General features: G+C 35.8%; 114 protein-coding genes and 4 tRNA genes (2 of these 118 running past the window's edge). 60 read left to right on the top strand and 58 right to left on the bottom strand.

The annotated features are described in order from the left end of the window. From C1634_RS13510 to ampC, 10 genes are all read left to right on the top strand, one after another. Window positions 1–303, top strand: the 3' portion of a protein-coding gene (locus C1634_RS13510; protein ID WP_109738587.1) for an alpha/beta hydrolase. Its footprint begins 819 nt before the window's first position; only the last 303 of its 1122 coding nucleotides appear in the window; its start codon lies beyond the left edge, outside the window; its stop codon occupies window positions 301–303. An 81-nt stretch (window positions 304–384) separates the two neighbouring features. After that, window positions 385–1800 carry a leucyl aminopeptidase family protein gene (locus C1634_RS13505; RefSeq protein WP_109738586.1) on the top strand — a complete coding sequence of 472 codons (1416 nt, stop codon included), beginning with the start codon at window positions 385–387 and terminating at the stop codon, window positions 1798–1800. A gap of 141 nt (window positions 1801–1941) precedes the next feature. Beyond that, window positions 1942–3156 (top strand): ATP-grasp domain-containing protein, encoded by a 1215-nt coding sequence (locus tag C1634_RS13500; protein ID WP_109738585.1) that lies wholly within the window; start codon window positions 1942–1944, stop codon window positions 3154–3156. 311 nt (window positions 3157–3467) lie between these two features. Beyond that, complete coding sequence (locus C1634_RS13495; RefSeq protein ID WP_103234826.1) at window positions 3468–4181, top strand: alpha/beta hydrolase-fold protein; 714 nt, start codon at window positions 3468–3470, stop codon at window positions 4179–4181. A gap of 57 nt (window positions 4182–4238) precedes the next feature. Continuing rightward, window positions 4239–5192 (top strand): ATP-grasp domain-containing protein, encoded by a 954-nt coding sequence (locus tag C1634_RS13490; RefSeq protein ID WP_103234825.1) that lies wholly within the window; start codon window positions 4239–4241, stop codon window positions 5190–5192. 28 nt (window positions 5193–5220) lie between these two features. Next, window positions 5221–6339: a carboxylate-amine ligase gene (locus tag C1634_RS13485; protein WP_103234824.1), complete on the top strand. Its 1119-nt coding sequence runs from the start codon at window positions 5221–5223 to the stop codon at window positions 6337–6339. Between the two features lie 33 nt (window positions 6340–6372). After that, a complete protein-coding gene (locus C1634_RS13480) occupies window positions 6373–7206 on the top strand; it encodes a type 1 glutamine amidotransferase (protein WP_109738584.1) in 834 nt (277 codons plus the stop codon). 248 nt (window positions 7207–7454) lie between these two features. After that, window positions 7455–8633, top strand: coding sequence for a hypothetical protein (locus C1634_RS13475; RefSeq protein WP_109738667.1), 1179 nt, complete (start codon window positions 7455–7457; stop codon window positions 8631–8633). Then, window positions 8626–9120, top strand: coding sequence for a hypothetical protein (locus C1634_RS13470; RefSeq protein ID WP_228410073.1), 495 nt, complete (start codon window positions 8626–8628; stop codon window positions 9118–9120). The genes C1634_RS13475 and C1634_RS13470 overlap by 8 nt, the downstream gene beginning before the upstream one ends. A 293-nt stretch (window positions 9121–9413) precedes the next feature. Further along, window positions 9414–10583: a class C beta-lactamase gene (ampC, locus tag C1634_RS13465; RefSeq protein WP_109738582.1), complete on the top strand. Its 1170-nt coding sequence runs from the start codon at window positions 9414–9416 to the stop codon at window positions 10581–10583. Window positions 10584–10632: 49 nt separating this feature from the next. On the opposite strand, the gene C1634_RS13460 is transcribed toward ampC, so the two are convergent. Further along, on the bottom strand, window positions 10633–12051 hold the full coding sequence (locus tag C1634_RS13460) for a tetratricopeptide repeat protein (protein WP_103234843.1): 1419 nt from the start codon (window positions 12049–12051) through the stop codon (window positions 10633–10635). 190 nt (window positions 12052–12241) lie between these two features. Continuing rightward, window positions 12242–14872: a cyanophycin synthetase gene (cphA, locus tag C1634_RS13455; protein ID WP_109738581.1), complete on the bottom strand. Its 2631-nt coding sequence runs from the start codon at window positions 14870–14872 to the stop codon at window positions 12242–12244. Between the two features lie 201 nt (window positions 14873–15073). On the opposite strand from cphA, the gene C1634_RS13450 reads away from it, so the two are divergent. From C1634_RS13450 to C1634_RS13440, 3 genes are all read left to right on the top strand, one after another. Beyond that, on the top strand, window positions 15074–15961 hold the full coding sequence (locus C1634_RS13450; protein WP_103234845.1) for a cyanophycinase: 888 nt from the start codon (window positions 15074–15076) through the stop codon (window positions 15959–15961). A 209-nt stretch (window positions 15962–16170) separates the two neighbouring features. Continuing rightward, on the top strand, window positions 16171–17013 hold the full coding sequence (locus tag C1634_RS13445; RefSeq protein WP_103234846.1) for an isoaspartyl peptidase/L-asparaginase: 843 nt from the start codon (window positions 16171–16173) through the stop codon (window positions 17011–17013). 99 nt (window positions 17014–17112) lie between these two features. Beyond that, complete coding sequence (locus tag C1634_RS13440; protein WP_109738580.1) at window positions 17113–17349, top strand: YtxH domain-containing protein; 237 nt, start codon at window positions 17113–17115, stop codon at window positions 17347–17349. A 165-nt stretch (window positions 17350–17514) separates the two neighbouring features. On the opposite strand, the gene C1634_RS13435 is transcribed toward C1634_RS13440, so the two are convergent. The 11 genes from C1634_RS13435 to C1634_RS13385 form a co-directional block, all read right to left on the bottom strand. Further along, window positions 17515–18306: a class I SAM-dependent methyltransferase gene (locus C1634_RS13435; RefSeq protein ID WP_109738579.1), complete on the bottom strand. Its 792-nt coding sequence runs from the start codon at window positions 18304–18306 to the stop codon at window positions 17515–17517. Window positions 18307–18326: 20 nt separating this feature from the next. Beyond that, entirely contained in the window at window positions 18327–19064 is a 738-nt protein-coding gene (locus C1634_RS13430) for a hypothetical protein (RefSeq protein ID WP_123921449.1), read from the bottom strand. Continuing rightward, window positions 19061–19597 (bottom strand): PH domain-containing protein, encoded by a 537-nt coding sequence (locus tag C1634_RS13425; protein ID WP_103233513.1) that lies wholly within the window; start codon window positions 19595–19597, stop codon window positions 19061–19063. Before C1634_RS13425 ends, C1634_RS13430 begins: the two co-directional genes overlap by 4 nt. 123 nt (window positions 19598–19720) lie before the next feature. Beyond that, complete coding sequence (locus tag C1634_RS13420) at window positions 19721–20803, bottom strand: leucine-rich repeat domain-containing protein (RefSeq protein ID WP_109738578.1); 1083 nt, start codon at window positions 20801–20803, stop codon at window positions 19721–19723. 20 nt (window positions 20804–20823) lie between these two features. Next, on the bottom strand, window positions 20824–21474 hold the full coding sequence (locus tag C1634_RS13415) for a GNAT family N-acetyltransferase (protein WP_103233502.1): 651 nt from the start codon (window positions 21472–21474) through the stop codon (window positions 20824–20826). A gap of 17 nt (window positions 21475–21491) precedes the next feature. Continuing rightward, complete coding sequence (locus C1634_RS13410; protein ID WP_109738577.1) at window positions 21492–22337, bottom strand: PH domain-containing protein; 846 nt, start codon at window positions 22335–22337, stop codon at window positions 21492–21494. An 11-nt stretch (window positions 22338–22348) separates the two neighbouring features. Then, window positions 22349–23212, bottom strand: coding sequence for an SHOCT domain-containing protein (locus C1634_RS13405; RefSeq protein ID WP_123921447.1), 864 nt, complete (start codon window positions 23210–23212; stop codon window positions 22349–22351). 193 nt (window positions 23213–23405) lie between these two features. Next, the gene (hisS, locus tag C1634_RS13400; protein WP_103233505.1) at window positions 23406–24758 is read right to left on the bottom strand and encodes a histidine--tRNA ligase; all 1353 of its coding nucleotides are present in this window, start codon (window positions 24756–24758) and stop codon (window positions 23406–23408) included. A gap of 121 nt (window positions 24759–24879) precedes the next feature. After that, window positions 24880–25239: a hypothetical protein gene (locus C1634_RS13395; protein ID WP_103233506.1), complete on the bottom strand. Its 360-nt coding sequence runs from the start codon at window positions 25237–25239 to the stop codon at window positions 24880–24882. A 177-nt stretch (window positions 25240–25416) separates the two neighbouring features. Then, window positions 25417–25872: an HRDC domain-containing protein gene (locus C1634_RS13390; RefSeq protein WP_228410072.1), complete on the bottom strand. Its 456-nt coding sequence runs from the start codon at window positions 25870–25872 to the stop codon at window positions 25417–25419. A 14-nt stretch (window positions 25873–25886) separates the two neighbouring features. Beyond that, window positions 25887–26219, bottom strand: a complete 333-nt coding sequence (locus tag C1634_RS13385) for a single-stranded DNA-binding protein (protein WP_047374319.1) — start codon at window positions 26217–26219, stop codon at window positions 25887–25889. Window positions 26220–26731: 512 nt separating this feature from the next. Here C1634_RS13385 and C1634_RS13380 point away from each other — a divergent pair. From C1634_RS13380 to C1634_RS13325, 12 genes are all read left to right on the top strand, one after another. After that, a complete protein-coding gene (locus C1634_RS13380) occupies window positions 26732–27457 on the top strand; it encodes a polysaccharide lyase family 7 protein (protein ID WP_103233507.1) in 726 nt (241 codons plus the stop codon). 171 nt (window positions 27458–27628) lie between these two features. Then, entirely contained in the window at window positions 27629–28231 is a 603-nt protein-coding gene (locus C1634_RS13375) for an HPP family protein (RefSeq protein WP_103233508.1), read from the top strand. Between the two features lie 3 nt (window positions 28232–28234). Beyond that, window positions 28235–28579 (top strand): hypothetical protein, encoded by a 345-nt coding sequence (locus tag C1634_RS13370; RefSeq protein WP_103233509.1) that lies wholly within the window; start codon window positions 28235–28237, stop codon window positions 28577–28579. A gap of 27 nt (window positions 28580–28606) precedes the next feature. Beyond that, the gene (locus tag C1634_RS13365; RefSeq protein ID WP_109738573.1) at window positions 28607–29512 is read left to right on the top strand and encodes a TIGR01777 family oxidoreductase; all 906 of its coding nucleotides are present in this window, start codon (window positions 28607–28609) and stop codon (window positions 29510–29512) included. 53 nt (window positions 29513–29565) lie between these two features. Next, the gene (gene nudK / locus C1634_RS13360; protein ID WP_103233511.1) at window positions 29566–30147 is read left to right on the top strand and encodes a GDP-mannose pyrophosphatase NudK; all 582 of its coding nucleotides are present in this window, start codon (window positions 29566–29568) and stop codon (window positions 30145–30147) included. Between the two features lie 103 nt (window positions 30148–30250). Next, window positions 30251–30625 carry a hypothetical protein gene (locus tag C1634_RS13355; RefSeq protein WP_202980633.1) on the top strand — a complete coding sequence of 125 codons (375 nt, stop codon included), beginning with the start codon at window positions 30251–30253 and terminating at the stop codon, window positions 30623–30625. A gap of 78 nt (window positions 30626–30703) precedes the next feature. After that, window positions 30704–31162, top strand: coding sequence for a DUF2750 domain-containing protein (locus C1634_RS13350; RefSeq protein WP_109738572.1), 459 nt, complete (start codon window positions 30704–30706; stop codon window positions 31160–31162). A 26-nt stretch (window positions 31163–31188) separates the two neighbouring features. Continuing rightward, window positions 31189–31866, top strand: a complete 678-nt coding sequence (locus C1634_RS13345) for a DUF2306 domain-containing protein (RefSeq protein ID WP_109738571.1) — start codon at window positions 31189–31191, stop codon at window positions 31864–31866. 276 nt (window positions 31867–32142) lie between these two features. Beyond that, window positions 32143–32523 (top strand): VOC family protein, encoded by a 381-nt coding sequence (locus C1634_RS13340; protein ID WP_103235101.1) that lies wholly within the window; start codon window positions 32143–32145, stop codon window positions 32521–32523. 211 nt (window positions 32524–32734) lie between these two features. Next, window positions 32735–33499, top strand: a complete 765-nt coding sequence (locus tag C1634_RS13335) for a hypothetical protein (protein WP_103235102.1) — start codon at window positions 32735–32737, stop codon at window positions 33497–33499. Between the two features lie 209 nt (window positions 33500–33708). After that, complete coding sequence (locus C1634_RS13330; RefSeq protein WP_103235103.1) at window positions 33709–34611, top strand: retropepsin-like aspartic protease; 903 nt, start codon at window positions 33709–33711, stop codon at window positions 34609–34611. Window positions 34612–34754: 143 nt separating this feature from the next. Then, on the top strand, window positions 34755–35201 hold the full coding sequence (locus C1634_RS13325) for a KTSC domain-containing protein (protein ID WP_103235104.1): 447 nt from the start codon (window positions 34755–34757) through the stop codon (window positions 35199–35201). A gap of 82 nt (window positions 35202–35283) precedes the next feature. On the opposite strand, the gene C1634_RS13320 is transcribed toward C1634_RS13325, so the two are convergent. Both C1634_RS13320 and C1634_RS13315 read right to left on the bottom strand, forming a co-directional pair. After that, window positions 35284–36060 carry a GLPGLI family protein gene (locus C1634_RS13320; protein ID WP_109738570.1) on the bottom strand — a complete coding sequence of 259 codons (777 nt, stop codon included), beginning with the start codon at window positions 36058–36060 and terminating at the stop codon, window positions 35284–35286. A gap of 55 nt (window positions 36061–36115) precedes the next feature. Next, window positions 36116–36310 (bottom strand): hypothetical protein, encoded by a 195-nt coding sequence (locus C1634_RS13315; RefSeq protein WP_109738569.1) that lies wholly within the window; start codon window positions 36308–36310, stop codon window positions 36116–36118. Between the two features lie 227 nt (window positions 36311–36537). Here C1634_RS13315 and C1634_RS13310 point away from each other — a divergent pair, with 227 nt between their 5' ends. Continuing rightward, a complete protein-coding gene (locus tag C1634_RS13310; protein ID WP_109738568.1) occupies window positions 36538–37035 on the top strand; it encodes a hypothetical protein in 498 nt (165 codons plus the stop codon). A gap of 82 nt (window positions 37036–37117) precedes the next feature. Here the strand turns inward: C1634_RS13310 and C1634_RS13305 are convergent, their stop codons facing one another. The 4 genes from C1634_RS13305 to C1634_RS13290 form a co-directional block, all read right to left on the bottom strand. Continuing rightward, entirely contained in the window at window positions 37118–40306 is a 3189-nt protein-coding gene (locus tag C1634_RS13305; RefSeq protein ID WP_109738567.1) for an efflux RND transporter permease subunit, read from the bottom strand. A gap of 7 nt (window positions 40307–40313) precedes the next feature. Continuing rightward, a complete protein-coding gene (locus C1634_RS13300) occupies window positions 40314–41375 on the bottom strand; it encodes an efflux RND transporter periplasmic adaptor subunit (RefSeq protein ID WP_103233205.1) in 1062 nt (353 codons plus the stop codon). Window positions 41376–41384: 9 nt separating this feature from the next. After that, the gene (locus C1634_RS13295) at window positions 41385–42737 is read right to left on the bottom strand and encodes a TolC family protein (protein WP_109738566.1); all 1353 of its coding nucleotides are present in this window, start codon (window positions 42735–42737) and stop codon (window positions 41385–41387) included. A gap of 92 nt (window positions 42738–42829) precedes the next feature. Next, window positions 42830–43423: a TetR/AcrR family transcriptional regulator gene (locus C1634_RS13290; protein WP_103233207.1), complete on the bottom strand. Its 594-nt coding sequence runs from the start codon at window positions 43421–43423 to the stop codon at window positions 42830–42832. A gap of 179 nt (window positions 43424–43602) precedes the next feature. On the opposite strand from C1634_RS13290, the gene C1634_RS13285 reads away from it, so the two are divergent. Continuing rightward, window positions 43603–47514, top strand: a complete 3912-nt coding sequence (locus C1634_RS13285; RefSeq protein WP_109738565.1) for a DUF7948 domain-containing protein — start codon at window positions 43603–43605, stop codon at window positions 47512–47514. Window positions 47515–47551: 37 nt separating this feature from the next. Here C1634_RS13285 and C1634_RS13280 read toward each other — a convergent pair whose 3' ends face one another. Then, window positions 47552–48376: a CvfB family protein gene (locus tag C1634_RS13280; protein WP_109738564.1), complete on the bottom strand. Its 825-nt coding sequence runs from the start codon at window positions 48374–48376 to the stop codon at window positions 47552–47554. Between the two features lie 137 nt (window positions 48377–48513). Here C1634_RS13280 and C1634_RS13275 point away from each other — a divergent pair, with 137 nt between their 5' ends. Continuing rightward, entirely contained in the window at window positions 48514–48960 is a 447-nt protein-coding gene (locus C1634_RS13275) for a hypothetical protein (RefSeq protein WP_103233210.1), read from the top strand. Between the two features lie 38 nt (window positions 48961–48998). Here the strand turns inward: C1634_RS13275 and C1634_RS13270 are convergent, their stop codons facing one another. From C1634_RS13270 to recQ, 6 genes are all read right to left on the bottom strand, one after another. Then, window positions 48999–49865 carry a DUF4476 domain-containing protein gene (locus C1634_RS13270; RefSeq protein ID WP_103233211.1) on the bottom strand — a complete coding sequence of 289 codons (867 nt, stop codon included), beginning with the start codon at window positions 49863–49865 and terminating at the stop codon, window positions 48999–49001. Window positions 49866–49985: 120 nt separating this feature from the next. Continuing rightward, the gene (lpdA, locus tag C1634_RS13265) at window positions 49986–51389 is read right to left on the bottom strand and encodes a dihydrolipoyl dehydrogenase (RefSeq protein ID WP_103233212.1); all 1404 of its coding nucleotides are present in this window, start codon (window positions 51387–51389) and stop codon (window positions 49986–49988) included. A gap of 130 nt (window positions 51390–51519) precedes the next feature. Further along, window positions 51520–51906, bottom strand: coding sequence for a cupin domain-containing protein (locus C1634_RS13260; protein ID WP_103233213.1), 387 nt, complete (start codon window positions 51904–51906; stop codon window positions 51520–51522). A 50-nt stretch (window positions 51907–51956) separates the two neighbouring features. After that, entirely contained in the window at window positions 51957–52301 is a 345-nt protein-coding gene (locus tag C1634_RS13255; protein ID WP_103233214.1) for a hypothetical protein, read from the bottom strand. Between the two features lie 68 nt (window positions 52302–52369). Then, window positions 52370–53449: a glycosyltransferase gene (locus tag C1634_RS13250; RefSeq protein WP_109738563.1), complete on the bottom strand. Its 1080-nt coding sequence runs from the start codon at window positions 53447–53449 to the stop codon at window positions 52370–52372. A gap of 192 nt (window positions 53450–53641) precedes the next feature. Beyond that, the gene (gene recQ / locus C1634_RS13245) at window positions 53642–55846 is read right to left on the bottom strand and encodes a DNA helicase RecQ (protein WP_109738562.1); all 2205 of its coding nucleotides are present in this window, start codon (window positions 55844–55846) and stop codon (window positions 53642–53644) included. A 157-nt stretch (window positions 55847–56003) separates the two neighbouring features. Here recQ and C1634_RS13240 point away from each other — a divergent pair, with 157 nt between their 5' ends. The 6 genes from C1634_RS13240 (at window position 56004) to C1634_RS13215 (ending at window position 63132) form a co-directional block, all read left to right on the top strand. Next, complete coding sequence (locus C1634_RS13240) at window positions 56004–56963, top strand: KpsF/GutQ family sugar-phosphate isomerase (protein WP_103233982.1); 960 nt, start codon at window positions 56004–56006, stop codon at window positions 56961–56963. A gap of 10 nt (window positions 56964–56973) precedes the next feature. Beyond that, window positions 56974–57537 (top strand): Crp/Fnr family transcriptional regulator, encoded by a 564-nt coding sequence (locus C1634_RS13235; protein WP_103233983.1) that lies wholly within the window; start codon window positions 56974–56976, stop codon window positions 57535–57537. Between the two features lie 98 nt (window positions 57538–57635). Next, entirely contained in the window at window positions 57636–58322 is a 687-nt protein-coding gene (locus tag C1634_RS13230; RefSeq protein WP_109738561.1) for a type 1 glutamine amidotransferase domain-containing protein, read from the top strand. Window positions 58323–58541: 219 nt separating this feature from the next. After that, the gene (gene tatC, locus C1634_RS13225) at window positions 58542–59369 is read left to right on the top strand and encodes a twin-arginine translocase subunit TatC (RefSeq protein ID WP_103233985.1); all 828 of its coding nucleotides are present in this window, start codon (window positions 58542–58544) and stop codon (window positions 59367–59369) included. 140 nt (window positions 59370–59509) lie between these two features. After that, window positions 59510–61141 (top strand): M1 family metallopeptidase, encoded by a 1632-nt coding sequence (locus C1634_RS13220; RefSeq protein ID WP_109738560.1) that lies wholly within the window; start codon window positions 59510–59512, stop codon window positions 61139–61141. A 134-nt stretch (window positions 61142–61275) separates the two neighbouring features. After that, window positions 61276–63132 (top strand): M61 family metallopeptidase, encoded by a 1857-nt coding sequence (locus C1634_RS13215; protein ID WP_103233987.1) that lies wholly within the window; start codon window positions 61276–61278, stop codon window positions 63130–63132. 126 nt (window positions 63133–63258) lie between these two features. Here C1634_RS13215 and C1634_RS13210 read toward each other — a convergent pair whose 3' ends face one another. The 4 genes from C1634_RS13210 to pepE form a co-directional block, all read right to left on the bottom strand. Then, a complete protein-coding gene (locus C1634_RS13210; protein WP_109738559.1) occupies window positions 63259–64434 on the bottom strand; it encodes a sensor histidine kinase in 1176 nt (391 codons plus the stop codon). A gap of 7 nt (window positions 64435–64441) precedes the next feature. Continuing rightward, complete coding sequence (gene dacB, locus C1634_RS13205) at window positions 64442–65815, bottom strand: D-alanyl-D-alanine carboxypeptidase/D-alanyl-D-alanine endopeptidase (RefSeq protein WP_109738558.1); 1374 nt, start codon at window positions 65813–65815, stop codon at window positions 64442–64444. Window positions 65816–65918: 103 nt separating this feature from the next. After that, window positions 65919–66785 (bottom strand): hypothetical protein, encoded by an 867-nt coding sequence (locus tag C1634_RS13200; RefSeq protein ID WP_103234670.1) that lies wholly within the window; start codon window positions 66783–66785, stop codon window positions 65919–65921. Continuing rightward, a complete protein-coding gene (pepE, locus tag C1634_RS13195; protein WP_109738557.1) occupies window positions 66782–67477 on the bottom strand; it encodes a dipeptidase PepE in 696 nt (231 codons plus the stop codon). The genes C1634_RS13200 and pepE overlap by 4 nt, the downstream gene beginning before the upstream one ends. Before the next feature lie 195 nt (window positions 67478–67672). On the opposite strand from pepE, the gene C1634_RS13190 reads away from it, so the two are divergent. Then, window positions 67673–68209 (top strand): tetratricopeptide repeat protein, encoded by a 537-nt coding sequence (locus C1634_RS13190; RefSeq protein ID WP_228410071.1) that lies wholly within the window; start codon window positions 67673–67675, stop codon window positions 68207–68209. Window positions 68210–68337: 128 nt separating this feature from the next. On the opposite strand, the gene C1634_RS13185 is transcribed toward C1634_RS13190, so the two are convergent. Continuing rightward, entirely contained in the window at window positions 68338–68826 is a 489-nt protein-coding gene (locus C1634_RS13185; protein WP_109738556.1) for a YdeI/OmpD-associated family protein, read from the bottom strand. A gap of 241 nt (window positions 68827–69067) precedes the next feature. On the opposite strand from C1634_RS13185, the gene fsa reads away from it, so the two are divergent. Together fsa and C1634_RS13175 are read left to right on the top strand one after the other, a co-directional pair. Continuing rightward, a complete protein-coding gene (fsa, locus tag C1634_RS13180; protein WP_103234673.1) occupies window positions 69068–69721 on the top strand; it encodes a fructose-6-phosphate aldolase in 654 nt (217 codons plus the stop codon). A 100-nt stretch (window positions 69722–69821) separates the two neighbouring features. Continuing rightward, window positions 69822–70814, top strand: coding sequence for a serine hydrolase domain-containing protein (locus tag C1634_RS13175; RefSeq protein ID WP_109738555.1), 993 nt, complete (start codon window positions 69822–69824; stop codon window positions 70812–70814). A gap of 113 nt (window positions 70815–70927) precedes the next feature. On the opposite strand, the gene C1634_RS13170 is transcribed toward C1634_RS13175, so the two are convergent. The 4 genes from C1634_RS13170 to C1634_RS13155 all read right to left on the bottom strand — a co-directional run bounded on the left by C1634_RS13170 (window position 70928) and on the right by C1634_RS13155 (window position 74841). Then, the gene (locus C1634_RS13170; RefSeq protein WP_103234675.1) at window positions 70928–71494 is read right to left on the bottom strand and encodes a sugar O-acetyltransferase; all 567 of its coding nucleotides are present in this window, start codon (window positions 71492–71494) and stop codon (window positions 70928–70930) included. A gap of 102 nt (window positions 71495–71596) precedes the next feature. After that, on the bottom strand, window positions 71597–72484 hold the full coding sequence (locus C1634_RS13165) for a GLPGLI family protein (RefSeq protein ID WP_103234676.1): 888 nt from the start codon (window positions 72482–72484) through the stop codon (window positions 71597–71599). Window positions 72485–72542: 58 nt separating this feature from the next. Then, window positions 72543–74471, bottom strand: coding sequence for a M56 family metallopeptidase (locus tag C1634_RS13160; RefSeq protein ID WP_109738666.1), 1929 nt, complete (start codon window positions 74469–74471; stop codon window positions 72543–72545). 4 nt (window positions 74472–74475) lie between these two features. Then, window positions 74476–74841, bottom strand: a complete 366-nt coding sequence (locus C1634_RS13155) for a BlaI/MecI/CopY family transcriptional regulator (RefSeq protein ID WP_103233056.1) — start codon at window positions 74839–74841, stop codon at window positions 74476–74478. Window positions 74842–75393: 552 nt separating this feature from the next. On the opposite strand from C1634_RS13155, the gene C1634_RS13150 reads away from it, so the two are divergent. The 8 genes from C1634_RS13150 to C1634_RS13115 all read left to right on the top strand — a co-directional run bounded on the left by C1634_RS13150 (window position 75394) and on the right by C1634_RS13115 (window position 81938). Continuing rightward, on the top strand, window positions 75394–76350 hold the full coding sequence (locus C1634_RS13150; protein ID WP_103233055.1) for a heme-binding domain-containing protein: 957 nt from the start codon (window positions 75394–75396) through the stop codon (window positions 76348–76350). A gap of 3 nt (window positions 76351–76353) precedes the next feature. Then, the gene (locus C1634_RS13145; RefSeq protein WP_103233054.1) at window positions 76354–76827 is read left to right on the top strand and encodes a hypothetical protein; all 474 of its coding nucleotides are present in this window, start codon (window positions 76354–76356) and stop codon (window positions 76825–76827) included. Between the two features lie 42 nt (window positions 76828–76869). After that, window positions 76870–77763, top strand: coding sequence for a hypothetical protein (locus tag C1634_RS13140; RefSeq protein ID WP_103233053.1), 894 nt, complete (start codon window positions 76870–76872; stop codon window positions 77761–77763). A gap of 104 nt (window positions 77764–77867) precedes the next feature. After that, window positions 77868–78920: a sensor histidine kinase gene (locus C1634_RS13135; protein ID WP_103233052.1), complete on the top strand. Its 1053-nt coding sequence runs from the start codon at window positions 77868–77870 to the stop codon at window positions 78918–78920. After that, window positions 78895–79662 (top strand): LytR/AlgR family response regulator transcription factor, encoded by a 768-nt coding sequence (locus C1634_RS13130; RefSeq protein WP_103233051.1) that lies wholly within the window; start codon window positions 78895–78897, stop codon window positions 79660–79662. The genes C1634_RS13135 and C1634_RS13130 overlap by 26 nt, the downstream gene beginning before the upstream one ends. A gap of 92 nt (window positions 79663–79754) precedes the next feature. Next, on the top strand, window positions 79755–80423 hold the full coding sequence (locus tag C1634_RS13125) for a Crp/Fnr family transcriptional regulator (RefSeq protein WP_103233050.1): 669 nt from the start codon (window positions 79755–79757) through the stop codon (window positions 80421–80423). Window positions 80424–80461: 38 nt separating this feature from the next. Next, entirely contained in the window at window positions 80462–81028 is a 567-nt protein-coding gene (locus tag C1634_RS13120; protein WP_109738554.1) for a glutathione peroxidase, read from the top strand. A 328-nt stretch (window positions 81029–81356) separates the two neighbouring features. After that, window positions 81357–81938, top strand: a complete 582-nt coding sequence (locus C1634_RS13115; protein WP_109738553.1) for a hypothetical protein — start codon at window positions 81357–81359, stop codon at window positions 81936–81938. Window positions 81939–82308: 370 nt separating this feature from the next. On the opposite strand, the gene C1634_RS13110 is transcribed toward C1634_RS13115, so the two are convergent. Further along, window positions 82309–82755 (bottom strand): GNAT family N-acetyltransferase, encoded by a 447-nt coding sequence (locus tag C1634_RS13110; RefSeq protein ID WP_109738552.1) that lies wholly within the window; start codon window positions 82753–82755, stop codon window positions 82309–82311. 190 nt (window positions 82756–82945) lie between these two features. On the opposite strand from C1634_RS13110, the gene C1634_RS13105 reads away from it, so the two are divergent. The 3 genes from C1634_RS13105 (at window position 82946) to C1634_RS13095 (ending at window position 85205) form a co-directional block, all read left to right on the top strand. Continuing rightward, window positions 82946–83659 carry a 2OG-Fe(II) oxygenase gene (locus C1634_RS13105; RefSeq protein ID WP_103235299.1) on the top strand — a complete coding sequence of 238 codons (714 nt, stop codon included), beginning with the start codon at window positions 82946–82948 and terminating at the stop codon, window positions 83657–83659. 66 nt (window positions 83660–83725) lie between these two features. Beyond that, complete coding sequence (locus tag C1634_RS13100; protein ID WP_103235297.1) at window positions 83726–83971, top strand: Ada metal-binding domain-containing protein; 246 nt, start codon at window positions 83726–83728, stop codon at window positions 83969–83971. 433 nt (window positions 83972–84404) lie between these two features. Next, entirely contained in the window at window positions 84405–85205 is an 801-nt protein-coding gene (locus C1634_RS13095) for a terpene synthase family protein (protein ID WP_103235296.1), read from the top strand. Window positions 85206–85394: 189 nt separating this feature from the next. Here the strand turns inward: C1634_RS13095 and C1634_RS13090 are convergent. The 4 genes from C1634_RS13090 to C1634_RS13075 all read right to left on the bottom strand — a co-directional run bounded on the left by C1634_RS13090 (window position 85395) and on the right by C1634_RS13075 (window position 85801). Beyond that, window positions 85395–85467: transfer RNA gene (locus C1634_RS13090), tRNA-Met, on the bottom strand. A gap of 38 nt (window positions 85468–85505) precedes the next feature. After that, window positions 85506–85578 (bottom strand) — tRNA-Met (locus C1634_RS13085). A 39-nt stretch (window positions 85579–85617) separates the two neighbouring features. Next, window positions 85618–85690, bottom strand: a tRNA-Met gene (locus C1634_RS13080). Between the two features lie 38 nt (window positions 85691–85728). Beyond that, window positions 85729–85801 (bottom strand) — tRNA-Met (locus C1634_RS13075). A 101-nt stretch (window positions 85802–85902) separates the two neighbouring features. Between C1634_RS13075 and C1634_RS13070 the strand changes: the two genes are divergently transcribed. The 8 genes from C1634_RS13070 (at window position 85903) to C1634_RS13035 (ending at window position 92929) form a co-directional block, all read left to right on the top strand. Next, a complete protein-coding gene (locus C1634_RS13070) occupies window positions 85903–86514 on the top strand; it encodes an L-threonylcarbamoyladenylate synthase (RefSeq protein ID WP_103235373.1) in 612 nt (203 codons plus the stop codon). Window positions 86515–86552: 38 nt separating this feature from the next. Further along, window positions 86553–87254: a CPBP family intramembrane glutamic endopeptidase gene (locus C1634_RS13065; protein WP_109738551.1), complete on the top strand. Its 702-nt coding sequence runs from the start codon at window positions 86553–86555 to the stop codon at window positions 87252–87254. Between the two features lie 4 nt (window positions 87255–87258). Beyond that, window positions 87259–88017, top strand: coding sequence for a peroxide stress protein YaaA (yaaA, locus tag C1634_RS13060; RefSeq protein WP_103235375.1), 759 nt, complete (start codon window positions 87259–87261; stop codon window positions 88015–88017). Beyond that, window positions 88018–88866, top strand: coding sequence for a peptide chain release factor N(5)-glutamine methyltransferase (gene prmC / locus C1634_RS13055; RefSeq protein WP_109738550.1), 849 nt, complete (start codon window positions 88018–88020; stop codon window positions 88864–88866). A 27-nt stretch (window positions 88867–88893) separates the two neighbouring features. Beyond that, window positions 88894–89916 carry a serine hydrolase domain-containing protein gene (locus C1634_RS13050; protein WP_109738549.1) on the top strand — a complete coding sequence of 341 codons (1023 nt, stop codon included), beginning with the start codon at window positions 88894–88896 and terminating at the stop codon, window positions 89914–89916. Between the two features lie 2 nt (window positions 89917–89918). After that, window positions 89919–90278, top strand: a complete 360-nt coding sequence (locus C1634_RS13045) for a DUF4180 domain-containing protein (RefSeq protein WP_103233678.1) — start codon at window positions 89919–89921, stop codon at window positions 90276–90278. A 529-nt stretch (window positions 90279–90807) separates the two neighbouring features. Then, a complete protein-coding gene (locus C1634_RS13040; RefSeq protein ID WP_103233679.1) occupies window positions 90808–91380 on the top strand; it encodes a hypothetical protein in 573 nt (190 codons plus the stop codon). Window positions 91381–91387: 7 nt separating this feature from the next. Next, the gene (locus C1634_RS13035; RefSeq protein WP_103233677.1) at window positions 91388–92929 is read left to right on the top strand and encodes an L-type lectin family protein; all 1542 of its coding nucleotides are present in this window, start codon (window positions 91388–91390) and stop codon (window positions 92927–92929) included. A gap of 55 nt (window positions 92930–92984) precedes the next feature. Here the strand turns inward: C1634_RS13035 and C1634_RS13030 are convergent, their stop codons facing one another. The 7 genes from C1634_RS13030 to C1634_RS13000 form a co-directional block, all read right to left on the bottom strand. Continuing rightward, window positions 92985–93956, bottom strand: coding sequence for an NAD-dependent epimerase/dehydratase family protein (locus C1634_RS13030; protein WP_103233676.1), 972 nt, complete (start codon window positions 93954–93956; stop codon window positions 92985–92987). Next, the gene (locus C1634_RS13025) at window positions 93953–94738 is read right to left on the bottom strand and encodes an SDR family NAD(P)-dependent oxidoreductase (protein WP_103233675.1); all 786 of its coding nucleotides are present in this window, start codon (window positions 94736–94738) and stop codon (window positions 93953–93955) included. Before C1634_RS13025 ends, C1634_RS13030 begins: the two co-directional genes overlap by 4 nt. A gap of 159 nt (window positions 94739–94897) precedes the next feature. Beyond that, a complete protein-coding gene (locus tag C1634_RS13020; RefSeq protein ID WP_109738548.1) occupies window positions 94898–95986 on the bottom strand; it encodes a helix-turn-helix domain-containing protein in 1089 nt (362 codons plus the stop codon). A 31-nt stretch (window positions 95987–96017) separates the two neighbouring features. Continuing rightward, window positions 96018–96659, bottom strand: a complete 642-nt coding sequence (locus tag C1634_RS13015; protein ID WP_103233673.1) for a rhomboid family intramembrane serine protease — start codon at window positions 96657–96659, stop codon at window positions 96018–96020. Window positions 96660–96699: 40 nt separating this feature from the next. Beyond that, window positions 96700–99291 (bottom strand): DNA gyrase/topoisomerase IV subunit A, encoded by a 2592-nt coding sequence (locus tag C1634_RS13010; protein WP_103233672.1) that lies wholly within the window; start codon window positions 99289–99291, stop codon window positions 96700–96702. 8 nt (window positions 99292–99299) lie between these two features. Continuing rightward, a complete protein-coding gene (locus tag C1634_RS13005) occupies window positions 99300–99776 on the bottom strand; it encodes a hypothetical protein (RefSeq protein ID WP_228410069.1) in 477 nt (158 codons plus the stop codon). 109 nt (window positions 99777–99885) lie between these two features. Continuing rightward, complete coding sequence (locus tag C1634_RS13000; RefSeq protein WP_109738547.1) at window positions 99886–101772, bottom strand: DNA topoisomerase IV subunit B; 1887 nt, start codon at window positions 101770–101772, stop codon at window positions 99886–99888. Between the two features lie 294 nt (window positions 101773–102066). On the opposite strand from C1634_RS13000, the gene C1634_RS12995 reads away from it, so the two are divergent. Beyond that, a complete protein-coding gene (locus C1634_RS12995; protein ID WP_109738546.1) occupies window positions 102067–103215 on the top strand; it encodes a methionine aminotransferase in 1149 nt (382 codons plus the stop codon). 313 nt (window positions 103216–103528) lie between these two features. Then, window positions 103529–103699 (top strand): hypothetical protein, encoded by a 171-nt coding sequence (locus C1634_RS26025; protein WP_153816322.1) that lies wholly within the window; start codon window positions 103529–103531, stop codon window positions 103697–103699. 119 nt (window positions 103700–103818) lie between these two features. Here C1634_RS26025 and C1634_RS12990 read toward each other — a convergent pair whose 3' ends face one another. The 6 genes from C1634_RS12990 to C1634_RS12965 all read right to left on the bottom strand — a co-directional run bounded on the left by C1634_RS12990 (window position 103819) and on the right by C1634_RS12965 (window position 108914). Next, entirely contained in the window at window positions 103819–104583 is a 765-nt protein-coding gene (locus C1634_RS12990; RefSeq protein ID WP_109738545.1) for an SDR family NAD(P)-dependent oxidoreductase, read from the bottom strand. Between the two features lie 89 nt (window positions 104584–104672). Further along, window positions 104673–105611: a helix-turn-helix domain-containing protein gene (locus C1634_RS12985; RefSeq protein WP_109738544.1), complete on the bottom strand. Its 939-nt coding sequence runs from the start codon at window positions 105609–105611 to the stop codon at window positions 104673–104675. A gap of 59 nt (window positions 105612–105670) precedes the next feature. Beyond that, window positions 105671–106450 carry a helix-turn-helix domain-containing protein gene (locus tag C1634_RS12980; protein ID WP_103232717.1) on the bottom strand — a complete coding sequence of 260 codons (780 nt, stop codon included), beginning with the start codon at window positions 106448–106450 and terminating at the stop codon, window positions 105671–105673. 6 nt (window positions 106451–106456) lie between these two features. Then, window positions 106457–107587 (bottom strand): MBL fold metallo-hydrolase, encoded by a 1131-nt coding sequence (locus tag C1634_RS12975; protein WP_103232718.1) that lies wholly within the window; start codon window positions 107585–107587, stop codon window positions 106457–106459. Beyond that, entirely contained in the window at window positions 107584–107886 is a 303-nt protein-coding gene (locus C1634_RS12970; protein ID WP_123921445.1) for a Rossmann-fold NAD(P)-binding domain-containing protein, read from the bottom strand. Before C1634_RS12970 ends, C1634_RS12975 begins: the two co-directional genes overlap by 4 nt. 2 nt (window positions 107887–107888) lie before the next feature. Continuing rightward, entirely contained in the window at window positions 107889–108914 is a 1026-nt protein-coding gene (locus tag C1634_RS12965; RefSeq protein WP_109738542.1) for an SDR family oxidoreductase, read from the bottom strand. Window positions 108915–109146: 232 nt separating this feature from the next. Between C1634_RS12965 and C1634_RS12960 the strand changes: the two genes are divergently transcribed. Both C1634_RS12960 and C1634_RS26020 read left to right on the top strand, forming a co-directional pair. Continuing rightward, a complete protein-coding gene (locus C1634_RS12960) occupies window positions 109147–109344 on the top strand; it encodes a bacteriocin (protein WP_103232721.1) in 198 nt (65 codons plus the stop codon). 39 nt (window positions 109345–109383) lie between these two features. Further along, complete coding sequence (locus C1634_RS26020; protein WP_165835326.1) at window positions 109384–109542, top strand: hypothetical protein; 159 nt, start codon at window positions 109384–109386, stop codon at window positions 109540–109542. A 414-nt stretch (window positions 109543–109956) separates the two neighbouring features. On the opposite strand, the gene C1634_RS12950 is transcribed toward C1634_RS26020, so the two are convergent. The 5 genes from C1634_RS12950 to typA all read right to left on the bottom strand — a co-directional run. Then, a complete protein-coding gene (locus tag C1634_RS12950; protein WP_103232723.1) occupies window positions 109957–110241 on the bottom strand; it encodes a hypothetical protein in 285 nt (94 codons plus the stop codon). Window positions 110242–110427: 186 nt separating this feature from the next. Further along, window positions 110428–111519 (bottom strand): redox-regulated ATPase YchF, encoded by a 1092-nt coding sequence (gene ychF / locus C1634_RS12945; protein ID WP_103232724.1) that lies wholly within the window; start codon window positions 111517–111519, stop codon window positions 110428–110430. Window positions 111520–111697: 178 nt separating this feature from the next. Beyond that, window positions 111698–112249, bottom strand: a complete 552-nt coding sequence (locus tag C1634_RS12940; protein ID WP_103232725.1) for a ferritin — start codon at window positions 112247–112249, stop codon at window positions 111698–111700. Window positions 112250–112529: 280 nt separating this feature from the next. After that, on the bottom strand, window positions 112530–114146 hold the full coding sequence (locus C1634_RS12935; RefSeq protein WP_109738541.1) for a glycoside hydrolase family 10 protein: 1617 nt from the start codon (window positions 114144–114146) through the stop codon (window positions 112530–112532). A 129-nt stretch (window positions 114147–114275) separates the two neighbouring features. Further along, window positions 114276–115343, bottom strand: the 3' portion of a protein-coding gene (gene typA / locus C1634_RS12930; protein ID WP_103232727.1) for a translational GTPase TypA. 738 nt of this gene lie beyond the right edge of the window; only the last 1068 of its 1806 coding nucleotides appear in the window; the start codon falls outside the window, past its right edge — the gene reads right to left on this strand; the stop codon is at window positions 114276–114278.

Raw genomic sequence — 115343 nt, 5'->3', positions numbered from 1 at the left:
CCAAATAACAATTTCCCCATGATGAACTTCCGGGTTCCTTTTAAAACAAAAATATATCTCTATGGTGGCGGTCAGGAAGGCTCTAAGATGGTCAAAAGGATTCATATTTTTGAAGAATATCTGAAAAGATGGGAAGAGAAAAAGCTTTTTGATTTTGAATTTAAAACCAATATCAATCCTGAAGGTACCCATAATGAATTTTACTGGTCACAGGAATTCCCAAGAGCTATTGAATGGCTGTTTTATGATAATACAGAAAACCCTGTAGAAGTGAAACCACAACAACAAAGCATTAAAAACTAAGGATACAAAATCACTGAGCAAAATTCAGGCATATGAAATTGGTGATTGCGTACGATCTTAGAAAAAAAATAATATCAATTTATGAAACTAATTAATAAAAAAAACAAAAATTACACCCAGGTTTTCCATGTATTCACAGAGGAAGAATGGACTAAAACCAGTAAAAATTTCAATAAAAATATTTCTACTTTTTTCACGGGAAAGAAGTATGAAGTTTTCATCAATGCTCATGAAGAAGGAATTACCTATTTCATCGGATTAGGAAAATCGACATTACAAAACTTCGAAATCCAGCAGGTTGCTGCCAAATTCTCACAGACACAGAAAGAAAAACTGCAGGCTGTTCCTACACTGGCACTGGCAGATTTCATGAATGAAAAACAATTTGAAGAATTGGTCAAAGGTCTATTGGCTGGAACGTACAACTACCCTTTTGAAAAAACACATGCTTTCTGGAACACAAAATTTGAATTGCATTTTGAGAATTTAAGCCAAAAGAAATTAGACCATATCAGCCAGAAAACAGAAGCCTTAATTAATGGGCAAACCGCTTGCCAGGACTGGCTTAACAAGCCTGCTAATCTTAAAAAACCGGATATTTTCAGTGCTTATCTAAAAAATCTGGCTAAAAAACATGAATTAAAATATACGGTCTTCAACAGAAAAAAATGTGAGGAACTTGGACTGGGCGCTTACATTGCCGTTAACCAGGGAAGTGCCTATGATGCAGCCTTCACTATTTTAGAATATAAAACTACGGTTAAAAATGCCAAAACTTTCGGACTGGTCGGAAAATGTGTCCTTTTTGACACAGGTGGTATATCATTGAAAGATTCAACCAACCTGCATTATATGAAATCTGATATGGGGGGAGCAACAGCTGTTCTGGGAGCATTAATCTATGCTGCTGAAATGGAACTTCCTGTCAATATTGTAGCTGTTCTTCCTATCACAGACAACGCCATTTCCGAAAAAGCACTGATCCCAAGTGATGTTATCAAAGCTTATAACGGAAAGACTATTGAAATCATTGATACCGATGCTGAAGGCCGACTGATTCTTGCCGACGGATTGTCTTATCTTTCTAAAAACTATAAGACCGATCTCATGATTGATCTGGCTACTTTAACAGGAAGCTCAGTACGAATGTTCGGAGACACTTGTGCCGCCATGTTCTCCAATAATGAAGAATTGAAAAACACGCTTATAAGAACCGGAGATCAAACCAACCAAAGGCTCTGGAATCTGCCTTTATGGGATGTATGGAAAGATGACTTTAAGTCTGATGTAGCTGATATGAAAAACATCTCCCTGAAGCCTATCGGAGACTGTATCATTGCTGCAAAATTTTTGGAACAATTCATTGAAAATCATCCTAATTGGGCCCATCTTGATATTGCTGGAGTAGCCTTCGGAAGCGTAGGCTATGCCAAGGAAAAAGCGGCTACCGGTTTTGGAGTTCAATTGCTCGTGGATTTAATCGAAAATTATCACTAAAAATTAGTTTTTTACAAAAAATCTCTGTATAATTGATTAGTGAATTTTCAAAAACACACGATATTGCATTTTTTACTATTAATAAAATAATAAACAAACGCTTTTATTTTTGAAAATTCACTAAATATTAAAAAACATTATATGGAGAAGAAAACTATTGTGTGTATTTCGTGCTATTACAAAGGCTACGATTTTATGGACGAAATGAAGAATCTCGGCAATAAAATCATCCTGGTAACTTCAGAAAACCTTAAAGAAAAAAACTGGCCATGGCATGCCATTGAAGAGGTGTTTTATATGCCCGAACTCAAACCGTCCGTATGGAATCTGGAACATCTGATTCAGGGATTTTCCCATCTCATGAAAACCAGAAAAGTAGATGCTGTAGTGGCATTGGATGATTATGATGTAGAGAAAGCAGCATTAATCAGAGAAACATTCCGTATTCCTGGAATGGGACAAACGACTCACCGCTATTTCAGAGATAAACTGGCGATGCGGCAAAAAGCTAAAGATTCCGGGATCAGTGTTCCTGAATTTACAGCTGTATTCAATGAAAATGAAGTCAATGAATTTACAGACCTCGTTCCTGCACCATGGGTACTGAAACCCAGATCGGAAGCTTCGGCATCAGGAATTAAGAAAATAACGACCCAAGAACAGCTGCATGAAGCATTAGATATTCTTGGGGAAGAACGTCATCTTTTTTTACTGGAAAGTTTTAAACCAGGAGATGTTTACCATGTAGACAGCCTTACTTTCAATAAAGAGATTGTATTTACTTCTGCTTCAAAATATCTGGCTCCGCCCATGCAGGTTTCGCATGAAGGAGGTGTATTTCGTTCCAAGACTCTGGGAAGGTACTCTGAAGAATTTAAAGCGCTGGAAGAAATTAACGCCAAAGTCCTTTCCAATTTTGGACTTATCAATGGTGCTACCCATACAGAATTTATCCGCGGAAAAGAAGACGGAAAATGGTACTTCCTTGAAACATCATCAAGAGTTGGCGGTGCTCACATTCCTGATTTGGTGGAGGCTTCAAGCGGAATTAATATCTGGAGAGAATGGGCTAAAATTGAAGATGCTCTTTTGAGAGGTAATCATTACAGTATCTCACCTCCTACAGGATATTATTCCGGGCTGATTGTTGCCCTGATTAAGGATAAAGAGCCCGATTACAGCAATTTTGAATGTGAGGAAGTCGTGAAATTCCTTCCGATAGATTATCATGTTGGGATTGTTTACAAATCCAGTGATGCCTCCATTATACAGGACAGGCTGGATTCTGCCGCAGAAATGATTCATGCGGACATGCTGAACATTCTACCTCCCAAAAGCAACAAGCTTACTTCCTAGATCATGAAGTCCAATATTGACATCAAAAATGTTATTGAATTCATAATATATAATCTTCCAGGAGAATCCATTCTAAAACGTAACTTAGAAAACATAAGTCCTAGAAAATGACATAACAAAGTATATTATCAGATCATTGACTCTCATAATGCCAATACACTGGGCTCAAAATGGATTTTTAAAGAATATATAATCCTGAAACATCCAAAACTAGGTGCCCTTGTACTGGATGTTTTAGAAAAAGATCAGCCTGGAGGAATAGAATTTATCAATTTAATATAAAACACAATAGTAAAACTAAATAAGGAAAAATGCCTCACATAGAACATACAGAATATTATTCAAATATATTGGGAACAAGTCTCCAGGTAGAGGTGACCGGGCATTACGGTCATCCTATCATCATGTTTCCTACTTCTCAGGGACAATATACCCAGAACCATGATTTTCATCTGAACGGAAGCATCAACTGGTTTATAGAACAAGGAAAAGTAAAACTTTACAATGTACAGACCATCGACAAATGGAGCTTTTATGATGACAATATATCTCCTCAGCAAAGAATAAGAAACTATGAACGATATGTACAATTCCTGATCAAAGAATTTGTACCCTACATTCAGAAACTTCATAAGACCCATCGTGTAGCGGTTGCCGGAGCCAGTTTCGGTGGATATCACGCTGCGAACTTTGCTTTTAGATTTCCTGATGTAGTTTCTCATCTTTTTTGCCTTTCAGGGGCATTCAGCATAAGAAACTTCATGGATGGCTATTCTGATGAGCTGGTATATTTCAACTGCCCAAGAGAGTTTATAAGAAATGATGAAGCATGGAAGTACAAACACATGCACATTGTATTAAGTACCTCTGATCAGGACATCTGTAAAGAAAAAAATGTTGAAATGGCTGAGATCTTAAGGATAAAAGGCATAGACTTCTGGTATGATGAAAGAAAATGGATCGGCCACGACTGGCCTTTGTGGAGAATGGTTTTCCCTACCTTCATAGGAGCCTTTTTCTCTTAAAAACAATAAAAAAGACAAATAGAAAAAAATATACACTCACCTTAAAAAACAAAAATTATGACAAAAAAAGTAGGAATTCTTTTCGGTATGGAAGACACATTTCCCTGGGCATTTATAGACAAAGTAAATGAATTGGGAGGCGGAGATATTATAGCTGAACCCGTTCATATTGATAAATTAGAACAGGGTGCAGATTATGGCTATGCAGTAATCATCGACAGAATTTCACAGGACGTTCCCTTTTACAGAGCTTATCTTAAAAATGCAGCACTCAACGGTACTTACGTTATCAACAATCCTTTCTGGTGGAGTGCTGATGAGAAATTTTTCAACAATGCACTGATGTCCAAACTGGGAATTCCACTTCCTAAGACGGTTTTGCTTCCTTCGCACGAAAGACCTGAGAATACTTCGGAAACTTCATTTAGAAACCTGAAATTTCCGCATGACTGGGAATATATTTTCAATTATGTAGGTTTTCCTGCTTATATGAAACCTCATGATGGCGGAGGCTGGAAAAGTGTTTACAGAGTTGAGAATCCTGATGATCTTTGGAACAAATTAGGAGAAACAGAGCAGTTGGTCATGATGGTACAGGAAGAAATTGTCTTTGATGATTATTACAGGGTTTACTGTCTGGGCAGGAAATATGTTCACATCATGCCTTACGAGCCTAGAAATGCGCCTCATTTACGATACGCTACCACCCATCAGACACAGGGTGAAGAGCTCAAAAAATTATTGAAGACTATTCATGATTATACGATTACCATGAATGAAGCTTTGGGATATGATTTCAATACGGTAGAATTTGCTGTAAGAGATGGCATTCCTTATGCGATCGATTTTTGTAATCCGGCTCCGGATGCAGACAAAAATTCTGTAGGAGAAGAAAATTTTGCGTGGATCATTGAACATGCTGCAAAACTAGCTATCGAAAAAGCCAAAGAATATTTTCCGGGGAAACCCAATATTACTTGGGGAACTTTCGTGAAAGATTCCATAAAATAATATTAAAAAAACAAAAAACACAAGAAGAATGCATCAGTTTACTATTGGAATTGAAGAAGAATATCAGATCATCGATGTAGAAAGCAGAGATCTGGTTTCTCATGTTTCAAAAATCATTGAAGGTGGCAAAGCGGTTTTAAGTGAAAATTTAAAGCACGAAATGCACGAATCTATGATTGAAATGGAAACCGGGATCTGCCAGAATATTCAGGAAGCCCGAGCAGAATTAACAAATTTAAGGCGACATCTCATCAATATCGCCCATGAACAGGGACTGCGTGTTTCCGGAGGAGGCACCCATCCATTTTCTCACTGGTCGGAAAACAATATCACTCAGGGAGAAAGATACATCAAAATCGTAGATGATATGGGAGATGTAGCCCGTGAAAATCTTATTTTCGGACTGCATGTTCACATCGGAATTCCGAACCGTGAAGAAGGCGTGAGAATTCAGAATGTAATGCGTTATTTCCTTCCTCACGTGTATGCCCTTTCTACGAATTCACCATTCTGGATCGGAAGATACACCGGCTTTAAATCTTACAGACAGGAAATTTTCGTGAAATTCCCGAGAACCGGTATTCCAAGTTATTTTAACTCTCTGGGGGAATTCGACAGCTATGTTGACCTTCTTATAAAAACAGGAACCATAGACAATGCTAAGAAAATCTGGTGGGATTTACGTGTACACCCTTTCTACCCTACGATTGAATTCAGAATCTGCGATATGCCGTTAAGGATTGATGAAACCGTATGCCTTGCAGCAATCATGCAGTGTTTAGTTGCTAAAATCTATAAACTTCACCAGCAAAACCTTAGCTTCAGAAGCTACAGAAGGCTGTTGCTGAACGAAAATAAATGGCGTGCTTCCAAAAGTGGTATCGAAGCTCATCTGATCGATTTCGGAAAAGAAGAATCTGTACCTTATCCTCATTTGTTAAAAGAACTTTTAGAGTTTATTGATGATGTGGTAGACGAGTTAGGATGCCGTCATGAAGTTGAATATGCCTGGAAAATCCTGGAAAACGGAACGGGTGCAGACAGACAGCTCCAAATCTTTAAGGAGACTGGTGATCTAAAGAAAGTCGTTGATTATATGATATCTGAAACAGAGTATGGCATAACACATGGTGAAAATGCTTCATAATATTTTTGGTAACTTTACAAAAAATATGATGTAATGAAAGATATTCGAATTGCTCTGCTGGACATGAACAACAATCATGTGAATCAAGGCTTTAGAAACATTAAAGAAATTTCTGAAGCATTTCAGCAGAACTCTGAAGAAAATATTGTCATCAAGACATTTGATGTGAGATTTAAAGATGAAATGCCGGAAATTGGAGACTTTGATATTTTTATTTCTTCAGGCGGACCGGGAGATCCACACCGTGAAGGGTTGCCTTGGGAAGACCGATTTGCTCATTTTTTAGATGCTGTTTTTGAACACAATAAACACAGTGAAGATAAAAAATACCTTTTCCTTATCTGCCATTCATTTCAGCTGGCAAGTATTCACTGGCAACTGGGTAATATCTGCAAAAGAAAATCTTATTCTTTTGGAGTAATGCCTGTTCATAAGTCGGAGGAAGGGAAGCAAGAATTTTTATTCAAAAATCTTAAAGATCCTTTTTATGCTGTAGACTCCAGAGCCTACCAGTTTATTGAGCCGGATCATGACCGTTTAGAAGAACTGGGAATGACCGTGATGGCGATTGAAAAATTCCGTCCTCATATCAATCTGGAAAGAGCGGTAATGGCAGTTCGTTTCTCTAATGAAATTTTTGGCACACAGTTTCACCCCGAAGCTAATCCTGAATCTTTGATTGAAAATCTTAAAGATGAAAAAAACAGAGAAGCGATGATTGAAAATTTCGGAATGGAAAAATATCTTGAGACCATGGACAGAATAGATGATGAAGATAAAATTATCCTGACCAGAAATCAAATCCTTCCGAGATTCCTTCAGTTTGCAAAAAAAAACATTTTGAAAGAAGCTGAATCTTTGGTTTAAAAGGTTAAATCAACATCAACCACAAAAGTCACAAAAGAGAAGTGAATACTTAAGTATAATAAGCAATCATAAAGAATGCTGAGAACAACACTTAAGCTTTTTTGAAAATTTTTGATTTTCAAATTAAATAAGCCTATTTATAAAAAGTGTATTTAAAACTTTTATATTCTAAAAAACTTTTGTGCCTTTTGTGATAAAAATCAAATCGGGTAGAAATGCTCGATTTTTTAACATCACAAAGAAAAAATATGATCCCAAAATACAGAAAACAATTTAACCAGGAGTTTTCACAAGAAAAGTACAGTCAATTAAAAAATATACTGGCAGAAAAAGGAAGCATAGAACCTACTTTCAGAGTTTCAGAAAGCCCTATTTTTTTGACTAAAAAATTTGAAAGTCAACTTATTGAAGCCAGTGAAAGCATTATCAGCCAGATTAAAGCGCTTCCTGCAGAAACACTTCAGAAAGCCATTCCTGACAATTGCAGAGTTCCCAATGATACCAATCAGCCTCATTTTTTTACCATAGATTTTGGAATCTGCAAAAATGAAAACGGCGAAATAGAACCTCAGCTGATAGAGCTTCAGGCATTTCCTTCTCTATATGCTTTCCAGAAAGTATATGAAGAAACATATTGTGAAGTCTATCCTTTTATTTCAGAAATCAAAAATCCTATGCCTCATGAAACCTTCAAAAATTATTTGAAGGAACTCATTGTTGGGGAAGAAAATCCTGAAAATGTCATCTTGCTTGAAATCTTCCCGGAAAGACAGAAAACAGCCATTGATTTTGCTCTGACCGAGAAATTATTAGGAATCAAAACAGTATGTCTGACAAAAGTAAAAAAAGAAGGCAAGAAACTGTACTATGAAAATAATGGAAAACTAACGGAAATTAAGAGAATTTACAACCGTGTCATATTTGATGAACTGGACAACATTCCTGATCTCGTTACAGAATTTGATTTCCGTGAAGAAGTTGATGTAAAATGGGTCACTCATCCCAACTGGTTCTTTAAAATCTCAAAGTTCCTTTTGCCATTGCTACAGCATCAGTTTGTTCCAAAGAGTTACTTTTTGCATGAGTTTCCCAACAACGAAAATCTTGAAGATTTTGTCTTGAAACCACTATTCTCCTTCGCAGGAAGCGGTGTTGATTTAAATCCTACAAAGGAAATTACCGATTCTATTCAGGATAAGGAAAATTATATTTTACAGAGAAAAGTACATTACGCACCTATTTTTGAAGATATCAATGGAGAGTTTTCAAAAGCAGAAATCCGTTTATTGTACATTTGGCGGGAAAATGATGAACGTCCTATCCTATTGGAAAATTTGGGAAGAATGACCAAAGCTGCAATGGTAAATGTAGATTTCAATAAAAAAGATGCCATCTGGATCGGAAGCTCAAATGCATTTTTTGGATAAAATAACTTTAAAAACTAATATACACATGGAAGAAAGGTCTACACCTTTTGAAGAATTTGACACCCCAAACAATTTTACAAGAAGAAGAAATTTATTGCCTGTATGGATTAAAATTTTCTTGTGGATCTTTTTAATTGGAGGAGCACTAGCTGTTATTTTGTTGATGGCTGGCCCTTTTTTATCCCATACTGACTTATCATTATATGGAATAAATGCCAATCATTCTTATTCAATGACGGGCCTTTTGATCTGTAGCTTGTTTATCTACAAAGGTATTGTTGCCTATGGACTTTGGTTTGAGCAAAAATGGGCGGTACAGGCAGCAATAGTTGATGCGATCATAGGCATTGCTATTTGCTTAATCATGATGGCGATCATCCCATTTACTGTTCCTAATATTAATTTCACCCTTAGATTAGAGCTTATTCCGCTGTATTTTTATCTTGTAAAAATGCAGAAAATAAAGACAATTTGGGAAAACTCATAAAATAAAACCTCCGATATTTCGGAGGTTTTATTGTTATAGCTCTTTATTATCTTTAAGGAATCTCCCTATCTATTTTATTAAAATCCCACCGAAAAATCTATTCATACTGATTTGTTCACATTTCAAAAGCTCTACCAGACAAAACGCATTCTTTTGATTTTAAACAACTTAAATCATTGTAGTACAATTGTAGTACAGCAACATCACCAAATTTCTTTTACTTTCGCTTAAAGTTTTCGAAAATTTCTCATTGTAAATAATAGTAAAAAATTCAATAATAAAATCTTAAAATTATGCGAAGTTTAAAAAACATATCTGCTGCGGTATTATGCTTATCTTTTTTGTCAAGCTGTAACAATCCCAAGAAAGAGAATGGATCAGATCTTAATAATTATGTAGATGCTTTGGTAAAACCTGTGATGGAGAAAAATAAAATTCCGGGGTTAAGTATCGCCATAACGATAGATGGAAAACATACTTTTTTCAATTACGGATTGGCTTCAAAAGCAGACCAGATAGAAGTTACCAATAAAACGTTATTTGAACTGGGTTCTGTAAGCAAAACTTTCACAGCTACCTTAGCCAGTTTATCACAAATTAATGGAACGCTTAACTTATCTGACCCGGTGAGCAAATACATGCCTGAACTGAAAAATACAGCATTTGACCAAATAAAGCTTTATAATCTGGGAACACATACTGCAGGAGGATTTACACTGCAACTGCCTGAGGAGATCACTAACAATGAACAACTCATTCATTATTATCAAACATGGAAGCCTGATTATCCTGCAGGTACTCAAAGGATGTACACCAATCCAAGCATTGGCCTGCTAGGGGTTATTGCAGGGAAAACGATGAACCAACCTTTCACAAAAGCAATGACTGAAAATGTCTTTGCTAAAATTGGGTTAAATAATACATTTTATGAAGTACCCGCTGAAAATATGAGCCAATATGCATTCGGTTATAGTAAAAATGATGAACCGATCCGCGTAAACCCAGGAGTTTTGGCAGACGAAGCTTATGGCGTGAAATCATGTACACAGGATATGATTACGTTTGTGGATGCCAACATGGGAATGGGGAACATTGACCGTAAATTATCTGCCGCAATAATGAATACTCATACCGGCTACTTTAACACCTCAGAAATGACACAGGATCTTATCTGGGAGCAATATAATTATCCGGTAACACTGGAACAGCTTCAAAAAGGAAATTCAGCGGATATGGCCTTTAAGCCCAACCCCGTGAAGGAAATTCTTCCTCATCAGAAACCGACAACAGGTGTATTGATTAATAAAACAGGGGCTACAAACGGTTTTGGAGCTTATGTAATGTATGTTCCTTCGAAAAAAATTGGTGTCGTAATTCTTGCCAATAAAAACTATCCCAATTCTGAAAGGATTACTATTGCTTATAAACTCTTATCTTATTTAGAAAAGTCTGAAAAATTATAATCAATCACAATGAAATGTCTCAGAAATACCTGAGACATTTTTATTTAAATTATAATCCTAAAACCCAGGTTCCTAAGTCCATATCAGCGGGTAATTCGAGTTTCTTTTTAAGTCTGTATTTCTTGGTTTCCACCGCTCTTACTGTTACATTTCCGCATTGGCCAATTTCTTTATTGGTCAGATTAAGCCTTACATAAGCGATAAATTTTATATCATGATTGGTAAGCTCAGGATAGTTTGAAGTCAGTTTTTTATGAAATTCCGGATACACTTCTTTAAACTTGCTTATGAAAAAAGGGTTATTGGACGTAGCCATTTTAGACAATTCATTAATGGAAGTATCTACTTTCTTTTTCAGTTGATCCGTTTCAATTATTTTTTCGCCGATGAGTTTCTTCTGTTCTTCAAGCAGCTGATCCCTTTTTTTATTCCGTTTCCGAATCATAAATATTGCGGCAATAGATACAATAGCAATACCAGCAATAGCAACAATAATGATGTAGAGATTATTTCTCTCTTTCTCCTGTTCAATGGCAAGATTATTAACGACCGAAGCAACGGCTTTTCTTTCTCCGGATTGGATGCTGTCATTGAGTTGGGTATATTTCACCAGATATTCATTTGCTTTTGGAATATCATGTAAAGCCAGATAAGTTTGATAGATCTTTTTATAAGTATCTATAATATCTGCACCACGATTTATTTTCAGATAAATGGGTAAAGATTCCTGATAATACTCGAGTGCCTTTGGATAATCTTTTTTCAGTGTGTACAGATTTCCACGTCTTGTTGCAATAGCTCCGTAAGCATGGAGTGAGCTGCTATTTTCTACGGCTAGTACAGAAGCCTTATTCAGGTAATATTCCACAGAATCAAGATGTTGTTTTCTGGATAAAAACTGTTCTGCAATTCTTACATAAATCTTAGGTTCGTTAGGAAAATCTTTTAATCCTTTTTCCCGCATGGCGTTAATGGAATCCGGGAGCTTTAAATCCTCAAAATTGGACCACTTCCAGATATAAACAAAAAATAAAGAATTTCTGTTCTCTTTTGTATCAGGGGCATGTTTAAGATATTCTATAGATTTATTCAGCTGAATATTAGCTTGGTTATAAAGGCCTAAAAAAGCATAGTTCCTTGCAATTTCATTACACAATCTGGCATTCAGTCCATTATTATTAACCAATTTAAGCTGTTCTTTCGCTTCCTCCAGATAATGCAGACTTTTCTGGTGCTCATCAAATGTAGAAAGGGCATTGGCAATATTAATATTAGCTAAAGCCTCTCCCTCGGGGTTATCATGTTTTTTATAATACTGAAGTGCGGCTATATTGTATTGAAAGACCTTCTTATACTCTCCTTTATTCTTATAGATACTCGTAATACTATCCAGCTTTTCCGGAGTATAGTTTTGAGAATAAGACTGTATAGAAATATAAAGAAAGAAAATAAATAGTGCCTTTTTCATAAAAACCGATCGTATGGCAAGTTAATAATTTTTATTTTTTCACTTTAAAAAAAATTAAATGTGTTTACAATTGATATTCAACTATTAGAAAACTATCTTCCAATCATCTACCATGTTCCAGGAGCAAAAAAAATTGCAATACGTTTTATTGGTTCCGTATTGCAATTTTAATAAGTTTATAAAGATTTATTTACACGTTTTTATCGTCTTCCAATAATTCTCTTGCCTGATATTCCTGTACCAGATCAATTGCATTAGAGATGACATCACTCAGCGCTGTAATAAACGTTCCTTCTTCTGCCATTCCCATAGCATGTTTTAATGCCTCTATTTCTTTTGGGATAATCTCATAGCTTACATCTTTTCCTGCAGACTGCATTCCTTCAATAATCAATCCATTGATTTCCTCTTCGGTTCTTCCACGAAGATGTTTTTCGTTTCGGATGATGATATGATCAAACATTCTTCCTGCTATCTTTCCGCATTCTCTGATATCGCTGTCTCTTCTGTCTCCAACACCGGAAATAATACCGATTTTCTTCGTAGACTCTACATTTTTAAGATAATCTTCAATGGCTTCGTATCCTGAAGGATTATGAGCAAAGTCGATCAGAACTTTAAAGTTTTTGAATTTAAAAACATTCAGTCTTCCCGGAGTAAGCTGAGCACTTGGGATAAAGGTTCTCAGAGAATTGGAAATATCTTCGATTCCAAAACCATAAAGGTAGCTCGCCAAGCTGGCCGCCAGGACATTTTCAATCATGAATTTTGCCTTCCCTTCCATTGTAATCGGGAAATCTTTGGCTTTTCCTATTCTGATCTTCCAGTCTCCTTTTTTAATGGTGACAAAACCTTCTTCATATACACATGTGATTTTTCCTTCTTTTGCAAATTTTATGATATGAGGATTATTTTCATCCATACTGAAGATCGCAACATTAGAATCAAGATCATTGATGATCCTCATAGAATATTCGCTGTCTGCATTCAGCACACTCCAGCCGCTTTTCTTTACGCTATCCAGCACGACCCTTTTTACTTTGGTAAGATCTTTTAAATTGTGAATATCATTCATTCCCAAATGATCTTCTTCAATGTTGGTAAGAACTCCGATATCACATTGTGAAAAACCAAGTCCGGAACGTAAAATACCTCCTCTGGCAGTTTCCAGAACCGCAAATTCTACCGTAGGGTCTTTTAAAATAAATTCTGCAGAAATAGGCCCTGTAGTATCCCCTTTTGTCAGCATCGTATTTTGGATATAGATCCCATCTGAAGTCGTGAATCCTACTCTATAGCCGTTGCTTTTTACAATATGTGAAATAAGCCTTGTAGTAGTAGTTTTACCATTAGTTCCTGTCACCGCAATGATTGGAATGGTAAAGGGTTTTCCTTGCGGGTAAAGCATATCCACTACCGGAGCCGCTACATTTCTTGGTAATCCTTCGCTTGGAGCCAGGTGCATTCTGAATCCCGGTGCTGCGTTCACTTCTATGATCGCTCCACCACTCTCTTTCAGGGGTTGTGTAAGATTCTCTGCCATCACATCAATACCACAGACATCCAGACCGATAATTTTGGAGACCCTTTCAGCCATGGTGATATTTTCCGGGTGTACCATATCTGTTACATCAATGGATGTTCCCCCCGTTGAAAGATTGGCTGTTGATTTCAGATAAACCACTTCTCCTCTCTGAGGAATCGTTTCCAGTGTGTAGTGCAGCTTCTCAAGCAGCTCCAATGTATCTTTATCTACCTCAATTTCGGTAAGGACATTTTCATGACCATACCCTCTTCTTGGGTCTTTATTTTCTTTTTCAATAAGCTGATGAAGATTAAGCTCACCATCTCCTACAACATGGGCAGGAACTCTTCTTGCCGCTGCCACCATTTTATTATTGATGACCAGTATACGGAAATCATAGCCTGTGATGTATTTCTCAACTATTACTTTTCTGGAATATTTCTGAGCATGTTCCAGACCTATTTTAGCAGCTTCCCAATCATTCACATTAATGGATGACCCTTTCCCGTGATTTCCATCCAAAGGTTTCAAAACAATGGGATATTCTATTTTCCGGATTACAGCATTCAAACCTTCTTCATCAACTATCAAATCTCCAATCGGAACCGGAATCGCTGCATCATGAAGCATTCTTTTGGTCAGTTCTTTATTACATGCGATATCCACAGCAATAGAACTTGTCTTTCCGGTAATAGTAGCTTGAAATCTCTGTTGATTTACCCCATACCCTAATTGTACCAGGGAATTTGTTCCTAGCCTGATCCATGGGATTTTTCTGGAAGCAGCTTCCTCCACAATACTTCCTGTAGATGGTCCCAGGCGGACACGTTCTCTGATCTCTTTTAATCGGTGAATGCATGCATGCATATCATACTCTTTCCCTTCTATAATAGCTCCTGCAATTTTCACGGATTCTTCCGCGGCATAAATCCCGGCATTTTCTTCAATATAATTGAATACCACATTATACACTCCCGGAGTTTTTGTTTCACGGGTTCTTCCAAACCCCACATCCATTCCTGCAAGGGTTTGTATTTCCAAAGCAATATGCTCAATGACATGCCCCATCCAGGTTCCTGTTTCCACTCTATGGAAAAAGCCTCCCTCTACTCCTTCCGAGCATCGATGGGTAATCAATGAAGGAATTAATTTTTCAATCCTTTCGCGGAAACCTTCTATTTTATTGGTAGGATAATCCTCCATTTCTTCTAAGTCCAACCTCATCTGTATCAGCTTCTTTCTTCTGATGCTCCAGATGTTAGGACCACGTAGTGCCTGAATCTTTTCGATTTTCATAGTCTATTGGCATTTTAACAGTTAACAATAACTCCTTTCATAGCCAAAGATAATGTAAAAGCCTAAATGAAACCATAGGTAAATTAAAGATTTATTAAAAAAATATTAATTTCTATTAATATTTCTAAATCATTAAAAATCAACTAAAGATGGCACAAAATTCGCGAAAGAATGTTAATTATTTTTTAATTTTGTACCATGATGAAACCTGTTGGAAAATTAATAGTTATTGGAGGAGCTGTAAACAAAGGAAGTTTTGCTGAAACCGATTATGATCAGAATATAGAAAAGAATCTTAATTTTTTTGAGCGTGGGATCTTACGAAAGATCATCAACGAATCAAAAAATAAAGAAGATTCTGTCATTGAAATCGTTACCACCGCTTCTCAAATTCCTCAGATCGTAGGCTCTGAATATAAAAAAGCATTTGAATTTCTCGGTGCTAAAAATGTAAATGTCCTTGACATCCACAACCGTGAAGAGGCCAATTCTGATGCGATGGTGGCAAGAGCCAATGCTGCAGATGTAATGATGTTCACCGGAGGAGATCAGCTGAGACTGACTTCTATTCTGGGAGGGACGAGATTTCATGATACCATTTTATTAAAATATCAGGAACAGGATTTTATTTATTCAGGAACTTCGGCAGGTGCTGCGGCAGCTTCTGAAAATATGATCTACCAGGGAAGCAGCTCTGAAGCCCTTTTAAAAGGAGAAATCAAAACAACCCAGGGATTGGGTCTTATAGATAATGTAATTATTGATACGCATTTTGTACAGCGAGGCAGAATCGGGCGTCTTTTTCAGGCAGTAGTTAACAATCCTAGAACATTGGGAATCGGGCTTGGAGAAGATACAGGACTTTTCATTCACAATGATGTAATGACAGCTGTAGGTTCAGGTCTTGTTATCTTGGTAGACGGAAGATTTATCAAGGATACCAATCTTACCAATATCAACCTTGGAGAGCCAATCTCTATTGATAATTTAACGGTACATGTGATGTCGATGAACGATCATTATGATCTTACCACAAAGACATTAACTATTGAGAACTCTCAGTTTAATCCAATACCACAGGATAAATAGTATGGGGTGCGGGGTTTTGAGATGCGAGATCTTGAGATTCGGGGTGCCGGGTTTTGAAAATACTATAAAACTCGAAATCACGGAACTCGGAACTCTCATTAATGCTGGATAGTAATAAAATCCTTATCTTTTCTTTGTATTAATAACCGGGATTCGTATTATTGACTATCATAAATACGGAACTCCGGAATACGAAACTTATATCTACTATGAAAATCATTATCCACGGCGGTTTTTTCTCTGAAAGTGACCAAAGCCATGAAGTAAAAACTGCAAAGCAGGAATCTTTAAAAGAAATAGCACAAAAAGCTTTTGATTATCTTGAAACTCATTCCGCTTTCGATACGGTGGCTTATGCTGTTTCACTGTTGGAAGACAATCCATTGTACAATGCCGGAATAGGCTCTCAGATTCAAAGTGACGGCGTTATCCGCATGAGTGCTGCGATTATGAATGGAGACACTCAGAAGCTAAGCGGAGTGATCAATATTCAGGATGTAAAGAATCCTATTTTTGTTGCTAAAGATCTGATCAGTGAAGATGATAGAGTTTTAGGTGGACAAGGCGCGAAGAATTATGCTAATGAACATGGTTTTGAAAATTTCTCCACGGAAATCCCTCAAAGAAGAAAAGAGTATGAAGCTAAGCTTAAAAACGGCGGAAAAGGTACTGTTGGCTGCGTAGCAATAGATCATGACGGAAAACTTGCCGTTGCTACTTCTACAGGAGGAAAAGGTTTTGAAATTCCCGGAAGGATTTCAGATTCTGCCACCGTGGCAGGAAATTATGCCAACGCATTCTGTGCTGTAAGCTGTACTGGTGTAGGAGAAGATATTGTCAGCAACGCTACAGCTACAAAAATCGTAACAAGAGTCACAGATGGAATGAGCCTTGAACAGGCTTTCAGCAAGACCTTTGAGGAGCTTAAAACCATTGACGGATTTGCAGGTGCCATCGCTATTGATAAGGATGGAAATATATACCATCAGGATTCCTATCCTACTATGGTCTTTGCTAGTTTTGACGGCAAAAATTTCAAAGTCTTCTCTTAAATTTAACATTTTTTTATAATTGTATTTATTTTTTTGGCACGTATTTTACATTAATAGTAATAACAAATTTTAATATTAATACATAAAAAAATAGAAATCATGGGAAACAAAACAAAAGGATTATTAGCTCTACTAGGTTTAGGTGCATTAGCTTATTGGAAATATAAGAACTCAAGCCCTGAAGATCAACAAGCTGTTAAGGATAAACTTAATACAGCAAAAGATAATCTTAACAAATGGGGAAATGATCTTAAAAGCAAAGCCAATGATGTTGCTTCCCAAGTTCAGGATAAAGTGGACGAAGTAAAAACAAAGGCTGAAGATTCTATCAGCTAACCAACAAAGAGCAGTTTTTTTTAACATTCATATATAGAAAAAGTCATCGTAATAGCACTACGATGACTTTTTAGTTTAATTAAACCACTACAGTTAGGAACCCATCTTAATTTTCTTAAAGACTTATCAAAACTTAATGGTTAAAAAACACCTTATTTTAAATTTTTATTTTTTCTGTGCTACTAATGCATACACAAGAGGTATTTTATTTCCGAACTGTGGAATTCTCCATTTTCCCTTTTCAACTTCCTCTACATGTCTGAAACATGGATAGGGCGACCAGTCGAACTCCTGGACAGCATTCAGTTGCAAATCTTTTTTAATCAGGTTGTCAAGAACTTCTGATAAAGAGTGATTCCACATTACATATTCCTGTACAATAGCTGCAGACTGATCTGCGTAAGTTCCTTCATAAGTTTCTACAATCGGTTTTTCATTAAAATAGTTGTAGGTAACTTTTGTAAAGTCATCATCAAACATCCAAACGACAGGATGAAATTCTGCCATGATAAACTGTCCTCCGGGTTTTAGGAAGTGATTGATAACGCCTGCCCATTTTTCAAGATCTGGAAGCCAGCCTATTGTACCATAGCTTGTATACACGATATCAAATTTCTGATCCAGAACATTCGGCAGTTCATATACATCCGAACAGATAAATTCTGTATCAGTTCCACACTTTTGTGCAAGGTCTCTGGCTGTATCAACCGCTTTGTCAGAAAGATCAATCCCGGTAACTTTTGCACCCATTCTTGACAGTGAAATAGAATCCTGCCCGAAATGGCACTGCAAATGCAGAATAGTCTTTCCTTTTACATCTCCCAGAAGTTCCAGTTCTATTGAATTCAGTGAGGTTCTTCCCTTTAAAAATTCATCTACAAAGTAGAAATCCGACTTCAAATGCGGTTCTACTTTAGCATTCCACGATTTTTTGTTTATTTCTAAGTAATTTTCCATGGTTTAAGTTTAAAATAGTTTTAGTTTCCCTGAATAATATAATTTTTTTCTATTAATTTTCTTTCAGGCTGATTAGAATCCTCCGGCTGAAACCATACTTCAACCCTGCTTCCATAATAATCGCCCCAATCTCCTTCTTTCACTGTAAAATCCTTCTCATCACTCGAAAACTCTTTCAGCTCATCATTGGGATTAAAGACATTTCTCATGGATTGTTTTTTTATTTCTTTTTCAGAAAGAATCCTGTTCGTATTGAAATCATACACTTTTAAATACACCTTCCCTTTTTCTATTTTATTCAGGAAAACATCGTATTTATAAGATCCCGGCTGTAAGTAATCATAAATAAGTACATCGGGCTGCGTAACCTCAACAAGTTCTTTCTCGTCTGAAAACAGTTTTAAAGGCATTGAAAACTTTGCATTCTTTGGATTCTTGATATCATTGTTGTAAGCTTTATAAGGGCTTTTGGGCGGACAAAAAGCAAATAGGCCACCAATGACAAAGAACATCATAAAGCTAAGAAGACATTGCCAGAGACCATTTTTAAATTCATCTTTTTTGAACATTCTCGAAATCCCCAAGACAAAGCTTATAAAAGCGATTAAAAATGGTACAGCAGAGAAAAAATTCCATGTAAAACTACTGATTGGCAAAATGAGAATAAGCAGCCAACAGATAATTCCAACAAACAAGGCGATGAAAGAGGTAAAATACCATCTCCAGTTTAATGCTCTAAAAACTACTTCTTTTATCATAACTTCTCCATTAATTTTTTCTTCTGATCATTGAATTCTTCTTCACTCAAAACTCCGCTTTCTTTTAATCTTCCCAATTGTTCCAGCTGGTCCAAAACACTGGGTTCAGATTTTTGCTGAGTGTATTCTTCAGGACGGGACATGAAATGTCTTACCTTTTCACAAAAAAGTTCTGCATGATACTTTCCTACTCCATCAATTTCCACGATGTCATCTGTAACCTGAATATCTATAGAAGCCAGCAATAATGAAGTTTCATACTGTATTGAACTGATTTTACTGTAAGAAAAGTCTTCTACCTTCAATCCATACATGAATTCTTTATCCACAAAGATCACTCTTCTGTCTGTGGCTACTAAAATGATATGATGATTGTTTATTTTATTTCTGCCCTCAACGAGATAGACAATTTTTTCCTCTTTTGAGATGATATCAGGCAATTCACGGATCTCTTTTCTGGCAAATATGGTAGGACTGATATCCAGCTTTTCAAGTTCTTCTCTTATTTCGTCAAGTCTTGATTTTTCACTCATAGTTTTAGTTTATGGGTCTAAATTACTATTTCTTTTTAAAATCCATCTACAAAGTAGAAATCTGACCTCAAATGTGGTGATATTTTTGGATTCCAGGATTTTTTATTTATTCTTGAAAAATATTTACTGATAAGGCTTTTTCTCCACAACTGAAGTACGAGGCAGTATCTTCTTTATTTTTATAATATTTTCCGGAGAGATATTATTTCCCCAGATCGTTAGGACTTCCAAGTTTTTCAGTTTATCTATTCCTGGTGGAATGTCCTCTAACTGATTATCTTCAAGTTGTAAAGTCACCAAGCTCTCTAATTTATAAATCTCCGACAATGATTGCTGTGAAAGTTTACAATTGGCCAGATTTAAATACCTTATTTTTTTTAATTTCTGTATTCCTGGAGAAATTAAGGTAATATTATTCCTACTCAAGTCTATATTTTCCAAATTAGGTATTTCATATAATTCTTTAGGAAAAATTTTAAAACTGTTAGTTGTTAATAAAATAGATTCCAAGTTTTTAAGCTTTGAGACAGAAGAAGGAAGATTTTCCAATAAATTATTTGATACATCAAGCTCCTTTAAATTTTCAAGATTACCTATTTCAACAGGTAATTTTTTTAACCTATTGGATGGAAGATTTAACTTCTCAAGTTTATTGAGTTTACCTATTGAAGCTGGTAAAACCAATTCTTTAAACACTTGGTTATCATTAGTAATTGCCCCTCCAAAAAAAAGTCTTTTAGATATTGTTAAATGCTTTAAGTTAATCAAATTTCCAAGGTCACTAGGAAAACTGTCCAATTTATAGCTTTGAAAATCTAAAAATTCTAAATTTATTATTTTTAGAATTTCGGGTTGAATCTCTGTAAACTTATTAGAATTAATAGATAGATACTTTAAGTTTCTAAGGTTTCCAAATTCTTTAGGTAATTTGGCTACATCTCCTCCTTTTAATGAAAATCCCTCTAATGCTTTCAGGTTTCCTATTTTCCCAGGGATTATTGTAAAATTAGGCCCACAATTTATATCAAGTCCTTTAACATTCCATGCAAAAATTTTATCCGGAATTTCATTGATATCATATAGCTTTATATTATCTGAAGGTTTCAACTCTTCTACCTGTTGAGCGGGTGGCGCGGGTGGTGGTATCATCTGAGCATTGCTATTGAGAAATGCTATGGTAAAAAGAAGTATATATTTTTTTTTCATAAATCAAATTTTTAAATATTTTATTTTTCTTCCCAAGGAATTACAATTGAGGAATGCAAAGCGTATATTTCCCAGCCTAAATTTTCATATAATAGCTTTCCTTCTTCTGTAGCGACCAAAAGATTATTAGAAAACCCTTTTGATAAAGCTATTTTCTCCAGTTCTTTCAATAAAAAAGATGCCAGTCCTTTCCTTTGATGATTTATTTCGGTAACAATCCTATCATAAACAGCAACATCATCTATCAAAGAAACACGGCCTATAGAAGCCTGCTCATCATTCTCAGCTACAATTCTGACCACAAAAGTGGTATTGTACTCAGAAAATTCTAAGTGATATCCTTCTGCAAGACTGATTTCGGGGAATGTCATCGGCTGAAAGCAAGTCATCATATATCCCTGGGGCTGTAATTGCCATCTTTCAGGAATTTTTCCCATCAATTCATCAGGGGAAGTAGATACTTTCAGATAAACCCAAGGCGTATCAATTGAATGGGCAAGTTGGAAAAAATCGTCATTAAGTTCAGGAAAAACAAAACGTTCTTTTTGTTTTTCATCTCCTACAATCACTTTGAATCCGGATTTATATTGAACAGGAAAAGATACTTCTCTTGATAAGCACCATCCCTTAAGCCAACTTTCTACTATTTCTGCCGATACTTTATCCTTCATGATTTGATATTAGAAATTTATTTTAATTGCTCCAATAATTTCTTTTTCTGTTCAGCAAATTCGGCATCCGTTAAGATTCCGTTTTCTCTCAGTTTTCCTAATTTTTCAAGCTGGTTGAAAATCTCTTCTGATGAAGCGCCTTTATTTACAGTATTATTAATTTGTTTTGAAGATGATTCCTGAGGAGCATTATAAATTGATTTTATCTTATCGTAGAAGTTTTCTGCATCATCTTTATCCATAAAACATTCAAACTCTACGATTCTTTCATCAAGATGTAATTTAATGATGGGAGATCTCGGATCCGTTACAAAACTTACACTTTTGATGGCTTCATTAGAATAATCATTGATCGTTGCTGCTCCAAACATTGCTTTTGAAACAGAGATCATTCTTTTGGAAGTCGCCACCAGTATTCCTGCAGCCAGTGTATTGACAAACTGGGCATCTGTAATTGCTGTTATTTGTTCATCTTCTGAAATCAGAAAGGGAAGTTCTTTGATTTCTCCTTTGGTAAATATAGAAAGGTTGGCATTCAGCTTTTCAAGTTCATATTTTATTTTCTGCTGTCTCCTTTTGTAAATCTCTTTTGAAATTTGACGAGATCCTGAATCTATAGCTGCAGGCAGATTTTGTTCTGGAGTTGCCAATGTCTGAACGGGCTCTGCTATTTCAGCATTTAGCATTTTATGAATATCATCAATGCTGAATTTATTAAGATTGTACAGCAATTCTTCATTGATATTGCTTGTTTTGTTCAAACACTTATTGCATAAAACATTGCCGTCTGAAAGCTTATTAGCTCCCAAGAGCGTATCCATAGATGTTAATTCTGCTTTACACAATGCACAATTATTACTCATTTCTTCTTCTTTTATAATTTATCCAAAAGTTTTTTCTTTTGTTCTGCGAACTCTGAATCTGTCAAGATTCCACTTTCTCTGAGCTTACCTAATTTTTCCAGTTGTTCAAGGATAGTTCCCGAATCTTCCTTATTCGTACTATATACGTTTTCCTGCACCAAATCCGGAATTGTTTGAGAAAATGCATGTAATGGGCTTGGATCCGGTCTGAACTCGTTTTCGGAATAGTTCATGCTTTTACTTTTGACATTTGAAAATGCTCTTCCGTCATTTTTATTATGCAGTTTAAACTGTGTAGAACCTCCATAGGTATTGATTTTCAGTATTGAATACAAAAGGTTCTCAATATGATCAATAGAAGAAATATCCTGAATTTGAAATTCATTCTTAACAACTCCTCCCAGAAATTTTTTATCAATAAAGGCAACTCTTTTCTGGGTTGAAAATATAATTCCTTCTCTATTGCTTTGAAGGTCTATGCCTTCCGCAATGGCCAACAGTCTTTCATCTCTGTCCAAAACAGTAGGCAATTCTTTAACCTCTTCATTCGCCAGAACGCTTAGTCTTGCGTTAAGAGCTACAATCTGATCTTTGATTTCATCCAGTCTGGTAGGGGCATCATATTCATAATGACTGCCAGCCGTATATTGAGATGTTCCCTGGCTCTGCCCTGAATCAATTTTGCTTTTCAAAATCATTCCTGTAATTTCTGCAAAATAAAACTGATCCAGATTATTGATGAGGTCTCTGTTGATATTAACTGCTTTCGTAAAGCATCCGGCACATAGATAACCGCCGTCTGCAAGTTTATTTTTCCCTACGAGCATATCTGTTGCTGTAAGTGGTGTTCCACACAATGCGCAAATAGTGTTCATTTGGTTTTTATGTTTAAAAGTTTTTTTAGTGAATACAGAGCTTATTTTTAACTCTGTTTTAATAATATCGATCCAAATTACAAATTCTAAACCGATTTTAAAGATCAAAAATATTTAAATCTTAGCATCCATCAAATAAATCAACCACAAAATTACTTCTGTGGTTGATTTATTTTTTAATATGTGTAACGTATTATTGCCCTAAGAATTCTTCTAAAGAAACCGTTTTCTTTTCTCCAGCTTCAAGATCTTTAAAAGTAACGGTGTTATTTTTAAGTTCTTCTTCACCCAGGAAAACCACTTTCTTTATTCCTTTCTTTTCTGCGTAGGTAAATTGCTTATTGATTTTGGCATTTTCAGGATATAATTCAGCTGAGATTCCTTTTGCTCTTAGCTGCATGATCAATTTCAAAGCTTCTGTCGTTTCCTCACCTCCAGAATTAGCAAACAGATATTCTATTTTAGAAGATGCTTCTTCAGGGAAAAGATTCAATTCTTCCATGACCAGATAAATTCTGTCTAATCCGAATGAAATTCCTATTCCCGGAATGTTTTTCACTCCAAAAACCTCTGTAAGATTATCATATCTACCTCCACCACCGATGGATCCCATAGCAACTTCATCTGCCTTCACTTCAAAGATAGCTCCTGTATAATAATCCAGTCCTCTTGCCAAGGTAATATTGAATACAAGGTTTTGCATATCCACACCAAGGTTCAGAGACTGTGTAAGAACATATTCAAGTTCTTCTACTCCTTTCAGACCGATTTCATTTCCTGCAAACTTTTCTTTCAGCTGAAGAAGGTTTTCCAATGCATCGTTAGACTGACTGAATAGGAAATCCAGTTTATCAATAGATTCCTGAGCAATTTCTCTTGCAAGTAGTTCTTTTACAACTCCTTCTTTTCCGATCTTATCCAGTTTATCTAATGCTACCGTGAAGCTAATTAGTTTATCTGTGATTCCTGCATATTCTGCCAATCCGGAAAGAATCTTTCTGTTGTTCATATGAATGGTTACCGGAACTTTCAAATCTGCAAAAGATTTCAGATACAACTGAACCAGCTCTACTTCCTGCAATAAACTCTCACTTCCTACAACATCTGCATCACACTGATAAAACTCTCTGTATCTTCCCTTCTGCGGTTTATCAGCTCTCCATACAGGCTGAATCTGAGAACGTTTGAATGGAAATGTCAACTTTCCATGATTCATAGCCACAAATCTTGCAAAGGGTACTGTAAGATCATATCGAAGAGCTTTCTCTGAAATTTGAGAAGTAAGCTTCTGATGGTTTTTATTATCCCAGTCTTCCTGATTGACTTCAGAAGTATAATCTCCCGAATTTAAAATCTTAAAGATCAAACGGTCACCTTCTTCTCCGTATTTTCCCGTCAATGTAGAAAGATTTTCAAAGCTTGGTGTTTCCAATGGCTGAAATCCGAATAATTCAAAATTATTCTGTAAAATATTGATAATATATTTTCTTCTGGAAACTTCCTGTGCTGTAAAATCTCTCGTCCCTTTTGCTAAACTTGGCTTCATTTGTTGTATGTCATTTTGATAGATGCAAAAGTAAGGAATTGAAAGGAATTTCACACAGCATTATGAAGCTGAAGAAATAATCTTTACTTCTTTTGATAATATAGGCTGTTTGATTGTATGACTATTGAAGGATAGATCCGCAATCTTTTCCAAGGGTTTTCATTTTCTCATTTATTCCCATCTTTTCAGCCTGCTTCACAAGTTCTTTTGGAGGTGCTTGTCCAGATTTTACGTTATTAAGCTTATAGAATATTTTAAGCTCTTCCAACGTTAACTTTTCACCCAATTCTTTTGTAAGACAATCCGCGAATTTTTCAGACTTTTCTTTAGAAGTACCGTCTTCGATCATTCCTTTAGCAATTTTGCTGCGCAATCCCTTTAACATAGAAGCTTTGGTCTCTGTGTTTTTTGATTGGGCCATTGCTACTTGAGTGACGCCACTTAAAATAAGTATGCAAAATGCAAAAAATAGTTTTTTCATGGTTATTTTTGTTTAGAAGCTAAAAATAACGTTATTTTTTGATAATAGGATTTATTACAATATATTATATTTAGTAGGAATTTATAAAATATTCTAAATGAAATTTACACAACAGCAAAAGCTGCAGAATTTATTTGCTACAGCTTTTGTTGTAAGATGATTATTTATTCTGAAAAATCAAATGCTTTCAAGAATCTCAAGAATTTCTTCACCATAATTTTCAATCTTATGTTTTCCGAATCCTTTAATCTCAAGCAATTCTTCTCTTTTAGCAGGTTTGTACTTCGCTACAGACACCAGTTCTTTATTACTCGCAATGAAATAAGTCGGAAGATTCTGTTCGCGGGCTTTTTCTGATCTCCAAAGCTTCAGGGCATCCAGGATTTTTTCTTCATCAGCATTCAAAAAGTCGTTTTCTGCAGAATATTTAACTGGTTTTGGTTCTTTTACCGTATTTTTTATCAGTTTTACATCTTCAAAATACAATATTACCGACCAATACCGTTCTTCGCTTACAAAAGCTGTTTCCACTTTTATAATCTCATGGGCTTCCAGAAAACTATCCAGCATTCCCTGATCTTTGTAGAGAAATTCTTCAGGAAGCCTGATTTTAAAAATTTTTACTTTCATCATTTGTATTTTTAGAATTATTTCCCTCCTAATAATAGGATCTCATCTACACGAATTTCTGTGATATACCGCTTCACCCCATCTTTATCATCATATGATCTGTAGGTAAGCTTTCCTTCTATGGCAATTTCTTTTCCTTTGGAAACATATTTTTCAAAAATTTCTGCTGTTTTCCCGAATGCGATAAGATTGTGCCATTGTGTTTCTTCTACTTTTTCTCCTTTAGCATTCGTGTAGTGATCACTGGTTGCTAAGGATACACTTGCTTTTACATTTCCATTGTCGAAGTTTACCATTTCAACTTCTTTACCTGTGTAACCAATTAATGTTACTTTGTTTCTTAGTGACATAACTTTTAGATTTTAAATATTAGTAATTCAGATAAGAGACGTTCACTGTTTTTCTCAAATCTCTGTTGCAAAGATTGCGACGTTATCAAATCACAGTCGGTTATAAACTATTTAAATCCGTTTGTAGTCGTTTGAAAACGGAAAATAAAATAAAAAGAATTCTATATAAAACAGGATGTATAAGATTATAGAGATTAATTATTATTTTAAAATGAAAAAATTTAACGATGAAAACCCGTCTCCTAAAATATTTTTCTCATTTAAAAAACATTTAGAAATAGATGCATTACAAAGGATTTTCCCTATTTAATTTATTTTTTACAAATTCTTAAAAATGCCTGATATGCAAAAAGAAAATATTGAAGTCAGAGCGGAACATCTTCTACTCTGACTTTCTTTTTTACAGAAAACGGATAAAGTACTTTTTAATATTTTATTAATGATATAGGTAGAACCTTATGTAAGAAAAACATCTAAATTCGTGTAGATTATTTCGATATAATTTACTTTGTATGAAAAATTCTAGTAAAACTATGGTAAAATATATGTTGTTTTTACTGTGCCCTGTTTTCTTTCCAGCACAGAAAAGCTCTTATGCTAAAGTTCCTCAAAACCAATTTGATTTAAGAGGTTTTGATCTCCAGTTACCTCTTCCTAAAAATAATTCTATTGTCATTATAAAAGGTCCTGATGTATCCAATTTTTCTTCAGAGAATTTCTATTACTTTCCTCAGGACAAAAGCATCCGTTTCTTTTGCTCTTCGTATGGGCAGGCAACCAAAGGCTCTCATTATCCCAGAACAGAATTACGCCAGATCAAAGAATGGCATTTTGAAAACAAGCACAGCTTACAGGTGAAAATGTCTGTTTGGCAGCAACCATCATCCGGAAAAATTATCATTGGGCAGATCCATGGAAGTTCTAAAGGTACAGAAGCCGTAAAACTATGGTGGAATAATGGGGAAATTCAGGCCGGCTTCAAAAAGGAAGTTAACGGTAAGGAAGAACGTGTTACCCTTCTAAAAAATATTCCTTTGGGACAGATTTTTGAGTATAATATCCAGCAGGACGGTTTAAATGTACAAGTGAAAATTAATCAAAAAAACACCACCTTCACATTGGGAGACAGCTGGAAATCGGAATATGTTTATTTCAAAGCGGGAAATTATCTTCAGGATAATAAAACTCCGGTAACATCTGGAACCCTGGCTATTTATCAAATTAAAATGAGTCAGTAATTTTTTTCATCAAGATTATTGTAAAGATTGTCTTCTTTATTTTTCTGATCATTATCATTCCCTTCTGATCTCTATCCATTTACAAACGGATAATTCTGTATCTTTGTTCTACTTTCGAAAAAAGCGAATGCATTTTGTAGAAAATCAATTATAAAAAATAAAGAAGACTAAATGAAGAAGACGATAAAAAGAACGTTCAGAGTTTCCAAATATGTGATCTATAAAGAAACGCTTGTAGATTACAAAGAGCATTTCTGGTCATTTCTGGGTGCATTTTTTGGGATTGGGATCATCGCCTTTATCCAATCTCATTCATTAATGGAAACAGAGAATATATTTCTGATTGGTTCTTTTGGAGCTTCAAGTGTTCTTATATATGGAGCCATTCAGAGTCCGCTGGCACAGCCCAGAAATCTTATAGGCGGGCATGTTCTGTCAGCATTAGTGGGGGTTACAGTCTATAAATTCATCCCAGATATCATCTGGCTTTCGGCTCCTTTGGCAGTGGCTTTTTCCATTGTATTGATGCAGTATACAAAAACTCTGCACCCGCCAGGTGGTGCTACCGCTCTGATTGCAGTAAGTTCTACGGGAAAAATTCCGGAATTAGGATATTGGTATGTCATCTCTCCTGTTCTTTCAGGATGTATTATTCTTCTCATTGTAGCCTTATTTTTTAATAATATTACGCCCAACAGAAGCTATCCTACTCACAGCATGTTTAAAAAGCTGCTGAAGAAAAGACACACCCATGCTCACAAAATAAAAAAATAAACAATGAATTGTCTGGAATGTGGCGAGAAAATAATCGGAAGGTCAGATAAAAAATTCTGCAACGATGCCTGCCGGAATGCCTACAACAATAAGCAGAATAAAGATTCTAGCAATCTGATGCGGAATGTGAACAACAAACTCCGCAAAAACTACCGCATCCTTATGGAAATCAATACCGATGGTAAAACAAAAGTTACGAGAGCCAGACTGGATGGCTTGGGTTTTGATTTTGATTATTTCACCAACCTGAAAGTTTATAAAAACGGTTCTGAATACAAGTTTATTTATGATTACGGCTATAAACTTCTGGAAGAAGACTTTGTGCTGATTGTAAAAAACCAGGCATAAAACCTTACACACCTTAAATAGAATATTATGAAAGAAGTTGTTCTGATCACCGGAGCCAGTGGCATGATCGCCAAAGAACTGGCAAAAAAAATAGGTAAGGAATACGAAATCAGGTTTCTGACCCGAAAAAAGAAGCATGATTATGACTATGAATGGGACATCAGAAAAGGAAGTATGGATGAGTCTGCCTTAGATCATGTTTCTCATATTATCCATCTTGCGGGTGCCAATATTTCAGAAAAACGCTGGACAACGGAAAGAAAAAGAGAACTGATTTCCAGCAGAGTAGATTCAGCGGAGTTACTCAGAACTACTTTAAGGAAAAAAAATATAAAGCTCAAATCTTTTATTTCAGCTTCAGGAATCAATTTTTACGGTACAGAAACTTCAGAAAAAATTTATACTGAAACCGATCCGCGGGGCAATGATTTCTTAAGTGAAGTGGTCGTTCTATGGGAAAAAGCAGCTGATGAATTTAAGGAACAACATCTGGCTGAAAGAGTTGTCAAAATACGGACTGCTGTCGTACTTTCCGAGAAAGACGGAGCTTTAAAGAAAATGATTCCTCCTATTCAATATTATATTGGCTCACCCTTAGGAAGCGGCAAACAGTATATGCCGTGGATTCATATTGAGGACATCTGCTCTATCTATGAATTTGCTCTAAAAACCCCAGCGGCAGAAGGCGCTTATAATGCGGTTTCTCCACAACATGCTACCAATCGGGATCTGACAGAAAAAATCGCAAAAGTACTTGAAAAGCCTTTATTTATGCCTAATATTCCGGGTTTTGTTTTAAAACTGATATTTGGAGAACTGGCTACCGCTATATTAGAAGGTTCAAGAGCTTCCTCAAAGAAAATTCAGGATGCAGGATTTCATTTTAAATTTCCGGATCTTACTGAGGCTTTAAAAGATTTATTGAAAAAGTAACCGTACAATAGAACATCATATTCAATTAAAAAAAATCACCCTATTTATTTCTAATGAAAAATCCTAATATAACCTTATTAAACACAGAAATTCTTTCAGATAATTGGTATACTTTAAATAAAGTTACGTATTCCGTTTCAAAAAAAGACGGAACCACAGAAACCCAGAGCAGAGAAGCGTATGACCGTGGAAATGGTGCTGTTATTCTTCTTTACAACAAAACTTCCAAGACAGTGATCTTAACCAGACAATTCCGACTGCCTACTTACATCAACGGAAACTCTACGGGAATGCTTATTGAAGCCTGTGCAGGACTTTTGGACAATGATAATCCGGAAAACTGCATAAAAAGAGAAACAGAAGAAGAAACCGGGTATAAAATTTCCAAAGTTGAAAAAATATTTGAGGCCTATATGTCACCCGGATCTGTGACAGAAATACTCTATTTCTTTATTGCAGAATATTCTCATGAAATGAAAATTAATGATGGTGGCGGATTGGAAGAAGAAGGAGAAAATATAGAAGTTCTGGAATTACCTTTTGAGCAAAGTCTTAGCATGATTGACACCGGAGAGATCAAGGATGCTAAAACAATTATGCTTTTGCAGCACTTACGCATCAAAGGGATATTGTAGGAATAAGATATCAATGATGATGGATCGATGATAATTAATACTTGAACACTGCATATTTAAATAAAATTATTAACTTATAACTCTTATTTTAAACTATTAACAGATGATTGAACATGTGAAGCTTGCCATTAACCCCAAATTTCAGGATTGGGTTCTTTTTGAAAATGGCACTTATATTATTTTTGATGACATCAGTACTATCGAAAATGTAAAAGAGGAAGCATTACAATTAATGAAAGAATTCGGGCCGGTTTCTGCCGGAGGTCCTGCCGGTGATTTCAATGTAATTCATTTAACCCTTACTGAAGGATGGTTGGTGTCCGGGCATGGATATGGTATGTATACGTATGTACATCCTTCCGAACTGGACAATGAATCCCCAAATGATCTTGAAATAGGACTTTACGGTAGATCTAAAAGAGATTCAGATGGTCAAAATCCCCAAATTATTCATATCAACAGCAGTGAAATTTCATAAAATATAATATAACACTTAGCATTCAACAATACAACAGCCAATTCATCATTCATAACTAATCATTTATAATTAAAAATAATGCTTCAAGACCATATTACGGTTCAGAACCGCCATAAAGACTTTATCAAAAAAATCAGTGAGACAGGAATAGTGTATGCTTTAAAGGATGAAAAAGGATATGCGACCTCCTACTCCAGCGAAATAGAGTATGAAGACGGTGAACCCGTACAGATCATTTGTTTCTGGTCAGATGCTGCAAGAGCAAAATCGTGTATAGAAAACGAATGGAATCAGTATGAGGCTTCTTCTATTCCCTTGAACGAATTCCTGGAAAACTGGTGCTTAGGAATGAACAGTGACGGGCTCATCGTGGGAACCAATTTTGACAATAATCTGTTTGGGTATGAAGCAGAACCTTTAGAACTGATTCTTGATATTATTACAGAACTGAGAAGCATCGGGAAAACTCTGGAACTGAGAAAATTTGAAAATATGGAAGATCTTGAAAATCAGATCAGGGAAGTTTTGAAAGACTAGATATTCAATACTTTTAATCAGAAAAGATGAAGTCTTTAGGAATAAAAATCATTAAGGTAACCGGTTTATTTTCAATTTTCATTTTCAGTATTCTAATGCTGAAAACTATTTCGCAGTACACCTCTCTTGACAAAAATATTGGCTTTCTTGCTTTTAAGCAGCAGGTAGTAGGCAATCCGTACTGGATGGCTTTTTTCTACATTCATATCTTTTCAATCACACTTTGCCTTTTGGCTGGTCTGACCCAGTTTTCGAATCGTTTTTTGGTTGAAAACAGAAAACTTCATAGAATCATTGGTAGAATATATGTTTACAACATTCTTATCATCAATGTTCCGGCATGTTTTGTACTGGGAATTTTTTCAAACGGAGGACTTATCGGAATTACAGGATTTCTGATACAGGATATCCTTTGGGCTTTTTTCACCGTTGCTGCCGTACTTTCTATCAAAAAACAAAATGTCAGCAGGCATAGAACTTATATGTTTCTAAGTTATGCAGTAACTACCACAGCCATTACTTTCAGAATCGTTAAAAATCTGTTTTATAATGAAGAGCACCATGATTATCAGCTTTTTTATGGTTTGAATGTCTGGGCAGCCCTTTTTATAAACCTTTTCATTGCTTATTTAATTCTCAGAAAAAGTGTAGTCTTACCTGGAAAAATCAACAGTGGAAAAGAAAATATAGAGACTGAGAAATGATACCAGAAAAAATGATCCGATAAATAGTAAGGTATTAAAAAGCTCTTCATATTTATTATTCCGGGTCCATCTACTGAAAAAACGCATCATCAGATAAGCGATCCCTCCAAAAACAGCGATAATACATAAAAGAAAAAAATAATATATCATAGTTTTGTGTTAATTCGTGTAAATCTATTATTTTAAATCCAAAAAAACAATCAACAATAGTAATGCCAGGCTTATAAATAAACTTACTTTTGATCGATATTTATGAATAAAAATAAAAGGTAAATTATGGAAATAAAGAATCTGGACCATCTTGTATTAACAGTGGCCAACATTGATAAAACCATTGAATTTTATACTAACATAATGGGATTTGAAGAGGTCACTTTTGGAGACAACAGAAAAGCTCTGATTTTCGGAAATCAAAAAATCAATCTGCATCAGAAAGGACATGAATTTGAGCCCAAAGCAGAAAGCCCGACCTGTGGTTCTGCGGATCTTTGTTTCATTGCTCACACCCACATTGATGATGTGATGGAGGAACTGAAGCAGAAAAATGTGGATATCATTGAAGGAATTGTAGACAGAACCGGAGCTGTAGGAAAAATAAAATCGGTTTATTTCCGCGATCCGGATCAGAATCTCATTGAGGTAAGTAACTATTACTAAGTAAAAAACTACCCTAATCTCCGTTTTCTTCACCCTTTTTTTAGTATTCTATTTTCTTCAATTTGTATAATTTTAGAATAATGGTATAAAATCTATATAAAATTTGCAAAATCAATTGAAAAAATCTATTTAATCCTTTAGATTTCGAATTTAAAGCCTTAATTTTGCATAGAAATTCAGAAAATTCGGATTCTTTCAACAAGTTATGTGCATGAAAAAAATGATGATTGGGCTTGCTTTGGCCTTATCCATTACTATATGGGGGCAAAAAACTCCTGCTAAAGCAAACAATCTGACCCCTTACAGCTATCAGACTTTTAATTGTGACAATCAAGGGTATTTTGACTCGGCTAAATATAATAAAGAAGAAATAGACGGAGTCAATAAGCTTTTATACCAATTCAATGGAGTTGTATTTGATACCCGACCTGTTTTTAAACTTTCCCAGCTCGAAGAAATCCGTCAAAACAGAGAAACTTATTTACAGGATCTTGAAAAGCAGTATGAGGAAAAGAAAAAGGAATTGTACAGCCTTAAAATAATTGATCTTCCAAGATGGAAAAAGCTTCAGGAGGAAGTCATGGAATCATTTGAAAACGAATACCAGCTGAATAAAGAAGAAATTATCGCGTATTCTGATCCTTTCACCCTTAAAAACAGTAAATATTATAATACCTGCAGAGAGCAGATTGACGCTATATCTTCTCCTGACAGAGAAAAGATGTTTGCTGCCTGGAAAAACTATATTGAGCTTAAAAGCAAAAATAATTCTGATCCACAGGGGGTAATGTCAAGATTCAATACCAAAATGAGTGACCCGCAAAAGGAAGATTATGCTTTGATCGATATGATTGGTCTGGGTTTTCATAACTGTGCCAACAGCAGCTTCAGACAAAAGCGTAATGATGAAGAAACTTCTTACAAGGATTTTGATAAGATCTTTACAAAACTGAAGAGAACTTGTGATGAGCCGTAGGGTTGATTAGAAGATTAGAAGATTAAAAGATTTAATTCTTAAAAATATAATGACAGTATCCGGAATGGATACTGTTTTTTTATGAAAAGAAGTTGTGGGATAATGCAATTGAGAACAGTTAAGGAACGGTTAAAGGAGGGTTAATGGTCTGTTATTTCTTTGGGAAAGCGATAATTCCATTTATTTTCGCCCATCTAAAAACCATTTACATGAAACTCATTCTTATTTTTCTGACATCGCTATTTTGTACCGCAATATCTGCTCAAAAATCACCAACAGTCATTCCTTTTTCGCTGGAAAACAATTCCATGTATGTGTATTGTAAAGTGAATAAAACCGACAGCATTAAGTTCCTGTTCGATACGGGTGCTGACGGTTCTGTGATCAATATCAACTCAAAGAAAAAAGTACCGCTGAAAATTGATGGTAAATCTGAAAACAAGGGGTCAAACGGTGTAAATATCGTGGAATACAGCAGCCACAATACCGTACAGTTTGGAAATATCCAGAAAAATGATATTCAATTTACTCTTATTCCCTATGATTCTGCCAATTTTGACGGAGTTTTCGGAACAGATCTGATGAAGGGAAAAATCATTGAAGTTGATTACCATAAAAACGAAATCCGGTTTTATGAAGAAAGTAATTTTTCCATTGACCTGGCAGAATATGAGAAAATGAAACTTCATATGGTGGATAACTACCCTTCTGTAGAAAGCAGTATTATTGTGAATGGTAAAGAATATTCCGGGCTCTTCGGGCTCGACAGCGGTGCGGATGATGCACTTACTATAGCTTCTCCTTTTGCAAAAAACAATGCTTTATCCAAAACCATGAAAACTATAGGAAAAGCTACTGCTCAGGGTTCAGATGGCTCTGTGTATGAAATGCCTGTTGTCCTTTGCCCCGCTATAAAATTCGCACAGAAATATCTTTATAACCTGCCGATTACCCTTTCCGGCTCCACAGAAGGAATTGATTCTACAGAAAAAATGGCGGGATTTTTTGGAAATCAGTTTTTAAAAAGATTCAATACTGTAATTGATTTTAAGAACGGTTTTATTTATTTTAAATTGAATAAAAACCTGTACTCGCAGTTTAACTCATTGTAAAAGTTAATTGTACAAATTTCACAGGTCTATAATCATAATTATATTTTCATCTTATAACGTGCTAAATAAATTAATAATGAATAAGTTATGGTTTATCAAATTAAAATCCTTAATTTTGCACCCCGAAAATAAGGATTAGAGATATGAAAAAAATTGGTGAGCACAGAACACTTCTTGGGGTAGATAAAAATGTTACTTTAAGAGAATTGAAAACAATTTACAGAAATGTGATGAAAGATACACATCCTGATAAATTCATAAATGATGAAGCTGGAAAAATTGAAGCTGAAGAAAAAAGCAAGTCTGTGATTGAAGCCTACCATTTTTTGGTGAGCATTAATACCGAAACACAGGAAAAATATAAAGAAGAATACACAGAAACGACTACAAAATCTAACATTCAGGATTTTTACCTTGAAAAATCGATTTTGACTGTTCAGCATTTGAATGGAAACATGTATGAGTATATTGGAGTTCCAAGAAATACCTACATCAAAATGGTCAACGCTGATTCACCAAGCCGTTTTGCAAGAAGACATATCTACGGAAATTTCGTGTATAGAAAGTCCGGAGAAGCAATGGCAGACTAATTTTTTTTATTACAATATATAAGAGCTTTCAGTGTATTCTGGAAGCTTTTTTTATAAGTGGGATATCTTAAAAAAGGTATTTTCAGTATATACTTAATTCGATAGGATTATATTGTTTTGCTCTTTCAGAAGATTTTTTTCTCAACATATTCAACGTTTCTTTATCCTCAATAACTTCGTTAAACTGATTTTGGTCAGCTATTTCCTTACGCTGGTAATCAAATATTTTGGATTTCTCCACAAACTTGGCATCTGTATTCATATTTGCAGATTTACACACATACTTTCTTTTACCAAACTTATATAAAGTGTAATGATACTCATTATTATCATCATATACCTCTACAATTAATCCAGGTAATTTGTTGAATTTATACGGACCAAATGGAAAAGGAATATCTTTAGCAAACCAAGCTATCCAATTTCTACCATATTTTTTTGATGTTGCTTTTTGAACTTTATACCTTCCAATCGTCTTATATTCATTTATTAATTTCCAATCTATATCATTGTTTTCCTCATATTTGAAATTTTTATTTGAAATAGGAGCGGTAACATAGATTTTTCCATTTGTTGTACCAATATTTTCACGAAAAGGAGTAAAGTATTTGCCATTACTACTATTTTCATCAAGCCTCTTTTCGTATCGTAAAGAATCTCCGACATATTTATTCATATTTTTGAAGTAAGATTCTTTTTCATTTATTAATAATGCAAATGCAGCCTCTTCAAGCTTTGCATTTTGAACATTAAGCATTTTATACTGTAATTTATAATCTGCTTCATAAACAACATTGAAACTTGTTTGAGAAATCAATTTTACAGACAAAAGAATAAAAAATATAATAAGCTTTTTCATAATTTAAAAGGGAAAGAATCCACAAATTAATTATGGATTCTTGGTTTGTTAATAATTAATGGGTGTATAAAATTACATTAGCATACGTCCCACAAACAGCGAAGTTAATTGATTCGCAAATATTTTCAATATGTGCCAAAGAGCCTGTTGCTCCATTTACCATTACAATCTGTCCACAAGAAGTTCTGAAAGGAAATGCACTTACTACACCTGCTATTAATATTGTACTTAATAAAATTGTTTTTTTCATAATTGTTTTTTTTAAATAGTTGATAATTAGTTTTAAATTTGAATTAAAAGTATCAAATAATTCAAACTAATAGGGAATTATTTTATTATGTTAAACAACTGAAAATCTATCATTTACTTGGATTAAAAACATATTCAATAAAAATTCGTGAATACTTGAATGTTTATAAAATATAATTCATAAAAAGATTTTATTACCCGAATAAATTATTATTAAAAAAATTACAAATGACAGAATACACCTACCAGGAATTAGTAAAAATTATGTCTTCCCATGCTGAGAAAATAAATTCCAACATTCAAAGAGAAGAGAAAATCGCAATAGAGATTGAGCAAGCGATAACACAGCTTGAGTATAAAATTACAGAGCTTAAAACGATGCACATAGAACCTGATTTAAGCCATTTAAATTCTTTTTACAAAACAAAGACTGAAGAAAATATAAAGCGTCTTAATTCTCGATTACAGGTTCCACGCTTGAGTTTCTATGTATGGATTTCTTCTTTCGCAATGCTTATCATCAGCTTTGGTGTGTTCTTTTTTGTCTACTCCAAAACCGCAAAGGCAAAAGCAGAAACCCAGAAAGAATATAAGGAGCTGCTTCTGAAAAACAATATAATCATCTCCAAAGAAAAGGGAGAACTTTTAAAGGATATGGATCTCTGGTTCAAAAGTGATCCACAATCAACCCAGAAATTTATCCATTGGCGTCACAACCAGAAGTAAGCAATCCAATTGATAAAAACACAGATATAAAAAAGCACCTCAGAAAATCTGAGGTGCTTTCGGTTAATTAAAGGTTGTTATATTATTCTACATGCTTCGAAGTGAATCCATCTTCACTTAGCTCTCTATGCTCATAATCAGCTTTCATTTCAGCTTCATAATCCACTTTTTCATGTTTACCCATTCTTCTTAAGATAGAGTCAAATAATGAATAAACTACCGGTACAATAATTAGAGTCAGGAATAAAGATGATGTCAAACCACCGATAATTACCCAAGCTAATCCGTTGTTCATTTCTGCTCCGGCACCTTTTGCAATTGCAATCGGGATCATACCGAAGATCATCGCGATAGTGGTCATAAGGATCGGACGAAGACGTGCGTGGTTTGCCTGAATCAAAGCATCATGCGTACTTGCACCAGCTTCTTTTCTCATATTCGCAAAGTCGACAATCATAATGGCGTTCTTCGCGACCAAACCAATCAACATGATCATCCCCAGCATCGTAAATATGTTTAATGAATTTCCGGTGATGGCAAGAATAACCATTACCCCGATCAATGCCAGAGGGATGGAAAATAATACCACGAACGGATATACAAATGAGTCATATAATGAAACCATTACCAAATAAACCAATACAATAGCAGCCATCAATGCAATCCCTAAAGTACCGAAACCTTCGGTCTGGTTTTCCATATCACCACTCCAGATATAGCTTACTCCTGCCGGTTTGGTCTTTTCGTTGTCCATAAATTGAGCAGCCCATTCGTTGGCAACATCCCCTACAGGACGACCTACTACTTTAGATTTTACCTTTACAGAAGGTGCTTTATCTCTACGTTCCAACAAACTTGGTCCTGAACCCATTTTTACTTCTGCAAACTGGCTCAATCTTACCTGTTCTCCTTTAGGATTGGTAAACATAAGATTTCTTACATCTTCAATAGACTTTCTGTTCGCATCTCCAAAACGGATATTAATATCATATTCATATTCTCCAGCTCTGAATTTTCCGTCTGTATTTCCGTTAAATGCAGTCTGCATTGTTTGTCCTACACTAGAAAGGTTTAAGCCTAAAGAAGCCATTTTATCTCTGTCGATATTCACCTGCACTTCAGGACTTCCGGCATCAGTTGATAATTCGGCATCTACAGAACCAGGAACTTTTTTAAGTAACTCAAGAATTCTGTTGGCCTCTTTATTTGCTGTTTCGTTATCCTGAGCTGTCACTACCATCTCAATAGGTGCATTATCTGCTCCCATTAATCCAATCGGTGCCGTTTTAAATTCAACTCCTGTGAATTTTTCTTCTAAAGCTCTCTTGATTCTTGCAGACTTGATATCTGTGCTTTCATTACGCTCAGATTTATCTACTAAAATTACCTGAATTTCTGATTGATACAATGTAGCCTGTGCCCCACCAAAACCTGACGACTGCTGACCAACTGTTGTGATCATATCTACAACATCTTTGTCTTCTCTCAGATATTTTTCAACAGCAAGAGTAACCTGATTGGTTTTTTCTACAGAAGCATCTTTTGGTAATTCCATCTGAACAAGGAATTGTCCTCTATCCATTTTAGGGAAGAATTCACCTCCGATAAATCCAAATGCAACCAACATAAATGAAGAGATCAAAATAATAAATGTTATAATAACCGTCATTACTCTTCTTAATGTCGTTTTCAAACACCATTCCAGAATTCCTGTAATCCAGTGTGTGAATTTTTCCAATTGCTTTTCGAACCAAAGAATAAACTTCTCAAAAGGGTTTTTACCTGAAAGGTGTACCAATTTACCATATCTTGAAGATAGCCAAGGAATAATCGTAAATGACGCCAATAACGAGAACATTGTCGCAATAACTACGGTAACACAGAACTGTGCCAGGATATCAGCAACCAATCCTGAACTCATTGCAATCGGTAAGAATACCACCACAATTACCAATGTAATCGCCGTTACGGTAAATCCAATTTCCGAAGCACCATCGTATGCCGCACGAATTCTGCTTTTCCCCATCTCCATGTGACGATAAACGTTCTCCAAAACTACAATCGCATCATCCACAAGAATACCAACAACTAATGAAAGTCCCAGTAAACTCATCAGGTTTAAGGTATACCCCATCAGATACATTCCAATCACCGTTGCAATCAATGACATCGGAATAGAAACCATTACGATAAATGCATTTCTGATGTTATGAAGGAACAATAACATTACTACTGCTACCAGGATAATCGCTAAGAATAAATCGAAAATTACATGGTCTGCAGCTTCAAGCGTAAAGTCTGTTGTATCATCTACAATATTTATTTTAATCCCCTGGGTTTTATAATTGGTCTGAACATCAGCGATTGTTTTCTTAATTAATTCTGAAACTGAAACCGCATTGGCATCAGATTGTTTTTTAACCTGAAGTAAAATCGTTGAATTCTGGTTATATCTTGCCACTTTCTCCACATCTTTCTGTGTATCGAAAACAGTTGCAATATCAGATAAACGAACCTGAGCTCCATTTTTATTGGAAACGACAAGGTTATTCATCTCCGCAACATTTTTATACTTTCCAGAAAGTCTGATCGTAGATCTTGAAGTCCTCGTTTTCAAAGCTCCCGTCGGGAAATCCAGATTGGAAGAAAGAATTGCCTGCTGTACATCTGCAATGGCAAGACCGTATCCCTGCATTTTCTTTTCATCCAAACTTACCTGAATTTCTCTTTCCTGGCCCCCTACAAGGTCTACCTGAGCAACACCGTTTACACGGGAAAAGATAGGCTCTATTTTTTTATCTAAAAGGTCATAAAGATCTTTATTATTCAGTTTATCACTGGAAATACTCAAAGTCATAATCGGGAGATCATCCAATGAGAACTTTTGCAAGGAAGGAGGATCTGCATCATCGGGAAGATCTGCCAAAATAGCATTTACTTTTCTCTGTGCATCATTCAAGGCATAGTTTACATCGGCACCTGTATTCAGCTGCACCATGATAACCGATAAACTTTCGTAAGATGAAGATTCTACTTTTTTCACGTTTTCCAAAGAACCAACAGCATCTTCAATTTTTCGGGTTACCGAAGTTTCCACCTCAGCAGGTGAAGCTCCCGGATATACCGTAGAAATGGTTACCATATTGGTTTCAAACTTTGGAATCAACTCATACCCCATCATGGAGTAACTTAATAAACCACCCAGCGTAAGTATCGTAAATAATACGATAACCAGCGATGGCCTTTTAATGGATATTTCTGCTAACTTCATCTTCTGCTTACTTTACGATATTGATTTTCGAACCATTATCAAGGTTAATCTGTCCGCTGGTAACTACCTGCTCGCCTCCATTCAGTCCGCTTAAGATCTGAACTTTGTCGCCGTATACTTTTCCGGTCTGAACCTTAATTAATTTAGCAGTACCATTGTTTACAATAAATAACTGACCTGAACTTACTCCGTTTACAAAAGCTTGTGCAGGAACAGTCAACATATTTTGGGTTTCAGCACCATGATTGGTTTTAAATGTAGCCGTTGCATACATCCCTGCTTTTAGGTTTCCTCTATTCTGAACCTCAATTTCAACCGGGAAATTTAAAGTAGCATCACTTTTAGGAGCAATGAATGTAATTCTACCACTGAAAGAATCTTCCGGTAACACATTCACATTAATTGGAACTTCCTGACCAAGTGCAATTCTGCCAATCTGGCTTTCGTCTACCAATACAGAAAGTTTAAGGCTGTTGATATTAACGATTTCAAACATGGAAGTTCCTATAGAAACTACTGTTCCAGGCTCAACCATTTTTTTATTGATCGTACCACTGATTCCTGCACGGATACTTGTATCATTTACTCTTACTCCCTGAGCTTTAACGGCAGCCTGCATATTTTTCAGCTGTAATCTTGAATTATCAACCTGTTGTTTTGTAACTCCACCTGTTTTGTATGCATTTTCATAACGTTGGTTGTCAATGATTGCATTCTGTAAGTTGTTTTGAGCCTGACTAACATCAACTTCGATAGCATCTCTTTTTATAGTTGCTAATACCTGACCTGCTGATACTCTTGAACCTTCTTTAACCAAAACATTTACAATACGTCCTGCGATTTCAGAAGACTGGTTCATTTCCTGTTTTGGAAGAAAAGTTCCGTTGGCTGAGTAGTCTGTATCAATATTTTCTCTTGTAACGGTTACAATATTAACGTTGATTTTATCTACCTGCTTGGCAACCTCTTTTACTTCCTTATTCTGCTTTTCTTTGTTACCGGCAATCTTATAAGCTGCTAAACCTACAAGTACAGCTGCTACGATGATATATATTAAAGTTTTTTTCATTTTAGTTTATTATAAGTTTTGTAGTGTGTTTAGTTCACCCTTAGCTTTTATCAGCTTGATCTCTGCCTGTTTGTAATCTAGCAATGCATTAGAATAGTTCTGTTTTGCCTGTGTCATAGCATTTTCAGAATCCAGCACTTCTGTAAGAGTTGCTAAACCATATTGATAGTTTGCCTGAGTGTTCTTCTGAACTCTTTCTGCCAATCCCACATTATCTTTCATGCTTTCGATATTAATCAATGCATTTTCCATATTGGTGATTGCATTTTTATAATCTAAACTTAAGCTCAATTGAGTGTTTTCAATATCAACATCAAGATCCTGAATATCGATTTCTGCCTGATTGATCTTCGCTTTTGTAGCTCCTCCCGTGAAAATAGGAATATTTACATTCAAACCAATTGCTGAATAATCGCTCCAAAGAACTCCCTTACTAAGACCGTTTGTCAACGGGAATTTTGCTCCGTTTGCTCCCCATCCGTAGTTTGCAGTAAGATTTACTGATGGATAAAGATAAGCTTCGGTTGCTTTTTTATTGAAAACCAAAAGTTCTCTGTTTTTATTTAGAACTTTGATCTCTGTACGATCATTAAGATTTACGTTGCTTGCAATGAGCTCAGGCTTTGGCTGGATCTCTTTTTCTTCAAGCTCGATGTCTGTAGCAATAGGGATTCCCATATAAAACTTCAGCGCATTTTTTGAAAGCTCAACAGAGTTGATTAAAGTCTGCTTATTGGAACCAATATTCGTAAGCTGAACATTTGTTCTGTCTAAATCGATTGATTTTGCCAAACCGTTATCAACTAAGCTCTTAATAACATTTCTTACTTTTTCAGTGTTGGCATAGCTGGCAGTTACCGTTTTAAGATTTTCCTCCTGTACAAACACCTGATAATAAGCTGTTGCTACATTTTCAATAATCTGTTCATTGGTTAATTGAGCATTCAGTACATAAAACTCTCTTGTTGATTTGGCAGCTTTAAGTCCTGTAAATACCCTTTGGTCAAAAATCGCCTGCTGAAGTTGTACGGAAGCTGTGGAGCCCCACGGCTGCCCAAACTGAGCTCTGATTTTCTCTCCTCCAAATTCCAGTAAAGATTCCTGAATAATCGGGTTATAGGTTAAGCCCGCCGTCGCAGTGATCTGTGGAAGAGCACCGGCTCTGGCCTCATCAATCTTATATTCGGCTTTTCTTACCTGTAAAGCAGCTTTTTTGGCTTCTGCTTTATTCTGAAGCGCCTGTTTAATTGCTTCCTGCAGAGAAACTTGCTGCTGGGCAGACACCAATGAACAGCCGAAAATCATAAATGCTGAAGCTATACCAATCTTTAGCTTTGTAGCAGTTATACGTTTTCTATTCATAATTTTATACTTCGTTTATTTTTTATTTAATTTTCTTTCGGTCATTATTTATTTCTAAATGACGAATCATTGTGAGAAATACTTTAGTTTTTTTAGTTTTTGAACAACATATTGATAATAATCTGTTTTCGCTCAGAAATTATCTTATCATATTCTTCATCATTAATTAACAAATTCTCCATAAATAATGGTCTTATGGCACTTGGGAACACCAACAACGACACCATATTCAGAATAAACTGAACCGGAGCCATTTTCTCAATATTTCCCAATTCCATTTCTTTTTCGATATCACTATACATCTCGTTCAGGATATCTTCTTCAATTTCTCTGTGATGGCAGGTCCCTTTATTGATCTGTGATACGATATACGTTTCCAGATACGGATACTGAAGACTTGTAGAAAGGCTGCTTTCTATGAATTTGCCGATCTTTTCTTTAAAAGGCAGATCAGAATTCTGAATGATCTTCGATTTTTCCTGCTCTACTCTCTGCGCATCGTCAAAGATGATCTGGATAAGCTTATCTCTTGAACGGAAATAGTAATTAATAAGGGTCCTGTTCACCCCTGCTTCATCTGCAATCTCCTGCGTAGTAGCATCAAATTTTCCTTTCACAAAGAACAAATTCTTCGCTGTCTCTTTGATCAATTCCTGTGTTTGGTCTTTTTTTGCTTGATTTGACATTTTTGTTAAACAAATTTGTGCAAATTTATACTAAATTTTATTTTTGACAAAATTGTTAAACAAAAAAATTAAACACTCATGTTATGATATGCGTCATATTTTTGAATTTAAGATTGTGATTAGTTAATGTTTAACGAGAAGTGTATTTTTATATCTTTGCCGCAAAAATTAATAACCTGATGAAGAAAATTCTTTCGCTGTTCTCAGTTTTGAGCATCATACTTCTACTTTCACAAAAAAAGATTTCTGACAACAACTCCTATTATTTCTATGAAAACAAAGGCCAGATTATTGATCAGGACGGGAAAGAAAATAAAGATGTCAAATATCTTTTCCATTCTAATGGTCTGAATGTACAGCTTCGTTCTAATGGTTTTTCTTATGATATTTATGAAACCAAGAAAACGGTAAATCCTAATTTTTCAAAAAAGACAGAAAACACAGTTCCAAGCCCCAGCCATTATAATATTGATGAATATATTTATGAAAAGCTGATACACAGGATAGATATTGAGCTTGTAGATTCTAATAAAAAAGCAGCCATTTTATCAGAAGGAAAATCTTCTGATTATGACAATTATTACAACCTGCCCAATCATCCAAAAGGAGTAGCCAACGTTTACCGGTATCAAAAAATCCGTTACAAGAATATATACCCTCATATAGATCTGGTTTTCTTCAAACCCAACGACCCAATAAAACCTATAGAATATAATTTCATCATCAATCCTGGGGGAAAAGTTTCAGATATTAAAATGAAATTTAATGGGGCTCCTACTCTGATCAAAGAGGGAAAACTAACCATGAATGTACGTTTTGGAGAAATCTATGAAAATATTCCTAACAGCTGGATTACTGGAAATACAAAAACAAGCATTGATGTTTCTTTTAAAGATCTTGGCGATCAGACTTTTGGATTTAATGCTCCGTTGAATACTTCTGATAAAACGATTATCGTAGATCCTGTACCTACAAGGATATGGGGAAGCTATGCAGGAGGATATGGAGATGACTACGGGAGAATCAAAACAGATTCTCAAAGTACAGGATACTTATATGGTACAACCAATAGTACTACTAATTTTGCGACATCCGGCACCTATCAGCAAAACGTGGTCGGCGCTCTTGATGCGTTCCTGATGAAGCTGACAAAAAATGGACAAAAACTTTGGGGAACCTATTATGGTTTTGGAATGACTGATGTATTTACTGATGTCGATTTTGATGAAAGCTTTAATATTTATGCTGGTGGAACCGTTCAAAGAGGGCAATACAATGAAAATATTGTTGTAGTAAAATTTAATAATAACGGGAGTTTCGTTTTTCAAAAAGAATTTGTTTCAAGCAGGCAAAGCAAACTTAATACTGTTTCTTATAATCAAAATCATGTATATATTGGTGGGGATTCCTTTAGCCCCGACTTTCCTACTGTCAATGCAATGCAACCCGCAAAGTCAACGCCTATCGGATATACAGATGGTATTTTAGCATCTTTAAATTCAACAACCGGTAATGTTGACTGGGCAACGTATTTTGGACGAAGCGATGGCTCTACTTCTATTTTTCAGATTCTCTCCTCGAACGATAATCTTGAAATAATTGGGGCAACACAGTCTTCAACCATTCCTATGGTGAATGCTTTTCAGCCTTTAAAAGGAGGTGAATCAGACGGAATATATCTCAGAATCTCAAAATTAGGAAATAACATTCTCAAATCAAGCTATTATGGGAACACTGGCTCAGAACAAATATGGAAGGCAGGAATTGTAAATAATACTTTGATTATTCCAGGGAGATATACTACGACTGCTTTTCCCATGGGACAACCAGGAATATGGCGTGTAAACTTAGCCACTCATGCTATTACAAAAAGCTATTTCGATTTTACAGGTTCTTTTCAATTATTGGCATATCCCGACACTTCCGGAAACGTTTTTTTTACAGGATTACATTCAAGTGGGCAACCTGACATATCTACTCCCGGAGCATATATGGGTATGCCTGCAATGTATAATGCTACATTTTTAATTAAATACAGTCCAAATGATGTAAAAGAATGGGGTACTTATTATACAGGAAACGGAGCTACACAGCAAGGTGAAGTTACAAAAGATAATGATGGAGCAATTTATCTGACGGGAATGTCTGGTGGAAATACATCTGGTATTGCAACAACCGGTACATTTCAACAGTCACCTGGAGGCGGAAATGATATTTTCATTGCTAAATTTCAGGATTGTACTTCATCAGCAGTTGTTACGTCTAACTCTCCCGTATGCCCTAACCATACAATCCAACTTAATGCTAACGGAGGAACAACATACAACTGGACGGGTCCAAATGGTTTCACTTCTAACCAGCAAAACCCAACTATCCCTAATGCAACAATAGCTCATGCAGGCACCTATACATGTCAGGTTTCAGGATCAGGAGCCTGCGACGGTACTTTTACTGTAAACGTTGTTGTGGATGACAATATCGCTCCGGTTCCGAATATTGCTACTCTAGCAGATATTACAGGAGACTGTCATACAGCAATTACGACCGCTCCTACTGCTACAGATAACTGTGCCGGAACAATTACTGCAACAACAACAGATCCTTTATCTTATTCAATCCCCGGAAACTATATTATTCATTGGACTTACAATGATGGGAATGGAAATACAGCGACTCAGAATCAAAATATAGTTGTAACATCTCCTACTATTCCAACAAGTACAAATATCACACAAACTTTCTGTGCTACCAGCAACCCAAAAGTTTCTGACCTCCAGATCACCGGTCAGAATATAAAATGGTATGATGCAGCAGGAAATATTTTACCGGCGACTACTTCTCTTGTTAATGGACAAGCCTATTATGCCTCTCAGACTATTAATGGTTGTGAAAGTAATAAAACAGCTATTCAGGTCACAGTAAATAGTACTCCTAAGCCAACAGCCAATACAAATAAGGATTTCTGTGCTTCTGCCAATCCTACTTTGGATAAGCTGGTTGTAGCTGGAAATTCACTGATATTTTATAATGCAGCCGGAGCTGTGATACCTATGACAACTCCTCTTGTAAATGGGCAAACCTATTATGTAACTCAGACATTAAACAACTGTGAATCTGAGAAACTGGCTATAACCGTGACTCTATCTACAGATAATGTTCCCGCTAAAGATGTTACACAGGTACAGTGCAATACTACTACAGCCACTTCAATGGTAGTCAATCTTCATTCTTATGAAGCGGGTATTATTAACAATCCTGGCGGTTATATTTTTACCTATACGGATACGGCAGGAAATCCTATTGCCAATCCTTCAGCGTATGTGTTAAATGTAGGAACAACCCTTCTCCACGTTAAAGTAGCAACTCCGGACGGATGTTTTAAAGTTGTCAGACTCAATCTTACCCTTAATCCAAAACCCTTTGTTCAGCTTCCTGCTCAACTTGATTTCTGTGAAGGAAAATCGGTGATTCTGGATGCAGGACCTGGATTCAAATCTTATGAATGGAATACCGGAGCAACCACTCAAACCATTACCGTATCTACTCCGGGAACTTATACTGTGAAAGTAACCAATATTTTCGGATGTGAAAGTACAAGTTCTACTCAGGTAAGCTATTCTGTTTTAGCCCATATTGTTTCTGTGAATATTACCAATAATACAGCAACTGTTATTCTTTCTCAGAGTGGAAACTACGAATTCTCTTTAAATAATTTCACATGGCAGGATTCTAATATTTTCACCAATTTAAATATGGGAGAATATACCGTATATGTAAGAACAAAATCCGGATGTATTATCGGACAGAAAAACTTCTCAATATTCAATATTCCTAATGCAATAAGTCCTAACGGCGACGGAATTAATGATACATGGAGAATAGCCGGACTGGAAAACTATCCTGGAACAGAAGTATATTTATATGACAGGAAAGGGGCTATCATCTATAAAGAAGTCATTAAAAAGAAACCTTTCCAATGGGACGGAAAATATGAATCTCAACCCATCTCTACAGGAAATTACTGGTACACTATAAAAGTATCTGATGGAAGAATCTACAACGGATGGCTTCTGATCAAAAACAGAGAGTAACAAAAAAACGAGCAGAAATTTCTGCTCGTTTTTTATTTTATAATAATTTGATCTTATCTTCCAAAATATCGATCACCTTATCTCTATATAGTCCGCCGATCGCCTTTTTGAAGTTTTTCTTACTCATCTGAAGTTCGGCCTGAATATCCTCAGGAGAAGATTTATCTGAAACATACAGAAGTCCATAATTTTCTTCCAGCTTGTTCAGGATTTTCTGCTTGAACTCGTCAATATTTTCAAACCCTTCCGGCTGTAAGGAAATATCTATTTTTCCGTCCTCACGTATGGTTTTGATATACCCGCTTTCTTCCGATAACGGATATAGCTTTTTGAAAACATCTGAAGCGTATATCAAACCAATGTACTGTTTATTGATGATAACGTTCCAGCCCAGCTCACTTTCATTCATCATGATCAGGTCTACTTTATCTCCTTTTTTGAACTCAAGATCGTCGTACTGTGGATTTCTCTTGAATTTTGTAGTTCCTGTGATCAGCTCCATATCTTCATCTACATACAAATAAACCAGATACCTTTTTCCTTCTATAATTTTGGTTTTCTGCTGTTTGTAAGGGATAAATAAATCTTTAATGATTCCCCAATCCATAAATGCTCCGCTTGGAAGACTTTGTACGCAGCTCATTACTGCAAATTCTCCTACTTCCGCCAATGGAATTTCAGTAGTTGCCTTCAATTTATCATCATCCTGATATACAAAAACTTCAACCTCCTCGCCTATTTCTTTTTCATTCTGAATGAAAATTTTAGGCAGAAAAGCTCTTTCACCGGATTCGTCCGCAAGGAACCATCCTGAATTAATTTTTTCTGAAATTGTTAAAGTTTGAGTTTTTCCGAGTTGCATTGATGATAAAATTAGCTGACAAAGGTACGGAAATTTGAAGATGCCAACCTAGTTAATGCCGTTATAATTCTTTTAAAGAATTATTTTCATTTTTCATAAAGACCGTAAAACCCTTACATTTGAACAAAAAAATAATCATGAAAAAGTATTTCATCTTACCTCTGCTCTTTTCGGTTATCTTTTCAAACGCTCAGTTGCTTGAGAAAACGGCACTCAATATTTCTTACCGATACACAGGAAGAAACGTTCTGCAGGCAGGATTAGAATACAGATTTGGCGAAAGCTATGATGGATCTATTATTTTGGGACCTTCCTTACTTTACACCCGTGTCAATCAGACGGACAAATTCATTCCGGAGGTGAATATTAATTTTATCCGCGCCGGACTATTATTTGGAGTATCAGGTAATCCGTATTCATTGGAACCAAGAATAGGATTTTCGATATTTAATGCCATCTTTCTCAATACAGGATACGCTTTCCCTATTCATAAAGAAAAGTATTTTAAAGGAGTAACTTTTGGAATACAATTCAACATTACACCGAAATATTCAAAGTTTTATGACAAAATGAAACTTATGTAAAAAAATAAAACGGGCTAAAAGCCCGTTCCTATTCAATACTATAATTTAGAAATATAATCCATCAGTTCCCGTTTGCTGCTTTCAAAATCAAAGGCATCATAGACCATAAAATATTTGTTTTTATCAACACAACTTCGGTACATTGATTTTGCTAATGCCAGCTTTTTATCATCAAAACTGATCGCTTTTACAAGATCCCTGATCTGTGCGGAAGTGAACATAGAAGTCCGCATCTGCTGATTGATCATGGCAACCTTCCCATCGTCAAACTTCTCATTCCTCATCAGCATATCAAAAAACTGACGGAAAGAATTATTATCCATTACATTTCCCTGATGAGACCAGTCTCCTGACTGATTTCCGTACGGATTATTCCATACATCATTCCAGTCATTAAAGCCATACTGGCCCTGAACAGGATAAGAATCCAGAAGATACAAACCTTCATTGGTGAAGAAATCGAGTACCATTCTGTTGTTATTACGAAGCATCAAAGTGGTTCTGTAGATCAGAAAACCATTCTCGTAGATGGAGATAGGCATTCTTCCTGAAGACAGATCAAAGAATCTGTATTTTCCGGAGCCGTTTGCCATCATCTGATCACCAACCTCAACTGTAAAAAATCCCTGTTCAGGAATTCTCAGAAAAACTTCGGCATACCCGTAATTTCTGTTCCATTGATAATTAGGGTTTTTTATTCTGTTTTCATTTCTGTTTCTCTGAGGAATCGGAGTATTTCCTGATCTTGACTGATCAAAAGTTCTATTTTTTTCATCCGGGCTTTTAGAAACTCTCATTTCTGTGGTAGAAGCTTCATTCTTTAATAATTCTCCTGCTTTTCCTGCTTCCTGGGCAAATGAGCTGATCCCTGCCAAAAGCATCCAACTGATAAAAATCTTTTTCATCTATGAAATTTTCAAAATCTATCTCCATTTTCATGCCATAAATGGCGCAAAAAAGGCTGTCTCAAAAGAAACAGCCTTTTATTTTTAAATATTTTAAATGATTAAATCTTTAATCAGATATTACATATGGATTGGTCTTTTTCCCGTAGCATCCAATGCAGCTTCTTTAATTGCTTCTGCATACGTTGGGTGAGCGTGAGAACTTCTTGCGATATCTTCAGCACTTGCACGGAATTCCATAGCAATTACACCTTCAGCAACTAAATCTGCAGCTCTTGCTCCAATCATGTGGAAACCAAGAACTTCATCCGTTTTTTCGTCAGCGATGATTTTCACCAAACCGTCGATATCGCCACTTGCACGGCTTCTTCCTAAAGCTCTCATTGGGAAAGACCCAACTTTGTAAGCTATCCCTTCTTCTTTCAATTGCTCTTCAGTTTTACCAACTCCAGCAACTTCTGGCCACGTGTAAACCACTCCAGGAATTAAATTATAATTGATGTGAGGTTTTTGTCCAGCCAAAGTTTCAGCAACGAAAACTCCTTCTTCTTCAGCTTTGTGAGCCAACATTGCTCCTTTAATTACATCACCAATTGCATAAATGTTTGCAACATTGGTCTGTAAATGATCATTTGTTTTTACTCTTCCTCTTTCGTCAAGTTCTACACCTGCTTTCTCCAGTCCAAGACCGTCTGTATAAGGTTTTCTACCTACAGAAACCAAACAGTAGTCTCCTTCTACTACTACTTCTTCTCCTTTTTTGTCTTTTGCAGTTACTTTTACTGTATCTCCATTTCTTTCCACTGCAGAAACTGCTGTAGAAAGCATGAATTTCATACCTTGTTTCTTCAGAACTTTAGTCAATTCTTTGCTTAAAGCTCCATCCATTGTAGGGATGATTTTATCCATAAACTCAACAACAGTAACCTGAGCTCCAAGTCTCAAATAAACTGAACCTAATTCAAGACCGATTACTCCACCACCGATTACTACTAAATGCTTAGGAATTTCTTTTAAATTTAAAGCTTCCGTAGAAGTGATCACTCTTTCTTTATCTAAAGTGATGAAAGGTAAAGATGAAGGTTTAGAACCTGTTGCAATGATTGTATATTTAGAATCAATGGTTTCAGTAGAACCATCATTTTTAGTCACTTTAATCTGAGTAGCAGATTCAAAACTTCCAAGACCTTCAAAAACAGTAATTTTGTTTTTGTCCATCAAAAAGTTGATTCCTTTTGTAGTCTGCTCTACTACTTCATTTTTTCTCGCAATCATTCTTGCGATATCTGCTTGCGGCTCATTGATGATAATTCCATGACCTGCAAAATTGTGTTTTGCATTTTCGAAATGTTCAGAGCTGTCAAGAAGTGCTTTTGACGGAATACATCCAACGTTAAGACAAGTTCCGCCTAAAGTTGAATATTTTTCAATAATTGCTGTTTTGAAACCTAACTGTGCTGCACGGATTGCAGCAACATAACCACCGGGACCAGAACCTATTACGGTAACATCGAATTGACTCATGTTATTGTATGAATTTGTTTATTATTATCTATCTTAATTCTCACAAATTTACATATAAATTACCAAGCACCAAAGTGAGTTTTATCAATTTTAAAAATGATAATTATATGCTTTAGTTTTATGAAAAGTATTATTTTATGAACTTGATATTTTCTTCATTCCCCTCTTTCAGATAAATTGCGGTGAAGACAAGTGGCTTTTCGGCTGAGGCATTATCAAAATGAAGAATTTTTACATTTTTGGGCTCATAAAAAGCATCACCTTCATGAAGTACCACTTTCTGTTGTCCTTCTATCTGAAAAACAGCTTCTCCTGATTTTATCATTCCTAAAACGGGACAAGGGTGCAGATGTTCGGGAGCTCCCTGACCTGCCGCCATTGTTATTTCCTGAATTTCTGCAGATGTAATGGTCTGATCAATAGTCGTTTTTAATAATTCTTTTCTGGAGATCGTCTTCTGCTGAGCTACTATTACAACAGAGTTCAGTATCAAAATAGCAGTTATAAATGGTTTCATTGATATGATATTTAATTTTACTGTTTTTCTTATTAAATCAGCATCAACTATTACAAATTCAATTTTCCTTGCCCAAATTCACCCGTGCTTTCAAAAAATGACCCTCCGTACACATACCATTCAAGGTTTTCCAAATATTCCACTGCATTTTCCGGGGTTATCTGTAAACGATCTTTTTTCGAAACAATTCCTTTGTACCATCTTCCTGATTTTGAAAAACTTTCATATTCAACAAAATAACGAATCCATATTCTTTGACACAACTTACACTGTTGAATGGTTACTTCTCCATATCTTCCGTTAGTATGATCTATACCCAGTTCTGAACTTCTATATTCTGTATAATTGGAATCTGGTTTTTCACAAGAACATCCTATTTTGGGAATTTTATTCATTGACATTTATTTTATACGGGTCCAAATCTAAGAAAATAAAACCCCATAAGACAAATAATAGGGCAATACTACTTCATTAAATCCAGCAAAACCTGCTCATATTTGTCTAATATAATATTCTTCGAAAACCTGGATTTAATCGAGTTTTTTATAGCATCCCGATTGTAATTGCTGTGTAGCACTCTTACAATCTGCTGGGCAAAACCATCATAGTTTTCAATATTTGAAACTTCGCCGTTTATATTGTGCTGGATAATCTCATTAATCCCGCCCGGACAGTTATTGGCCAGAGAATAAATACCACATGCGCCTGCTTCCAGAAGGACATTTGGAAATCCTTCATACCTTGAAGAAAGGACAAATAAATCTGCATATTTCAGGTATTGATAAGGATTTTCCTGTCTTCCGTGGAAGATGACTTTTTTTAGTCCCAAAATTTCTTTCGTCTGAAGCAGAAGGTCTTTGTCTTTTCCATCGCCTAAAATATGAAGCATAATATTTTCATTTTTCAGTCTTGAAAAAACTTTCAACAGGTTATCAAATCCTTTTCTGGATGATAAATTACCAATTGCTACGACGTTCTTATAGTTGTATTTGAAGCATTCAGGCTTTAAGGATAATGCCATTTTATCTTCAATGAAATCAAAGTCTACAGGATTATTGATCTTAACAATTCTTTTCTTTTTAATATTAAAATTATCAACAAGATCATTCATCATATCATCACTTTGAGCAATGATTCTCTGATAGTTATTGTAAAAATTATAGAAAAATTTAATTTCTTTCCGGGTGACATGCTGCGTCACCACATTGGTTTCGCGGGCAATGAATTTTGTTCTTGGAAAAAGCTTTATAAATAGGGACAAATAAGCATTTACTTCCCCAAAACCGGAGAATACAATATCGGGTTTTCTTCTGTATATTTCTCCTAAAATCGGCTTTAATGAATGCCTTATTCTTTCCGTATTGATGTCGATAATTTCAACGTCTTTTTTTAGAAAATCCAGATATCCGCCTTGTTTACGTAACAGCAAAATCTTGGGTTCAAACCGATCTCTGGAGAGATGATTCGCTATAGTAGTAACAATTCTTTCTGCTCCCCCGGTTTCTAAGTCCGGCAGAATAAATATGACAGATATCTTTTTCATCACTGTAAAGTTAGTAAAAAGTTTGGTTATTTTTAAAGTGGAGCCAGTGTATATTGATACTTATTAACAGAAATTAACTAAGCTTTAAAATCGGAATTTATTTTGTATTCATTCTCAACATAACAAACGGACAAAAATGCATTAAGCCCTTCAATCGAAGGGCTTAATGCATTTTTTATTATAATGAAATGTTTAATTCGCTACGTCACTGATAAACTTTATTCTCAGCATCCTCACTTCCTCATCAGACAATTCATCCCCAAACTCGTCCAGCAATACTTTCATGCTGTCACTTTCAGATTCGTTCATAAATTCCATGAAGCCGTCTACGATATCTTCGTCAAAATTATCTTCAATATAATAGTCGATATTCAGTTTGGTTCCCTGATAGACAATTCTTTCCATTTCTTTCAGAAGCTCATCCATAGAAAGGTTTTTAGCTCTTGCTATATCTTCAAGGTCGATCTTTTTATCGGTACTCTGTATAATGAAAACTTTATGGCTCGATTTGTTGGCCACCTGCTTCAATACCATATCCTGAGTACGTTCTATATTATTATCTTCTACATATGTTTTGATGTAATCCGCAAATTCTTTACCGTACTTTTTGGCTTTTCCTTCTCCTACTCCATAAATTTTAGTGATCTCATCTACTGTAATCGGATATTGAACCGTCATATCCTCCAAACTAGGATCCATAAATACAGTATACGGTGGAATCCCATGTTTCTTGGCTACTTTCTTTCTAAGTTCCTTTAACAAGTTAAAAAGTTTTTGATCCAAACCTCCCCCGGCTTGCTGCTGTATCTGATCGCTCTCCGCTTTTGCCTGCGTAAGATCAAATTCTTTGTCTTCAGCAATTAAAAAGAGATCTTTAGATTTTCCATTCAGAACAGTTTTTGCTTTTTCTGTAAGCTTTAAAACACCATAGGTTTCGATATCTTTCTGTAAAAAGTTCTGAACAGTAGCTTGTCTAAGGATTGTTTTCCAATAATTATCTTTTTCATCTTTTCCAAAACCAAAATGAGAAGTTTGCTCTAGTTTGTAAGACTTCGTCACTGCAGTTTCTTTTCCTACGATGACAGAAATCAGATCTTTGGATTTGAATTTTTCTCCTGTATCATTGATCAGTTCAAGCGCTTTTTTCAAGTCAGCAGTTGCATCCTTTAATTTTGGCGGATTGGAAGAGTTGTCACACATATTGGCTCCATCTCCTTTTACCGGATCAAAAGTTTCTCCAAAATAATACAGAATATATTGTCTTCTGCTCATAGAAGTTTCGGCATAGCCTACCACTTCATTCAAAAGTTGTAATCCGATTTCTCTTTCAGAAACAGGTTTTTGTGCCAGGAATTTTTCTAATTTCTCAATATCTTTCGGATCGTAGAATGCCAGACAATGGCCTTCACCACCATCTCTTCCTGCCCTTCCGGTTTCCTGATAGTAGCTTTCCAGTGATTTTGGAAAATCGTAGTGGATCACAAAACGGACATCCGGTTTATCAATTCCCATCCCAAAGGCAATGGTTGCCACAATTACGTCCACGTCCTCCATCAGAAACTTATCCTGATTGGTCACCCTGACTTTCTGATCAAGACCGGCGTGGTAAGGAAGTGCATTGATGCCGTTTACCTGCAGAAGCTGGGCAAATTCTTCAACTTTTCTTCGGCTCAGGCAATATACAATCCCTGATTTCCCTTTATGCTGATTGATAAATTTAACAATTTCCCTGTCTACGTTGATTTTCGGACATACTTCATAATATAGATTAGGACGATTGAAACTTTCCTTAAATACCAATGCATTCGTCATTCCCAACGTTTTCTGGATATCATCCTGAACCTTAGGAGTGGCAGTAGCTGTCAAAGCAATCACTGGTACATTGGCAATTTTGTCTATAATCTGTTTCAGATTTCTGTATTCTGGTCTGAAATCATGTCCCCACTCTGAAATACAGTGGGCTTCATCAATAGCAAAGAAAGAAATTTTCACATCTTTCAAAAATTCCAGGTAATCATCTTTAATCAATGATTCAGGAGCTACATACAGAAGTTTGGTTTTGCCGCTTTTGATATCGTCAAAAACCTGTTTGGTCTGCGTTTTGTTCAATGATGAATTCAATACATGTGCTACCCCGTCTTCAGATGAAAGGCCGTTCACTGCATCTACCTGATTTTTCATCAACGCTATTAAGGGCGAAACAACTATTGCTGTGCCTTCCGAAATCAGTGCCGGAAGTTGATAACATAATGATTTTCCACCTCCTGTAGGCATTAAAACAAATATATCCTTCCCATTCAATAGGTTCTCTATAATTTGTTCCTGCTGGCCCTTAAATGTAGAAAACCCAAAATACTTTTTCAATTCGCCTGATAAATTGGCTTTTTTTGCGCTCATCTAATTTTCTATTGCTAAATTTGCAACTCACCCAAAGTTATAAAAATTCTGCTTAAAATAAAAGCGAACGAATTTATAAAAATAAAATTTATATTAAATATTCTTTTTAAAATATAACGTTTTTTAAGAACTTTTTTGTATACCTTATTATCGTAAAATGGATAGAACCAACATTATATCAATTGCAAAAAGCACTTTAGAGATAGAGATTTCTGAGCTCGAAAAATTAAAAAATAGAATTGACGATCAATTTGCCCAGGCAGTAGAAATCATCCATTCAGCAAAAGGAAAGCTCATCGTAGTAGGAATAGGAAAATCTGCCCATGTAGGTAACAAAATTGTAGCTACATTGAATTCAACAGGTACTCCTTCTCAATTTTTGCATGCTTCAGAAGCAATCCATGGGGATCTTGGGGTTATTCAGAAGCAGGATGTTGTCCTATGTATTTCCAATTCTGGAAATTCTCCCGAAATCGCCAATCTGGTTCCTTATTTAAAAGGTTATTCTTCAGCTTTGATCGGAATGACCGGAAATAAAACCAGCAAACTGGCTGAATTCTCTGAAGTTATCTTAGATACTCATGTGGATGTTGAAGCGTGCCCAAATAAACTGGCTCCTACCAGCTCTACCACAATTCAGATGGCATTGGGAGATGCTTTGGCTGTTGCTTTAATGGAACTGAATAATTTCAAGGCCAATGATTTTGCCAAATTCCATCCGGGAGGAAGCTTAGGAAAAAACCTGACCTCTACCGTAGAACAGTTCCTTTCTTCTCAAAAGCCTCAGGTTGCAGAAGATGCTTCGATAAGGGATGTCATCATCTCGATCAGTGCTTCAAGCCACGGAATCACAGTGGTAACCAATGGAGATCAGATCATCGGGGTCATCACAGATGGAGATTTGAGAAGAATGCTGATGAAAGGAGAAGACATCAATAAAGTTTTGGCTAAAGATATTATGTCTTCCCATCCAAGAACGATTGAAAAGGAAGCTCTTGCCAAAGAAGCCATGAAAGTTCTGAAAGAAAATAATATCGGCCAGCTGATTGTAACGGAAAACGGAACGTATTTCGGAATCATTGATCTGCATAAGCTACTGGATGAAGGAATAAATTAATACTGATGATATGAGCCATTTTCTACATGCACATATCCGGGAAATCGTGGACCTTACAGATGATGATTTTGAGGTTATACAAAAGTTTTTCACAAAAAAGAGGTTCCGGAAAAGACAATTTCTGATACAGGAACATCAACCTGTGCATGAAATTTTTCTTATAGAGAAAGGCGTTCTTAAAAGCAGTACTATAGATAATACAGGAAAAGAACACATTCTTCAGTTCGCAGCACCCAACTGGTGGATTTCAGATTTTGCCGGCTTTTTTAAGCAGGAAACCTCATCACTGGCAGTGGAATGCATTGAAGATTCTGAAGTGTATGCAGTATCTTATGAAGATTTAAATATTCTTTGTTCAAAAATGCCAGCAATGGAACATTTTTTCAGGATAAAGTCAAATTTCGGGTATGTAGCCCTACAGCAGAGAATTCTTTCATTGCTGAGTAAGTCTGCAAAAGAACGTTATGAAGATTTTATACAACAATATCCAGGTTTTATAGACCATATCCCCAAGCAGCTTATTGCAAGCTATCTGGGAGTTTCCAGAGAGACATTAAGCAGACTATATTCTTAAGATGTGACCTAGGTCACATCTTTTTTTTGAGGTATGTCCTTATAAGGATAAGTTTAAAAGTCCAATCTTTGTATTATAATTTTTAATAATAAATACCAATGAAAAAGAAAGCATTAATTGTAGTAACAAGTGTGGAAAAATATCCTAATATGGAAAGAGCAACAGGCCTTTGGCTGGGTGAAGCTGTTCATTTTTATGAAAAGTTACATGAGAAAGACTATGAGATTGATTTTGTAAGTCCAAAAGGCGGCTATACACCATTAGATCCTATTTCACTACAAATGTTTGTACAACCTGTAGACTGGAAATACTATGGTGATAATATTTTCAGAGAAAAAATGGCTAATACTTTAAAGCCAGAAGAGATCAACCCTAAAGATTATGGGGTTATTTATTATACAGGAGGTCATGGGGTTGTATGGGATTTCCCTGACAATAAGGAATTACAGGAAATTGCCCGCAGTATTTATGAAGATGGAGGAATTGTATCCTCAGTATGCCACGGAGCTGTAGGACTTTTTAATATAAAGCTTTCCAATGGAGAACATCTGATTAATGGAAAAACACTTACTGGTTTTTCAAACTCAGAGGAAATTGCTGCAGAATTGGCCGACCACATGCCTTATCTAACAGAAGACGTATTGAAAAGTAAGGGGGCACATTATGTAAAAGCAGATCAGGATTTTATTCCTTTTGCTGTTTCTGATGGAAGACTTGTTACAGGACAAAACCCTCAATCAGGAGGTTCCGTAGCAGATAAAGTATTGGAAATGTTGGAAAAATAAGCCCCAGAATTAGAGATAAAAAATAGCTTGCAGCCTAAAATAATCATTTTGGGCTGCAAGATTTTGTATCCAAAAGTATCTTTAAGAATACGTCAACTGTCTGTAACATAAACTTGAACAAAATCATTGACAATAAATTCTAAATACTGATTATTATTTCATAATTTCGCACACTTAAACTGCTTGCCACAGGGCTGGCATTTTGACAGATTCTACTATATGGACAATAAAAAAGACATGTCCTTTCTTGGGCACATTGGAGAATTAAGAGGACACCTGGTCCGTTCGATTATTGCTATCATAATTGCGGCATTTGTAGTGGGCTTTAATATCAACTGGATTATGGACCACATCTTTTTTGGACCTACCAGAAATGATTTCCCTACATTCAGAATTGTTAATCATTTTTCAAGAATGATTTTGGGGAAAGATAGTATTCACCTTCCAAAAGAGTTCCCTGTGCGTGTACAGAGATTGTATCAGCAGTTCAATGTGATGATGGCAGTTTCTATTTTTGGAGGAATGGTGGCTGCATTTCCATATATTGTATGGGAGTTATGGCGTTTTATCGGCCCGGCTTTACATCCCAAAGAGAGAAAAAATTCTATTTATATCATCAACTCGGTATGGATGCTTTTCATGACCGGAGTATTATGCGGGTATTTTTTAATCCTTCCGTTTGCGGTTAATTTTGGGGTTATTTTTAAAATCTCAGACATTATCGTTCCGCTGTATGACTTAAGTGATTATACGACTCTATTTTTGCAGGTGGTTTTAGGTATGGGAATTATTTTCCTGTTCCCTATTCTTATCTATTTCCTTACCAGCATCGGAATTCTGACGCCTCAATTTATGAAAACCTATCGTCGTCATGCTATTGTTTTGATTATGGTAGTTGCTGCAATCATTACTCCGGCAGATGTTTTAAGTATGATAATGGCTGCATTACCACTGCTTGTCCTATATGAATTCAGTATTATGATGTGTACAGTCACCTATAAGAAAGCACAGAAAAACAACGGAAATCTTCCGGTAGTACAGAAATAACTAAAAAAATTATAACTTATACCTAAGCCCGGCAATGACCGGGCTTTTTGATGCCTTCCAAAAACTTATATTTAATTTGAGTTCCGGCATCTGCCTATTAATTTAATTTTATACTTTTGAAAAGTATTAATAAAATTGTAATGAAAAAATTATCATATACCCTCTTATTTGCATCTGGGATTGTCTTCGGGCAGTTCTTTGAGAAAGGTAAGACTTTCACCAAGCAGGATATTTTAAAAGGTTCCAATACTGAATTCAGGAATTTCTGGGATGTCAAAAAATATGATCTTTCTGTAGAGCCTGATTTTGAACAAAAAAGCGTTAAAGGAAATAATACAATCAGCTTTGAGATCATCAAAGATGTCACCAATCCTGTTTTCCAGATTGACCTTCAGCAGCCGATGAAAGCGGATAACATAGAAGCAAGCTTTCCTATCACAAATTACAAGCAAGATGGAGACTTTATTTTAATTACAGCCAATAAAAAATTCAAAAAAGGAGAAAAATATACTATCAACGTTCTTTATTCCGGAAAACCTACCATTGCTAAAAATGCTCCATGGGATGGAGGCTGGGTTTTCACTAAAGATAGAAACGGAAACCCATGGATGAGCGTTGCTGATGAAGGAATAGGTGCTTCAATCTGGCTTCCTACAAAGGATATCTGGAGTGACGAACCTGACAATGGCATCGTTATGAACATCATTACTCCCAGCAATCTTGTAGGGGTTGGAAACGGAAGACTTACCAACCAAAAGACAGAGGGGAATAAAACGACATACACATGGGAAGTAAAAAACCCGATCAATGCCTACTCTATTATTCCCAATATTGGTAAGTATGTGAATTTCAAGGATACTTATGAAGGAGAAAAAGGTAAACTTGATTTGGATTACTGGGTACTTGACTATAATCTGGATAAAGCAAAGAAACAGTTTCAGCAGGTAAAGCCTATGCTTTCTGCTTTTGAGTACTGGTTCGGACCTTATCCTTTCTATGAAGATTCTTATAAACTGGTTGATTCACCCTACTTAGGAATGGAACATCAAAGTAATGTTGCCTACGGAAACGGCTATCAGAATGGCTATCGTGGAAAAGATCTTTCCGGAACGGGAGTTGGGATGAAGTGGGACTATATCATCATTCATGAAAGTGGCCACGAGTGGTTTGCTAATAATATTACGGCAAAAGATCAGGCCGATATGTGGATTCATGAAAGTTTCACCATGTATTCTGAAGCTCTTTTCACAGAAAAATATCTGGATAAAAAATCGGCAGAAACTTATATAATAGGAATTAGAAATACTATTGATAACGACATCCCAATTATTGGACAGTATGGAGTAAGAAATGAGGGCAGTGGAGATATGTATCCAAAGGGAGCCAATATGCTTCACACGATAAGACAGGTGATCAATAATGATGAAAAATTCAGACAGATTCTGAGAGGACTCAACCAAGATTTTTACCATCAGACCGTTACCACCCAACAGATCGAAAAATATATTTCATCAAAATCAGGAATTGATTTCTCAACCGTTTTTGATCAGTATCTGAGAACAATAAAAATCCCAACCCTTGAGTATACTCAAAATGGTGATACGTTAAAGTTCCGATATACAGATGTAGTAAAAAACCTGAAATTACCTATCATCATTAACGGTGACCAGACTATCAATCCTACAGAAAACTGGCAGACCGTAAAGCTTAAAAAGAATACTCCTGTTGAGTTTAACCCCAATTATTATATTAATTTTTATAGCACTACATAAAGAAAAAGGCAAATTCGCGAATCAAGCAAATTTGCCTTTTTGCTTTTTAAGTTTAAAATTTTAAGAAAAGTTTAATACTTCTTCCGTAACAAAGTGACAAAAAAAGCAACTATTTAACTATTAATGTAAACCTAATGAGAAAAACAGTACTTAGTCTAGGTATTTTTGCTTCTTTTTTAGCAAATGCTCAGTCTATAAAAACAACCATTGATCTTGTCAATGTAAAAGATGATAAAGTAGCCGTTACCATGGATTTTCCGAAAATGAAATCCGGGGATATCAAATTTCATTTCCCCAAAACGGTTCCCGGTACTTATTCTATAGACGACTATGGAAGATTCATCGAAGGGATCAAATTTTACGATAATAAAGGAAAAGAACTTACTTATACCAAAGTAAATGATAATACCTATTCATTGAAAAATGCTCAGGGTCTTTCCAAAATCTCTTATCTTGTGAATGACAGCTTTGATGAAGAAAATGATACTTCAAAGCACAAAGCGGTATTTTCTCCGTCAGGAACTGACATTGAAGCAGGAAAAATATATATGATCAATACCCATGGGTTTATCGGATATATTGAAAATATGCAGGATGTTCCTTATCAGCTGGTAATTCAGAAACCAACTGACTTCTACGGAACAACAGCTTTGGTAGATCAGGATAAATCGGAATCTACAGATACCTATACCCTGGCCAACTATGCTAAGGTAACCGATTCTCCGTTAATGTACACAAAACCGGATTATATTACCTTCAATGCTGGAGGAATGGATCTTGTACTGGGTGTATATTCTCCAACAGGAAAATACAAAGCAGCAGACTTCAAAGAAAATCTGGAAAAAATGGTTGTCGCTCAGAAGAAATTCCTGGGGGATATGAATACCAATAAAAAGTATGCAATCATGCTTTATCTTTCCGGTGGTGACGGACCTAGAGTAAAAGGTTTCGGAGCTCTGGAACACCATGAATCTACAAGCGTAGTGCTTCCGGAAGTAATGCCGAAAGAGGCTATTGACAATACCATTACAGACGTAGTTTCTCACGAGTTTTTCCACACTGTAAATCCTCTGAAGACCCACTCTGAAGAGATCCACTATTTCGACTATGCAGATCCTAAAATGTCTCAGCACTTATGGATGTATGAAGGGGGTACAGAATATTTTGCCAATCTATTCCAGATTCAGGAAGGTTTGATCAATAAAGATCAGTTCCTTCAAAGAATGGCAGAAAAAATTGCTAATTCCAAGAGCTACGATGATACGATGCCGTTTACGGTAATGAGTAAGAACGTATTGGTGGAACCTTATAAGGACCAATACAGAAACGTTTATGAGAAAGGAGCTCTTTTGGCAATGTGTCTTGATATTGAGCTTAGAAAGCTTTCTAATGGAGAAATGGGATATCGTGATATGATCAGAAAATTGTCTCAAAGATTTGGAGAAAACAAACCTTTCAAAGATGATAAACTGATTGATGAATTGGTAACGGTAACCGGATATCCTCAGGTGAAAGATTTTTATAATCAATATATTGCAGGAAACCAGCCAACTCCTTATGCAAAATACCTAAGCATGGTAGGCATAGATATCAAAAAGCAGGAAAGCCAGCCCGTTTTCTGGTTTATCAAAGACCCGAACCAGACAGGTTTTGATGAGAAGAACAATGCATTTGCTTTTGACGACCATTCTGCCCTATCTCCATTTGCAAAAAGTATAGGATTTAAAATTACTGACCAGGTACTTGCTATAGATGGAAAAACAGTAGACATCAAAAAAGTACAGGACTTTATTGCTTATACAAGAACCATCAAAGACGGACAAGACGTTACGGTAACGATTTTAAGAGATAATGCCGGTAAGAAAGAGAAAATGAACCTGAAAGGAAAGGCTATTCTGGATAAAATGATATTGGAAACACCTTCATTTAAGGCGAATCCAACTCCGGAAGAACTGAAACTACAGACACAGTGGCTTACAGGTAAGAAATAAAGAGAAAAGCGGGGAAAATTTCCCCGCTTTTCTTTTTCTTCAAGTTGATCTTGTATTCTTAATATATTTAAACCTTATAGGTTTTAAAAACCTATAAGGTTTATTGTTTGTAAAACTAATTTGCAATTAAATATCCTCTCCTTTCCTTATTGTTATCCTAAAGGTACTTCCCTTTCCTACTTCGGTCTGGGAGATCTTGATATCGCCGTTATGATACTCATGAATTACTCTTCTTGCTAATGACAATCCCAATCCCCAACCTCTTTTTTTGGTAGAATATCCGGGATTGAAAGCATTTCTTGCCTGCTGCTTTGTCATTCCGCTTCCGTTATCCTTTACTTCGACCAGAATATTTTTGTTTCTTTCAAAAATTGACATGGTAATAGCGCCTTCACCTTTCATGGCATCTACAGCATTTTTTACCAGGTTTTCAATCACCCAGCTCATTAAAATTTTATTGTGAGGAACCAGGACGGTATAAGTAGGAAGATTCAGCGTAAAGTTGATTTTCCTGGAAATTCTGGTCTTTAAATAATCATAATTCTCCTGAATTGTTTTATTGAAATTTCTATCATTCAACTCAGGAACAGAACCTATTTTTGAGAATCTCTCAGAGATGGTTCTAAGCCTTTCAATATCTTTTTCAATCTCATGCACCCCCTCCGAATTCGGATCATCCAGCTTCATTATTTCTATCCAGCCAATCATGGAAGATAAAGGAGTTCCGATCTGATGGGCTGTTTCTTTAGCAAGACCTGCCCAAAGATAACCTTCATCTGTCTTTTTGATGGTCCTGAAAAACCAAAACGAAAAACCAAAATACAGCAGAATAAACAGTCCTAAAATATAAGGCGAATACTGAAGATTATTAAGCATACGCGAATTATCATAGTACACAAACTGATTATTTCCATCGGGTACTTTTATTTCAATAGGATCATAATTCTTCTCCATCTTCAGGATTACGTCCTGAAGCTTTTCAGGATCTTTTATGGTACTTTCAGGAATATTCCGGTAGTATCCAAGATCAAGAATCGGATTTTTATATTTATCTGTTACAATGAACGGAATGGTATTGTTGATATTAAGGATATCCGGCAGCAGATCCAGAACATCAGTATCCGGAGTTTTTACTTCCTGCTGTATTCTTATCGCTTTAGAAAGAAGGCTTATCCTTTTGATCTCCTCTTTTCTGAGAAAATTAATAAGCGATGTTGAAGCCGCTACAATGGCAATAACCAAAGTAGTCATAACAACAAAAATGATCCAGTTATTCAGCCTGGTGAGTATGGATTTTCTCAAAGGTATTTTATTTTAAAACATTCAGGATTTTCTGCAGCTCTGCGCTTCCACTTCCCTGATAGTTGTTGATAATAATCGAAAATACATATTTTTTACCATCTTTTGCAGTATGGTATCCTGCAAAAGATTTGGTATCTCTCATGGTTCCGCTTTTCATTTTCATTCCATTGTCCTGAGCCGGGAATCCATCGTAGTATGCTTCAAACCATGATTGCTTTTTAGCATATAAAAGAGCCTGCACTTCTGCTTTTGCCGCTACATAATTCTGTGGGGAAAGTCCGCTTCCGTCAGCAAAATTGATCATATTAGGATTGATTCCTTTTGATTTCCAGAACTCTTTCAGATAGGCCACTCCGCTTTTGAAACTTGGATTTCCCTTTTTCTCTTTCCCCAGGGTTTTAATAAATGTTTCTCCATACAGGTTAACACTTTTTCTCAGAAACCAGTACACCATTTTATCCAGCGTTGGAGATTGGTACGTCAGAATAATCGTATTTTTCGGAGCTTCTAAGGCTTTTTTTCCTTCTATTTCAAGTTGTGAATTGGTAACAGCTTTTCCTGAAAGTTCAATTCCTGATTCTTTCAGCCATTGTTTTACTTCTGCTGCCAGCTGTAAAGGAGGATTAGGGGTAGAACCGGAAACCATTACCGTTTTTCCCGCCGGAAGCATTCCGTTGATCAATGCAACATTTGAATGGGGAGCAGTGAAAATCAGACTCTGATCTGAACTTCCGCCCGTTTTCAGATCATTCAGCCATTGTACGCCTTCTAAAGGATAAGAAAAGTTTTTAAAATCTGTTCCGTTAATATTGATGTCAAACTGGTTTTCTTTCCAGTTGATTCCCCATACACCGGCTCCATAGTAATTTCCAAGGTCATCCCATGGCCAGCCACCCGGAATGGTTTGATGGTCAAAATAAGAATCATCAATGACCAGATCCCCGGATATTTTTGTAATCCCTGAATTTTTAATGGCATCCATCAGCTTCTTTTTAAAATTTTCAGGTTTATAAGCATCATATCTCCAGCTTCCCAATGTAGGATCTCCATTGGAACTAATGAACAGGTTTCCGCTAAGCGTTCCTCCTGATATATTCCCGGAATAGCTGGAAGTTGTTGTATAAGTATAATTCTTTCCTAACGTTTCCAAAGCAGCAGCAGCGGTAAAAATTTTCTGGGTAGAAGCTGTGGAGAGTCCTTTGCTTCCCTGATATTCGTATATAAAGTTGCCGTTTTCATCTGAAACATAAAATGATAAACTCGAAGAAACTGCCCCCGAAGAATCCATAAGATCTTTAGTTACTTTATCTAATTTCTGGGCCATATTCTGCGCAGCAACCATCTGTACAGAAAGTGTGAGAACAGCAAGTATTTTTTTCATTGCATTATTGTTTGGTTCTTAACTTCATTTATGTTTGGCGATTCTGCTTATCATGAAACTTTAAAGGTTGGAGCAGCTCTCGCCCATTTTTACTCAAAGATAGCTAAAAATGTATTTTTTCATATTCACGGAGGTCATGATGACTGAAAAGGATCTGATGGTCGGGAGATTTCTCGAATGACCGGTCATATTTAAAGTATTTCTCATAATCATCCTCGTCTGTAAAAATATCCAGCTGGCAGGATTTTATATAATTAGATTTTTCGCCGTAATCTTCTATAAAATATCCTGAATCACTCCAATGCTCCTGGTGACAGCGTAGACAGCTTTTTTGATGAACCGCTTTATGACCGCATATCTCACAATATTGCAAATTTTGAAATAATTCTGAAATCCGTTTCTCCTGATCTTCAGGAAATAAATGTAGTGGAACTTTTCTCAAAAGCAGATAATAGTTGGGCTCCTGCCAGGAAAAGCTATTCGCTTGAGTCTGATGATCAGCTTTTTTATTTTTAAATAAATGCAATCGTTGAAGATCATAATCAATTTCCGCTTTAGCAATATCCTTAATATTAAGAATTACCTTTTTCCCTACTTTAATATTCTGGTCATCATCAATATCAATAATTGATTTTCGATCCAGATAATGGTTCAGACACAAAGTAGTCTCCCAGGAATCCACCCCTCTTTTTTTACCTTCACTTCCACAGATCTCACAGGTTTTTACAGATAGATCTGTATATTTTGAAGTAATATCTTTGATAACTGCATTCAGTTCTGGATTCTCAGAATAGGTATAACAGCGCAGTTCACCGAATTTTTCTTTTCCGAAAACATCTTTTTCAAGATTCCAGCCTCCTATGGCAAATTCAAACAGCATTTGTTTGATGATATCGTTCCATCCGGTACTGTTTACAGAAAAATTTTTAAGATTATGTTCTACAAACCGGTCAATATCTTCCTGTTTCATGATAATGAGCTTCCACTCTCTATTTCGTAAGGCTCCTTCCCTTTTTCAAAAATCCTGGTCAGTTCGCTTCCCTCTACAGTAATTGAATGATCTGTTCTTCTGATCCAGTTTCCTTCTCTAAGTCCTACGACCTTGATATCATTCTGAGTAAGAAACTCCTGAATACGGGTTTCTCTGGTTTCTCCATTGTGTTTCAAATCCGGATTAGGATCAAGGTAATGAGGGTTGATATTGAAAGGGACCAATCCCATACACTCAAAACTTGGCGGATATACAATCGGCATATCGTTGGTAGTTTTCATATTCTGTCCTCCGATATTGCTTCCAGCACTACATCCAAGATATGCTTTCCCGTTCAATACATTTTCTTTTAATACAGACATCAGACCTTCTTCGTGTAATGTTTTAACCAATAAAAAAGTATTTCCACCTCCGGTAAAGTACCCTTTTGCCTGGTGTAGGCCTTCTATTTTATCTTCAAATTCATGAAGTCCTATTACTTTTATATTGATGGTTTCAAAGAAAGAACGTGCTTTTGCAGTATAGTCGTCGTGGGAAATTCCCCCTGGTCTTGCAAAAGGGATAAACACAATTTCGTCAATTCCTTTATATAGTTGGATTAATTCTTCTCTTAAATATTCCAGATATTCTCCACCAAAAATTGTGGATGTTGAGGCTAATATGATGTTCATACCACGAAATTATATTTATTATTAAAAAAGTGAATCACAAAGATAACCTCAAACAGTAACGAATCAAAAATTAATCTAAAAAAAACCTCAATCCCGTTAATATTTTCTAAAAAATCTTAAAGCCTCTAAAATTTATGCTTTTGTGGAATTATTATTGAATTTTAGATTATGAATTTAAAATATAAGATTATGAAAATGAGTAAAATTAATAGCAGAAACCTATTCTTAGGTTTAATATTAGCAGGAAGTGTAAGTCTTGTAAATGCACAAACGACTCAGCCGGAAACATCGGCTTCAACGAGTCAATCGGCCAACCCAACGATTGAAGGTCTTAAAAAACAAATTGAGGCCAATCCAAAGGATGCAGAATCATTAGCAAAATTGGCTAATGCCTATCAGGAAGCATCAGACTGGACCAATGCCATTGATACCTGGAAGAAAATATCCGTTTTATTACCAGACTGGGCACCTTCTTATTACAGCCAGGCCTATGTGTATCAGGCTTCAAAAGATGATGCCAATGCAAAAATTGCCTATGAAAAGTACATTGCGACTGTAAAACCTGAAGAAGTGGAGCAAAGTAAAAAGAATCTTGCCTATGCTTATTTCTATCTTGCCTTTTCAGAACAGCAAACTGATCCTAATAAAGCGAAAGAGCATATCGCCAAGTCAATACAGTATGACCCAACTAATCAAGATGCTGTAAAGCTTAGCAAAGCTTTAAATTCATAAAAAAAAGACCGGAAAAATTTCCGGTCTTTTTTATTATAAAAATATGACATGCAACATCTTGGTTCTTGACTCTTGATTCTTGCATCTTGGCTCTTGGCTCTTGCATCTTGGTTCTTAATTCTTTCCACCTACTCAATCCTCTTTCCATAAAAATCGGTTTCCCCATGCAGATGCTTCATTATTTTCTCAATATTCCGCTGGATACTCGCTTCTGTTTTTAGATTATTGATGTATCGAATCAGCTCATGTCTTCTTGATGGAATCAGGTTTTCGAAGTTTTTCGCTGCTAAAGCACTTCCTCTGATTGACTTTTCCAATTGGGGATGAATAGCAATACTTCTGTCGGAATCATCATATTCCAATACAACGTCTATAACTTCTCCGATTCTCTTCGGAGAATTTTTCAACATCGTCAGATTAATATACAACCTCCATTCACCCAGATATTTCATTAGGTTTTGTGTAAATTCCTTTTCATTTACAGTTCCTTTTACGGGAATCGGGCTTTTATTTTTCCTTGATTCTTCAAAAATCCTGTCCAAAATCTCTTCCGGAACAAATACAAAAGGGTTAATTCCTATGATGTCTAATGTGGCGGTGAAGCTGTTGTCTTTCATGGATAACAAATTTAAAAGCTAGAAGCTAAAATAACTATTTGATTTAAAATCAGCATAAAATTATTTTTTCATTCTCTAAGACGCTCTCATCCTCAAACACTCCCCCCCTTTGCTCCAAAACTCTCAAACTCTTCTACACTCAAACCTATTTACTCCAAAACCACGAACCTCGTAACTCAAAATTCATACTTCAGAACCCAATTAATTCCCTATCTTTGTATCAATAAATCTATTTATCAAAATGAAATTTTTTATTGACACAGCTAATTTAGAGCAAATCAAGGAAGCAAGAGACCTTGGAATTTTAGATGGTGTAACCACCAATCCTTCATTAATGGCAAAAGAAGGTATTCAGGGGGCTGAAGCAATCAAAAACCATTATAAAACGATCTGCGAGCTTGTAGATGGAGATATTTCTGCTGAAGTTCTTTCTACAACGTATGAAGAAATGATTAAAGAAGGAGACGAATTGGCCGCTATTCACCCAAATATCGTTGTAAAGATCCCTATGATCAAAGACGGTATCAAAGCTTTAAAATATTTTTCTGATAAAGGAATCAAAACGAACTGTACATTAATCTTCTCTGCTGGGCAGGCTCTTTTAGCAGCTAAAGCAGGAGCTAATTATGTTTCTCCATTCTTAGGAAGATTAGATGATATTTCTACAGACGGTCTGAACCTTATCGAAGAAATCAGATTGATTTTCGATAACTATATGTTCGAAACTGAGATCTTAGCAGCTTCTATCCGTCATTCTATGCACATCATCGATTGCGCTAAAATCGGAGCTGATGTAATTACATCTCCACTTCCTCCGATCTTGAGCTTATTGAAGCACCCATTAACAGACAGTGGTTTGGCTCAGTTTATTGCAGATTCTCAGAAATTAGCATAATAACTGACTCTTATTCAGATATAAAAATCCCGGAACTTTGTTTCGGGATTTTTTTGATTTAACTACTTTACATTATCTGAATCCAAAAACAAAAAGAGCCATGAAAAAAAATATCATTCTGTTCACCCTACTTTCTTTTGTTTTCGGGTTCTCTCAAGACATCATTTTTTCAAAGGAAAAACTGGAACAGCTTAATCAGTTTAATCTTGAAAACAAGAGCCGGGCTTTCATCATTTTTCAGAATGGAAAAATCATTAATGAAAAATATTTTGGAACAAAGATCATTGACAAACAGTCTTTCGACGCAGATTCCAATTGGTATTGGGCTTCTGCCGGAAAATCCCTGACCGCCGTTCTTATCGGAATTGCTCAACAGGAAAATTTGCTCAACATCAATGATCTGGTATCAAAATACCTGGGAAAATGGACCGGAATGGATAAAAGTGCTGAAGATAAAATTACCATCAGAAATCTTCTGACCATGACTTCCGGACTTGACTATTCTCAAGATCAGGTTTGTGAATATGGAAACTGCTTTGTTTTTAAAAATCCGGCTGGGAGTTTTTGGTATTACGATACTTCAGCCTATTCCCAACTGGCAAAAGTGATTGAAAAGGCAAGTCATAAAAGCATGGATGAGTATACTTCTGAAAAGCTTTCAGGTTCGGGTATTTCAGGAAAATGGATTCCTTATGAGAACGGGCTTGTATTTTCAAGTACTGCAAAGAGCTTTTTACAATTCGGAAAACTTGTTTTAAACAAAGGAAAACTGAATGAAAAGATCTATTACAAGAACGACAGCTATTTTCAGCAAATGACCAATACTTCACAGGACCTCAACCCTTCCTATGGTTACCTTTGGTGGCTTAACGGAAAAGGAGAAACAAGGGTTCCCGGATTTGAAAAGTCGTTCAATCAGTCACTGGTTCCGGGTGCTCCTAAAGATATGTTTTGTGCCTTGGGTAAAAACGGGCAAATCCTCGATATTGTTCCCGGCAAGAATCTTATTATTGTAAGAATGGGAGAAAATCCAAATGTATACAGCAATATGATAAAATTCCACAGAGAACTCTGGGAGAAAATTTTACAATAAAAAATGTCTGAAATTGTGTTTTCAGACATTGTATGATGTATTGGAATGTTATTTCAACATGTCCAGTTCAAATAAGATGATAATTTTTTTCATGGTTAGTTTTTGATATAGTTTTAGTTTTCTTCTTTTATATTTTTAACAATTTTACAGGGGTTTCCCACTGCCACTACATTGTCCGGGATATCTTTCGTTACTACACTTCCTGCACCAATCACAGAATTATTTCCAATAGAAACTCCGGGAAGTACTACGACATTCCCCCCCAGCCACACGTTATCTCCAACTTTGATCGGATGTGCATACTCCAGGCCTTCGTTTCTCTGTTTTGCATCCAGTGGATGGCCTGCTGTATAAAAGCTGCAATTGGGGCCAATAAACACGTTATCTCCAAACTCTACGCCGGCACAGTCTAAAATGATAAGATTATGATTGGCATAGAAGTTCTCGCCTACTTTAATATTATATCCGTAATCACACCAGAAGCTGGGTTCTATGCAGATGTTTTCTTTGATACTTCCAAGTATTTTTTTGAGTAGATCGTATCTGTTTTCTGTATCAGAATTTTTCAGTCCATTATATTCCTGGCACAAATCTTTGCAGGCAATACGTTCCTGAATCAGTTCTTTATCATAATTGGCATTGTACAAAAGTCCGGCTGCACATTTTTCCTTTTCTGTCATAATCTGGAATTGTAAGTTCTGGGATTAAAGATACATAATAGAAAAAAATACCGCAAGATTAGTACTAATCTTGCGGTATTTTAATCCAATAGAAACGGCTTATTATTTATATAATTCCGGTTCTATTTTATTGTTATTTTTTAGTCGCTCTTCTTTTGCTCTCTTTTCAATGTTTCTATACATTTCATTCATATCAATACTTTTCCCATCCTGGTTTCTCATATTGACAACCGCTCCTGCAGGAAGAGTACTCATCGTCTGCTTCATATCTTTTGTAGGGTCAATCAGATAATCTTTCCAGGCTTTCTTAAACTGCTTTTTGCTGATCTCTATTTCTTTACCTCCTAAACCTATTGTAGTAAGACCTGGTATTTGAACATCCTCTTCAGATGCAGTTTCCGTTTTCTTGTTACCCATTAGAGTCATGATATGAGAGCCTGTTTTATCCTCAATTTTAACAATAAGGCCTGGCAGACCATAGAATTTATAAGGACCATCCTGAAATGGTATGTCTGTAGAAAACCATGCTGTCCAGCTTCTTCCTCCGTAATTTGTGGTTGCTTTCTGAGTATTGTACTCTCCGATCTTCTGCTTTTCAGGAAGAATTTTCCATTCTGGTTTTTGATCTTCCGGCATTTTATAGGCAGTATTCCCAATATTTTCAGAGAATGAAACACTATAATCCGGATACTTTTTGATCACACTTGAAGAAATTGTTCCTGGCTTTATATTTCTTTTGATATTAATACTGCCTCCGAATCCTCCTTTCATCTGCTTAGCAATATCTGCTTTCATTGTTGAATCTGCAACAAACTTTTCACGGCTGTAATATTTGGATCCATTTTTATCAATATCCAAAAACATAACATCGCTTTTCACTTCTGCTTTATTCGTAGAGTCAGAGATATACTTATAGTCATAAAAGAATCTGTTGACCTGAGCACTGGCAAGTACTCCCAACAACATAAAAAATAGAATTTTAATTTTCATAATGTATTTTTTTAAAAAAGGCTTTGCCAATCTGATATTGACAAAGCCTGATGGAACTTTATTTCTTTGTCTCGATTCTTACTTCTCCCTGTTTAAGGTCTCCTTTCTTCTGAGTATTGACATTGACTCTCGATATATTGCTTGTATCTAATGAATTGATATCATCTTTAGAAACTTCTCTCCCGTCAATATAATACTTGTATTTTACGTCATCACTACCGCTGATTTTGAACTTTTTCACCCCATTCATCGCAATGTTTCCGTTGCTGTCTTTTTTGATAAAATCAGCATTCATCACGATAACATCAGGTGAACCGCTAGCAACTTTAATAAAAGCTCCATCCTTAAAGCTGATTGATCTTTTCTCGGCTTCTGCGCGGGCTTTTTCAGCTTCTCTTCTTATTTTGTCTCCATCAATCCTGATGATTACATTCTCTTTTCTAATGCGCTCTCCTTCTGCTCTCGCTCTGTCACCTTCTGCACGGGCTATAGCGCCTTCGGCTCTTGCTTTTTCACCCTCTATTCTCGCTTTCTCTCCTTCTACTCTGGCTTTAGCTGCTTCTTTCATCGCTTTTTTAGCTTCTGTCAGTGCTTTATTGACTTCTTCTTTTTCTTTAGGGCTTAGGTCTTTATAGTAGACCGTTTTATTGGTTTTGAAATACGTTATTTTCGGTTCTTTAGGTTCTTTGGGAGGAGCAGGCGGAACTGGCATTTTTTCTATTCTGGCTGCTGCTCTTGCTGCTTTTCTTGCCGCTCTTTCAATTTTACGAAGTTCTTTTTTATCAAGAGGATCCATATTTTCAAGCTCCTTCATCTGATTCTTCCATTCAGCAGAATTGAAATATTCATTAACTTCAGCGTTTGCTGCAATATCTCCTATCTCAGATGCCAAGGCACTTATTTCCTCAATTTTTTTATCGAAGGCATCACTTTCAGGATCCAGACCCTTTAGCTCCTTCTCCTTTTCCTTCATCTTTTTATCAAGTTCAGCCAATTTTGTTTGATCTTCCTGTGATGTAGGTTTAAGTTCTGTAATTTTTTCCTGTCCAGATTTTTCAGGTCTTACGGTATCTTTCTTGATTTCTGAAACGACTTTTTTTATAGAAAGGTTTGTTTCTTCAATTTCTCTGTTTTTAGCATTTACCAGATAAGCAAACGCTACTGAAAATAAAACCGGTAATGCAAAAATTCTTCGCGCATATCCGAACTTGGTTTTTGGTTTTTGTAACATCTTAAGTCTTTTTTTAAGGTTTGAACTTAGAAACGGACTGGCGGCAGGCAACTGTGTTCCGGAAAAGTGGCTTGCTAAAAGCATCTGCGCAAATGCTTTGGTGTCCGATTGTTTTACGGCTTTTTTATCAGCCAGGTACTCGTGGATTAAACTAATTTCTTTTTTGATAATATGAAAGAACGGGTTGAACCAGAAAACAGATGTAATAATCTCGATAAAAATCTTATCAAAGGAGTGTTTCTGTTCAATATGTACCATCTCATGCTTTAAAATCTGCTTCCCGATATCAGAATGCAGGGTGATCGCATTCTTCCAGAAAAGATTTTTAAAGTACGAAAATGGAGCTTCGGTAAGGTCTGTACGGTAAAAATTGATCCCGTCAAAACTTTCTTTCTGAAACTGTTTTTTAAACTGCTGGATTTTGAAAATCCCATAGATAAGTTTCCCTAAAAAATAGAGAGAAACCAGTCCCAGAGCTGAAAAAATAATGTTAAAATAAAGGTTACCATTGTCTATGTTTTTTTCTGTGTTAAAATTCTGAATCTTGTCAAGAAGCATGTACATATCATTATTTACCTCTATCGTAAAATCGTCTACTCTGATGAGCGGTAATAACAGTGATATCACAATCGCTGCCAACAGATAAAATCTGTTATAATGATGGAATGTCTTGTCTTTTAAAGACAACTGATAATACAAAAACGTTACACCCGAACATAAAATAGTTTTCCCAAAGTATAAAAGTATTGCTTCCATAGTATTAATCTTTCTTTTTGAGTTCATCCAATAACATCTCAAGATCTTCCACGGTCATTTCATTTTTTTCTACCAGAAACGAAACGGCACTTTTATAGGATCCCTTAAAATAGTTTTTCACAAGACTTTTCATGGTTTTCCCGGAGTATTGTTCTTTTGAAACAAGCGGAAAATACTCATGTTGTCTTCCATGAACATGAAAGTCTACAAACTCTTTGTCTTTCAATACTTTTAAAATGGTAGAAACCGTATTGGTATGCGGCTTGGGTTCCGGAAAAAGATCAAGAACATCCTTTAGGAAGCCTCTTTCTATTTTCCATACATACTGCATTACCTGTTCTTCTGCTTTTGTTAAAGTCTGAATTTTCATATCCTGTTCATTTTATCATTATCGTGATATAAAGTATCCCATTCTATATCACTAAGAAATTAGTTATACAAATGTAGAAATAAAATTGAATCAAACAACTATTTTTTTAGTGATAAACAATCATAAAACATAATTAATTGGAAATCAACAACATATAAATAGTTAAAATTTATTAAATTTTTAATGAATGAAATTATTTCCTGTTTATTGTATAGAAAACGATTCAATGGGGTTGTTATTTTATAATAAAAAGTCTCAGATTACTTCAAGACCTTAATTAATATAATAGTAAAGGCTTAGTTCATTTAAGAAATATGTTTTTAGACTCATATCCTTGTCAAGGTTTAAAACCTTGACAAGGATGATCACTGTAAGATCGTATTACAAAAACTCATTAATAATATCATGAAAATATTTTCTGTGCTTATTTTTTAAGCTAAAAAAAATTCATAATCACAATTGTCAGATTCAAAGTAAAATTTGCCCGATTGATCAAATTTCTAAGAAAATATCCCCTGTAAAGTCGCGAAATTTGAATAAAAATAGACAGATATGAACCGTTTTGTAAAAAAAATAAAAACAAAAAATATACTGCTCATTGTACTGATTGTTTTTATAGGGATACAATTTTACAGACCTGAAATGACACAAAAACCAATAACCGGTGAGATTCATGTTCCCAGTGATGTAAGGGCCATCTTGCAGCGTTCCTGTTTCGATTGTCATTCTAACCAGACAGACCTGAAGTGGTTTGATCAGATTGCTCCGGCTTACTGGCTGGTAGCAGATCATATTAAAGAAGGAAAAAAAGGCCTGAACTTTTCTGAGTGGGACAAACTAGCCCCTCCGGCACAAAATGCAAAACTTTGGGAAGCTTTTAATCAGATTAACCTGAAAGCGATGCCACTCAAAAGTTATGAACTGCTTCACCCGGAAGCTAAACTTTCTGAAAATGACATCAACATCCTAAAAAAATATGTGAATTCACTCGCTCCTAAACAAAAGCCTGATACAGCAAAAGTCTCTGCTTATAACAAACAATATCTGCAAGTGAAAGCAATGCATGCTACAGCACCCAGCCTTTCATTACCAACTGCTCTGAACGGCATCAGCTATATCCCTGATTATAAAAACTGGAAACCAATAAGCTCTACTGAGAGATTCGATAATGGGACAATGCGTATTATATTCGGAAATGATATTGCCATAAAAGCAGCGAAAGAACATAAAACAAATCCCTGGCCTGACGGAACCATATTGGCGAAAGTAGCATGGGAACAGATTATTGACAGTGATGGCAATGTTATTACCGGAGCTTTCAAACAGGTTGAATATATGATTAAGGACTCTAAAAAATTCGCTTCCACAAAAGGATGGGAATGGGCAAGATTTTTATCTCCCAAGCTAGAACCTTACGGAAAAACAGCAGATTTTACCAGCGAATGCATCAGCTGCCATCTACCTATGAAAGATAATGATTTTGTATTTACCTCCCCTATTAACCATTAAACTATGAAGAACCTGATTGTTTATTTAATGATGGGTATGCTTATTGTGAGCTGCAGTTCTAAAAAAGAATACGAAGCAGTGAATGAAAACGCCTCACTTCCTGAAAGTTTTGATTTTAATGCCATGAATCTAAAAGTGGTAACCTCTTCTATTAATCATAAAAAGCAGACTATGGCAACTCTTTATGGTAATGTTCCCACTATAGATGAATTGAAAGGGAATGCCGGAAAAGAGGAACATACAGAAAGAATATTAACCCTGATTACCTGGTCACAGAAGAAAGATCCTTATTGGTATGGGGCAAAGATCCCGGATCATCTGTTATCTGTAGAAGTTATTAAAAGCAGACAGCCTTTTTCGGATCATTCAGAAATCAGCTACCAAAGATATGAAGGGAAAGACCTTAAAAAAGTAGATGCCAGCGGAACAGACAGAATCCATACCATCCTCAGTATGAAACCTTCGATCATGCCTTAAGAATCACATATAAAAAAATAATATTCATTAAAACTATTAAAAATGGAAAAAGTTAAATTCAGTTCAAGCATAGTAACGGGATGCATCTCAGCGGCGTTACTGCTTTTTACTTCTGTTGCCTGTTCAAAGGATAATCAGGATGAAAGTTCTGATCCTGCGGTGAAGGAGGTTCAATTGAGGAATGATGCCAGCCTTGGAAGTGTTCTCACGGATAAAGAAGGACATACTCTTTATTCTTTTGCTAATGATGCCACCGCTACCAATAACTGTACAGGAGGGTGTGAACCGGTATGGCCCATCTTCAATATAGATCATCTTTCTGCTGAAAAACTGGGATCAGGATTGGAACTTTCTGATTTTACAACAATAACAACGGGTTCCGGGAAAAAGCAGGTGACCTATAAAGGAAGACCTCTTTATTACTATGCTCCTTTGGTGAACGGAACCAATGTAAAAGAAGATGCAGGAAAAACCGGAGGTGAAAATATCGGAGGCGTATGGTTTGTAGCAAAACCAGATTATACCATCATGCTTACCAATGCCCAGCTTGTAGGACATGACGGAAAAAACTATACCTCAACTTATACAGAGGGCACAGGAAAGACATTATACTTTACGGATGCTAAAGGGGTGACGTTATACACCTTTAAAAATGACAAGCAGAATAAAAACAATTTTACAGCCTCTGATTTTTCGAATAATGGAGTATGGCCTATTTATGAAACGGATAAAATAGTGGTTCCGTCCGGTTTGGATAAATCACTTTTCGGATCGATTACGGTATTTGGAAGAAAACAGCTTACTTATAAAGGATGGCCGCTTTACCGCTTTGGTCAGGATAATATGGTAATGGGATCCAATAAAGGGATTTCCTTCCCTGCTCCCGGCGGTATCTGGCCTGTTCCTGTGAAGAATATGGCAGCAGCTATGCCTTAATTTTTTGTTTTTATAGAAATCTCTGTGCTAAATAACGGACGTGCTGCCATGCCGTTATTTAGCTTTTGTATATTTGTTATTGCTTAACTGCCTGATTTTTATTTATGATCTATGCTAAATATATAAACACAAACGGAAGAAAGGTATTCAGGATTGATCCGAGAATCATCCTCTTCAGCTCTCTTTTTATGGGGATTCTGGCTTCGGTACCTAAAATACTCCGTATCCATATTACATTGGGAGAACTGATGATCGATTTTTCTATCTCATTTCTATTCTCCTTGTTTGTATGGTATTTTAATATTTATAGTCTGCCCAAGTTTTCTATCCAGAATATATCGACCCGTTTTTTCAATAAAAAGCTTGTGATCAGTCTGTCCATAGGGATTGTAGTGATGGCGGCAATAGTGCTCATTCATCATATTATCTTTCCAAAATATGGATTCAATACCATGGTATTGATGTACGAATTCAGGGGAATACTGATTAATCTGACTATTTATATGTTTTTGTATCTTTTGTATCAGACTTATAATTCTCAGCAGATCAAGTTTGAGCTTGAGCAGATCAGAACCGATAACCTCCATGCTCAATATGAACTGTTGAAGCAACAGATTAATCCGCATTTTTTGTTCAACAGCCTCAATACGTTGAAGTCTATGATTGATATAAAAGATGATAATTCAGGAGATTTTGTTGTCAGGCTCGCTGATTTCTACCGTTTTACTTTAGATAACAGAAAGCTGGATCTTATTCCTTTAAAAAAAGAACTCGCCATACTGGATGCGTATATCTTTCTCCTGACTTCAAGGTTTGAAGATGGTATTGAGTTTAAAATAGACATTCAGGAAGAGATATTAAATTCTTATATCCCTCCATTTACCCTGCAGCTGTTGTGTGAGAACTGTATCAAGCATAATATTGTATCAATGGCACATCCATTAATCATAAAGTTATACAGTGATGAAGGATATATTGTTATTGAAAACAATTTTCAGCCCAAGAATATTCCGCAGGATTCCGCAGGCATAGGAATTGAAAATATCAGAGAACGTTACAAACACTTTGCTGAAAAAGAACTGACTATACTGCAAAATGATATTAATTTCACAGTCAAATTACCAATAGTAGATGAAAGTTTTAGTAATAGAAGATGAGATAAAAACCGCAAAGGCTTTGGGTCGGATGATTGTTGCGGTACAGCCGGATGCTACTGTAGTACAATACATTGAGAGTGTTGCCATGGCGGTGGAATATCTTTCAGAAAATGAAACTCCGGATATTATATTTATGGACATCCAGCTGGCAGATGGAAACTGTTTTGAGATATTCAGCCAGGTCAGTATAAAAGTTCCGGTTGTTTTCTGTACTGCATTTGATGAATATGCCATAGAAGCATTTAAAAGCAACGGAGTAGATTATATATTAAAACCTTTTGAGAAAAAAGATATTCAGTCGGCTTTTGAAAAGATCAACAACCTTAAAAATTTCTTTCAGCACTCCCCTTCACCGGACCGGAAACTGGAAGATATACTGGCTAATCTGACTACCGGTAGAGGCAAGACCAATTTCCTGGTGTTTTCCAATAATAAATACAATAATATTCCTATCGACAGAATTGCCTGTTTTTATAGTCAGTTCGGAAGTACGGTACTGGTAACTTTCGATCAGAAAGAGTATTCAATACCACAGTCTCTGGATGAGGTGGGACAGCTGGTTTCAGGAATTCAGTTCTTTAGGATCAACAGACAATATCTGATCAATTTCACATCAATTGTGGAAGTGGAACATTATTTTTCCCGCAAGCTTCTTGTCAGTTTGAAGATCACTACTCCTGAAAAGCCACTCGTCACGAAAGATAAAGCTTCCCGATTTCTTCAATGGCTTGAAGAGCGATAAAAGAGACAGCAACCCTTACAAAAATATATAGTAAAACGACTCTCTGATTATAATCGGAGAAAGGTAATGTTTTGTCTTATTAAAAATATAAAATGGATCAAAAAAATAATATCGTAAGCGAGTTTATTAACCGTAAATTTGGCTTTTTGGGTGAAAGCTTTCTGGAAGAGATCAGGACTCATGCTGTATATGATACCATAGAGGCCAGACAGGAGATTATCCGGGAAGGAGACCGGGTGAAATATGTTTTATTTTTAATAAAAGGAGCCATTAAAGTCTATTCACTTAATGATGGACGTGAGCTTACTTATTATCATATTGGAGATAATGAAAACTGCCTGATGACCTTTTCATCTATTTTTAATAACAATATAAGTAAGGTATATGCTACTGCGGAAGAGGATTCTGAAGTATTATTGGTTCCGTTATCTGTAATGAACAGATGGCTGGTTGCATTTCCGGCCATTAACAAAATGTTTTTTCACGAATATGAAAGAAGGTTTTCTGCGGTAATGGATATGATTAACGAGGCCATGTTTCATCATTTGGATACCCGGGTTTTGAATTATATTAAAAGAAAAGTAACCCTGGCAGGGAATCAGCCTGTGAAGATTAAACACAGAGAAATAGCAGGTGGGTTGGGAACTTCAAGAGAAGTAGTAAGCAGAGTGCTGAAAAAAATGGAAAATGAAGGAAAAATTTTTAAAGATGAAGAAGGCAAAGTATTTGCTGCAGATCAAACAATGCTCTTAAATAAATAATCTAAGTTTTATAAATTAATATTAAAATCTTTTTTCAAATGAAAAAAATACTTTTTATCGGAATGGTACTTATAGGAATTATAAGCCTTTCATCATTTATCAAATCAGATGATTCTACAGGTCCAAAACCTGCAAAATCAATTTATGATTTTAAGATTGAATCCATTGACGGAGGAAAAATCAATTTCTCTGATTACAAAGGAAAATACATCCTTATCGTCAATACAGCATCCAAATGTGGATATACTCCTCAGTACAAAGGATTGGAGCAGCTGTATAAAGATTATGGAGATAAGCTGGTTGTGATTGGTTTCCCTTCTGACAATTTCGCGGACCAGGAATTTCATGACAATGTTGAAATCAAGTCTTTTTGTGAAAAAAACTATGGGGTAACTTTTCCACTTACCACTTCTGTGAACGTGAAAGGTTCAAAAATAACGCCTGTATTTGACTACCTGACCCATAAGTCTCAAAATGGAGTACTGGATGCAGCGATAAGCTGGAACTTCAACAAATTTCTGATCAGCCCGGAAGGAAAACTATTGGAACATTTTGATTCTAAAGTAGTTCCTGAAAGTGATAAGATTACTCATTATTTTAAATAAATTGATCCGTCAATTAAAAATCCACTACTTTCGAAATGATAGTAGTGGATTTTTTTTACCTGTTATTATTGTTTTACTACAATCCCTAACCGATCCTGGTGAAAGGTATAGAGTGATATTTTTAGAAAAAGAATATTTTAAATAGGTGAAATTGCTTTTCATTTATAAATTCAATTATAAAAATCACTTCAATAAAGACCCTAATCACATCATTTATACAACAATGAATATCATCTATTATAAATTTGTTAAATTTTATTAAATAATATTAAAATGTATTTGTTTTAACTGGGAAATTATATTTATTTTAGTGCTTTAAAAATTTCTCATGAAAAGATATAATTTATTGATTGTACTACTACTGCTTATTTTCAATGTTACTACAGCACAAAAAAAGGGTTCTCCGGCTGCCGATCTTAGCATGCTAAAAGATACAAAATCAAAAATCGAAGCTACCGTTCCATTAGTTATCCAGCATCTTCAGACTATTTCTACGAAAGAAGGGGATAATAATATTGTCAACAACGGTAAAATTGCTTTAGGTAAAGAATATGGCATTTTAGAATCTGAATGGTTCTTATACAGAAACAATATGAAAAACTGTATTCTGAACAATTCTTCTAAAAAGTCTAAAAAATGTATGGAATACCACACACAGTATCTGAGAAATACATTCATCAATTACAACAACTATATTTCTAATCTTACAAGAAAGAACGGATACTTAGGAGTTGAAGGAGATACAAAATTTGATTTTAAACCTGCTGATATTGCTACAAAACTAAGTGAAGCTTATTTCAATGCCAATGATGCTGCAGGAAGAATGAAAGCCGATCAGAAAAGAGAGTTTTTAGGACAGACCATGTCTGATGATAACAAATTGACTCCTTATTCTCAGCTGGCTCAATAATATAAACCAATCCTTACCACATAAAAAAAGAGAACTGCAAATAGCGGTTCTCTTTTTTATTTAAAGCAAAAAATCTCCGCCGGAAAAAGCAGTTTTGTGGTACTAATCATAAAACTCTTGGGGAAAAAGTAGAAAATGAGGCAGAGATTTTTTTGCATACACTCTACAGATCAACTGTCCTACCCATGATCTGTAAGAGCATTACAAAAATAGAACTATACGCCACTAATGATAGGAAATGCATGTAGAATTAAGTGTTTGGAATTGTAGAACTAATACTACTTTTTAACATAGAAACTAAATAAGCACCCGTTTTTTCAGGTGCTTATTTAGTTATCATGACAATATTTAGGGCTGAAATATTGTTAATCTATTTCCACCAATGGTAATAGTTGTGCAGCCCATCATATTCGAATCCACAACGCGGATACAATGTATTTCCAATATCATTTGTCTTTTCTGTTTCAAGCATTAGTCCACATGCTCCTGTTTCTTCACACCATTGCTTGCTGCGGTCAATTAACGCTACAGAAAGCCCTTTTCCTCTATAATCGGGGTGAACAAACAAATCACTTAACAGCCATTGCTTTTCTAGTTTGGTATAATGAAATAATTTGTAAAGCTGTACAAATCCTACAGCTTTTCCATCGGCTATGACAAGAAAAATATCTGATTCACTGTTTAAAAATCGTTCTTTCAGAAAAGCCTTTCCTTTTTCAATATTAGATTCCTGCCTATAAAAAACACGGTAAAGATCAAATAGTTCTGCCGTTTCATTAAGATCCTCAAGACTTGCCTTTTTAATAATGTAATTCATCGTTATTTATTTTGATTAACAGGGCAAAAGTAGCCTTAAAGAGGACCAGTCTTATCATCCAGATTAATCTTATATCCATAGTCCAGAAGCGGAAACCGAGAGATCTTCAACTCACAAAATGTAAATACCGCATGTTTTGGATTTTATCAATCTGAACAACTTCGGATTTTTGCCGTATAAAATCAAACCAATGAAAGACATCATCCAGACAATTAAAAACACAGACTGGCAGCACATTACAGAAATGATGCATGAAAACGGGTATGCCATCATCCCCAATCTATTATCAGATGAAGAATGCGAACTCATAAAGTCAAATTATGATAATACTGCCCTTTACCGCAAAACGGTTGTCATGGCCCGGCATCGTTTTGGCCTGGGTGAATATAAATATTTTAACTATCCCTTGCCTGAAATCATCCAGACTGTACGAACAAATATATATCCATATCTGGCTCCTATAGCCAATTCATGGTTCAAAGCTTTGCATATTGATATCCAATTTCCATCAGATCATCAGGCGTTTTTACAACAATGTCATGCGAACGGTCAGCATAAAGCTACTGTTTTGGTTTTAAAATATAAAGAAAAAGGGTTCAATACGTTGCATCAGGACTTATATGGTGACCTGTACTTCCCTATCCAAATCGTACTAATGCTCAGTGAGCCTAATCAGGATTTCACAGGAGGAGAATTTGTTCTTACCCAGCAGATTCCAAGAGCGCAGTCAAAAGCTATTGTCTTACAACCTAAAAAGGGGGATGCCCTCATTTTCACGACTCAGTTTAAGCCTGAAAAAGGAACCAAAGGCTACTATAGAGTCAATATGAAACATGGAGTAAGTGAAGTAAAAGAAGGCAGCCGTTATGCGTTAGGAATTATCTTCCATGATGCAATAAGCTAGTCATATAACAAACCTGAATTGTTTCTATCAACACCTTTAACCCTTCAAGGATAAACTTTAATCATAATGTTCCAGCATTCTCAAATATCATCCGAGAGCCTGAGAAGTAAAGTTCACAGCGGAGAAGTTCGTTTTGGAGGCAATAAAAAGCTAAAAATCTATGGATTACTCAACTGCCGATCAGGGAAACGAATGAAAAAGGAAAACAGGGTTTTCTTCACAGATGAAAAAGAAGCATTGCAAAACAATTATCGTCCTTGTGGACATTGCATGAGAGAAGAATATAAAAGATGGAAAAATAATCTCTTCTGAATAATATCAGAGGACTAAAACGTTACAACCTCGAGATTTTTTATTAAGGATTTATATTGTATATCTGCTATGTACCCCTATTACTATTAATCTGAAGTGTCTTATTCTTCATTTTTCAATAAAACATCATTCTAATGTTTTATAAATGAGCCAATTAAATCCACATAATTGTTTTTCAATTTTCACCTATTTTTTTAAAGTTTCAATTTTCTGAAGGTTTCTGCAATCAAAAAAGGAGAAAAAAAAGCAAAAATTATTTAAAATAAGTGGAGATATCCTCAGTTTCATACTATTATTCAACATGTTCCTCCTTTTAATTGACTATTACCATTAACATATCGGATCTACAAAATAAAATATCAAAGTTCTGTGAAATATAAATATATTATGTTAAATAGATAGCATAGAACGGATGCGCCCCTGTGCCAGACTAATGATCTATATCACGATTTTCGATGACTATTTTGGGCTGACACCTGCAAAAGAATTAAAAATAATGGCTGATCGAGTGTATGAAGTCATGATGGGTGATGAGCCGCGTCCTGACGAAATCGGAATTTTGCGACAAATGGCCCAGGCAAGAAAAGAATGGATTATAAATGGAATGCCTCAATTCTGGATAGATCGTGTTTCTATGAATTTCTATGAATTTATCATGTATGGAATGGCGGAAGAGATCCCTTTCAAACAATCTGAAACCAGAGTCTATCCCTTACTTCCACATTATCTTAGCTTTCGGAAATATTCAATCGGTATGTGGCCATATGGTGATTTGATAGATCCTGCTACCAATTCTGTACTGCCTGTTCATATTTACAATCATCCTATTGTACAACGTTGCAGAGAATTGCTTTCCCTGATTATTGTAATTCAGAATGATTTTGCCTCCTTGAAAAAAGAACTTGAAATAGAAACTGAAAGTCTGAACATCATCTTTATTCTAAGTCACCAGTATAAACTATCTTATCAGGAAGCATGCACAGAAGCCATGAGATTACACGACGCATATGGCCAGGAGTTGGACGATCTCCATCAATCTCTTCCCGATTTCGGAGAGTTTCAGGAAGTGGCATATAACCATATTTATCACATTAAATTACAGATAAGCGGCTGTGCAAATTGGTATTATAATTCCGGTACCAACCGATATGAACCTAAAGGATTTATTGTACCGCAATATGGTAGAGAAGGAGATGACATTCTTATTCCGCACAGTATTTTTGTACAAAAATAACTCTGAAACAATGTGATATCTCTTTGCCTTTAATAGAAATACAACAAACTGAATTAAAGACGCTACAAAAAACTATCCTTTAAGATCATTTTTTATAATTATATAAAATAGTATAATTAAAATCTTCCAAAATTTAGAATCTTATTTAACAAAAAAGAGAAGCAATAGTATATTGCTTCTCTCGTTTAGTAGCGGGAACCGGACTCGAACCGATGACCTTCGGGTTATGAGCCCGACGAGCTACCTACTGCTCCATCCCGCGGTATATTTTTAGAGTGTTTACCGAAAACACTTACTTAGTAGCGGGAACCGGACTCGAACCGATGACCTTCGGGTTATGAGCCCGACGAGCTACCTACTGCTCCATCCCGCGGTGTATTTTTAGAGTGCTTACCGAAAGCACTTATCTTAGTAGCGGGAACCGGACTCGAACCGATGACCTTCGGGTTATGAGCCCGACGAGCTACCTACTGCTCCATCCCGCGGTGTATTTTTAGAGTGTTTACCGAAAACACTTTCTTAGTAGCGGGAACCGGACTCGAACCGATGACCTTCGGGTTATGAGCCCGACGAGCTACCTACTGCTCCATCCCGCGATATTGGATTGCAAAGGTACGAATATTTTTTACAAATCCTAATTTTTCTTTTAAATAAAGGACTTTCATGAAAACTATTTTATTATTTGTATCTTTGTTTAATGGCAAAAATATTAAAAATCTACCCCGACAACCCGCAGGAAAATCTTGTGAATGAGGTTATTAAAACTTTAAAAAATGGCGGACTTATCATCTATCCTTCGGATACGATATATGCCTTAGGCTGTAATATTTTTGATATAAAAGCCATGGAAAAACTGGCGCAGCTCAAAAAAATAAAGCTTGAGAAGTCAAAATTCTCAATTATATGTAATGATCTCAGCCACCTTTCCGACTTTACAAGACCTATTGATACTTCGATTTTCAGATTTCTGAAAAGTCATCTTCCGGGACCGTTTACCTTCATTCTTGAAGCCAACAAAAGTTTACCTTTAGCCTATAAAGGACATAAAACAATTGGTATCCGTGTTCCTGATCACCCGATCCCACAGCTTATCGTTGAAAAACTAGGGCACCCTATTGCTTCCACTTCCATCAGAGATGATGATGAAATCATTGAATACTCTACTGATCCGGAACTTATTGCCGAAAAATATGACCATTTGGTGGATATTGTCATTGATTCAGGATATGGAGATAATATTGCTTCCACAATTGTGGATCTTACTTCAGGAGAACCGGAAGTTATCCGTCAGGGAAAAGGAATTATTTAATTCAAAATATAAAGTTCAAAGTTTAGGGGTATTGGATTATGAGTCTTAATGGGAAATATTCTGTAGGAATTTTACTCACTTTTGTGCTGTTGGCTGCTGTGATGCTTTATATTTTTCCTGTCGTTACGATGATCACAGGGACAAGAGGGATCACAAAAGACAACTTTTTCCTCAGTAGAGTTGCAATATGGGGAGTTTTTCTCATTGTATTTCTGTACAGTCTTTTTATCGAAAAAAGCACTTTTTTACTCAGAGAAGAAAAAAAATATCCTGCCGTATTTTATATAAAGACTATTCTGTACTTATATTTTATCTGCAGCATTGGTGGAGCACTTCTGAATGTAATGATCCAGCTTTTGGTTCAGGAAAAAATAAGTGAAAAACTTTTTGAGCTTACTTCCATTTTTAAAAATGATTATTTTTTAATTATTTTTACATGCTTTACAGCAGGTGCTGTAGAAGAGTTTCTAATGCGGGGGTACATACAGCCAAGAATTGAAAAACTTTATAACAGTCCACTTCTGGGTATTTTTGTTTCAGCCATTCTATTTGGAATTCTGCACAGTACTTACGGAACCATAGGCCAGGTAGTCATTCCTTTCTTTATTGGAGTCGTTTTTGCTATGTTTTATAAACTTTATTCAAACATTAAAATTTTGATCATTTGTCATTTTATGATTGACTTTATCTCTCTGATGGCCATGAATTTTATTGACATTAAACATTTATCTGCATTTTAACATTATGAAAATTATAACATCTCCTGCAAAATTAATGAACGTAGAAAACTCAACAGAGCTGTTGAAATCCACTACTCCGAAATTCATTGAAGATGCAGCATTCATACATTCTTATTTAAAAGAAAAATCCCCAAAATATCTTTCCGAACTGATGGAAATATCGCCTAAACTGGCTGATGAAAACTGGGAAAGAAATCAAAAATGGAAATCCAAACCTACTGCAAAAGAATCTGCTCCGGCTATGTTTGCTTTTACAGGGGAAGTTTACAGAGGGCTGGATGCCAAAACTCTGGATAAAAATGCAGTAGACTATCTGCAGAAAAACTACAGAATGCTTTCCGGTCTTTACGGTCTTTTGAAGCCATCTGATAAAGTGATGCTTTACAGACTGGAAATGGGGCGCCCCTTCAAGTTTGAGGAGTACAAAAACCTGTATGAATTCTGGAGAGAAAAAATCACTGACCAATTGAATTCTGAGATGAAAAAAGGAGAAATCCTGCTTCACCTTGCCAGCAATGAATACGGAAAAGTAATCGACAGAAAAAAACTGAACCATACAGTGATCGATTTTGATTTCTATGAATTAAAAGAAGGAAAACTGAAAACCATTGTTGTATACACCAAGCATGCAAGAGGACTTGTGGTAAGGTTCTGTGCTGAAACCAATGCCAAAAGTCTGGAAGACGTAAAAGCGTTCAACTATGAAGGGTATAGAATTGATGAAGAGAAGTCTACGGATACAAAACTGGTTTTTACAAGATAAATGACAATATCAGCATTCAAAAAATATTTCAAAACTGCCCTTTCCGAGCTTTATACTGAGTCGGAAAGTGCTTTCTTATCCTCATTATTGATACATCAGATTGTAGGTTTTGACAGCTTTCATCAGAGAAGGTTTTCTGAGCAGGAACTTTTGATCGATGATGAAGAAAAACTTTGTCATCTGGTTTCCGAACTTAAAACCGGGAAGCCTTACCAGCAAATCCTGGGCGAAACTGAATTCTACGGGATGAAGTTTTTTGTAGATGAAAATGTACTGATTCCCCGCCCTGAAACAGAAGAACTGCTGGAGATGGCCATCAGGGAAATTCAAGGTTCACCATTTAAATTTCAAGATGTAAAGATTTTGGACATAGGAACCGGAAGCGGAATTATTCCTTTGGTTTTAAAAAAATATTTCCCTGAAGCAGAAGTTTCATCCATAGATTTTTCTGAAAAAGCATTGGAAACCGCCAAAAAAAATGCAGCGTATCATCAACTGGAAGTCAAATTCATTCATGCGGATTATCTGAATTTTGAACTGATTGAAAATTATGATATCATTATTTCAAATCCTCCGTATATAGGAATTGAGGAAGAGGTTGACATTGCAGATTCCGTGAAAGAGTTTGAGCCTAAAATGGCCCTTTTTTCCCCTACTGCAGATGCTTTGATTTTTTACAGGAAAATAGCTGCAGATGCTAAAATGCATCTGAACAAGGACGGATTTTTATTTTTGGAAATCAATCAAAAATTAGGTCCTGAAACCCTGGAACTGTATCATTATTTTTCTAACGCTCAATTATTGAAGGATTTATCTGAAAATGATAGGTTTATTTATGGAAGAAAATAAGTAATTTTACTTCCATACACCTAACCTATGAAAACTTTGATATGGAATATCGTTTTCGGTATTTTCCTGATTTTGCAGCTTACATCCTGTAAACAAAATGCTCAGCATGTTGTAGATGAATACTACAATAAGGGAGAATTCAACGGTTCTGTTCTTATCGTGAAAAACGGCAAGATTGTATGTGATACAGCTCTGGGCTTCCGTACTCTTGAAAAAGGACTGAAAACAGATAAAAACACTTCTTTTTATATAGCTTCTCTAAGCAAACCTTTCACGGCTGCAGCGATTATGATATTACAGCAGCAAGGATTATTAAAATTTGATGATAAAGCTTCTCAATTCATTGAGCTTCCTGAATATGCTAAAAACATCAGTATCAGACAGCTTTTGCATCATACATCCGGAATAAGTGACTATGAAAATCTATTTTCAAAAAAGGGATTGACTAATCAGGAGGTAATTGATTGGCTTTTTAGTCTTAAAAAGCTAGATTTTATTCCTGACAGTCAGTTTAAATACAGCAACAGCGGATATATAATCCTTTCCCAGATTATCGAAAAGGTCTCCGGAAAATCTTATAAAGATTTTCTCAATGAGCACATCTTCACTCCTTTAAAAATGACTCACACCTATGTGTATGAGTCTTCTACGGTTATACAGAATAAGGCATTGGGATATAATAAACAGAAGAAACCTGATGATTATTCGATCCTGACTACGGGTGACGGTGGGCTTTACTCTACTCCTGAAGATCTTTATACATTTGATCAGGCTTTAAGAAATCATACTTTAATCAATAAGGAAAATACGGCTGTCATGTACACTCCTTCCCAATTATCCAATGGACAAGTGTCAAATTATGGATTTGCATGGTTTATAGAGAATAAAAATGGAGAAAAAACGGCAATGCATACAGGAGGTCTGAACGGTTTTAAAGCTTTATTCTGGAGAGATTTACAACATAACACCTGTATTATAGTACTTACCAATCAGGGAGATGCATTTGCTTTAGATAATTTCTTACATGACATCAAAAAAACACTCGAATAAAGATGATTATTCAATCACATGAAATCAACAATACAAAAATTGCGGAAATAATTTCCGATGATATAATCATCCAATCTGCTGCGGATGGTCTTGGCCTTATGGGAAATATCTATTATCAGGGTTTTGATACATTAATTCTTCACGAAAAAAATATCTCCCCTGAATTCTTTGACTTAAAAACGAAAATGGCAGGAGATATTCTTCAAAAGTTTTCAAACTATCGCATCGGCCTGACTATTGTAGGTGATTTTGACAAATATGAAAGTAAAAGTCTGAAGGATTTTATTTTTGAAAGCAACAAAACAAAACACGTCAATTTTGTAAACACTCTGGAAGATGCGTTGAATAATTTTTCAAAATAGACTCTTTTTCAATTATTTATAATAAAAAAAGGTGAAATTTTTCTTCATTTTCAAATATCAGAACCTCAACCTACTCTATTTTTTAAGATTTCTTAATACAATACAAAGATTTACATAATAAAAACAATCTTATTGATTTACAAACTATGTAAAAATTTAAACCAAAATATGTTAATTATTAAGAGAAATTTAGAATTAATTCTATAAATACAAACGTCTGAATATTTCTTTGTATATTTGCAAAAAACACGAGGGAATATGAATCTTACTTATTTAAGAGCTTATACGGCTACATAATTCAATTTACTTTTCCGACTATTTCAGATAAGACATAGAATGTGCTCTATGAGGCATCATGTTATATCTGTTATTGGCTTTTAGGAATCCAAAGATCTCCTCATGGCATTCTATAGACACAATTCATTATTCAAATGAAGTGTTTGTGATACTTATTCCTTTTATGGAATCGACCAGGCTGAAAAAATGCCTTCAAAAAAACATACACAGATTAAAAATTATTAAGAACATCATGATTAAAAAGTTATTTCTACCAATCGTTTTAATAAGTACATTTTCTTTCGCACAGGTTGGGATCAACACACCAACACCTGATGGAAGCGCCATTTTGGATGTTTCTAGTCAAAATAAAGGGATGCTGATCCCAAGACTTACTACTGCCAAAAGAGACGCTATCTCTAATCCGGCCAACTCTCTTCTTATCTATGATACTGATAAGAAATGTTTAAGCCAGAATATTGGAAGCCCTACCAAGCCTGATTGGCTATGCATCAGTAATAATGCTGTAAAGATGTTTTACATGCCTAGTGTTTCTTTTGATACTTCCACCAGCGCCAATGGCCGAACTAAAGATTTGTATACATTGTATAAAACTCAGTTTGGATCTCCAAAAGCAAAGAGCACCAGCGCACCTGCATCAATTCCTTTTTTCCCGTCAAGCAAAGATCTTTACTACTATGTAACAGATGCTGATCCTAATGTATTCAGTAATATTTCTATTTCTGATGACGGGGTAATGACGTATGATGTAAAAGCTGCAGCGACAGATTGTTCATTTATTAATATTGTTTTTGTAGTTAAATAATTGAGTTATGATAAAAAGTACTCGAATAATATGGGGCAAAAGATTTTTGCTTGTTTCTTCATTGTTTATTTTCACCAAAAATATTCAGGCACAGAATCAGCAAGGAACCGGCTACCCGTATTTTGTCAACTTTACACAAGGATTACAGCCTCAGGAAGCTTACAAAGTATCCACTAGCGGTATTCAGAATGATGCTACTTTTACGACAGATGGATTGCGACTGACCCGAAGTGTGAATAATATTTCGGGAGGGGTTATCCTCGCTGATAAGATATTCAACAGTGACCAGGGAATTAAGTTTGAATTTGAATTTGCAATTTATGGTGGAGAGACTAACGGAGGAGATGGTATTTCTATATTCCTGGTAGATGGTTCTATTCCTAAAGACCAACTTAATCTCGGATACTTTGGAGGAGGACTAGGCTATAGTTTTGTACGTGGAGGGGAATCCCGAGAAGGACTAAGAGGTGCTTATCTGGGAATAGGTCTGGATGAATTCGGAAATTTCAAAACAGCATTTAATCAGGGAGAAAGGGTTAGAAACGGAATTTTTGGGGTATCATTAGCTGGCGGACGAAGTAATGTCAGCTTAAGAGGTAAACGCGGAAATCAATATCTATCGTCCGCTGAGCCGGCAGGATACAATGGTTATCCATTACTTTACAGTACAGCGACCAATGCTGCAGCTTCCAGTAACAACCGATCTGCTTATCTGAATACTCAAACCGGAAAGTACGTTGGCATTCAAAATACAAATCTACAGCAATTCAGCATTGAAAGTGGCGGAACTACGATTCCTCAGAACGAAAATGACGTCAGATTCCGAAAAGCATATATCACATTGATTCCCAATCCTTCCGGCGGTTACAATGTAACTCTGGAAATACAGCACGGGAATGTGAAAGAAACAGTCATTGATAGTTATTATTATCCAACTTCTCTGAAATATACTGAGACTACAATATCCAACAGTACGGTAAGAACCTTGGATACTTCGCCTCCTTCTACTTTCAGAATTGGTTTTGCGGCTTCTACCGGAGCTGCTAAAAATATCCACTTATTAAAGAACTTAGGGGTTACAAGACCTTATGCAGCAGAAGTAACGGACGATCTTTTTGCAGGATGCCCGGGAATAAAATCTAATTATTTCCCTTTGCTTAATGATGCAGCCTATACTTCAGCAGGTGGACAAAACCCGCCAACGATTTCTTATAATAACATTGATTTTAATTCATTCCGTTTTCTGGATATGAATGGTGCGGTGATTCCGAATATAACAGGAGGGGTCTATACCAACACTCAGGGTACATGGACGTATACTTCTACTACAGGAAAGCTTTCTTTCAAGCCGGCAATTGGATTTACAGGAATTGCCCAAATACAATATGACATCAAGGGTGGCGGAAGAAATGGTACTGAAGCTCCTTATAATACAGAAGAATACAGATCAATGCCAGGGTTGATACAGGTAAATATTTCAAGTTCAAATAACTGCAGCAAAGCCTGTGTGATTTCTAATAAAAACGTAACTCAGAAAATAACAACATAATTTTATAAAGCCAGCAGTCAAAAAGCTGGCTTTTTTATTATTGACAGAGTGAAAATCACTGTTTATTATTTTTAGTAAAATATTGGATGGCCTCTTCTATAGCTTTATTGACAGGTTGATACCGGATCCCAAGCTCCTCTACCGATTTCTGATTGTTATAATAGTTACAAATCTGCAGGGCTTTCATATTGGAGCTACTGAGGTTTGTTTTTATGTTTAATTTTCTCAGCCCGTCACCAATCAATCCAAGGAAGTTCAAAACCGTATTCGGAATGGGTAGCATTATCGGTTTTTGGTGTGTAATCCTGTTTATTTTCTTAAAAAAGTCTTTATAACTTAAGTTTTCATTGGCTAAAAGATATTTTTCAGCATTTCTCCCCTTTTCAATAGCATTCACTATTCCGTGGGCAGCATCTTCTACATGCACAAAGTTCTTTCCTCCTTTTGGATAGAAAACCAGTTTCTTTTTCCAGGCCCAAAAGATAATTTTCCCGGAACTCGGCTTGCTATCATAAGCTCCGATCATAAAAGTGGGATTTACAATGATGACTTCTGTATTTTTACGGCTACTTAAAAGATAGTCTTCGGCTTCCCGTTTGCTTTGAGCATATAATGAACGGGTAAAAGGATAAAGCTGGGGTGCTTTTTCACTCCCCCAGAATGCTGTATTCCCATATCCTAAAGTATTGGCTGTACTCACCAACAAAAACTTTTTCACCTTCATTGATTCTGCTTGAGTAAACAGGTTCACAACAGCCTCATAATTTACTTTCCTATATTCATCATACCTGATGAGATCTTGCCGTGTTTCTGCCGCAATATGGATGATACAATCAATATCTATAAGCAATGATGAAAGATCGGATGAAAGATCTGCTTCCACCAGCTTCAGATTCTCGTTTTCTTCGCCCAGCCATGTGCTTTTCTTGCGCACCAGAGCAATAACAGAATAACCATTTTGTAGTAATTTTATAATAACATTAGTTCCCAGAAGACCTGTAGCTCCGGTTACACAAATTTTTTTCATGCTTCAATTTCTCTTTTTATAGCCTGGGTCATCAACGGAAGTTTGATCCATATCGGTAAAATTTTCATCACAAGCCAGCTGATTGGATTCACCATAATTACGGAATCTTTTTTGAATAATTGACGAATGCAGTAGGAAGCTACTTTATCAGGATTCAAAAGGGTTAATCTTCCTATAAAACCTTGTTTTTCAATTCTTTTACAGACATCCACATTGGTTTTCATAGCGCCGGGATTTACAACGCTTACAAAAACATTAGTATCTTTCAATTCTTCATGCAGTCCTCTTGAAAATGAATGGATAAAGGTTTTGGTCGCAGGATATACCGTTTTAAAACCTATCGGAGAAAAGGCTGCCATGCTTGAAACATTTAAAATATAAGCTTTGGGCTGTCTTAAAAGGTTCGGAAGAAGCTGGTGGGTGATGAGTGAAGTTGCAGCTACATTCACCTGCAGAATGGTATTGATATAATCCGAAGAGGCTTCTGTAAATTTCTTAGTCCCGCCAAGCCCGGCGTTATTGATCAGGATATGAATATCAAAGGAGTGGTTGATCCATTCTGTGAGTTTCATGACGTTCTCATTAACGGAAAGATCTGTTTCGTAATAAGGGGCTTTTATATGATGTTGTTCTTCCAGTTCCTGAGAAAGTTCTTTCAGATTCTGATTCGGAAGGCTTACAAGAACAACATTGATATTTTTCTTTGCCAGATTTTCGGCGAATGCTTTACCAAGTCCCTGGCTTGCTCCTGTAACGACGGCATATGATTCTTTGGTATCCATAAGTTTAAATTTTACGGTACAAAGCTACAGGGATAGACCGGTTTGAATGTTCCAGATTATCTGAACGAACTAATTTTTAAATAAGAAAAACAAAACAATCAATTCGTTAAAAATCAATCATTTATAAAAATTAAAAAGTAAAACTTTATAAACCGGAACTTATTTTTTGAACTCAGAAGGGGTTTGTCCGGTTACTTTTTTAAAAGTTGTATTAAAAGAGGTTTTGGAATTGAATCCTGATTCATAGGCAATTCCCAGAATGGATAATTTACTGTTGGGTTCTTTCAGAAGTTGTTTAGCATAATCTACCCTGAATTCATTCACATATTGGAAGAAATTCTTTCCAAAACCTGTATTGATAACGTAAGAAAGATGATGGGTAGAAACCGACAGGATTTCTGCAAGTTTGATAAGATTCAATTCGCTTTCAAGGTAAGGTTTCTGGGTTTCCATGATGTTTTCAAGCGAAGATTTAATTTTTAATAATTCATCATCAGAAATCAGTTTTCTTTTTACTTCTTCAGGATCTGAATCTTCATTCATAGAGATCAGCTCCTCTATTTGTTTTTCTTCTAAAGGATAAATTTCCTTCTGCTTCAGAGAATAATATCCTACACAATAAATAACGAAAAGGAAAACGGTATTGATAAAGAAATTCAGTGATTTTGGGTCATAGAACAGATTATAAATCACATAGATAATATTGACAATAAGAAGGACCAGGATAATATATTCCAGCCAATTCAGATTAATTCCTTCTGTATTGGACGAAAACTGCTGGATCTTCCGCTGGTGTTTTCTGATGGTAATATAAGAAAGACCTGTATAAAATAAGGCTTGAATCAGGATCAAAATAACACTCAGATATTCAAACGGAGTTTCATATCCCCATCTTACCAATATAAGGCACAGAACGAAAGCTGCAGGCAGTAATAAAAACTTGAAGTCTTTAGTTTTAAAAGTAAAAGCGGGATTGGTATAAAACAGGACACTGAAATAAAAAACAATAGGGGTAAAAAACTGAATACATCTCACAAAAAACAGAGAATGGAATTCCACGGTTGAGCCTGTGATCAGAAATAAAACCTCATCCAGCCAGAAGGTAGACCATAGAAAAAGAAATATTCCAAACCAGAAATTGGCTTTTCGGTTCACCCTTAAAGGATTGGCCAGCTTTAGTAGAGAAAGCAAAACCAATGAACCATAGATAAGTATCACGATGAAACTGTTTAACTCTGATGTGTTCATTGGTTTTGATATTTTAATTAAAAATAGTCTTTTATCCTATTCGTTTCCTTACAAATATTTCATATCCTAAATAAATTAAGGGAAGTGACATGATTCCTAAGAAAAGGATATTACTCATGGCTAGCTGCGGATGCATTGCAATAGAATAAACAAGTCCGAAAAATGCCCCTCCAAGGTGAGCTGCATGCCCCAGGTTATCCCATTGCTTAGGATTCAGCATCATGTATACAGAGTATCCGAAATAGATAGTTCCAAATAACCATCCCGGTAAAAAGTTGACACTGATCTCATTCGGAGCCATCGCAATGGACGCAAAAATGATTCCTGAAACGGCTCCTGATGCTCCGATAGCAGAATACCAGGGTTGTTTTTTATAAATCTGTAAGCTGAATAAATTCCCCAGAATCATTGATCCAAAATAGAGAATCAAAAACCCTACTTCACCAAAGAAGTTAACAACGACTCCCTGGAAAAAATACAGAGAAAGCATATTAAAGAATAAATGCATAAAGTCTGCATGCAAAAATGCAGAACTGATAAGCCTTATATATTCTTTACGGTTCGTAATCGCTCCGACATTGAATTTATATTTTTCAAATAATGCTGTATTATTGAGCCCCATGTAACTAAAGATACATGTGATTGCAATGATAATTAAAACGACTATACTCATCTTATATTTTTTATGTTATACCTGAACAGACATCTATGGTCTATTCATTTTCATTATTCCCGTCACCGTTGAACAGGTCCCCTATAATTCCTCCATCTTCATCCATATCTCCGGTTGGTTCCCGATCTTCGTACACTTCAGGCTCCTCTTCTACCGGTTCAGGAATGGTAATATTGATTGCCTTTACTTTAAATTTCGTAAACTGGTTACCGATTGCTTTTATTCCTTTTACGGTTATAAATTCGTCGATATTTATGGTTTCAGAGTCACGGTCTTTTCCTTTATCTTTCGCAAAAATAATTTCAGCGGTTGCATCATTGGCAACGATAATGTTTTCAATGAATGATTTAGGGTGTTCAGACGGCATGAAAGTCTGTACGTTTACGGTGTTTTCCAGTAAGAATCTCTTGATAAAGTAAATATCTTTCTCTCCATCATAATAAATACAGGTAATCGGCTGCGCAGGTCTCCATTTTTCCAGGATCAGATATTCGTCATCAAAACGGTTACCCAAGTCAAAAGATACCAGCTTTACTTCTCCGTTGGTATTGATCGTCAGAATTCTGTCATCTCCTTTGAAGCTTCCCAGTAACGTTCCTCTTACATCTGCATTCAATCTTCTTACCGTATCATCAAACCAGATCTTTCTAGGTGCCAGAGTAGAAACTCCTTCTTCTTTCATATCTACTTTCTTTACTGCATATTTTGTCACCAGATTTCCTTTGGAATCACGTCCTTTGATGGCAAGGTCAGAAAAACTGATCTCCATTTTATTCTTCCTGATTCTAGGGTTTGGTTTTAAAAGAACAGTCACTGTTTCTGCTTCTCCATTAGGATTGGCCGAAAAATAAAGTGTTTCTGAACCTTTTTTGTCTGATGCCAGCGGATAGTCTGTATTTCGGGTAACTCCTGTTACGGAGAAACGCTTCATATAATAAGGACCTTCCCTGCCTTCGCGGTAGATCATATTATAGACTGTTCTCTTATCATTTTTCTTCCATATGGCAACATGCAGAATATCTTTTCCGACAAAAGTTTTAGCTTCTACTTTTACCACCTTCATGCTACCGTCTTTTCTGAAAATAATGATATCATCAATATCAGAACAGTCAAACAGATACTGGTCTTTTTTAAGTGATGTTCCGATAAAGCCTTCTTCAAAATTCACATAGAATTTTTCATTGGCTACGGCTACTTTTGTAGCATCAATCGTATCAAAGATTCTAAGCTCTGTTTTTCTCTGCTTGTCTTTTCCGTATTTTTTCTGAATATTCAAATAATAATCAATGGCATAGGCAATCAGATTGGCAAGATGGTGTTTCACCTGCTCTATTTTACCTTCCAATGCTGCGATATTTTCTTTAAATTTATCTAAATCGAATCTTGAAATTCTCTTGATTCTGATCTCTGTAAGCTTTAAAATATCTTCTTCTGTAACAGCTCTTAAAAGATGCTTGGTATGAGGTTTTAATCCTGCATCGATTGTTTTTATGACATCTTCCCAGGTTTCTACCTCTTCAATATCGTGATAGATCCTGTTTTCTATGAAAATTCTTTCTAATGAAGAGAAATGCCAGCTTTCCTGAAGTTCGTGAAGTTCAATTTCAAGTTCTTTCTTCAGCAATGACACCGTATGCTCCGTATTCATTTTCAGAATGTCAGAAACATTCATGAACATGGGTTTGTCACCTACGATCACGCAGGCATTCGGAGAGATTGTCACCTGACAGTCCGTGAATGCATACAGAGCATCAATGGTCTTATCCGGTGAAACATCATTATGAATATGGATCAGGATTTCTACCTTATCTGAAGTATTATCCTCAATCTTTTTGATCTTGATCTTTCCTTTCTCATTGGCCTTCAAAATAGAGTCAATAAGATCGGTTGTTGTTTTTGAGTAAGGAAGCTCAGAAATAACCAATGTATGTTTATCTGTCTGGGTAATTCTTGCTCTTGCTCTTACTTTTCCTCCTCTGTGGCCGTCATTATATTCGGAAACATCCAGATAACCGGCTGTTAAAAAGTCCGGATACACTTCGAAATTCTTTCCTTTCAGATGTGCTACAGATGCATTGATAAGCTCATTGAAATTATGGGGAAGTATTTTAGTGGAAAGCCCTACCCCAATACCTTCTACTCCCTGTGTAAGAAGCAAAGGAAATTTTACCGGTAGATCGATAGGTTCATTATTTCTTCCGTCATAAGACTTTGTCCATTCTGTAGTTTTAGGATTAAAAACTACTTCCAGGGCAAAAGGAGTCAGCCTTGCTTCGATATATCTTGCAGCAGCAGCAGAGTCTCCTGTATAGATATTTCCCCAGTTTCCCTGGGTATCTATCAGTAATTCTTTCTGCCCGACTTGCACCATAGCATCAGTAATGGAAGCATCTCCATGGGGGTGATACTTCATTGTATTTCCCACAATATTGGCCACTTTATTATAACGGCCATCTTCCAGTTCCCGCATAGAGTGCATGATTCTTCGCTGAACGGGTTTTAAACCGTCATACACCGAAGGGATAGCTCTATCCAAAATTACATAGGAAGCATAGTCCAGGAACCAGTCTTTGTATAAACCGGAAACTTTCTTTAAGCTTTCACCCTCATGCGAATATTCTTCTGTCGTCATCTGTTTTGTTAATCTTTTTTCTCTTTATTAGCTTTCACTACTTTATTCAGAGAGATTTTTAAATCGTTTACTTCTTTTTTTGTCAAATAAGAAATCTGGTACTTAAGTATGGTAGAACCATTATTCTTACTTGAAACTGTAACGTATAATCTTTTGACAAAGAAAATACGAACCACATCATATTTTATCAACTTATATTTCGGAAATTCATCGTGAAGAGGCTTGTCTAAAAAAGGAATAATATTCCTGTTTTTAAAGTTAAGCGCTTCTCCATCGCTGTCATATTCAAAAATTTGTCGTCCGCAAATATAAAAGATAATCAGCAGCAGAACGGGAACAATAACCAATAAATAACTTTCTTTACCCAATGCATTAAATCTGTATTTATTGGCTGCAAATACGATTAATCCAAACATCGTCATCATCAAAAGCAGGGTACTCAAAGAGTTATAAACTGATACTTTATTACGGTTACTTAGTCTCATTTTGATTTTTTTGGTGTGTAAGTTTTATAATTTCCTACTTCATCCAAACCTGTGTTTTTTCAGTCTCTCTATGGCTTTTAACGACCATTTTTTTGATTTTTAAGCTTTTTTAATTTCCTACTTCATCCGGAATTACTTTTTTATCAATATCAGTATCATCCTCCACCACTAGGTTTTCAAGAATAAAAACCTGTCTGTCCGGAGTATTTTTCCCCATATAAAACTCCAGAAGTTGTTCTATAGTCTGGTCTTTTCCTATTACCACAGGTTCTAATCTGATATCTTTACCGATGAAGTGCTTGAATTCGTCCGGAGAAATCTCTCCTAATCCTTTAAATCGTGTGATTTCAGGATTTTTCCCCAGCTCATTCAATGCTTTTACTCTTTCAGCTTCTGTATAGCAATATCTTGTTTCTTTTTTATTTCTCACTCTGAATAACGGAGTCTGAAGGATATAAAGGTGTCCGTTTTTTATCAGATCCGGGAAGAACTGCAGAAAGAACGTAATCATCAGCAAACGGATGTGCATCCCATCGACATCGGCATCGGTAGCAATGATTACCTGATTATATCTAAGATCTTCTAGGCTTTCTTCAATATTCAAAGCCGCCTGAAGAAGGTTAAATTCCTCATTTTCATATACCACTTTCTTGGTAAGACCATAGCAGTTCAGTGGTTTACCTTTGAGCGAGAATACAGCCTGTGTTTCTACATCTCTGGATTTTGTGATAGATCCTGATGCAGAATCCCCTTCGGTAATGAAGATCTGAGAATCTCCTTTTCTCTCGGCTTTCTGATCATTATAGTGCTGTCTGCAGTCACGAAGTTTTTTATTGTGAAGAGAAACTTTCTTTGCTCTTTCTCTCGCCAGTTTCTGGATTCCGGAAAGCTCTTTTCTTTCTCTCTCGGAAATCAATATCTTTCTTTGGATCGCTTCTACAATATCTGGATTCTTATGTAGGAAATTATCCAGTTTACTTTTAAGGAAATCTATGATAAATATTCTTACCGTAGGTCCATTCGGTCCTATATCATTAGATCCTAATTTTGTTTTGGTCTGGGATTCGAAAATCGGTTCTTCTACATTGATCGAGATGGCTGCGATGATAGACTTCCTGATATCGGAAGCATCAAAACTTTTATTGAAGAACTCACGAATCGTTTTTACATACGCTTCACGGAATGCATTAAGGTGTGTTCCCCCTTGGGTGGTATTCTGTCCGTTAACGAATGAGAAGTAGGTTTCTGTCTGTGATTTGTCAGAATGGGTAATCGCGACCTCAATATCTTCATCCTTTAAATGAATGATCGGATAAAGGATATCACTCTCCAATTCTTCTTCCAACAAGTCTTTAAGACCGTTTTCAGAATAATACGTTTCTCCGTTGAAAAGAATTTTAAGTCCCGGATTCAGATAGGCATAATTGCGGAGCATTCTTTCGATATACTCTTTTCTGTATTTGAAGTGCAGGAAGATATCTCCATCAGGAACAAAGGAGATTTCAGTACCATTTCTGTCTGAAGTTTCTTTTTCTTCAAAGTTTTCAGTGATCACTCCACGGGAGAATTCAGCCGCTTTCATTTTTCCGTCACGGAAAGAACGCACTCTGAAGTAGTCTGAAAGAGCATTCACCGCTTTGCTACCGACCCCGTTCAATCCTACAGATTTTTTAAACGCTTTACTGTCGTACTTACCACCGGTATTCATTTTGGAAACAGCATCTACGACTTTTCCCAACGGGATTCCACGTCCAAAGTCACGGATAGTAACTTTGCCGTCGTCCAGCTTTATTTCAATTCTTTTCCCGGATCTCATTCTAAACTCATCAATAGAGTTGTCCAGGATTTCTTTTAGCAGGATATAAATACCATCATCAGCGGAAGAACCATCACCGAGCTTCCCGATGTACATACCGGGGCGCAGACGGATGTGTTCCTGCCAATCGAGGGTTCTGATATTATCTTCGGAGTAGGTTGGATTTATTTCTTGTGACATATATGATTTCAGCAAACATACAAAAGTACAAAATTGTCCAAAATTATCCGAATTTTAAAAATCATTTTTTCCTAACTTTTATCGTTTTGTCAAGAGAGCAGTCATAGAGTTTTAACCCAATCAAATTTGTTCACAGTACAAAAGTAATCAGAGTCTATTTTTAACTCTCAAAATTTTCGTTACCTATTGCATCTTATAGAAATTTTATTTTTTCGCTCCCAACCAATATTTTATTCTCATAATGTTCAGACTGTTTTAAATATTTCATTAAATTCGATCAACAAAACTGTTTTTATGATACAACTTCCTTTATCAAAACTTTCCAATGTAGGAACGACCATTTTCAGTCAGATGACTCAACTTGCCAATGAAAATGAGGCGATCAATCTGTCTCAGGGCTTTCCGGACTTTATGCCTGATCCGGAATTGCTGAATTATGTAGATCATTTTATTAAAAAAGGCTTCAATCAATATGCTCCACTGGGAGGAATGATCGGTCTAAAGGAAGAAATTGCAAGAAAAATTGAGAACAGCCACCAAGCAGTCTACCATCCTGATTCTGAGATAACCGTTACAGCAGGCGGAACTCAGGCTATTTTCACCGCTATTGCTTCTTTTATCAAGAAAGATGATGAAGTGATTATTTTTGAACCTGCTTATGATTGTTATGAACCTACTGTAGAGCTTTTCGGAGGGATTGTAAAACGTTTTGAAATGAAAGCTCCGGAGTATGAAATCGATTGGGCTGCTGTAAAAAATCTTGTCAGCGACAAAACCCGAATGATCATTCTTAATAATCCCAACAACCCATCGGGGAAAATCCTTAAAGAAAATGATATCCAGGAGCTTATTCAACTGGTAAAAGGAACTTCCATTCTTATTTTAAGTGATGAAGTGTATGAAAATATTGTTTTTGATGGAAAACAGCATCTAAGCATCTGTAAATATCCTGAGCTTAAAGAAAGAAGTTTTCTTGTTGCCTCATTCGGGAAACTTTTCCACGTTACCGGTTGGAAGGTTGGCTATTGTGCTGCTCCTAAAATCCTAACGGACGAATTCAGAAAGGTACATCAGTTCAATGTTTTTTGTGTAAATACTCCTATTCAGCTTGCATTGGCAGAATATATGAAGAATGAAGAGCATTATACCCACCTGAATCAGTTTTTCCAGGAAAAAAGAGATTTCCTGAGAAAAGGTCTTGAAGGAACTTCTTTTGAACTTCTGGATTGTGAAGGAACGTATTTTCAGGCTGTAAAATATGGCAAGATATCGGATAAAAATGATTTTGACTTTGCCTCAGAACTTACTATTAATCATAAAGTTGCGAGTGTTCCTTTCTCTTCGTTTTATAAAAATAAACTGAATGAAAATGTGATCAGATTGTGCTTTGCCAAGAAGCAGGAAACCTTAGAAAGGGCTATTGAGAATTTATCGCGTGTTTAATCGTGATTTTTATGGTTTTGTTGGTAAACGCTAAGACGTAAAGAAATTTTTATAAGCCAGATATTTTAAGGTGCGAAGATTTTATCTTCGATAAAATTGTACTTTCCTAAAATGATGTGTATGTCTCAACTGTACTCTTTTTTAAGAATGCAGCGGGAAATCTATCTTTCAAAGGATATTGTATATTTTATTCTCTTGCAGATTTTTATTTATTATGGGCTGAAACAATAAATGACTTTTCTCTTTAATAAGTGATTTATATATTGTAATTTTTCATATATTTATAATAATCAACTTATTAAATAATAAAACCATGAAAAAAGAGATCAAAAGAAAAAAATTAACAAGGAAGGAATTAAATACAGTCAATGGAGGTTTTGGGAATGTAAGATGTACCAATTCTTCGGGATATTGTGTATATATCGGCCCTGGTTGTAGAGAAGCGGAATGCCAGCTACCGGAACCTCTTGAACCAGATGCGTAGATTGAATGAGCATCAAAAGTCTACTCTTCATCAAGAAACAGTAAATAATACAATCGGCTGGCTCAAAAATGAGCCAGCCGATTGTATTGTAATTAAGATTAATCTCAGAACATCAAGTCTTATAAAAACATTCCTCCTGAAACTTCAATTCTCTGCCCATTGATCCATCTGGCATCTTCCGTACACAGGAAAGCTACTACTCCACCGATATCATCAGGAAGACCTACTCTTCCAAGAGCTGTAGCCCCTGCTACCATTGCATTGATCTCTTCATTGTCTCTCACTCTTCCACCCCCAAAATCTGTTTCAATAGCGCCCGGAGCAACTACGTTTGCTTTGATCTTTCTTGATCCTAATTCTTTGGCCATATATTTCGTAAGCATTTCTACACCAGCCTTTATTGATCCATAAATAGAAGATCCGGGTGTTGCAAACCTTGCCAGTCCTGAAGACACATTAATAATTCCTCCTCCATCATTGATAAATGGCAATAATTTCTGAGTCAGGAAAAAGACTCCCTTGAAATGGATATCCACCACATCATCCAGCTGTTCTTCTGTCACTTCTGTAATCGGTGAATACAAAGCTGTTCCTGCATTATTGACAAGATAGTCGATATGCGTGCTTCCTGTATTTTCCTGTAAGTGATCCGTAACATTTTTCACAAAAGCATCAAAGCTTTTCATGTCTTTGGTATCCAGTTGAAAGGCGGCAGCACTCCTTCCCATTGATTTAATTTCATTAACAACAACCTCCGCTTCTTCTTTGTTGCTTCTGTACGTAATGATAACATCAAGTCCTTTTTGAGCAATCTTAAGCGCTGAGTTTTTTCCCAATCCACGGCTTCCTCCGGTCACCAGTGCGATATTTGTTTTTGTGTTCATTGTATTTTGATTATTTTGATGGTACAAAGTTGGGGTATTTTCAGAGTGAAGTGTTTGCTTGAATCAATCTGAAATTTGCAAAATTCAAATCAGGAACGAAATTCTAATGGGGTAAACGTGGTTTTTCTTTTAAAGAAATTGGAAAAATGGGCTATTTCTTCAAAACCTAGAGCATAGGATATTTCCGAGACGTTCCATCTCGTCTGTTTTAACAAGATTTTGGCTTCCTGAGTAATACGGTCAGAAATAAATTCCGTCGTGGTTTTTCCGGTACTTTCTTTTAATCTTTTATTCAGATAATTGACATGCACAGCGAGTCTGTCTGCATAATCTTTTGCCGTTTTCAACTGTAATCTCTGTTCCCAGGATTCAATAGGAAACTGTCTTTCCAACAGCTCTATAAATAAAGAAACAACCCTCATGGAAGCATCATTTGAAGCCGATATCTTAGATGCCGGCTGTAGTTTCTGCCCATAGTGAATCAGTTCCAGAACATAGTTTCTGATCAGATCATATTTAAAAACATAGTCTGAATCAATCTCTTTTTTTATTTTTTTAAAAAGGTTTTCAATCTCTTCTGCAAGTTCATTATCAATTTCAAAGACAGGTACTCCGCCAGGCTGAAAAATAGGGAGATCTTCGAGGTTATAGTAGGATTTATCTTTAATGAAAAAGTCTTCTGTAAACACACAGAAACTTCCTGACTGGTCCGGATCTTCAGGCACCCAATGATAGGGAACTTTAGGAGTAGCAAATAATAAGGCGTTTTGCTTGATTGAAATTACTTTGTCTGCATATTCTGCTCTGTTTCTCCCTCTTATAAAGCTTATCTTATAGTATTTCCTTCTGTTATAAGGCATTTCGGAAGTTGTTTTTACCTTTTCAATCGTCTGGGCAATATCAAATACATTAAAGTGCCCAATATCTTTATGAAGTCCCTTTGGAAAAATACTTTCCAGATCTTTGCCTAATTTGGCGGCCATCTCTTTATAAAAGTCTTCGAGTGAAGTATGTGCTATTTTTTCCATCGCAGATGATTTGTAAAATTCAAATATACAAACTTATGAAACAGTCAGCTTTGAATGTATTAAAGATTACTTGCCAACACTCCAAATTCTTTTTTAAATGCAAATGAAAAGTGTGATAGATCTTCAAATCCAAGGTCAATATAAATGTCTGAGGGTCTTTGTTTTTTTTCTTCAATCAGAAATTTTGCTTCCTGTAAGCGTCTTTTGATTAACCAGCGGTTGGGTGTTTCATCAAATATTTTCTTAAAATCTCTTTTAAAAGCAGATAAGCTGCGTCCTGTAAGATAGGCGAAGCTTTCTAAATTAACATTAAACTTATAATTTTTCTGCATAAATTCTTCAAGGTCTAATCTTCCCGGAACGCCAAAATCAAAGAGTATATCGGACAATTCCGGATGCAGCTCCAATAGGATGAGTAATAATTCTTCTCTCTTTACGTCTGAAAAAGCATTGTTTATCTGCCCGGAATCTGTGTAATAAGGTTCTAATGAAAGCAAAAAACTATTAATCAAAGTGTCTTTTTTTATAGGAATAAAAGCATCTTTTGACTGATGATTCTGAAAAGACATGCTGTGCTTTTTATGAAAGTCTATTAAAAATGGTTCATCAAAAATAAAAATGACTTTTTCAAATTCGTTATTATATTTCTGCTTATTATAACGGGCCAGATGGTTTTTACGTACAATGCAACTGTCACCAGGCTTTAGCACATAATGTTTATTGCCATCATAACCGTTCATAGTTCCTTTTGCCAGAAATAAAAAGAAATGTTCAGCTATAAATTGTTCCGGCGAAATTGTAGGACCAACAAAACAGGACTTTATCTCAGTTATTTTCATTGTGCATTATTTTATATTTTTCCACCATTGCTTAAATTGTTGTGTGCTGTCATTCAGCTTTACCTTTTCACCAATCATAGGGGTGGCAAAGCGGTAAGATTTTGACTGTGAGAGTGCTGAAATACGCTCTAAAGGCTCATTCCATGGATGTCTTGCCAGTGTAAATTTGGAATGGTGAACGGGAAGCATATTTTTTGCTTTCAATTCTGTGGCTGCCAGCGCTACTTCTTCAGGAAGCTCATGCACCGACTGCCATGCTTTATTGTATTGTCCGCATTCCATGATAGCCCAGTCGATGGAAGGGTATTTTTCAGCAATCTTCTTAAAACGGCCGCTATAGCCTCCATCTCCACTGTAATAAACATTCATAGCGGGTGACTGGATAAAAAATGAGAGCCATAAAGCTTGTGAACTTTTAAAGCCTCTCCCTCCGTCATGATGAGTACTTTCAGTAAAAATGGCAAAATCAGGCTTTACCTGTACTTTATCACCCCAATCTTTTTCAATAATCTGCTGTTTTGTATAGCCCCATCTTTCATAATGTGCGCCTGCTCCCAGTCCACAAACCACATGTTTTACTTTGGGTTGTAAAGCTTGTACCGTTTCATAATCCAGATGGTCGTAATGATCATGTGAAAGCAGCATATAATCGATCTCTGGCATATCATCTGTTGTATAGATATCGCTTCCTTTGTAAGCTGTTACTCCCCATGGTAATGGTGATGCCTTACCACTGAAAACAGGATCTACCAAAATTTTAACTCCATCCAGCTGTAAAAAGAAAGAAGAGTGTCCGAACCATACGATCGCATTTTCGTTTGCAGGAATTGATTTCAGATCCGTTTTTATGGAAGGTATGGCATCAATGGGTTCTGTATGAGGATATTCTTTGGCCAGAGATCTCCATATTTCACCTAGCATGCTGTATCCTTCAGTAATCGTCGGTTTTTCTTCCAGATTCCTGAATTTCCCTTCTTTATAATGGGGTGATTTTTTGACCTGTTCTAATCTTTCTCCTTCGGGTAATGCTCCAAATTGCGGCTTCTTCATATAAAACCAACCTATAAAGATCATTATCAGAATGAGACACAATAAAGCAATTATAGTTCTTTTAAGCAGTTTTAAGAATGTTTTCATCGGCCTGATATTTTAATGTCTTTCACTTCCAAGACAGATTGGGGATATCCTTTGGAAACACAGTGAATCATAGCTAATCCTACTTCATTCATCCTGCAGATCCAATTGGGGAAAGCCAAGTACCATAATGGTGAAAGTGTATCAAAAATACGGTAAATAAAACGAACATTTTTCTGACCTTTTACGGGCCTCATGAATCCGGGACGGAAATTATATACTGCTTTAAAAGGAAGTTTAAGCAAAGCGTTTTCAGTTCTTCCTTTTAGTCTTGCCCACATTACCTTACTAATGACTTTCATTTTTAAATCTGATTAAATTTAATTAAACTTTCTGCGGCAGCCAATATAGCTTCTTCCGCTTTTCTTGGCTTCCATCCTAATAATTTTTTTGCTTTTTCACTACTGGCTCTTTTTACCAATCCCAGGTGAGGAACAATCATTTTTAATTTTGGATTAAAAACAGCAAACAATCGAATGATCCAATTAGACAATTCTTTTGTAGGAGCCTTATCTGCAACTTTCCCTAAATTCCTTCTGAGAACCGCTGCCACTTCCAGCATAGAAAGTGCTTCTCCTGCTACAGCAATAAAGCGCTGACCATTGGCTTCAGGCATACGTAATGCTTTAAGATGAAGATCTGCAACATCCCGTACGTCTACAAAACCTGTAATCAGTTTAGGGCAGCCTTTCATTTCTCCATTGAGCATTTGTTTTATAATCTGAATAGAATGCGCATAATCATTTGATAACACCGGTCCCATCACAGTCGTGGGATTCACTACAGCTAGTTCCATCCCATTTCCTTCATTTTGGATAAAATCCCAGGCAGCTCTTTCTGAAATGGTTTTAGAACGCTGATAAGGCGCTACTGTATCATTGAGTACCGTCCAATCTTCTTCCGTATAGGGCGTATTTTTCAATGTACCGTAACTCACAGCACCAAAGGCTGAAGTCAGCACGACTCTTTTTACCCCTGCTTTTTGGGCTGCTCTCAACACAAAAAGCACTCCGTTTTTAGCCGGAATCACAAAATCATCTTCTGTTTTTGCATCGGTATGAGAAGTGGGTGAAGCCGTATGAATAACGTATTGACAGCCTTCAATAGCTTTTTCCCAACTTAATTCATTTTCTAAATCTGCTTCCGCAAAAGTTAAGTTTTCAAAAGACTTGATTCCTCCTTCTTTCAACATTTGTTTTACCAATTCCGACTTATTAAGGTAACGAAGGGAAGCTCTTACTTTATACCCATTATTAAGCAGAGCAATCATACAATAGCAGGCTATAAAACCTGAACCTCCTGTTACCAAAACCGTTTCTTTATTTTCCATCTTTCTGAAGTATTAGTAAGGCAAATTTCCAAAATAAAACACTGAATCAATGTGTTGAAAAGTCCATTCTTATTGTGTTGAAAAGTCCAACGGATTTACTAATTCAACATAAGCTCAATTGTTAATATTATAATTAATTAGTTAAATAGTTACATATTTTTTCTAAACATGGTGATATACTTCAATTATTTTCATTACTTTCGTTACAACTAACCCATTAAAAATCAAACTAATGAAAAATCAAATCAGTCAAATCGGGAAAAAATTAAACAAAAAAGAATTAAAAACGATTAAGGGAGGTATGTTAGATTGTATGGAGCCAATTCTATGTACAGAATTTCCTTGTGAAACATATCCACCTGATGATGTAAGAAACTGTACTAAGATTTCAGTTGGTTGCGCTCAAAAAATTTGCAGACCACAGCCTTAAGATTTACAGAATAAATAACTAAACCCAAAATCAAACATTATGAAAAATCAAGATTTAAACCACGGAAAAAAATTGAATAAAAAACAATTAAGAGTCATTACTGGTGGAAAAGAAATGTGTCTGCTCCCTGATCTGACTTGTAAAAGAATTTCTTTTGCCTGTGCAGAGCTACAATGTCAGCCTGGTATTGAAATTTAATAATATAACATAGGACAAGCACTTTCGTATATTCGAAAGTGCTTTCTTTTACAGATTTTTTATGTACAACAAAAAACTAAACCATTTGAAATTCAAAAAACAATGAAAGAACAAAGTTTAAATAAGGGAAAAAAACTTACCAAAAAGCAGTTAAAAACTATCTCAGGCGGAGTAATGATATGTACTCACAGTGGTGGTGGATGTGCCCAAATTCACCCGTCATGTTATGAAAAACAATGTCGCCCGGGAGTAAGTGAAGTATGTATGCCTACCTCCAATACATGTACAAAAAAATCTTTTAATTGCGTAGAGCCACCATGCTGGCCAGATTTAGAACCTCCAATCCAATAAATACAAATGCTTCTCAAAAAAGAAGCATTTTTTATATAATATGTTTAAAAAATAAAAGCCAAGCTAATCCTCGTTAGGCAGCCCCCATTTTCCATCTTTATATTGTAACGAATGAGACAGTTCCTGCCCTTTACTCAATATATAAATATCAAATTTTTCAGGATTTTTCTTATCCTTAAATAATTTGGAAATATATGTTCTTCCAACATCTGTGACTCTTGTATAAGCTGTTTGTTTATTCTTGTCTTCTGGTATAAATTTACCATCTTCAGCTACTGAAAATCTTTTTTTACCATCCGACTTATCAAGCCAACCTGTTGCATAGCAATACGCCAGAAAAATTCCCAAAATGAAATATTAAATAGGAGGCATCTTTTATCAGTCTTACTCTACGTTCTATATATTCAGGGTAAAGATTTTCATTTTCTAAACTGTCTTTCTTAAAATCCTTATACTTGAATTCATCACTAAAAGCAAAAAACGCTCCCAAATTCATGGAAACGTTTTTTATTATAAACGAACTTTAATATTTTCTTATACATTGAATCTAAAGTGCATGATGTCTCCATCCTGTACAATATATTCTTTACCTTCTACAGAAAGTTTTCCGGCTTCTTTTACTTTTACTTCAGAACCGAAATTGATATAATCATTATACTTGATTACTTCTGCACGGATAAATCCTTTTTCGAAGTCTGTGTGGATTACTCCTGCAGCCTGTGGAGCTGTCCATCCTTGTCCGATAGTCCAAGCTCTTACTTCTTTCACTCCAGCAGTAAAATAAGTCTGAAGTTTTAAAAGATCATACGCTTTTCTGATCAAACGGTTTACTCCCGGCTCTGTAAGACCTAATTCTTCAAGGAAGATTTCTCTTTCCTCAAATGTTTCAAGCTCATTGATGTCAGCTTCGATCTGTGCAGCCAATACGACTACTTCAGCACCTTCACCTTTCGCCATTTCTTCAATCTTACCAATCCAATCATTTCCGTTTTTGATAGAATTTTCATCTACATTACAAACGTAAAGTACCGGCTTGTTGGTTAGCAACTGAACCTCTGCGATAATTGATTTTGCGAAATCATCAGTAGCAAATTCTCTTGCATTCTTACCATCTTCAAGGAATTTCTGTAAATTCTGAAGTATTTCGTAAGTAAGAAGGTCTTCTTTCTTCCCTGACTTAATAAATTTCTTAGCTTTTTCAACTGCTTTTCCTACTGTTTCAAGGTCTTTCAATTGAAGCTCAATATCAATAATTTCTTTATCTCTTAAAGGGTCTACTGAACCTTCAACGTGAATGATATTTCCATTATCAAAACATCTTAAAACATGAATGATCGCTTCGCACTCACGAATATTAGCTAAGAACTGGTTTCCCAATCCTTCTCCTTTACTGGCTCCTTTTACAAGACCAGCAATATCAACAATCTCAACTACAGCGGGTAAAACTTTCTCAGGTTTTACGATTTTCTCCAGTTCAAACAATCTTTGGTCTGGCACAGAAACCGTTCCAAGGTTCGGTTCAATGGTACAGAAAGGATAGTTTGCTGATTGAGCTTTTGCGTTGCTCAGACAGTTAAAAAGAGTTGATTTACCTACATTCGGTAAGCCTACGATTCCACATTTCATATTGTAAAATTCAAAGTTTAAGGTTTAGAAGCAACCCAAGGTATCTGCAACGTTAAACATTGAACTCCGAACCTTGAATTACGAGTGTGCAAAGATAGTGATTTTTGAGGGAGTTTCATAATAAAAAAATCTGTCAGTATTCTGACAGATTGTAAAAGGTATTGGTTTACCGGCTAACTTATGGATTGGTTCCGGTAGCATTCTGAGCCAGCGGAACATCATTGGGTGCTTCCTGTAAAGTTTTATCTAAAGTAAATAAAGATTCGTCTGTAGCTCTGTCACCACCTGCAATTTTCAATTTATCAATTAAATTCTGTGCTAATGTTTCTTCTTCAATCTGTTCCTGTACAAACCACTGCATAAAATTCCAGGTTGCCCAGTCTTTTTCTTCCATAGAAAGATCTACAATTTTATAGATGGATGTTGTATTATCAACTTCATGTTTAAAAACACCATCGAAACATGCTGTAAGAGTTTTAGGGTCAGCCGGAGGAGCTGGAATAGCGTTTACTTTTGGTTTTCCGCCCCGGTTTAAAATATATTCCATGAATTTGATCGAATGGTTTCTTTCTTCCTGAGAATGGCGGTAAAGGAAATTGGCGATTCCCTGATAGCCTTTATCATCGGCCCAAATTCCGTAAGATAAAAAAATGTGTGATGCATGAATTTCCTTATTCATCTGGTCACTAAGTGCTTTTTCCATTTTTGTGGAAAGTCTTTTAGTATTCATAAATTTATATTTTGGTGATTATGGAGTAATGATGCAAAAATAGTTCCGATACAGTTATTATTTTAAACAAAAACAGACAGAACACTTAAAAACCACACTGATTTTCAGTATTTTAAATTGATAATTTATAGTTATTCTAAAATAAAAACCCAGTTCTTTTCAGGACTGGATTTTATTGTTATGATTGAAATTGCTTCACCTAATGGTTCGCCATGACAAATATTGATTATGGATTTTGTAGGGCTACAAATTCTATTTTTTATGCTTATATCATAAGAGACTACTTGATCTTTTTCGCTGTATAATCACTTTCATTTCCTAATCTATCAATGGCTTTAATGGCAACTGCATTCAGTTTTTTACCGTCTTTAAATTTAGGAATATCTTTTGAAAGGGTATCCAGTGTTATAATTTCTGTTTGCCATACTCCGTTGTATTGGGTGAAAAGGGCCCACAGAAAAACATCAGCAGCATTCTTTGTGCTCCAGCTTGTTTGTGCAAAGCTTCCGTTATCTGCAACAAATAATGTTGGGGTCTGCAATGGAGCCGTTTTTATCCATGGAGATTTTGGCACTACTGCTTTTTCATTGTATGGTCCGTTTTTCAAGGTAGGAAGCATGTTCGGATTTTTGGTAAGTCCAGCAATACTCCAATGAATTTCTCCGGCATCATTTTTCAGGATATTTCGGGAAATCTCAATCTGGTTTTTGATCTCTGTCGGGCGATCTGATACTCTGATCTCAACGGTATTCAATCCCGGCCATAGGTGTCGGTTCATTGTATTTTCAGACTTCCACCAGTTTAAAAGTGCTCCAAAACTCTGTCCTTTAGAATCGATAGGCCAGTAAAGTTGTGGTGAAAAGTAATCTACCCAGCCTTTATTTAACCATAGTTTGGCATCTGCATACAACTCGTCATATTGTGAAGATCCAACAACTCCCGCGGGATATCCTGGTTTCCATATTCCGAACGGGCTGATCCCAAATCTTACATTATTTTTTTCTGCATGAATTTCTTTATAGATTCTTTCTACAAATTTATTCACATTATCTCTTCTCCAGTCTGCTCTGGATAAGTTGCCACCACTGCTTACGTAAGCATTCCAGGTTGCATTATCAGGGAAATCGGCTCCTTTATTATAGGTTGCGTAGGGATAGAAATAATCATCAAAGTGAATGGCATCAATATCGTATCTTTTTACAATATCCTTTACGACATTAGAAACATGACCCTGAGTTTTCGGATTGGCCGGATCAAACCAATACATTCCGTTCTTTAATCTTACAACAATATCGGATAGTTTATTGGCCATTGAAAGTCTATTCACAGATCCTCCATTGGTATGATGGGCGCGATAAGGGTTTAACCAGACATGCAGCTCCAACCCTCTTTTGTGGGCTTCTTCTATCCAGAACTGAAGCGGGTCATAGTTCGGAGAAGGTGCGGTTCCTGTTTCTCCTGTCAGAAAATAAGACCACGGTTCGATATTACTTGTATAGAGTGCATCTGCGGAAGGTCTGATCTGAAAAATAGCAGCATTGAAATTATTATCTTTCAACATATCAAGCATGCTGATTGCTTCTGCTTTCTGCTGATCCACCGTAAGATCATTTCTTGAGGGCCAGTTGATATTGGCGACACTCGCGATCCAGGCTCCACGGAATTCTCTTTTGATTTCCGGAAGAGTGGTTCTGAAATTATCCTCAGCTGAGGCTGGAGTTCCTGTTGTAGGTTTTACAGCGACAGGATTTACTTTTGGTGGGGTTGTATTGTTGGCTGGTTTTGTCGGATTCTTCGTGGAGGGTGTTTTTACAACATTGTTCTGAACAGAACATGAACTAGTGTACGATGCAAAAAAGCCCAATAAAACGATAAGTTTTAATTTATTCATTCTCATAGTCACAAAACTACTTTAAAATTTATTTTTTATCTCTCAGAGATTATTATGCCAAAATAAGCATTTTAATGGGTTTATATAGAAAAAGCCTCGAAAATCGAGGCTTTGATTTTATGTATAAGATTTTTATTATGCTTTTGCAGATCTTTCTACTCTTTTTCTTTCTTCTTCAGAAAGTAATTTCTTTCTCATTCTGATAAAGTTTGGAGTAACCTCGATTGCTTCATCAGCCTGGATATATTCCATACATTCTTCAAGAGAGAATAAGATTTTTGGTGCAACACCTGTATCTTTATCTTTTCCTGAAGCTCTCATGTTATTCAACTGTTTTGCTTCAACGATGTTTACAACTAAGTCACCTGGCTTATTTTGCTCACCGATAACCATACCTGCATAGATCTCCTCACCCGGATCAACATAGAACTTACCTCTATCCTGTAATTTAGCGATAGAATATTCTGTAGCTGGACCTTGAGTTTTGCTGATCAATACCCCATTACTTCTTCCAGGAATAGCACCTTTGAAAGGCTTGTATTCTGTGAAACGGTGTGCCATAATAGCTTCACCTGCAGTAGCTGTCAACATTTGAGAACGCAATCCGATCAAACCTCTTGAAGGAATTTCGAATTCCATGTGCTGCATTTCACCTTTAGTTTCCATAATGTGAAGGTCACCTTTTCTCTGAGTTGCCAAGTCGATTACTCTTGAAGCAAATTCTTCAGGAACGTCAACAACTAAAGATTCATAAGGCTCACATTTTTCTCCGTCGATTTCTCTTAAGATAACCTGTGGCTGACCAATTGTCATTTCATACCCTTCTCTTCTCATTGTTTCAATTAAAACTGACAAGTGAAGAATACCTCTACCAAAAACTAAGAAAGTGTTTGCATCATCAGTCTGTTGAACTCTTAATGCTAAGTTTTTCTCTAATTCTTTGTATAGTCTTTCTTTCAGGTGATTTGAAGTAACATATTTACCGTCTTTACCGAAGAAAGGTGAATTGTTAATTGAGAACGTCATGTTCAATGTAGGCTCATCAATTGCAGTTCTTTCCAATGGTTCAGGGTTTTCAAGATCTACGAAAGAATCTCCGATCTGGAAAGCATCAAAACCTACTACAGCACAGATATCTCCTGCTTGTACTTCAGTTACTTTTTTCTTTCCTAAACCTTCGAAAACGTATAATTCTTTTACTTT

Origin of the sequence: Chryseobacterium viscerum (assembly GCF_002899945.2) — a bacterium.
Lineage (GTDB): Bacteria > Bacteroidota > Bacteroidia > Flavobacteriales > Weeksellaceae > Chryseobacterium > Chryseobacterium viscerum.
Note: the sequence above shows the minus strand (reverse complement) of the source record. Positions and strands in the feature narration are given on the sequence as shown.

What these genes read in the sequence shown, in the direction of transcription:
- C1634_RS13505 (WP_109738586.1), top strand. Translation starts at nt 385, where the DNA reads ATGAAACTAATTAATAAAAAAAACAAAAATTACACCCAGGTTTTCCAT.
- C1634_RS13500 (WP_109738585.1), top strand. Translation starts at nt 1,942, where the DNA reads ATGGAGAAGAAAACTATTGTGTGTATTTCGTGCTATTACAAAGGCTAC.
- C1634_RS13495 (WP_103234826.1), top strand. Translation starts at nt 3,468, where the DNA reads ATGCCTCACATAGAACATACAGAATATTATTCAAATATATTGGGAACA.
- C1634_RS13490 (WP_103234825.1), top strand. Translation starts at nt 4,239, where the DNA reads ATGACAAAAAAAGTAGGAATTCTTTTCGGTATGGAAGACACATTTCCC.
- C1634_RS13485 (WP_103234824.1), top strand. Translation starts at nt 5,221, where the DNA reads ATGCATCAGTTTACTATTGGAATTGAAGAAGAATATCAGATCATCGAT.
- C1634_RS13480 (WP_109738584.1), top strand. Translation starts at nt 6,373, where the DNA reads ATGAAAGATATTCGAATTGCTCTGCTGGACATGAACAACAATCATGTG.
- C1634_RS13475 (WP_109738667.1), top strand. Translation starts at nt 7,455, where the DNA reads ATGATCCCAAAATACAGAAAACAATTTAACCAGGAGTTTTCACAAGAA.
- ampC (WP_109738582.1), top strand. Translation starts at nt 9,414, where the DNA reads ATGCGAAGTTTAAAAAACATATCTGCTGCGGTATTATGCTTATCTTTT.
- C1634_RS13460 (WP_103234843.1), bottom strand. Translation starts at nt 12,051, where the DNA reads ATGAAAAAGGCACTATTTATTTTCTTTCTTTATATTTCTATACAGTCT.
- cphA (WP_109738581.1), bottom strand. Translation starts at nt 14,872, where the DNA reads ATGAAAATCGAAAAGATTCAGGCACTACGTGGTCCTAACATCTGGAGC.
- C1634_RS13450 (WP_103234845.1), top strand. Translation starts at nt 15,074, where the DNA reads ATGAAACCTGTTGGAAAATTAATAGTTATTGGAGGAGCTGTAAACAAA.
- C1634_RS13445 (WP_103234846.1), top strand. Translation starts at nt 16,171, where the DNA reads ATGAAAATCATTATCCACGGCGGTTTTTTCTCTGAAAGTGACCAAAGC.
- C1634_RS13440 (WP_109738580.1), top strand. Translation starts at nt 17,113, where the DNA reads ATGGGAAACAAAACAAAAGGATTATTAGCTCTACTAGGTTTAGGTGCA.
- C1634_RS13435 (WP_109738579.1), bottom strand. Translation starts at nt 18,306, where the DNA reads ATGGAAAATTACTTAGAAATAAACAAAAAATCGTGGAATGCTAAAGTA.
- C1634_RS13430 (WP_123921449.1), bottom strand. Translation starts at nt 19,064, where the DNA reads ATGATAAAAGAAGTAGTTTTTAGAGCATTAAACTGGAGATGGTATTTT.
- C1634_RS13425 (WP_103233513.1), bottom strand. Translation starts at nt 19,597, where the DNA reads ATGAGTGAAAAATCAAGACTTGACGAAATAAGAGAAGAACTTGAAAAG.
- C1634_RS13420 (WP_109738578.1), bottom strand. Translation starts at nt 20,803, where the DNA reads ATGAAAAAAAAATATATACTTCTTTTTACCATAGCATTTCTCAATAGC.
- C1634_RS13415 (WP_103233502.1), bottom strand. Translation starts at nt 21,474, where the DNA reads ATGAAGGATAAAGTATCGGCAGAAATAGTAGAAAGTTGGCTTAAGGGA.
- C1634_RS13410 (WP_109738577.1), bottom strand. Translation starts at nt 22,337, where the DNA reads ATGAGTAATAATTGTGCATTGTGTAAAGCAGAATTAACATCTATGGAT.
- C1634_RS13405 (WP_123921447.1), bottom strand. Translation starts at nt 23,212, where the DNA reads ATGAACACTATTTGCGCATTGTGTGGAACACCACTTACAGCAACAGAT.
- hisS (WP_103233505.1), bottom strand. Translation starts at nt 24,758, where the DNA reads ATGAAGCCAAGTTTAGCAAAAGGGACGAGAGATTTTACAGCACAGGAA.
- C1634_RS13395 (WP_103233506.1), bottom strand. Translation starts at nt 25,239, where the DNA reads ATGAAAAAACTATTTTTTGCATTTTGCATACTTATTTTAAGTGGCGTC.
- C1634_RS13390 (WP_228410072.1), bottom strand. Translation starts at nt 25,872, where the DNA reads ATGATGAAAGTAAAAATTTTTAAAATCAGGCTTCCTGAAGAATTTCTC.
- C1634_RS13385 (WP_047374319.1), bottom strand. Translation starts at nt 26,219, where the DNA reads ATGTCACTAAGAAACAAAGTAACATTAATTGGTTACACAGGTAAAGAA.
- C1634_RS13380 (WP_103233507.1), top strand. Translation starts at nt 26,732, where the DNA reads ATGAAAAATTCTAGTAAAACTATGGTAAAATATATGTTGTTTTTACTG.
- C1634_RS13375 (WP_103233508.1), top strand. Translation starts at nt 27,629, where the DNA reads ATGAAGAAGACGATAAAAAGAACGTTCAGAGTTTCCAAATATGTGATC.
- C1634_RS13370 (WP_103233509.1), top strand. Translation starts at nt 28,235, where the DNA reads ATGAATTGTCTGGAATGTGGCGAGAAAATAATCGGAAGGTCAGATAAA.
- C1634_RS13365 (WP_109738573.1), top strand. Translation starts at nt 28,607, where the DNA reads ATGAAAGAAGTTGTTCTGATCACCGGAGCCAGTGGCATGATCGCCAAA.
- nudK (WP_103233511.1), top strand. Translation starts at nt 29,566, where the DNA reads ATGAAAAATCCTAATATAACCTTATTAAACACAGAAATTCTTTCAGAT.
- C1634_RS13355 (WP_202980633.1), top strand. Translation starts at nt 30,251, where the DNA reads ATGATTGAACATGTGAAGCTTGCCATTAACCCCAAATTTCAGGATTGG.
- C1634_RS13350 (WP_109738572.1), top strand. Translation starts at nt 30,704, where the DNA reads ATGCTTCAAGACCATATTACGGTTCAGAACCGCCATAAAGACTTTATC.
- C1634_RS13345 (WP_109738571.1), top strand. Translation starts at nt 31,189, where the DNA reads ATGAAGTCTTTAGGAATAAAAATCATTAAGGTAACCGGTTTATTTTCA.
- C1634_RS13340 (WP_103235101.1), top strand. Translation starts at nt 32,143, where the DNA reads ATGGAAATAAAGAATCTGGACCATCTTGTATTAACAGTGGCCAACATT.
- C1634_RS13335 (WP_103235102.1), top strand. Translation starts at nt 32,735, where the DNA reads ATGAAAAAAATGATGATTGGGCTTGCTTTGGCCTTATCCATTACTATA.
- C1634_RS13330 (WP_103235103.1), top strand. Translation starts at nt 33,709, where the DNA reads ATGAAACTCATTCTTATTTTTCTGACATCGCTATTTTGTACCGCAATA.
- C1634_RS13325 (WP_103235104.1), top strand. Translation starts at nt 34,755, where the DNA reads ATGAAAAAAATTGGTGAGCACAGAACACTTCTTGGGGTAGATAAAAAT.
- C1634_RS13320 (WP_109738570.1), bottom strand. Translation starts at nt 36,060, where the DNA reads ATGAAAAAGCTTATTATATTTTTTATTCTTTTGTCTGTAAAATTGATT.
- C1634_RS13315 (WP_109738569.1), bottom strand. Translation starts at nt 36,310, where the DNA reads ATGAAAAAAACAATTTTATTAAGTACAATATTAATAGCAGGTGTAGTA.
- C1634_RS13310 (WP_109738568.1), top strand. Translation starts at nt 36,538, where the DNA reads ATGACAGAATACACCTACCAGGAATTAGTAAAAATTATGTCTTCCCAT.
- C1634_RS13305 (WP_109738567.1), bottom strand. Translation starts at nt 40,306, where the DNA reads ATGAAGTTAGCAGAAATATCCATTAAAAGGCCATCGCTGGTTATCGTA.
- C1634_RS13300 (WP_103233205.1), bottom strand. Translation starts at nt 41,375, where the DNA reads ATGAAAAAAACTTTAATATATATCATCGTAGCAGCTGTACTTGTAGGT.
- C1634_RS13295 (WP_109738566.1), bottom strand. Translation starts at nt 42,737, where the DNA reads ATGAATAGAAAACGTATAACTGCTACAAAGCTAAAGATTGGTATAGCT.
- C1634_RS13290 (WP_103233207.1), bottom strand. Translation starts at nt 43,423, where the DNA reads ATGTCAAATCAAGCAAAAAAAGACCAAACACAGGAATTGATCAAAGAG.
- C1634_RS13285 (WP_109738565.1), top strand. Translation starts at nt 43,603, where the DNA reads ATGAAGAAAATTCTTTCGCTGTTCTCAGTTTTGAGCATCATACTTCTA.
- C1634_RS13280 (WP_109738564.1), bottom strand. Translation starts at nt 48,376, where the DNA reads ATGCAACTCGGAAAAACTCAAACTTTAACAATTTCAGAAAAAATTAAT.
- C1634_RS13275 (WP_103233210.1), top strand. Translation starts at nt 48,514, where the DNA reads ATGAAAAAGTATTTCATCTTACCTCTGCTCTTTTCGGTTATCTTTTCA.
- C1634_RS13270 (WP_103233211.1), bottom strand. Translation starts at nt 49,865, where the DNA reads ATGAAAAAGATTTTTATCAGTTGGATGCTTTTGGCAGGGATCAGCTCA.
- lpdA (WP_103233212.1), bottom strand. Translation starts at nt 51,389, where the DNA reads ATGAGTCAATTCGATGTTACCGTAATAGGTTCTGGTCCCGGTGGTTAT.
- C1634_RS13260 (WP_103233213.1), bottom strand. Translation starts at nt 51,906, where the DNA reads ATGAAACCATTTATAACTGCTATTTTGATACTGAACTCTGTTGTAATA.
- C1634_RS13255 (WP_103233214.1), bottom strand. Translation starts at nt 52,301, where the DNA reads ATGAATAAAATTCCCAAAATAGGATGTTCTTGTGAAAAACCAGATTCC.
- C1634_RS13250 (WP_109738563.1), bottom strand. Translation starts at nt 53,449, where the DNA reads ATGAAAAAGATATCTGTCATATTTATTCTGCCGGACTTAGAAACCGGG.
- recQ (WP_109738562.1), bottom strand. Translation starts at nt 55,846, where the DNA reads ATGAGCGCAAAAAAAGCCAATTTATCAGGCGAATTGAAAAAGTATTTT.
- C1634_RS13240 (WP_103233982.1), top strand. Translation starts at nt 56,004, where the DNA reads ATGGATAGAACCAACATTATATCAATTGCAAAAAGCACTTTAGAGATA.
- C1634_RS13235 (WP_103233983.1), top strand. Translation starts at nt 56,974, where the DNA reads ATGAGCCATTTTCTACATGCACATATCCGGGAAATCGTGGACCTTACA.
- C1634_RS13230 (WP_109738561.1), top strand. Translation starts at nt 57,636, where the DNA reads ATGAAAAAGAAAGCATTAATTGTAGTAACAAGTGTGGAAAAATATCCT.
- tatC (WP_103233985.1), top strand. Translation starts at nt 58,542, where the DNA reads ATGGACAATAAAAAAGACATGTCCTTTCTTGGGCACATTGGAGAATTA.
- C1634_RS13220 (WP_109738560.1), top strand. Translation starts at nt 59,510, where the DNA reads ATGAAAAAATTATCATATACCCTCTTATTTGCATCTGGGATTGTCTTC.
- C1634_RS13215 (WP_103233987.1), top strand. Translation starts at nt 61,276, where the DNA reads ATGAGAAAAACAGTACTTAGTCTAGGTATTTTTGCTTCTTTTTTAGCA.
- dacB (WP_109738558.1), bottom strand. Translation starts at nt 65,815, where the DNA reads ATGAAAAAAATACTTGCTGTTCTCACACTTTCTGTACAGATGGTTGCT.
- C1634_RS13200 (WP_103234670.1), bottom strand. Translation starts at nt 66,785, where the DNA reads ATGAAACAGGAAGATATTGACCGGTTTGTAGAACATAATCTTAAAAAT.
- pepE (WP_109738557.1), bottom strand. Translation starts at nt 67,477, where the DNA reads ATGAACATCATATTAGCCTCAACATCCACAATTTTTGGTGGAGAATAT.
- C1634_RS13190 (WP_228410071.1), top strand. Translation starts at nt 67,673, where the DNA reads ATGAGTAAAATTAATAGCAGAAACCTATTCTTAGGTTTAATATTAGCA.
- C1634_RS13185 (WP_109738556.1), bottom strand. Translation starts at nt 68,826, where the DNA reads ATGAAAGACAACAGCTTCACCGCCACATTAGACATCATAGGAATTAAC.
- fsa (WP_103234673.1), top strand. Translation starts at nt 69,068, where the DNA reads ATGAAATTTTTTATTGACACAGCTAATTTAGAGCAAATCAAGGAAGCA.
- C1634_RS13175 (WP_109738555.1), top strand. Translation starts at nt 69,822, where the DNA reads ATGAAAAAAAATATCATTCTGTTCACCCTACTTTCTTTTGTTTTCGGG.
- C1634_RS13170 (WP_103234675.1), bottom strand. Translation starts at nt 71,494, where the DNA reads ATGACAGAAAAGGAAAAATGTGCAGCCGGACTTTTGTACAATGCCAAT.
- C1634_RS13165 (WP_103234676.1), bottom strand. Translation starts at nt 72,484, where the DNA reads ATGAAAATTAAAATTCTATTTTTTATGTTGTTGGGAGTACTTGCCAGT.
- C1634_RS13160 (WP_109738666.1), bottom strand. Translation starts at nt 74,471, where the DNA reads ATGGAAGCAATACTTTTATACTTTGGGAAAACTATTTTATGTTCGGGT.
- C1634_RS13155 (WP_103233056.1), bottom strand. Translation starts at nt 74,841, where the DNA reads ATGAAAATTCAGACTTTAACAAAAGCAGAAGAACAGGTAATGCAGTAT.
- C1634_RS13150 (WP_103233055.1), top strand. Translation starts at nt 75,394, where the DNA reads ATGAACCGTTTTGTAAAAAAAATAAAAACAAAAAATATACTGCTCATT.
- C1634_RS13145 (WP_103233054.1), top strand. Translation starts at nt 76,354, where the DNA reads ATGAAGAACCTGATTGTTTATTTAATGATGGGTATGCTTATTGTGAGC.
- C1634_RS13140 (WP_103233053.1), top strand. Translation starts at nt 76,870, where the DNA reads ATGGAAAAAGTTAAATTCAGTTCAAGCATAGTAACGGGATGCATCTCA.
- C1634_RS13135 (WP_103233052.1), top strand. Translation starts at nt 77,868, where the DNA reads ATGATCTATGCTAAATATATAAACACAAACGGAAGAAAGGTATTCAGG.
- C1634_RS13130 (WP_103233051.1), top strand. Translation starts at nt 78,895, where the DNA reads ATGAAAGTTTTAGTAATAGAAGATGAGATAAAAACCGCAAAGGCTTTG.
- C1634_RS13125 (WP_103233050.1), top strand. Translation starts at nt 79,755, where the DNA reads ATGGATCAAAAAAATAATATCGTAAGCGAGTTTATTAACCGTAAATTT.
- C1634_RS13120 (WP_109738554.1), top strand. Translation starts at nt 80,462, where the DNA reads ATGAAAAAAATACTTTTTATCGGAATGGTACTTATAGGAATTATAAGC.
- C1634_RS13115 (WP_109738553.1), top strand. Translation starts at nt 81,357, where the DNA reads ATGAAAAGATATAATTTATTGATTGTACTACTACTGCTTATTTTCAAT.
- C1634_RS13110 (WP_109738552.1), bottom strand. Translation starts at nt 82,755, where the DNA reads ATGAATTACATTATTAAAAAGGCAAGTCTTGAGGATCTTAATGAAACG.
- C1634_RS13105 (WP_103235299.1), top strand. Translation starts at nt 82,946, where the DNA reads ATGAAAGACATCATCCAGACAATTAAAAACACAGACTGGCAGCACATT.
- C1634_RS13100 (WP_103235297.1), top strand. Translation starts at nt 83,726, where the DNA reads ATGTTCCAGCATTCTCAAATATCATCCGAGAGCCTGAGAAGTAAAGTT.
- C1634_RS13095 (WP_103235296.1), top strand. Translation starts at nt 84,405, where the DNA reads ATGATCTATATCACGATTTTCGATGACTATTTTGGGCTGACACCTGCA.
- C1634_RS13070 (WP_103235373.1), top strand. Translation starts at nt 85,903, where the DNA reads ATGGCAAAAATATTAAAAATCTACCCCGACAACCCGCAGGAAAATCTT.
- C1634_RS13065 (WP_109738551.1), top strand. Translation starts at nt 86,553, where the DNA reads ATGAGTCTTAATGGGAAATATTCTGTAGGAATTTTACTCACTTTTGTG.
- yaaA (WP_103235375.1), top strand. Translation starts at nt 87,259, where the DNA reads ATGAAAATTATAACATCTCCTGCAAAATTAATGAACGTAGAAAACTCA.
- prmC (WP_109738550.1), top strand. Translation starts at nt 88,018, where the DNA reads ATGACAATATCAGCATTCAAAAAATATTTCAAAACTGCCCTTTCCGAG.
- C1634_RS13050 (WP_109738549.1), top strand. Translation starts at nt 88,894, where the DNA reads ATGAAAACTTTGATATGGAATATCGTTTTCGGTATTTTCCTGATTTTG.
- C1634_RS13045 (WP_103233678.1), top strand. Translation starts at nt 89,919, where the DNA reads ATGATTATTCAATCACATGAAATCAACAATACAAAAATTGCGGAAATA.
- C1634_RS13040 (WP_103233679.1), top strand. Translation starts at nt 90,808, where the DNA reads ATGATTAAAAAGTTATTTCTACCAATCGTTTTAATAAGTACATTTTCT.
- C1634_RS13035 (WP_103233677.1), top strand. Translation starts at nt 91,388, where the DNA reads ATGATAAAAAGTACTCGAATAATATGGGGCAAAAGATTTTTGCTTGTT.
- C1634_RS13030 (WP_103233676.1), bottom strand. Translation starts at nt 93,956, where the DNA reads ATGAAAAAAATTTGTGTAACCGGAGCTACAGGTCTTCTGGGAACTAAT.
- C1634_RS13025 (WP_103233675.1), bottom strand. Translation starts at nt 94,738, where the DNA reads ATGGATACCAAAGAATCATATGCCGTCGTTACAGGAGCAAGCCAGGGA.
- C1634_RS13020 (WP_109738548.1), bottom strand. Translation starts at nt 95,986, where the DNA reads ATGAACACATCAGAGTTAAACAGTTTCATCGTGATACTTATCTATGGT.
- C1634_RS13015 (WP_103233673.1), bottom strand. Translation starts at nt 96,659, where the DNA reads ATGAGTATAGTCGTTTTAATTATCATTGCAATCACATGTATCTTTAGT.
- C1634_RS13010 (WP_103233672.1), bottom strand. Translation starts at nt 99,291, where the DNA reads ATGACGACAGAAGAATATTCGCATGAGGGTGAAAGCTTAAAGAAAGTT.
- C1634_RS13005 (WP_228410069.1), bottom strand. Translation starts at nt 99,776, where the DNA reads ATGAGACTAAGTAACCGTAATAAAGTATCAGTTTATAACTCTTTGAGT.
- C1634_RS13000 (WP_109738547.1), bottom strand. Translation starts at nt 101,772, where the DNA reads ATGTCACAAGAAATAAATCCAACCTACTCCGAAGATAATATCAGAACC.
- C1634_RS12995 (WP_109738546.1), top strand. Translation starts at nt 102,067, where the DNA reads ATGATACAACTTCCTTTATCAAAACTTTCCAATGTAGGAACGACCATT.
- C1634_RS26025 (WP_153816322.1), top strand. Translation starts at nt 103,529, where the DNA reads ATGAAAAAAGAGATCAAAAGAAAAAAATTAACAAGGAAGGAATTAAAT.
- C1634_RS12990 (WP_109738545.1), bottom strand. Translation starts at nt 104,583, where the DNA reads ATGAACACAAAAACAAATATCGCACTGGTGACCGGAGGAAGCCGTGGA.
- C1634_RS12985 (WP_109738544.1), bottom strand. Translation starts at nt 105,611, where the DNA reads ATGGAAAAAATAGCACATACTTCACTCGAAGACTTTTATAAAGAGATG.
- C1634_RS12980 (WP_103232717.1), bottom strand. Translation starts at nt 106,450, where the DNA reads ATGAAAATAACTGAGATAAAGTCCTGTTTTGTTGGTCCTACAATTTCG.
- C1634_RS12975 (WP_103232718.1), bottom strand. Translation starts at nt 107,587, where the DNA reads ATGAAAACATTCTTAAAACTGCTTAAAAGAACTATAATTGCTTTATTG.
- C1634_RS12970 (WP_123921445.1), bottom strand. Translation starts at nt 107,886, where the DNA reads ATGAAAGTCATTAGTAAGGTAATGTGGGCAAGACTAAAAGGAAGAACT.
- C1634_RS12965 (WP_109738542.1), bottom strand. Translation starts at nt 108,914, where the DNA reads ATGGAAAATAAAGAAACGGTTTTGGTAACAGGAGGTTCAGGTTTTATA.
- C1634_RS12960 (WP_103232721.1), top strand. Translation starts at nt 109,147, where the DNA reads ATGAAAAATCAAATCAGTCAAATCGGGAAAAAATTAAACAAAAAAGAA.
- C1634_RS26020 (WP_165835326.1), top strand. Translation starts at nt 109,384, where the DNA reads ATGAAAAATCAAGATTTAAACCACGGAAAAAAATTGAATAAAAAACAA.
- ychF (WP_103232724.1), bottom strand. Translation starts at nt 111,519, where the DNA reads ATGAAATGTGGAATCGTAGGCTTACCGAATGTAGGTAAATCAACTCTT.
- C1634_RS12940 (WP_103232725.1), bottom strand. Translation starts at nt 112,249, where the DNA reads ATGAATACTAAAAGACTTTCCACAAAAATGGAAAAAGCACTTAGTGAC.
- C1634_RS12935 (WP_109738541.1), bottom strand. Translation starts at nt 114,146, where the DNA reads ATGAGAATGAATAAATTAAAACTTATCGTTTTATTGGGCTTTTTTGCA.